The sequence below is a fragment of the Agrilactobacillus fermenti genome, from assembly GCF_021030645.1.
Lineage (GTDB): Bacteria > Bacillota > Bacilli > Lactobacillales > Lactobacillaceae > Agrilactobacillus > Agrilactobacillus fermenti.
Genome location: NZ_JACGCJ010000012.1, coordinates 1 through 81,730, shown reverse-complemented (window position 1 = coordinate 81,730; position 81,730 = coordinate 1). Strand labels below are relative to the sequence as shown.

The window sequence follows — 81,730 nt, the reverse complement described above, 5'->3', positions numbered from 1 at the left end:
ACTTTGCTTTAGACTTCCTTCAGATTCCACCTCACGGTGGACACCCTTGTCCTCAACTAATAGTTCCGACTACTACGGTCTATAGTGGACTTTCACCACCAAGTTAGCGCCCATGCCGGGCGCACTAAAAAAACATCAAATCCGTTGAGCAATAGATTTGATGTTTTAATTTAAATTATTTAGTTAGATTGTTCAGATTCGTGCAGTTTTCGGATCAATTCATCAATGCGCTCACCGTACTGAACCGATTTATCTTGTAAAAATGTTAATTCTGGCACTTTAAATAATTTTATTCGTTGACCTAACTCGCTACGAATCAATCCTTTTGCTTTATCTAAGCCAGCCTGTGCCTTTTCAACGTCACTTGCTTTCTCAGAAAGAATTGAATAGTAGATTTTGCAGTGCTGTAAATCACCTGAAAGATCAACACCTGTGATCGTGACTCCAGTCACCCGGGGATCACGAATTTTCTTTAATAAAATATCGGTTACTTCACGATTGATTTGTTGTTCTACTCTGCCAATGCGATGTTTCATCAAGTAACCCTCCCGTAGATTGCGTCTTAAAAACTATTTTGCTGGTACTTCTTCCATGACATAAGCTTCAATCTCATCGTCAACTTTAATGTCATTATAGTTTTCAATCGTTAAGCCACATTCGAAGCCTTGGCGAACTTCTTTCACATCATCTTTAAATCGTTTTAACGAAGCTAACTTACCTTCGTAAATAACGATGCCATTACGAATCAACCGAATACCTGAGTCGCGAGTAATGTAACCACTATTGACATAAGCACCAGCAATCGTCCCAACTTTAGACACTTTATAAGTCTCACGTACTTGCAGATTACCAGTAACTTTTTCTTGGTAAGTTGGTTCCAACATACCCTTCATGGCGGACTCTACCTCTTCAATGGCATTGTAAATGACATTATAAAGACGAATATCAACATTATCCATATCAGCTTGGGATTTAGCATTAGCCGTTGGCCGAACATTGAAGCCAATAATAATAGCTTGACTTGCTGCCGCCAAAGTCACATCACTTTCATTGATTGCCCCAACAGCTTGGTGGATGATATTTACACGAACACCTTCGACATCAATTTTTTGTAAACTATTCGCTAACGCTTCGACAGAACCTTGAACATCACCCTTAATGATAATGTCAACTTCTTTAAGTTCGCCCTGCTTCATTGACTCAAAGAGGTTGTCCAACGTAACGTGCGTGGTATGACTACGTTCTTCTAAGAGTGCTTTCTTAGCACGTTCTTCACCAGCTGAACGTGCTGTTTTTTCATCTTCATAAACAGCAAATTTATCAGCTGCCGCTGGCACGTCATTCAACCCAGTAATTTCAACTGGTTCAGATGGCAAAGCCTCTTTTACACGTCGACCTCGATCATTTGTCATGACTCGAACGCGGCCAAAAGTATTGCCGACAACGATAGGATCTCCAACATGCAATGTCCCCTGTTGGACCAAGAGGGAAGCTACTGGGCCTTTACCCTTGTCTAAACGTGCTTCTAAAACTGTTCCGACTGCTTTTTGATCTGGATTAGCTTTCAATTCTAACATATCGGCTTCAAGAAGCACCATTTCCAATAATTCATCGATATTTTTGCCAAATTTAGCTGAAATTTCAACGAAAATTGTATCGCCGCCCCAGCTTTCAGGGATCAGACCATATTCCGTCAATTGTTCCATTACATGGTTAGGATTAGCGCCAGGTTTATCAATCTTATTAACAGCAACAATAATCGGTGCATGCGCTGCTTTAGCATGGTTGATTGCTTCAATTGTTTGTGGCATGACCCCGTCATCAGCGGCAACCACTAAAATGATGATATCTGTGACATCAGCACCACGCGCACGCATATTTGTGAAAGCAGCGTGTCCTGGCGTATCCAAGAAAGTAATCACGCGATTATTCAATTTAACCTGATAGGCACCAATGTGTTGCGTGATTCCTCCGGCTTCACCTTCGGTTACATGGGTATGACGTAATTTATCCAATAATGTTGTTTTACCATGATCAACGTGACCCATGATCGTTACAACAGGTGGGCGTGCTTCTAAGTGGTCTTGATTATGTGATTCTTCATTAAAGATACGATCCAAATCACTAATATCTTCTTCCACTTTTTCTTGCGCATCAATACCATAATCTGCTGCCAATAATTCAATGGCATCTTTGCCTAACGATTGGTTTTGATTCGTCATGACGCCTAGCATAAATAACTTTTTAACGATTTCAGCTGGCTCTCTGTGCAAGATCTTACCTAAATCTTGCGCATTCATACCTTCTGTATAGAGCAATACTTTAGGCAATGGCCGATCTTTACGTTGTGGCATTGGTTTCTTAGGTGTGTTATCTCGCCGGCGGTTTTTCTTGTTATTACGACGTCGATTACCGTATTGATTCCGATTATTATTGTTACTCCAGCCACCACGGTTATTATTGTTGCGATTGCGATTATTACTTTGATTATTGTTATTATTAGTAGTACGATTTTGTGTCCCCGAAGTAGACCCTTGTGTTCGGGTACTTTGACCTTGTGTTTGGTTGTTGCTTGGCCGCTGTGTTCTATTTACGTTACTGTGATTGTTATTCTGAGTTGTTTGTGGCCGGCCTTGTTGTCCTTGCGGTCGATTGGTATTTGACTGGTTCCGATTGTTAGAAGAATGGTTGCGTTCGTTAGATCGAGTGTTTTGCTTAGCTGAATTGCTCTGCATTCGATGATTAGCCTGCCTTGTTTGATTATTAGAGTGATGAGGTTGACTCGCGACAGATTTCTGTGAACGCGATTGTTGCTGGTTGCCATGATTTTGTTGTTCTGAATGGGCGGCGTGTTGACCATTCTTATGAGTATTATGACTTGCTATATTGGTATTATGGGGTGTTTTTGCGGCCGTATTTTGTGGTTTTAATGCCGTACGGATCTGTTGTTCTTGAGTACTGTCGATTGCCGCCATATGGTTCTTAACACTTAAACCAGCTTTTTGTGCCGCTTCAACGACTGTTTTACTCGGTAAGTTTAATTCTTTTGCAAATTCATAAATTCTTTTTTTCCCCATATCTTCACGCTCCTTATTTTACATGAGCTTCACCATACCTTTTGCAAAGCCTTTATCGGTAATCCCAAGAATCTTTCTTGGACGGCCAATTGCTTGGGTGATCTGCTCAGTTGTTAATTCGTCATGTATGGGTACATGATAAAATTCTGTTTTGTCTTTAAATTTTTTCTTGGTACTAGCACCAGTATCCTGGGCAACATAAACTAATGCTAACTTGCCATTGACAAGTGCTTGTTGAACCATTGATTCACCAGTAATAATCTTACCAGCACGCATGGCTAAACCTAACAAGTTCATTAATTTTTGTGTATTTTCATCCATTAATCATTACCGAAAAGCTCCTGCCGTGCTTTTTGATGATCAACGTATTCAAAAAGCTCATCGTAAAATGATTCCGGAATTTTAGCTTCGAAAACACGATCAATCGTTTTCTTAGCTTTGGCTGCTTTAACAGCTTCTGGATTCAAGGAAACATAGGCACCACGGCCCGGTTTCTTGCCAGTTGGATCCAAAGAAATCTCGCCTTCTTTATTTTTGACAATACGGACCATCGATTTCTTGGGTTGCATTTCTTCAGTTAAGATATCTTTACGCATAGGAATTTTACGTTTTTTCATCTTAAATCACCTATTCTGCATCATTTGAAGCTGTGTCATCAGTTGCTACGTTTTGCTCCGAAGTTGACGATTGATCTTCTACTTGTGGTTCATTTTCAGAAAGTTGGTCAGGTTCTGAAGATATCGTCGTGTCATCGACGTCGCTTTCCCGTTCAATATCAATACGATAACCGGTTAGCTTCGCAGCCAAACGTGCATTTTGACCTTTTTTACCAATTGCTAATGATAGCTGATCATCAGGCACAATTACAGTACAGTCATGATCATTCGTCGGATCAAAGCTAACCCGTAAAACTTCAGCCGGATTCAAAGCGTTCGCAATATAGTCTTGCGGCTCATCTTTGTATTCGATAATATCCATATTTTCACCATGGAGCTCATTGACAACTGCTTGTACTCGTTGTCCACGTGGGCCAACGCAAGTACCGACAGCATCAATATTAGTGTCTGTTGATCTGACAGCCATTTTAGTGCGGTCGCCTGCTTCTCGAGCAATAGAAACGATTTCTACCGTGCCATCGTAAATTTCTGGAACTTCTTGTTCAAAGAGGCGTTTAACTAAATCGGGATGTGTCCGACTGACAAACACCTGTGGCCCCTTAGTCGTATTCTCAACTTTGGTCACGTATACTTTAATACGGTCATGGGGTTGATAATCCTCATTCGGCATTTGATCTTGTCGGCCTAAAACAGCCTCAATACGGCCTAAGTTAACGTAAATAAAGCGGTTATCCCGACGTTCAACGACACCTTGCATGATCTCATTTTCATACTGACTATATTCATTATAGACAATACTACGCTCCGCTTCACGCACCCGTTGCATAATTACTTGCTTTGCAGTTTGAGCAGCAATACGGCCGAAGTCTTTGGGGGTCACTTCAAATTTTATGTGATCACCGACTTCATAGCCCTTATTCTTATTGAGTGCGTCTTTGAGACTAACTTCAAGGCGAGAATCAAAGACTTCTTCAGTTACCTCTTTGACGGCATAAACGTGAATATCACCTTTTTTTGCATCAAAGTCAACTTCAACATTTTGCGCCTGTCCGTAATTACGTTTATAAGCTGAAACCAAAGCTGCTTCTAAAGCTTCGATAACAACTTCTTTTTTTACACCTTTTTCACGCTCGAGCGCGTCTAAGGCCTCTATCATTTCTTTACTCATGACTTACCCTTCCTAAGTTAGAATTCTATTGCTAGACGGATCTTGGCAATATTATCCCGCTGGAATGTACGCTGGATCTTTCTTGTCTTATCCTTAAGCTCTAAAGTTAATTGATTTTGATCAACACTTACCAATGTGCCTTCGAATATCTTAGCATTGTGAACCTGTTGATATAATGAAATATGGACATATTCACCAATTGCGTTTTGAATATCTGTTTCAGTTTTTAGTGGTCGTTCGGCACCTGGAGATGAAACTTCCAAAAAATAAGCCTGAGGAATCGGATCTGGATCGAGTTGATCCAGTTGCTCACTGAGTTGTTCACTGACCATTGCACATTCTTCGATATCTATACCACCGGGTTTATCAATATAAACGCGTAAATACCAAGAATGACCTTCTTTGACGTATTCAATATCTACTAATTGAAACTTATGGCCGTCTAGAATCGGTTGAACGATATCAGTTACGACTTGTACTACGTCACTCAAAAAGCCACCTCCATTCGAATAATTTCATTAAAAAGAGTGAGCATCACTGCTCACTCAAACGAAAAGTATCAAAATACTTAATAAACATAACACAAATTGCTTAATTTCGCAAACTTATAGCCTTTTAGCTGTTATTTGTAAGATCAAAATAACGAGAGTTGATTTTCATCAGGTAGGTCATCTAACACATGGTTATCTGTCAAATATTGGATCAAAGACGTGGAAACGCCCCCACGATTTGCCAGGTCTTCTTTGGATAGAAACGGTTGTTCTTCTCGAGCAGATACGATTTTTTTAGCCACATTATCACCTAAACTTGGCACGGCATTGAAAGGTGCTAACAATGTATGATCATCTAAAATAATAAAATCTTGAGCATCAGATTTATTGATATCAACCATTTTAATTTGGATGTCACGTTCTAAACATTCATTTGCAATCTCTAGAACAGTCAGCAGATTTTTCTCTTTTTGAGAAGCATCTAACCCTTTGTCGTTAATTTCTTTCATGCGTGCTTTAACAGCTTCTTTTCCCGAAGACATCGCTACTAGATCATAGTCATCAGCACGAACCGATAGATAAGCACAGTAATAAACGATCGGGAAATATACTTTGAAGTAAGCAATTCTTAACGCCATGAGGATATACGCTGTTGCGTGCGCTTTAGGGAACATATACTTAATTTTTAAACATGAATCGATATACCAAGCGGGTACATTAGGATTTGCGCGCATTGCTGTTTGCCAATCATCTGGAATCCCGCGACCCTTACGGACATGTTCCATGATTTGGAAGGCCATTTGTGAGTCCATACCCCAGTGAATCAAGTCCATCATGATATTGTCCCGACAGCCAATAACTTCTTTTAAAGTGACAACACCTTTATTAATGAGTTCCTCAGCATTGCCGAGCCAAACATCCGTTCCGTGAGATAGGCCAGAAATTTGTAACAACTCGGCAAATGTTGTGGGATGAGTCTCTTCTAACATACCACGAACAAACCGAGTGCCAAACTCAGGAATCCCTAAAGTTCCAGTTTTAGACTGAATCTGTTCTGGCGTAACTCCGAGAATATCTGGATTTGAAAACAGGGACATAACCCCCGGATCATCCGTCGGAATTGATTTAGGTTCCACACCTGATAAATCTTGTAACATACGGATCATGGTTGGATCGTCATGACCAAGAATATCTAGCTTCAAAATATTATCATGGATAGAATGGAAATCAAAGTGAGTGGTTTTCCAAGCTGCGTTCTGGTCATCGGCTGGATATTGAATCGGTGTGAAATCATAGATATCCATGTAATCAGGTACAACGATAATTCCAGCCGGATGTTGACCCGTTGTCCGTTTGACACCCGTTGCACCTAATGCCAAGCGTTCGATTTCTGCATTTCGAAAGTTTTGTTCGGTTTCTTCTTCATAATGTTTCACGTAACCAAATGCTGTTTTATCTGCAACAGTGCCAATAGTCCCAGCACGAAAAACATGATCTTCCCCAAATAATACTTTCGTATAATTGTGAGCAACTGGTTGGTAGTCGCCGGAAAAATTTAGATCAATATCTGGCACTTTATCACCTTTGAAACCCAGAAAAGTTTCAAAAGGAATATCGTGCCCATCTTTAATAAGTTCTGCACCACAATTGGGGCACTTTTTGTCAGGCAAATCAAATCCTGAACCAACTTCCCCTTTTGTATAAAACTCACTATATTTACAGTTAGGACAACGGTAATGTGGTGGTAATGGATTGACCTCAGTGATCCCAGTCATTGTCGCAACTAAACTTGAGCCTACTGATCCACGGGAACCAACCAAATAACCATCTTTGTTAGATTTGTATACCAATTTCTGAGAAATTAAATAAATAACCGAGAATCCATTCCCAATCACACTGTTCAATTCTTTTTGCAGCCGTGCTTCCACAATCTCTGGTAATGGTTCGCCATAAAGCTCATGTGCTTTATTCATGGATAGAGAACGTATTTCGTCTTCTGCCCCGGGCATTTTAGGTGTATACAATTTATCTTTGACCGGCGTAATAGCCTCATCGACTAAATCAACAATTTTATGTGTATTGGTGATCACAATTTTTTTAGCCGTGGCCTCATCTAGAAAACTGAATGCCTCTAACATCTCTTCTGTGGTGCGAAAATGAACGTCAGGTAGTTGTTGTCGAGCCAAGGGACTGCCCTTTAGTGATTTGATTAGAATTTCGCGATAGATGTGATCTTCTTTATTCAAATAATGAACATCGCCAGTAGCAACAACCGGTTTATCCAATTCTTGACCGATCTTGATGATGTTTTGAATGATATCTTCGAGAGCGGCATTGTCTTTAATAAGTTCACGATCTAGTAACGGTTGATAAACGGCTTTGGGCATGACTTCTAAGTAATCATAGTACTTAGCGAGTTCAAGAGCTTCATTGTGTCCCTTTTGCATCATCGCCGTAAAGACTTCACCTGAATCACATCCAGAACCAACTAGTAAGCCCGCTCGATATTTGTTTAGTAAACTTCGGGGAACACGCGGTTCACGATAAAAATAATGAACCATGGATTCAGAAACAATTTTGAACATGTTTTTGAGACCAGCCTGCGTTTGAGCAATCAAAACCGCATGGTGAGGTCTTGATTGTTTATAAGCATCGGCACCACCAACGTGATCGTTTAATTGCTGAACGTTCGTCGTTTGATAACGTTTCTCCATTTGCTCTAGTAATTTATACATCAAATAACCTGTCGTTTCCGCATCTGAATTTGCCCGGTGATGATGTTCTAAAACAATGTGATATTTTTTAGCTAAACTATCTAGTTTGTGGTTTTTATATTCGGGATGTAACAATCGGGAAACCTCGAGGGTATCAATGACAGGAGCCGTAACTAATTCAAAGCCGTTACGTTCGTATGCGGCATTTAAGAAACCAATATCAAAAGTAACGTTATGGCCTGCTAAAATAGCATCACCACAAAATTCGCGGAAAAGGGCCATCACTTCAGCTTCGGATTTAGAACCTCTGACCATATCATCTGTAATACTCGTTAATTCGGTTGTCAAACGAGACAATGGATGACCTGGGTCGATAAATTCATCAAAGGATGCCAACACTTCATTGTCTTTCATTTTGACCGCCGCTAATTCAATAATTGAATCGTAAACTGCTGACAGACCGGTTGTTTCCACGTCAAAAATAACATATTCAGAATCTATTAATGTCTGATCACGTAAATTAAAAGCGAGCGGCTTACCATCATCGACCAAGTTGATTTCGACACCATACAACATTTTGAGTTCATTCTTGGCACCCGCACTGTGTGCATCAGGAAAGGCTTGCAATCCAAAATGATCCGTGACTGCTAATGCCGTATGACCCCAAGCTTTGGCTTGCGCTGCATAATCAGAAATTGAATTAGTAGCATCCATCATACTCATATTTGTATGCAGATGTAGTTCAACACGCTTTTCACCCTCATAATTGTCTTGTCGCGGTTCATGATGGTAAATATTAATGTCGGTCGCATTAATTGTTAGATCACGCATATAAGTATCTTCTTGTACAGAACCTTTAACAATGACCCACATACCCTTTTGAAATTCATCAAAGACACTCTCATCGTCAGTATCACGTGAGAAGCGTTTGATGACAAAAGAAGAAGAATAATCAGTTACTTTCAACGTTAATAATTTACGTCCGGAACGTAAATCACGGACTTCGCAGTTGAAGACGTAGCCTTCTACAACGACACTGCGTTCTTCTTCCGTGATATCAGCCATTCGTAGAACTGGCAAATCTGCTTTGATTTTGCGACCCAACAAAACATCTTTGTCTGCGCGGCTAGTTCGTTTAGGTGCTTTTGCTTTTTGCTCAGCAGCGGTTTTGGCAGAGGCTTGAATCTTTTGCTTTGTTTCTGCTTGTCGTTGTTTAAAGGCAGCAATTTTTTCTTGAGAGGCACTTTGATCAATTGTTGCCGTAATATTAAACTTTTCAAATCCCAAGTCATCGTATGTCGTTTCAACCGGTCCAAGTGCACCTTTGACTAAGTATTCCTTAATAATTTCATTTTCAACTTGTAAAATAATACGTCGATCTGAAACAACTGGCAGTTTACTATCACAGATCTGTTTTAATAACTGTGAATTCAAGTCACTATGTGTCAATACGTAGGGCCAGTATGCACGTAATACATGTTGGTCAAAACTGGATGTTCGTGTTTGAATGTGAAATTTGATTTTTGCAATATTTTCAAAGGCGTGTATTAATAATTGTTGAAATACTTCAAAGTCTTCGAAATCTAAAATTTTTGGAAATGCAAAAAAGAACTCCCACTGATTTGATTTTTCATGAACGACCACTTTTTCGATCGTTCCAGCCTTAAAATCAGGTTTTTCTTGCAAATCAGTTGGTAGTTCAATTTGCGCCAACAATTTTTCGAAGAGTTCATTTTTATCAGACATTCAAGATCTCCTCATTCATTGAAAGCAGCTAAAATCTATTATCATTGATTATCGTCGTCAATTTGTTTTAGTAATATACCTAAGACATTTACTAATTCGTCTTTTTTAACTTCGATCGTTTCTTCAGTTTTTCGAATTTTGACTTCAACGATGCCATCATCCGCTTTTTTACCGACCGTAATACGAATTGGCAAGCCAATCAAGTCTGCATCAGCAAACTTAACTCCGGCGCGTTCTTTACGGTCGTCTAAAAGAATGGAGTAACCTTCGTTCTCGAGATTTGTTTCAATTTGTGTTGCTAAAGTCATTTGTGTTTCAGACTTAACGTTTACAGGAACAATATGCACATCATATGGTGCAATATCCCGTGGCCAAACCATACCACTCTCATCGGAATGCTGTTCGACAATTGCTGATAATAAGCGGGAAACGCCAATACCATAAGAACCCATAATAATCGGCTGTGATCGGCCATTTTCATCTAAAAATTCAGCATGCATCATTTTGGAATAACGTGTCCCTAATTTGAAGATATGACCAATTTCAATGCCACGATCAAAGTGTAGAATACCGGCACCATCAGGTGAGGGTTCCCCTTCCTTAACGAAACGAATATCATGATAAAGATCAATATCCAAATCACGATCTGGTAAAACGTTCGTATAGTGATAGCCATCTTTATTAGCCCCTGTCACTGCATTGACCATTCCTTGAATCGTTAAATCAGCAACTACTTTGACACCTTCAGGAACCTTTAATGGACCTATCGCACCAACATGCGCATGGAAAATATTTTGAACTTCTTCTGGTGTAGCCATTCTTAAGAAATCGGCCTGTAACAAGTTCTTTAGCTTTGTATCATTGATCTCATAATCGCCCCGGACAATTGCCAGAACAGGCTGGTCATCTGCTAGAAACAAGACACTTTTAATAAGCTGTGTTCGTGCCACATTTAAAAAATTAGCAACTTCATCGATTGTCTTTGCATTGTCCGTAGGTACTTGTGTTAATTCATTGGCTACTTCATCAGAAATTGCCTGCGTTGGTTTACTAGTAGCCATTTCCAAATTAGCCGCATAAGAACTCCCATCTGACCAAACAACCGTATCTTCACCAATTGGTGCGATGGCAGAAAACTCCTTAGAGTCTTTGCCACCCATTGCACCTGCATCACCAATAATTGTTTTAAAATTAAGCTTGATGCGTTGGAAAACGTTGTGGTAAGCGACTTCCATTTGATCGTAAATTTTATCTAGGTCACCTTCTGTTGCACTGAAAGAGTATGCATCTTTCATGATAAATTCACGTACACGCAGTAAGCCATATCGTGGTCGATCTTCATCACGGAATTTGGTTTGGATCTGATAAAGAACAAAAGGCAGTTTTTTATAAGAACGAACTTCATTACGAACAAGATCCGTAAAGGTTTCTTCATGGGTTGGTCCTAAAATAAAATCACGATCATGGCGATCTTTTAGTTTAAATAGGTTTTCACCATAAGTATCGTAACGGCCAGATTCACGCCAAAGATCAGCCGGAATCAAATTTGGCATTTTCATTTCAACAGCATCAATTTTAGCCATTTCTTCACGAATAATTGTTTCAATTTTTTCCAGTACTCGATAAGCCAAAGGCAGATAAGCATAGACACCAGCCGAAACTTGACGAATGTATCCGGCACGAAGCATTAATTGATGACTTTTTGCCTCCGCGCTGCTTGGTACCTCCTTCAATGTTGGTATAAATACTCTTGATTGTTTCATTTCCTTTTATCCCCTTTGATTTGAATTTAACGCTGGAAAATTCTTTGAAAATCATTGAAGGTAACCGCAACCATTAGTAGTACTAAAATTCCTGCACCAATTAATGTGACAATGGCTTCCTTCTCTTGTGGAATTGGTTTTCCTCGAATGCCTTCAATAATATTTAAAATCAATTTACCGCCGTCTAATGCTGGAATTGGAATTAAGTTGATAATTCCCAAGTTCACTGAAAGATAGGCCAAGAAGTATAAAATACTAGCGAATCCATTTGCTGCAAATTGTGACGTCATAGTATAAATACCGACCGGACCAGCCAGTTGATTCAATGAAAAGTGCCCAGTGAGCATTTTGCCAAGAACTTGAAATATTTGGGAACTAATGCCGACAAAACCTGTCCAGCCATACGAAACTTTAGCACCGACACTCGTATCAACCGGCTGTCCAATACCTATCTGGCCTACCTTTTTTTTATTTACGGTTACAGTTTTAGGTGTGATTTGGATGTTTTGTCGATGACCATTACGGTTGATCATCACAGCTGTAACTTTGTTAGCTCGCTTTGAAATCAAAGTTGAAGCCTCAGTAAAACTTTTAACTTGGTGTCCTTGTATTTTTTCGATTATATCGCCAGTTTCAACATTTGCTTTAGCAGCTGGGGAATTAGGCACAATTTGCCCAACAACATTGGCGTTTGAAGGCACACCGCCACGAACAAAAGCAAATAAAATAAATACTAAAATAGCGAAAATAAAGTTATTCATTGGACCGGCAAAATTCGTAATCATCCGTTTAGGAATACTAGCAGACTGAAATTGAACATCGATAGGTGCAATTTGAACCTCAGTACCATCTTTTTCAATGATTGTGGCATCATGATTTACAGCAAAATGCTTGAGTTCAGATTCATCACCATTTTCGTATCCTTCAACGTAAAGCTCATGCTCTAAGTCGGTTTTACTGATTTGAAAAGGGATGCCATCGGTCGAGACAATCTTATCACTAGTATTAATGGTCTGCACTTTGTGGTTCGCGTCGAAAATCAACGTTGCCATTGTACCCGCATCAAGTTCAGCTTCATCATCAGCGGCGCCTGCCATTCGGACATAGCCACCAAGTGGTAACCAACGGATCGTGTAGGTTGTGCCGTTTTTGCGGGTTGCGAATAATTTTGGGCCCATACCAATCGAAAATTCACGAACAAGAATACCAGATTTACGTGCAAAATAATAGTGTCCAAATTCATGTACAAGAACCAGCAAGCCAAAGATGATAATAAATATGATAATTGTTTTCAAAAACTTGTCCTCCTGCTAATTCTCAATTTAGAAAAAACCGAAAAAGTGTAGCATGGGTAATACGACTAAGAGTGAGTCAAAGCGGTCAAGAATACCCCCATGTCCGGGCAAAATTTTACCGGAATCTTTAACGCCATAATAGCGTTTATACGCAGATTCAATTAAATCGCCTAATTGACCAAAAATTGAAAAGACCAAGGCAATCGCCATCATCGTTAGAACGCTGTAAATTTGAGGGAAAAACTGCAGATAGATCAAGGCAACCACTAAGGCCAAAAGTGTGCCACCAATTGAACCCTCCCAAGTTTTGTTTGGTGAAATTGCCGGCCATAATTTATGTTTCCCAAATTTTCGTCCAAATAAATAGGCACCCGTATCTGTCGACCAAACAATTAGGAGAAATAAGAACAGAGTGTCTAGGCCAGCTTCATTACGAACGGATGCCAACGCATGAAAACCCATACCAACATATAAAGTGGCTAAAGTATTGACGCTCATATCATCGAAATTAGTACGATTTTTTGAGAAAACAGTAATCAATAGTAGCACCAGTGTAAGTAAAAAGAAAATATCTAGTTGAGAAATTGTAGCTGGCAACCAGTTAAAATAACGCTTAGGAAATACTAAAGCAATTACCGCCACCGTTGAAATGACAAAATCGGGAGAAACGATAATTCTTTTTTGCATAATATAAAACTCTGATAAACCAATAACAGCAAGTACAGCCGCCGCTATTTCGATCCATACCCCACCAGCAACTAAAATTGGAATAAAAATTGCCAGGGCAATGACTGCAGTGATAATACGTTGACGCAAAATAGTTCAACTCCTACTTTTCAACAAGTCCGCCATAACGGCGATGTCGCTTTTGGTACTCATTAATAGCTCGATTCAATGATGTAGCATCAAAATCAGGCCAATATTCATCGGTAAAAACCATCTCACTATATGCCAGCTGCCATAGCAAAAAATTAGAGAGTCGCTCTTCACCACTGGTGCGAATTAACAAATCAGGATCAGCCAACTCAGATAAGTTGTGTGTCATTAAATGGCTTTGTAATGTTGCCTCTGTAATTTGATCGACATCAAGTTCACCTTGCTTCACAGATAATGCGATTGCTTTGGCTGCTTGAACGATTTCTCGTCGGCTACCATAATTAAGTGCAAAATTGAGAATTAAACCGGTATTATTTTTCGTTTGTTCTTGAGCGCGAGTGACAGCATTTAAAGTATAACTCGGTAGCTCGTCGGTAAATCCCATTACTTGAACTTTAACATTTTCGGCAATCAAATCCGGCATAAACTGATCAAAAAAGTTGACTGGCAGATGCATTAAATAATCAACCTCATCCGTAGGTCGTTTCCAGTTCTCGGTGGAAAAGGCATAAAGTGTTAATACTTTGACACCAATTTTATTGGCATAACTCGTGATTTTTTTGACATTGTTCATGCCAGCCTTATGTCCAGCAATTCTCGGAAGCAGGCGTTTCTTCGCCCATCGACCGTTGCCATCCATAATAATGGCAATATGTTTGGGAATATTACCGTGGCTAATATTTTGATTGTCGTTGTTTTTTGTTGACATGTGTAGCCCCCATTAAAATAGGTTTCAAAAAATAAAGAATGGTCAAAAACATAGACGTTTGTAACCATTCTAGCAAAGTATTAGCATTTAACCTTCAGTAATTTCTTTTTCTTTGGCAGCAGCTAAGTCATTAACACCAGCAACGGCTTCATCAGTGATCTTTTGAACATCTTTTTCGAATCGATGTAGCTCATCTTCAGTAATATCACTATTCTTCTCTTGCTTTTTGAGATCTTCCATAGCATCTCGGCGGACATTACGAATTGCAATGCGTGCATTCTCGGCTTGTTTACCAACTTCTTTAGCGATTTCTTTCCGCCGTTCACCAGTAAGTTGCGGAATAACTAAGCGAACTACATTACCATCATTAGCCGGTGTTAAACCAAGATCTGATGCAAGTAGTGCCTTTTCAATATTATCTAAAGCTGTTTTATCATAAGGCGTAATCTGCAACACCCTGGGTTCTGGAATAGAAATTGCCGCCATTTGATTTAAAGGTGTCGGTGCGCCGTAATAATCCACATTGATCCGGCTTAGCAAACTTGCATTTGCACGCCCAGCACGAATGTTCCCAAGTTCACGACTAAGCACTTCCTGAGCTTTTTTCATATGATTTTTCGCTGTATCAATGATGTTATTTTGAGCCATTCAGTTTACCCCCTTGAATTGTTGTGCCAATTTTTTCGCCTTGAACAACACGTTTAATATTACCTGGTTCATTCATGTTGAAAACGACCAGTGGAATATCCGTGTCCATTGATAATGAGCTAGCAGTAGAATCCATAACTTTTAAATTTTTATTAATAATATCAAGTTGTGTCAATTCATCATACTTCTTAGCATCTGGATTTGTTTTTGGATCCGCGGAATAAACACCATCGACATTATTTTTGGCCATCAAAATAACATCAGCATCGATTTCAGCAGCCCGCAAAGCTGCCGTAGTGTCCGTTGAAAAATAAGGGTTCCCTGTGCCACCAGCGAAAATAACAACACGTCCCTTTTCTAAGTGACGGATTGCTTTGCGCCGAATATAAGGTTCGGCAATTTGACGCATTTCAATAGAAGTCTGGACACGTGTTGGCACATCTTCATGCTCCAAGCTATCCTGTAAAGCTAAGGCATTCATTACAGTAGCTAACATCCCCATGTAATCAGCCTGTGATCTTTCCATACCAAGTTCAGCCCCTGTTTCGCCACGCCAGATATTACCACCGCCACAAACAATGGCAACTTGAACACCCAAAGCTGTAACTTCCTTAAGCTGATCTGCCAATTTTGAGATAATTGGTGGCTTGATACCAAAACCGTCAGTACCAGCTAAAGCTTCACCACTTACTTTTAAAACAATACGTTTATATTTAATGTCAGACATGTGTTACCTCCGATAATTTGCTAAAGTATATTCTATCATAAAATACTGTTGAAACCGAAACAATATCCATATAAATATTTTTTATTGAAAAACTGCCTAAAAAAAATAGCCAGGTCACCCCAGCTATTCTTGCATACTAGTCTTTAATTTGACTCATAACTTCATCAACAAAGTTATCTTCGCGTTTTTCGATACCTTCACCGACTTCAAAACGTGCAAAGGAAACTAACTTTCCACCCTTACTTGCAACATATTGAGCTACGGTTTGATCTGGGTCTTTCACAAATTCTTGATCAGCTAAACTAATTTCAGATAAGAACTTGTTTAATCGGCCTTCAACAATCTTAGGAACAATTTTTTCAGGCTTACCTTCATTTTTGGTTTCTTCGGTGAGTACTTCTTTTTCGTGATTAAGCACATCACTTGGGACATCATCACGAGTTACATACTGTGGATTGATTGCAGCTACATGCATAGCGACATCTTTAGCAGTTGTTTCGTCGGCACCTTCTAAAGTAACTAAAACAGCAATCTGACCACCATTGTGGAGATATTTACCAAATACTTGGCTATCAGTTTTTTCAACAATTTTGAAACGACGAAAACTAATCTTTTCACCAATTACGGCTGTTAAGTTAGTAACTTCGCTTTCAATTGTACCATCGTTTAATGGTAGTTTGAGCGCAGCAGCCATATCAGCTGGTTGTTTTTCAGCAACAGCTGCAGCAATTTTTTCAACCAAAGAAGTGAAATCGCTATTAGATGCTACGAAATCTGTTTCTGAATTAACTTCAACTAAAGCTGCGTGATTACCTTTGAAGGCAATTTCTGCTAAGCCTTCAGCCGCGATACGGTCACTCTTCTTGGCTGCTTTCGCAATCCCCTTTTCGCGTAATTCATCAATGGCTTTGGCCATGTCACCATCTGTAGCAACCAAAGCTTTTTTAGCATCCATCATGCCGACACCAGTTTTTTCACGCAATTCTTTAACTTGCGCCGCGGAAATTTTTGCCATGATTTGGCCTCCTTGATCAGTTAAAATTTAATTAATTATTTTTTACTTTCGTCGTTGTTACCTTCAACTGCTTCAACAATATCTTCCATTGAGTCAGCTGAAGTTGTATTATCTGATGCAGCTAATTGTTCAGCATCAGCGGCGTCGCCTTCATCTTCACCTTGACGGCCCTCAACGATAGCATCAGCCATTTTAGATGTGATCAAACGAACAGCACGAATAGCGTCGTCATTTGATGGAATAATAACATCAATATCATCTGGATCTGTGTTCGTGTCAACCATAGCGACGATTGGAATATTTAATTTTTGTGCTTCTTTAACAGCAATCCGTTCTTTACGTGGATCGACGATAAAGATAACGTCAGGAATACCAGGCATATCTTCAATACCGCCCAAGAAACGTTCTAATTTTTCACGTTCCTTGTTTAATAAAGAAACTTCTTTTTTAGGTAAACGATCAAATGTACCATCTTCAGCCATTTCCTTAATGTGTTTCAAGTATTTGATTCGCTTTTGAATTGTATCCCAGTTTGTTAATGTGCCACCTAACCAACGATGATTCACATAGTATTGACCAGCACGTGTTGCTTCTTCAGCAATGGAATCTTGAGCTTGCTTTTTAGTCCCTACAAATAAAAATGTGGCACCCTTGCTTGCTTCATCTTTGACAAAGTTGTAAGCGTCATCAATCATCTTAACCGTTTTTTGCAAATCAATGATATAGATACCATTTCTTTCGGTAAAGATGTATTTCTTCATCTTAGGATTCCAGCGACGTGTTTGATGTCCAAAATGAACACCAGCTTCTAACAATTGCTTCATTGACAATACTGCCATAATAAAACTACCTCCAAATGGTTTTTCCCGCCATCTATGTCATTTCTCACAGTAACCAAAAGGCACCAGCCATGAGATCCATAGATGTGTGAAATATTTTTTCATACCAGCATAGTATACGCAAAGTTACTAGGCAATGCAAGTCTTAAATTAGAATGTTATGCGCTCTTAAAAATCGAAGTTTTTGTGTCCGTGTCAGCTTTTTAAAATGTGCTTCTGCCTTTAATGCTTCAGACTTAGTTGATAACTGCCAGTAGTACAATAATTTAACGGGGCGTCGTGCCCGCGTGTATTTTGCCCCCTTGCCCGCATTATGCATCGCCACCCGATGCGTAACGTCGGTTGTATACCCAGTGTATAGCGTATTATCAGCACATTTTAAAATATAGACATAATAGTTTGAAACTGTATGTACGTCATTGACCATAAACAAGTCTTCTAACTTCTTTAGTATAGTGATCATTCTCATAAACATATAAAGGCGGTTCAACTTTGACGCCGTTCTCCCGGCCACGATTAATTGCTTCCACCAATACCATATTTGCGTCTAAGTTATCATTCAATTTGGGATAAACAAATCGCAACCGCTTGGGTGCAAGATGGTATTTTTTGAAAAGCACAAATAATTCGTCCAGACGATCCGGGCGAAAGATCAAACTAAGCTTGCCATTTGTTTTCAGCATTTTATGAGCATTGGCAATAATGTCTTCAATTGTCACTGCTAATTCGTGTCGTGCAATTGCCAGGGCTTTGTTCGGATTTGTAAGACTCCCCTCATTTATTCGAAAATAAGGTGGATTACAACTAATATAGTCAATAGAATCGGGTGTGAAGTGGTCAGTAATCGTTCTTAAATCCATATTTTCAACAGTTACTTGATTTTGAAGCTGATTTAATCTAATTGAGCGTGCAGCCATGTCGGCTAACGGGGGTTGAATTTCAATCAAGGTTATTTTAGCCTTGGTTTTATGACTCAAAAATAAGCCGACAACACCATTGCCAGCACAAAAATCGAAAATTTTTCCGCTTGGTGGTACTTTCGAGAAATCGGCTAATAAAATGGCGTCAATACCGAAAGCAAAATATTTAGACGATTGAATAATTTTTAAATTTGAGCTATAAAGTTGATCGATGCGTTCATCAGCAGTTAACATGATAAATTCCTTTCAATTTTACTGAGAAAACAATATAATGGGCTAGGTAAATTTATGTGAGGTGTCTTATGTTATATACAGTTTTTTATCATATTGTTCATTTTTTACTATTTATACTCAATGGCAATATTCATTTTGAGGCAAAACAAAACTTGCCAAAATCTGGTTATATACTTGTTGCACCCCACCGTACTTGGTGGGAACCAATTTTATTTGCCGTCGGTGCCTGGCCCAAAAAGTTTGGCTTTATGGCGAAAAAGGAACTATTTAAAAATCCGATTTTAAGTTACATTTTAAAACATACTAATGCCTTTCCAGTTGATCGGGCGCACCCAGGGCCTTCAGCAATAAAAATTCCGGTTAAACAACTGAGGCACGAAAATTTAGCATTGATTATGTTTCCATCGGGAACGCGGTATTCGAACAAGTTAAAGTCCGGAGCTGAAGTGATCGCTAAATTAGCGGGTGTGCCTCTGATTCCCCTTGTGTATCAGGGACCATTAACTTTTAAAGGCGTTTTACAACGAAAAAAAATTACGATTCGTTTTGGCAAGCCAATTATGGTCGAACGTAAGGGAAAATTAACCGATGACAAAACACTAGCTATTAATCAGTCTTTGATCACTGCTTGGCATGATTTAGATCATGCCATTGATCCAAACTTTGTTTATGTACCTGATAGCAAAAAAGCTGAGCTTGAAAAGGAAAAAGGCGAGCTTTAATACGTACAACGGATTCTTAGAATTTGAGTCTAGCAAAAGTGGGCGACGCAAAACAATCGTTTTGCTTTCGCCCACTTTTTTAAGTCTGACATATTCTAAGTTAGCTAATAAATATAAACCTACTTTTTAGCTTGCTTCTTTTGTTGCTGTTTCATAGCAGACATAACTTGGTTTAGTTTCTTTTGTGATGGTTTTTGTCCCATTTGCATCATCATTGTACGCATCATATCTTCATTGATTGGTGGATTGTCGGCCAAATATTTTTTCATATACTGACGTGCTAAAAAGAACCCACCGATCACACCAACGATCAAGCCGATGACGATACCTAAAATAATTGCAACAGTTGTACTCATAATTATTAGCCTCCGATTAAAATGTCCAAAGAATATGATACCGAAAAAAAGCTGATTTGAAAACTAAAAGTTAATCATCGCGCAAACCTTTTTTGCGCTGAATATTTTTTACCTTGTCAGGTGTCACTTCTTTGCCTGATTTATCAAATACACGCAGCATTTCAATTTGTGATTTGAATCCTTGTTTGAAATTTGCCAAATATTCTTTGCGTAGTTTAGCTTGTTCTAATTTTTCTTTTTCCGTTAGGCCTTCAGACTTCTGCTTATGAGCCAATTCATTAATGCGTTTGATACGTTGTTCAGCTTCTAAATCTTTTTTTTCAGTCATTTGAATCAATCTCCTTAAAAAAATACGAACATTTGTTTGAAAAGCTTATATACCTATGATAAGCTTAGTTTAATAAAAATTAGGGGTGTCAACATGGTAAAGAACCAGACGTCAAAACAAATGGAGGTCTTGCGCTTCATTTATGATCGCGTTAACGAGCAAGGCTATCCACCAACCGTTCGTGAAATTGGTGAAGCGGTCGACTTATCCTCTACTTCTACTGTTCATGGTCATTTATCCCGGTTAGAAAAGAAAGGCTTTTTGCAAAAAGATCCCACCAAACCGCGGGCAATTGAACTAACAAAAGCAGGTTTAGAAGCTCTAGGGGAAGCATCTAAGGAAATCCCAATGCTTGGTGTGGTAACCGCCGGCGTACCGATTTTAGCAGTTCAAGATGCAACAGAGTATTTTCCATTACCACCAAATATACATGACGCACATGATGTTTTTATGCTAACAATTCGCGGTGAAAGTATGATCAATGCTGGTATCTTAGATGGCGATAAAGTTATTGTTCGCCGACAAGCAACAGCTGATAACGGCGATGTTGTAATTGCCATGACGGAGGAAAATGAGGCAACTTGTAAACGTTTCTTCAAAGAAGATGGTTATTACCGTTTACAGCCGGAAAACGATACCTTTGAACCAATTATTTTAGAGAATGTAATTATTTTAGGCAAAGTCATCAGTCTTTACCGGGATCAAATCTGATCCTTATTGTTAACCAACTCGTGGCCAGTGGCAGGTCTTGCTGCTTCGGCCACATTTTTGTATTCTAAAACTAAAATAAAAAAGCAAGTAGCCGACTGGATACTTGCTTTTTTTATTAACGACGGCGTTCTTTGATTCTTGCAGCCTTACCACGTAATGCCCGCAAGTAGTACAATTTAGCTCGACGTACACGACCTTGGCGTGTTACTTCAATCTTGGCAACACGAGGTGTGTGTAATGGAAATGTTCTTTCCACACCGACACCGCTACTAATTTTACGAACAGTATAAGTGGCACTAATACCAGTACCCCGGCGTTTGATAACCACACCTTCGAATAACTGGATACGTTCACGTGAACCTTCGACAACACGAACGTGGACACGAACGCTGTCACCAGCACGGAATTCAGGAATATCCGAACGTAGTTGTTCTTTTGTTAATTCTTGAATCAATGGATTCATTTTAAGCTCTCCTTTATAACAGACATTCATGAGCAACTTTCATCCCAGCGGAATATCGTTGATAGTGACCATATATCACAAGTAAAAATACTATCACATAAAGTTAATAGTGTAAAGATTTTTTCTTAACAGTCATTGTTTTTTATATCATTTAGCATCTGTTCTGCTTCGGCACTCAGTGCTTGTTGTGCCAGTAAATCAGGTCTTTTTGTGTAAGTGCGTTTCAATGCTTGATATAAACGCCACTGCCTAATTTTTTCATGATTGCCACTGCGTAATACTTCAGGAACAACCTGACCTTGAAATTCAGCTGGCCGCGTGTACTGCGGGTATTCTAACAAGCCGCTGGAAAATGAATCGGTCTCTGCAGAATCCTGATTGCCTAGTACACCCGGCACAAAACGAGCAATCGCATCAATCATCACCATCGCCCCTAACTCCCCACCAGTAAGTACAAAATCACCAATTGAAACTAAATCCGTGGCAAGATCATAAATGCGATGATCATAACCTTCATAATGACCACAAATAAAGTCCAGTTCAGGCTCTTGTGCGAATTCCTGCGCCATTTTAGCATTAAATGGTTGACCAGCAGGATCTAAAATGATCACACGTCGTTTGTTGGGGTTACTCAGTTTCTTTTCAACAAGGCTATGCATCGCTGCATAAATAGGCTGAGGCATTAACAACATACCTGCGCCCCCACCATATGGGGTATCATCAACCGAATGATGTTTATTTGTTGTGTAATCGCGAAAATTAACAATATCGACCTTTAATAGGCCATTTTCTCTAGCTTTACCGATCAATGATTGTTGCAAAGGTGCAAACATCTCTGGAAAAAGCGATAGTATATTAATTTTCACGATCAATCAGTCCTTCTGGTAAATCAACCCAAATTTGTTGTTGAGTCACATCAACTTTTAAAATTACCGATTTAATGTAAGGTATCAATATTTCGCCATATTTTGCGGAGTTTACGACCCAGACGTCATTAGCACCTGGTGATAAAATCTCAGTAATCGGACCATAAACTTCTTTTGTTTGTGCGTCAATTACTTGAGCACCAATAATCTGATGGTAATAAAATTCTCCTGATGCCAACTCGTCAGCAGGTCGTTTTTCAGCAGCAATATAGAGCTCGCTCCCCTTAAACTTTTCTACAGCATTAATATCATTGAATTCAGTAAACTTTACAATTGGTAACCCCTTTTGAATACGGGATTTCTCTATAGTGACGGGTAAGTATTGTTTTTGAAAAAGGATCGCTAACTCCGCGCCAGGTTGAAAACGCGTTTCTGGAAAATCTGTATGACTAACGATTTTTACTTCACCTTTAATGCCCTGTGTGTTCACGATTTTGCCAACTTTGAAGTAAGCCATTGATTTTTAATCACCTCACCAATCTACAAAAAAAGACCTGGTCATCCCAGATCAATTTATTGTGAAACACTAGTTAATGTTTAAGCGCACACGCTTTTGATAATTTGTCTTTGCCGCATAAACAATATTACGAATAGCTTGAACCACATGACCCTGGCGACCGATAATTCGGCCTACATCGCTGGGATCAGCTTTTAAATCAAATTCGATAAATCGATCTGATTCATGCTGCACGATGTTAAGCTTTTCTGGATACTGACAAAGTGGCTCTACGATGACTTTAATCAGATGATCAATGTCTACCATAAAAAGCAGCCCTTATTTCTTGCCGTATTTAGCTTCGTGCAATTGTTTCATAATGCCGCGAGAAGTAAGTAAGTTACGAACTGTATCTGAAGGTTGTGCACCTTTTTTCAACCAGTCTAAAATAGTTTCTTCTTCAAGTTTTAATTCTACTGGTTCTTTAAGTGGGTTGTAGTAACCAACTTCTTCGATGAAGCGGCCATCACGTGGAGCACGTGAATCAGCCACAACGATACGATAGAAAGGTTTACGTTTTGAACCCATACGTTTCATACGAATTTTAGTTGCCAAGTAGGACACCTCCATTAAAAATTATCACGACAATAAATATAACAGTTCGTCGGACACATGTAAAGTGTTTTTTCTTTACACTTACGATTTAAATCTTTTGGCATTTTTTAAGCGTTTCTTTTTGCGCTTCTTTTGCTTGCGGGCCATGGAACTCATTGCCATTTTACCAAGCTTGCCTTGAACGCCATTACCAAATAAACCCTCCATACCACTCATGTTACCTTTGGACATTTGTTGCATCATTTTAGAGGACATATCAAACTGTTTGATCATCCGATTCACTTCTTGAATTGGACGACCCGAACCGGCAGCCAAGCGACGTTTACGGCTGGCATTTAAAATCTTAGGTTCTTCTCTTTCAGCTGGTGTCATTGAATAAACAATGGCTTTAATATGATCCATTTCTTTTGGTGAAATATTCATATTTTTCATTGCCGGGTTATTTGCAACACCGGGGATCATTTTCATAATTTCATCTAATGGACCCATTTTTTGAATCTGGTCCATTTGATCTAGAAAATCGTTGAAATCAAATGAATTTTCCTTGATCTTCTCAGCCATGGCCGCGGCTTGCTTTTCATCAAAGTCATTTTGAGCTTTTTCGATGAGTGACATCATATCACCCATGCCTAAGATTCGGTTAGCCATGCGATCAGGATAAAAAACATCCAACTGATCTAATTTCTCACCTTGACCTGTAAATTTGATGGGTTTACCAGTAACCGCACGAATTGACAGGGCAGCCCCACCACGAGTATCACCGTCTAATTTTGTCAGCACTACACCTGTGATATTTAAGCGCTCATTGAACCCTTTAGCAACTTCTGTAGCTGCTTGCCCTGTCATTGCATCAACGGTCAACAGGATTTCATTAGGCTGAACTTCAGCCTCGATGTCTGCCAACTCAGTCATTAATTTTTCATCGATCTGCAATCGCCCAGCAGTATCAATGATGACATAATCATTCTTTTGTAAGTCGGCCTGAATCATACCCTGCTTGACGATTTCAACGGGATCATGATCTGTACCCATATCAAAAACGGGGACGTTTAATTGTTGACCAATTGTTTTTAATTGATCCACAGCAGCAGGACGATAAACATCTGCAGCAATTAGCAATGGCCGTGCTTTTTCATTTTTGATTAAGTAATTTGCTAATTTACCGGCAGTGGTTGTTTTACCTGCCCCCTGGAGTCCGACCATCATGATAATCGTTGGGATGTGGGGTGCCTTATTAAGAGGTACAGCAGCTTCTCCCATCGTTTTAGTTAATTCATCATTAACAATTTTTACAATCTGTTGAGCGGGCGTTAAGCTTTCTAATACTTCAGCGCCCACAGCTCGTTCTCTAACTTGTTTGACAAAATCTTTAACGACCGTGAAATTGACATCGGCCTCTAACAAAGCTAAGCGAACTTCCCGCATCATTTCGCGGACATCACTTTCGGTTACCTTGCCCTTCTTTCGAAGCTTGCCAATGGCATTTTGTAAACGTTCTGTTAAACCTTCAAACGCCAAGTTCATCATTCCCTTTTATTAGTTTGTTTTGTGTCAAGCATCTGTTTCCGCTTCAATTTGCATGATCAACTCAACTAGCTTTTGATCCGTTGGATAATGTGTGGCCACATGTTGCCGCATCTGTTGAAGCAAGTGATTTTCGTTTTGATAACGTTGATAAAGATGTAATTTCTGTTCATAGTTATTTAAAATTTGTTCTGTACGATGGATATTATCATAAACCGCCTGACGGCTTACGGCAAAGTGGGTTGCAATTTCACCAAGGGAGTAATCATCGCGATAATAAAGTCGAATATATTCATGCTGCTTTTGCGTTAACAACATACCATAGAAATCAAACAATTCATTAATGCGGTTATTTTTTTCTAATTCCATATTAATCCTGCGTATTTTCCGAGTCTGACTTGAATTCTGAAGTATTTGTGCCATCGTCAGTCGTTTCTGGAATATCGATCAAGCCCTTGAATAGCCCGTAGATAAATTGGGTTGGGTTAAAGTCTTGCAGATCATCCATTTTTTCACCCAAACCTACCAATTTAACTGGAATATGCAATTCATTGCGAATTGCCAATACAATGCCCCCTCGAGCGGTACCATCTAGTTTTGTTAACACAATACCAGAAACCTGCGTTGTTTCATTAAATTGTTTCGCTTGGGACAAAGCATTTTGCCCGGTGGATGCATCCAGCACCAACAGTACCTCTTGCGGTGCATTAGGTAATTCACGCTTGATGACGCGCTTGATTTTTTCCAGCTCATTCATTAAGTTGACTTTATTTTGTAAACGTCCAGCTGTATCAACCAGCAAAATATCATAATGTTCCTGTTGAGCAGTTTTAACGGCGTCAAAAACAACGGCGGCCGGATCACCACCTGGCTGTGATGCCACAACTGGAACGTCTACGCGACGCCCCCATTCTTGTAACTGTTCAATAGCACCAGCACGGAAAGTATCACCGGCCGCTAATAGGACTTTCTTGCCAGCTTGACGATAACGGTGCGCCAACTTACCAATAGTGGTTGTTTTACCAGCACCATTAACCCCAACAAATAGAAAAACAGTCGGTTGACCATTGTCAGTAAAATGTAAGGCATTATCTTCATCCTGACCGGCTTCCCCGTAAAGATCGACTAGCTTTTCAACAATTACTTGAGAAACCTCATCGGATCGTTTCACATTTTTTAATTTAACTTCCTCACGGAGCTCGTCGCTAATGCGCAAAGCCGTTTCATATCCAACATCAGATTCAATTAACATCTCTTCTAAATCATCAAAAAAACCTTCGTCAACGGTTCGAAAATTGGCAAATAAAGCATTAATTTTTTGACCAAAAGTTTGCCGCGATTTTTCTAAGCCAGCTTCATATTTCTCAGTGGTTTCTTCCTGTTGCTCAGGTACGTCAGCATTACCACCGGTAAAAGCTTTTTTTATTTTGTCAAATAATCCCATCAAATTCCTCCTATTCTGAGATCAAGCACTTACCTGATCAGAAATCGCCACGGATACAACTTTGGAAACACCAGATTCTTGCATGGTCACACCATACAAACGGTTTGCCCGCATCATTGTGCCTTTACGGTGCGTGATGACAATAAACTGTGTTTTTGCATCATACGCTCTTAAAAAGTCCGCAAAACGAGCCACATTAGCATCATCTAATGAAGCTTCTACCTCGTCTAGGATGCAAAAGGGTACAGGCCGGACCTTAATGATCGCAAAAAGTAATGTAATTGCAGTTAGGGCACGCTCCCCTCCAGAAAGCAAACTTAACTTTTGTAGTTTCTTTCCAGGAGGTGATGCTTTAATTTCGACACCTGTATTCAATAAATCTTCAGGATCAGTTAGAATTAGTGCCGCCTGGCCACCACCAAACATTTTTGGAAAAATTTCACTAAAAGCTTCTGAGACTGCCCTAAATGTCGCTTTAAACCGAGCTCTAACTTCTTGATCAAGTTCGCCAATGGTTTCTAATAGGGTGTTTTTAGCAGTAAGTAGATCTGTTTGTTGTTGTGTTAAAAAGTCAAAGCGTGTTTTAACCTTTTGATATTCTTCAATCGCGGTAAGATTTACTGGGCCAATTTCATCGAGTGTGCGCTTCAATAATTTTACTTTCCGCTGCAAAACTTCAAGATCAACCACTTTTGATTGAGCGACTTCTGATTGTAATGATTCAAACGATGTCTGATAATCAGTTTCAACTTGTTCTAAGTCATTATGAATTTTTTCAACTACAGAATCAAGCTGCTGCTGGTTCGTGGTAATTTCAGTTCGGGTATTTTCTAACAACCCAATGTTTCGCGTGACTTCACCTTGAAGATGATCCAATTGCTGTTTAACATTAATACGCATTTTTTGCGCGTGTTCGATATTCGTTTGAAGTGTCAGTTGTTGTTGCTTACTTACTTGAATTTCCGTTTCAATTTCAGATAATGACAGCTTTTTGTTATGTCCAGCAGTTTGAATATCGGTCAAAGCATGCTCTAGATCGTGCAGCTGTCGCTGTGTTTTCCGTTGCCGTTGTTGTTGTTGCGTTAATTGCTGCTGAAAGTTACGCTGGTCTGCAGTCAAACTAGCTTTTGTAATTTTTAGTTCATTTATTTGATTTTGCAGTTGCTGCTGTGTTTGATCAAAGTCTGTCAACGTCTGACGCAGGGTATTTAGAGTTTGCCGTGCCTCGGTCACATTCTGCTCGAGTTGAACTTGCTGTTGTTGAGTTTGCTCGATTTCTCGAGTGAGCCCGTTCAATTGCTCCGTAGATGACTTTAAATTGTAATCAGCCGCACGGCATTCACGTTTTTTATAATCTAAAGCCGTCGTCAGCTCAGTTAACTGTTGTTGTGTTTGCTGGAAGTTTGTTTGATCGGCTGCATGATTATTTTTAAATTCGGCTATTTGTTTTTTTAAAAGTGCCACATGTTGTTGCAACGACTTTACTTCATGCTCTTTTTGTTGTAGTGTTTGATCCATATTTTGAACTCTCGTACGCCCAAGTTCAATTTGATTCTTCTGAGTGAGCAAGTTCGTTGTTTGCTTATGTTGTGCACCACCGCTCATAGCTCCATTCGTATTCAAAATATCCCCTGCTAGCGTGACAATACGGAAACGACGATTGGTAACTTGAGCAATTTTAATAGCTTGGTCTAGGGCCTCTACAACGACCAAAGTCCCTAACAAATGCTTGCAGACACGAATATAAGCAACCTCAGTTTTTACGAGTTGCCAGCCAACACCTAAAAAACCATTATATTGGCGTAGTTGTGCTTCATCACTAGATGAGATCGTGCGTGTTTTAATAGACGTCAAAGGTAAAAATGTTGCGCGCCCTTGATGATTTGTTCGTAAATGCTGAATTGCTTTTTTTGCAGCTAATTCATCATCTGTCACAATATCTTGTAATCGGCTGCCAATAGCAGCTTGAATTGCTTCCTGAAATTTTTCAGGCACACGCATCAGTTCAGATACTGAACCTAAAACACCCGATAACTCTTGCCGATGCTGCAAAATATATCTAGGGCCTTGGTAGTATCCCGAAAATTCCCGTTGGAAGGCTTCCAAACTTCGCAATTTGGCTTTTGCCCGTTGGTAAACATCTAAGCCATTAACCAAATTTTGGCGTTCTTGCTCATATTTCTGCTGTTCTGAAGTTAACGTTTGTTCTAAAGTTTGCAGCTCTTTTTGTGCGCTCACTTGAGCATTTTCAGTCGACTGGATTTTTGCTTTTTTTTCGCCCAATTCTTTTTGTAGCTGGGTTAATTCTGCTGTTAACGTTTCCTGCTGTGCTTGAATACGCGCTACTTGATGTGTCAAGATATTTTTTTGCTTTTCAGACATTTGAATATGATTACGATATTCTGCTTGCTGTTGTAAATAAGTTAAATATTGATCGTTTTCAGCATCGATCTTACTTTGAATATCTGCCTTCGACTGTCCAGATGTAACTGTTAGCTGCTTAATTTGGGCTTCAACAGGTGTCAGCTTTTTTTCAATAAGAGCTAACTGGGCAGTGGTTTGCTGGCAAGTTTGCGTTTGTTCAGTCAACTGATCAGTCAAGTCATGAATACGTTTTTTTAGATCCTTCGTTTGTGTTGCTTGTTGCTGATCATGGGCTTTAGTTAATGCTTTTTGTGATTTTAATGCCTCAATTTTTTGAGTTGCAGTGACTAATTGTGCTTGATCGTTATCTAACTGACGTTCAAGTTTCGTTTGTTGCTTTTTGGCAGCCGTCAGATCTTCGGCAAGTGTTGCTTTGGCTTCAGCTAATTGTCTAGCAGTTAAATTTAATTCGTTGATTTTTTGCTGTAACCGGGTTTTTTCTGCTGAATTCTGATTAATGGAAATAACCAGCCATGATTTCATATAATGATCGTATTGTTTTTTTTGTTCAAGATATTCCTTAGCCAAACTACTTTGTTCATGTAGTGGAGCTACTCGATCATGCAACTCTGCAATAATATCTTCAACACGATTTAAATTATCAGTTGTTTGTTCTAACTTTTTTAACGTTGTTTCTTTTTGTATTTTATATTGATGAATCCCCGCAGTTTCTTCAATGATCGTGCGTCGATCTTCTGGTCGACTATTAAATATTTCTTCCACTTGACCTTGAGAAATAATCGAAAAAGAAGAACGACCGATTCCAGAATCTAAAAACAAGCTGACGATATCCTTTAAGCGGCAGCTTTTTTGATTGATATAAAATTCACTTGTGCCGTCTCGAAAAATTTTACGCGTAATTTCGATTTGATCAGCATCTTTTTTTAACGCGCGGTCCTGATTATCAAATTTTAAAGTAACTAACGCTAAATTCATAGCAGGACGTAATTGTGTGCCTGCAAAGATAACATCTGGCATATGTTCACCACGCAATCCCTTAGCTGACTGTTCACCCATCGCCCAGCGAACTGCTTCGGTAATATTACTTTTACCACTGCCGTTTGGCCCAACGATACCTGTAACACCTTTGTCAAACGTTAACTCAGTCTTATCTGCAAATGATTTGAATCCAGAAATGATTAGTGATGTTAGTGACATTTAATTCGCTCCAATATGACTGTGGTCGCTAATTTGTTTGTGAGGACTGATTCATTTTGATTTGAGTTAATGCCGTCTTGGCAGCAGCTTGTTCAGCACGTTTTTTGCTGGCGCCTTGACCTTCCCCTAATACCTCACCATTAGCCGTAACGTTTACATGAAAAACACGTTCGTGCGCTGGACCATCTTCAGACAGCGTATGGTAGGCGATTTCTACTTCGCCATTTGTTTGTAATTCTTCTTGCAATGCTGTTTTATAATCTGTGAACTCATTAAATTGACCGACATCAACCTTCGGAAAGATAATTTGTCGGATAAACTTTACCACAGCTTCTTTCCCTTGGTCTAGGTAAAGCGCACCATTAAACGCTTCAAAAAGATCCTCTAATAACGTGTCACGATTACGTGCTCCCATTTGCTCTTCGCCTTTACCCAGTCGAACATAACGATCAAAGTGTGCCTCTCGCGAAAAACTACTGAATCCTTTAGTGCAAACAATCGAAGCTCGCAAACGTGTAAGTTTGCCTTCAGGAAGTTCTGGAAATCTTTTATACAAGTGTTCAGAAACAGTTAATTCCAAGACAGCGTCGCCAAGAAATTCCAACCGTTCATTGTCTTTTAAATTAAGTTCTTTGTGTTCATTGACGTAAGAAGAATGCGTAAAAGCTTCATCTAATAAACTCAAATCTTTAAACTCGATACCGTATTTTTGACGCAATTCATTTGCTAATTCCTGGATCATTTTTAAATTCCTTTCATTGTGTCCGTTGACTTTGATTTTTTCTTATCTCTAGCTGGTAAAACAATGATAACAGCTAAATATATTAAAAAAGCAAATAACAGTTCATTTTACATACTGATTTAGTTTATCAGAAAAAGGGGCAAACTGCACTGTTTTACCATATAAAAAAGCTAGCACAGAAATCAACTCACTGGCTAGCTAAAATGGTGTCTGGTTAACAGATATTTATTTTTTGGGCATATGTTCTTGAATATAAGAAACGGCATCACCGACTGTCTTGATTTTTTCCGCCTCTTCATCTGGAATCTCTGCACCAAAAGTATCTTCTAGCTCAATTACAAATTCAACAATATCAATAGAATCAGCTTCCAAATCATTTTTAAAATTTAAATCATTCGTAACTTTACTTTTGTCAATATCAAAACGATCTTCTAAGATAGCTGCTACCTTATCAAATATTTCCTGCTCAGTCATAACTTGCCTCCAAATTTTAATGCAAAATTAGTCTATCCGTTTTTCTGTGACTTGTCTATGAATTTTTTTCTTTGGAAAAATAATCAATCACATGTTGGACGGTTTGTTTATTAACCATATCATGAATTTGCGTTAATGCATAATAGACAGCGCGATCATCCGAAGCACCATGAGATTTTACGACCGGTGCAGCCACGCCTAACAGTACGGCACCGCCATATTTTGAAGTATCAAACTTATCCTTTACAGCGGCAAATGCGGACTTAGACATGGCCGCACCTAATTTAGATAACATACCACTATTTAATAAACTATGCTTGATGACTTTCATTAAAGCACCAGCTGTGCCTTCAATTGTTTTTAGAACCGCGTTCCCAGTAAAACCATCAGAAACGACGACATCAGCTGGACCTTCTAAAATATTGGTAGCCTCAACGTTACCAATAAAATTAATGTCTGGATCATCTTTGAGTAGTTGATAAGCCTCTTTGTGAAGATCATCACCCTTATCATACTCGGTGCCGTTATTTAAAAGTCCCACTCTTGGTTGCTTAATTTTACGGACATCTTGAGCATAATAAATGCCCATCTTAGCATATTGATAAAGGTGATTCGGTTTGCTACTGGCGTTTGCACCAGCGTCAATTAAATTAAACCCATCGTCTGTCGCCACCGTTGGTAATGTAGGCATTAGTCCCGGGCGCTCGATGCCCTTGATGCGGCCGATCACAAAAATACCACAAGCTAAAACTGCACCAGTATTACCACAAGAAAAGAAAGCATCCGCATGATGATCTTTCACTGCTTGTGCCGCTAAAACCATAGAAGCTTGCTTTTTACGTCTAACAGATCGTACAGGCTCATCGTCACCGGCAATAACCTCATCCGTATGCTGAATTTCAATCCGCTCTATGTTAGATACCAAAGGCTTAATTTGTGCCTGGTCACCATACAAAATAAATTCCATATCGGAAAATGCATCTCTGGCAGCCAACACGCCCTTAACAATCGCTTCTGGGGCATTATCTCCGCCCATTGCATCAATGGCAATTTTCATTCTATAACTCCTCTTCTGATATAAAATTAGTCTAGTCGTTTTAGATCAATTGTTGTTTTTAAAAAAGTCCGTAACGTTTGATGTTCAGCTTTCGATAGACTTGGATCGTCTACAAAAATTTGCTGTGCTTCAGTTTGAGCAACTTGTAAAACGTTAAAATCAGCAACTGGATCGCCGATTTGAAAATCAGGTAACCCCGACTGTTTTTGACCAAAAACATCTCCGGGACCCCTTAATTCTAAATCTTTTTCAGATAAAACAAAACCATCATTTGTTTCGGTCATTGCCTGTAGTCGTGCAACGGCCACCTCGTTTTTGGGCTGAGCCACTAATAAGCAGTATGCTTGCTGCTGACCACGACCTACGCGTCCTCGTAACTGATGCAGTTGTGACAACCCAAATCGGTCAGCATCATAAATAATCATGGTATTGGCATTTGGCACATCGACACCGACCTCCACCACTGTGGTAGCCACCAAAATTTGCACCTCATTTTTAGCAAAAGCCGCCATGACTGTATTTTTATCATCATTGCTCATTTGTCCATGCAGTAAAGCTACTTCATATTCCGGCGCAAAAGCTTCACGGTAGCGTTCATATAATAGTTCGGCGTTTTTCAGGTCCATAGTTTCAGACTCCTCTATCAGGGGTGAAATTACAAACGCCTGATTATGCTGAACGAGTTGTCGTCGGACAAAAGCAAAAGCTTGTTGATCTTGATTATTTTTAAGCCAATATGTCTTAATCGGTTTTCGACCACTTGGTAATTGATCAATCGTCGAAACATCCATCTCGCCATAAGTTGTAATAGCCAGTGTTCTGGGAATCGGCGTTGCCGTCATCATCAAAACATCTGGGTGTAACCCCTTTTCACGTAATGCCTTACGCTGATTGACACCGAAGCGATGTTGCTCATCAATGACAACGAACCCCAGATTTTTAAAATGCACACTCTCTTGAATTAACGCATGTGTCCCAATTAAAATGTTCACGCGACCCTGAACCAAATTTTCATCAATTTTTCGTCTATTTTTATTGGTTGTTGCACCAGTTAGCAAAGTCGTTACCACATTCATCTTAGCAAATAAAGGCTGTAATTTTTCAAAGTGCTGCGTGGCTAAGATTTCTGTGGGTACCATCAAGGCCGCCTGATAACCAGCAGTTACAGCACTAAACAAGGCAATGGCCGCAACGATTGTTTTGCCGCTACCAACATCCCCCTGAAGCAGGCGATTCATTTGATAAGGGCGCTTCATATCGGCTGCAATTTCATTAACAACCCTTTTTTGTGCTTGCGTTAATTCAAAGGGTAACTCGTGGATAAAATCCTGCACAGCTGCTAATTGGTATTTCAGGCTCAAGCCTTGGTTTCCTTGGTGCTCTTTTTGCCGTATGGCTTGCATCCGACATTCAAAGACAAAAAATTCACGGAATACCGCACTGCGATGGGCTGCTTTAACTTCAGTTGCCGTTTTCGGAAAATGCATACCAGCGATAATTTCTCGATCATCGAGTAAACGATAACGCTGCCGAATATCAATTGGCACTATATTACCAATAACAGATTGATATTTCTCAAATGCCAATTTAACTAACTTGATTAGTGTGCTCTGGCGAATATTTTTGTTAACCGAATAAATACCAGCCAAATCATTATCGTCTTTCGGTGAGAAAAACTTCATTCCAGTCAGACCGCGGCGGCGTTGATCCCATTTGCCAAATACAGCAACAACTGTATCTGGAATAAAGCGATCTTTTAACCAAGGCTGATTAAAAAAAGTTACAATTACAACTTGGTGTTCCACTAAAAGACGAACAATTAAGCGATTTTTGTTAGGTCCAAAGCGATTCAAAATTGGCGCTGCAATCACTGTCCCTTTGAGCGTTATTTTTTCTTGGTCTGTAACTTCCGCCAAAGATTTAACTTTTAAATCATCATAGCGAAATGGAAAATAAAACAGTAAATCGTTGATGGTAAAGATACCCAGACTATTTAAAGCCGTAACCCGCTTGGCACCGACACCACTCAGAGTTTCAACTGAATCAGAAAGTTTTAACAAGTGCGTCCCCCCTTCTTGATTGACAGTTTAGAAAGAAAGGACCGATGCAAAATAACTGCAAATCGGCCCAATATATATCTATTTTAGAAACAATTATTAACTATTCTGCTGAAATCAAGAAAGGATAAACTGGCTGGTCGCCCTCATGAATCTCAATTTCTAGATCATCATGTTTGGCTAAAATAGCAGCTTCAAGTGATTTAGCTTCCTGACTGGTTGCATCAGCACCATAAATAATTGTAATAATCTCAGTTTCGTCATCCAGCATTGTTTCTACCATTTGAATGGCAGCCTGCAGACGATCAGGGTTAGCAACTTTGATCGTACCATCAACAATTCCTAAATAATCACCTTGTTTGATTTTGAGACCGCTAAGCTCTGTGTCTCGAGTGGCAGCTGTTAATTGGCCGCTAACAACGGTCGTCAGTGCATCGGTCATCTGTTTTTTATTCGTATTTAAATCAGCAGCTGGATCAAAAGACAACATAGCAGTCATCCCTTGAGAAATTGTTTTAGTCGGCACAACGGCCACAGAAATATCGCTAACATCAGCCGCTTGTTCCGCTGATAAGAAGATATTCTTATTATTTGGCATAATTATGACCCGTTTGGCATTTACTTGCTCAATAGCATCTAAAATATCCTGAGTACTTGGATTCATTGTCTGACCACCATTGATTACAAAAGTGACCCCTAAGCTTTCAAATAGTTGCTGCAGACCGTCACCCGAGGCAATTGCAATCACGGCATAATCCACTTGCGGCCGTTTTGACTGCTTATTAGAGGCAGCTTGAGCTTCGTTAACAACATTTTCATTTTGAACGCGCATGTTATCAATCTTGATTTTATGCATGGTGCCAAATTGACTGCCATAACGATAGACTTTTTCAGGGTGTTCTGTGTGCACGTGAACTTTAACAACCTCATCGTCGGCGACAACTAACAAGCTATCACCCAGATTATTCAAATAATTTCGAAAAGTATCGTAATCAAATGTTTTTTGATCCGCTTTCTTCTCGGCAATATTAACCATCATTTCTGTACAATAGCCATAAGTGATGTTAGCTGTTGCCACCTGACCTTGGATTGCTCGGTGATGGACAGCATTAACCATTTCGTCCATTTCAGCTTCATCAGGCGTGTAAATATCTTTAGCGGCTACTTCACCAGTTAAGCCTTCTAAAAAGCCCTCATAAATGAAAACGAGACCTTGACCTCCAGAATCAACGACACCAACTTCTTTAAGGACTGGCAACAGGTTTGGCGTATTCGCCAAAGCCTTTTTGCTTGCTAAAATGACGGCCTTCAAAACTTCAGTGATGTCATTCGTTTCATTTGCCGTTTTATTACCCGCTTTGGCACCTTCTCGGGCAACCGTTAAAATGGTACCTTCGACTGGTTTCATAACAGCTTTATAAGCTGTCTCCACACCAGCCATGAATGCATCAGCTAATTGTCGCGCACTAATGGAAGTTTGTGGTTCAATTTTTTTGGTGAATCCGCGAAAAATTTGCGACGTGATGACGCCAGAATTGCCACGTGCCCCCATTAGCAATCCCTTTGCTAAGGACTTACCTAGTTCACCAACTGAATTGCTGGGATTTTCATTGACTGCCTTTGCGCCACTGGCAAACGTCAAACTCATATTTGTACCAGTATCCCCATCTGGAACCGGGAAAACGTTTAAAGAATTGACAAAGTCACTGTTCTTCTTTATTCGGTGAGATGCAACCCGAATCATATCCTTAAATTTATCGCCATTAATTTCTTCAATTTTCAAGGAAGTTCCTCCTGAATAGCAATTATTCTATTAATGTGTGTTAATCTAAATCATCAGTTATTTTGACACCTTGGACGAAAACATTGACTGCCTTTGCCTTGATACCTAACATACTTTGTAAATTATATTTAACTTTATCTTGGACATTACGACCAACCTCAGATAATTTTACGCCATAACTGATAATGATATAAATGTCTACAATAATCGCGTTGTGCTCTTGTCGAACAACGACACCACGACTATAATTCTCACGATTTAAAATATCATTTAGATTATCACGAATTTGGTTTTTACTGGCCATTCCGACGATGCCATAGATATCAGTAGCCGCACCGCCGACAATTGTTGCAATGACTTCGTTGGAAATGTCGACATCTCCATATTGCGTCTTAATTTTAACAGCCATTTTTAATCCTCCTCATTCGTTACGTTTCAATTACACTACAAAAAATTTTAGCACACCAAACGCTTGATTGAAAGAAAATACGACATTTAGCGGAGCGTGTCAAGTAAAAATACTTTAAAGAAAAATCTTGCAATGAAAGCATTGTTGTGATAACTTAGTTTGGTACATGATTGATACCAAAGTAACCTTAAAGGAGGTTTAACATTGGCTAAAGACGTTATCACAGGCCGTAAAACTCATTTCGGCAATCAACGTTCACACGCATTGAATTCAAGTCGTCGTAGCTGGAAGCCAAATTTACAAAAGGTTCGCATCCTTGTTGATGGCAAACCTAAGCGAGTTTGGGTTTCTGCACGCGCTTTAAAATCTGGTAAAGTTACCCGTGTTTAATAAAAAAGCCTTAAATCATGATCTACTTCATTTGTCGATCATGGTCTAGGGCTTTTTTTATTTGTATTTTTCAGATTTTAATTATACTGACTGATCTGTACTTTGAATGACGCAGATCGTCCCACTTTCAAATTGAAAATGAACTGTGTCATTAACAAATTCATTACTGGCATACGAAACCGGCACATCTAATTGCGCATCATGCAATTGATACTTGGCATCATGAATCGTTAAATGTTGTACTGGCGTCATCGCAACGAAAGCCAAATACTTCTTATCTGATTGTTTTCTAATCTCATATTTTCCTGGTAGATAAAAGGATAAATGGTTATGTTGATCAACCATTACAATATTAGCCGCATGCGTGCGAAAACGTGGCTCTAGTAACATAAAAAAATTCACTAGAAAATGGTCAAGACGGCCACCAGTTGCCCCGTAAATCGTCACACTATCAGCATGTAGTTTTTCTAGTGCAAGTTTCAAACCTAATTCGCTGTCCGTATCATCTTTTTCGGGCTTTTCGTAATAGATATCTTGAATATGGGCTTTGACTAAATCCAGTTCAGAGGCACTCAAAGAATCATAATCACCAACAGATATCTTGGGCTGAATACCCATTTTTAACAGGAATAAAGTGCCCCGATCAACACCGATCCAATCACCCGCAATTTCTGTGGGTGATTTTTTTAATTGTTGCGGCCAAAGCTCCTGTGGCCCGCCAAGCAATAAATTGACTCGTTTCATTTGATCAAACCCTTTAATTTTGTAATTTGTTCAGCAACAGAATGTCCACCAAATATATAAGAACCCGCCACAAAAATATCAGCACCGGCTTTTGCCGCTTGTTGAATTGTTTGATCATTGATACCACCATCAACTTCAATATCAAAAGTCAAAGTAGCATCTGTTTGTCTAATTTGATCTAAATGAGCTACTTTCTCTAACGTACTTGGTAAAAAAGCCTGACCCCCAAATCCTGGATTAACGGTCATAATCAAGACTTGTCCAACCAAAGGTAATACAGATTTTAACGCATCTACGGGTGTACCTGGATTAATAACGACACCGGGTTTCACATGGCGTTGTGCAATCAGTTGTAAGGCATGATAAATATGCGGCGTACTTTCAAAGTGGACCATGATCGTATCGGCTCCGGCAGCCGCAAACATATCGATATATGCTTCGGGATGAGACATCATCAAATGGACATCTAACGGTAATTTTGTAATTGGTCTTAAAGCTTGAACAACTTGAGGCCCGAAAGCTAAGTTTGGTACAAAGTGCCCATCCATGACATCTACATGTAATAAATCAGCCCCACCTGCTTCTAAAGCAGAAACATCTCGTTGTAAATTTATAAAGTCGGCACTTAAAATTGAAGGTGCAAGTTGCATCGTTATCACTCCTGAATATTAGTTTGAAAATTTACGTTTTATTGTTTTTTCTTAATACAACTTCATCAATATCGTTTTTGTTGCTGAACTTCTTGACGAAATTGTTGATAACTTTCATATCGGCTGGTTAAAATTTCACCAGTAACTACAGCTGCTTTGACCGCACAATCAGGTTCATTGATATGTTGACATTCTCGAAATCGACATTGCGGACTAAATGCCATAAACTCTGGGAATAGATTTTTTATCCGTTCAAGTGGGATTTGTGGCAATGCCATATTTGAAAAACCAGGCGTATCAGCAATCAAGCCGCCAGCAACCTGATGTAATTCTACATGTCTGGTCGTGTGTTTGCCACGATTTAAACTCTGAGAAATAGCGGACGTTGGTAATTTCAGTTCTGGCACTAAATGATTCAATAACGTTGATTTACCAGCGCCAGATTGACCCGTTACTGCGGTAACTTTGCCATTAATAAGCCGTGCTAATTCCTGTAAACCTTCATCTGAAAATGGATCAGATGTAAAAATTGTCGCATACCCAATATTCTGATAATAATCAAAGATATTCTGAAAATTTTGTAGCTGTTGTTGGTCGTGAATTAAGTCGCTTTTTGTCACATAGATGACTGCTTTAAGATCATTAAATTCTTGTGTAACTAAAAAGCGATCTAATAAATTAGGCTGAAAATTGGGCGTTATCAAAGAAGTCACAATAACCATCAAATCGATATTTGCCAAAGGTGGTCGGACCATTCGATTTTTTGCTGGCAATATCTCTAGAATATAGCCATCAGTTGAGTTAGTAGATTCAAAAACAACATTGTCACCAACAACTGGCTTAATTTTTCTGCTTCTAAAATTACCGCGTGCTCGAGTTTGGTAAACTTTATCTTCGGCAAGAACATAGTAAAATCCACCGGTAAGTTTAATAATTTTTCCTTGGCTTTTCATGCCGTCTCCTTTGTCAACTAGGCTTGACTTCATCGGTCAAGATCACATCTCCATCACGTACAACTTTGTAATATGCTGACTCATTACCTTTAACAGTAAACGTTAAAGTAATATTGGTAGTTTGTGTGATAACCATTTGCCGATAGACATCACCGATATTGTGTGTTTCATCTTGAATGAAGATAGTGACATGATTTTCGTGAACTGGCGTTGTGGTTGTTGAACTACTTGTTGATGTGCTGGCACTGGCGCTAGAACTGCTTGAAGAAGCAGTTACCCCATTGTCATTTGGATTAGTAATATCAGCTGTATTTACCTGTGTAGCAGTCTTAGGGTTAAAGGGTATGGTAATCGTTTTATTAAAGCTAACTTGCTCAGGGGCTTTATTTTTTTCACCTAGAGAAATAACGACATTTAAACTGCTGCCCTTACTAAGCCTTGTTCCGGCAACAGGTGTTTGTGAGATCACTAACCCTTTTTCAACTGTATCGGAATATTGAGATGTAATGTTTAACACGAGACCCTTCTCATTAGCATAGTCCTGAACACTCTTTTGGGTGTAGTTCGTTAAATCACGTAAGTTAAAAAATGCTCGTCCCGAGCTAACCGTCAATGTGATGATTGTTTCCTGGGGAATCACCTTTTTACCCTCAGGTACATCTTGGTTCATAATCTGTCCGGCAGCATACTTTGTTGAAGATGTCTCGTTTTTACGAACGGTAAAACCAAGCTTCATCAGTTTTTTGCGAATTTGAGTATAATTTTGTCCCACGTAATTACTAATACGGACTTTTTTAGGCCCTTGACTGATCAAGAGATTAACTTTGCTTTGTTCTTTAACAACCATGTTCTTTTTAGGGTAACTACGGATCACACGATCTTTTTGCACGTCATTATCATATTGATGACTGATATCACCGATTTTTAAATGATTATCTGTTAATACAGATTTAGCCTGCGTCTCTGACATCCCGGTCAAATCAGGAATCTCAACATTTTTTTTAGTAGTTCCAATAATAAATCCCACCGCCAAAATGAAAACAAGCAAGGCCAATCCAAAAGCCATCCAAAATCGACGTTTTTTTAAAAAAGTCCACCATTTTTTGTCTGCTTTAAGTTGTTCCTCGTGTTTATTAGGCACAACTTTATCGGCTAAATCTGGATTTTTGGGGATTTGAATGACTTTTGTTTCATCTAGATCTGAATTGCTGTTTGGCACAAATTTGGGTTCATTCGCCCGCTTTTTATCTAGCGAGGTACTGAGATCAACGGCCATTTCAGCTGCACTCTTGTAACGATCATGAGGATCTTTGGCCGTCGCATGTAAAACCACATTTTCTAAGGGCTGTGGAATCCGGGGGTCTAGCGCTTGAACCGAAGGAATCTCGTCTTGAAAATGTTTGATTGCAATTGAAACAGCAGATTCACCTTCAAATGGAACTTTGCCAGTTAACATCTCGTAAAGAATAATACCCAATGCATAGATATCTGATTGTTTCGTGGCCATACTACCTTTAGCCTGCTCAGGGGATAGGTAATGAACAGATCCTAATAACGTATTAGTTTGAGTCAAAGAATTGTCATGGAGAGCAACCGCAATTCCAAAATCAGCAATTTTTATATGATCATTTTTGTCAATCATAATATTTTGCGGTTTTAAATCTCGATGAATAATGTCATGATCATGAGCAGCTTGAACAGCAGATAATATTTGTTTCATAATATCGATTACTTTGCGATAAGGTATTGGAAAGTTTTGATCAATATAATGTTTGAGATCCATGCCTGTCACATATTCCATCACGATATAGCTCATACCAGCATCTTCACCAATATTATAAACTTTTACAATACTGGGGTGATTCAGTTTTGATGAGGCACTGGCTTCACGTTGAAACCGCTTCTTTGTATTTGGATCATTCTGTAAATCCATATGCAAGATTTTAACAGCGACATCTTGATCATTCTTTTGATCATGAGCAAGATAAACATTGGCCATGCCGCCCTCGCCAATTGGACGAATCAACAAGTACCGCTTGTCTAATAAATAACCTTTTTCCATCATGAAGCATCCACCTGCGAATCGTCATAAATCAACAATGCCGTTATATTATCTAAACCGCCATGGGTGTTTGCAAGGTCAATCAGACGATCACATTTTGTTTGGAGATCAACGTCAGATTCAAGGACCGTCTGAATTTCTATATCGCTTACCATATTTGTTAAGCCGTCTGAACAAAGCAACAAATAATCTTGTGGATAGCTGTGAAAGATTGTGACATCAGCATCAACATTTTTTGAGATACCTAATGAGCGCGTAATTAAATTCTTTTGAGGGTGATTTTTTGCATCTTCCGGAGAAATATCGCCATGTTTTACCAGCTCGTTGACTAACGAATGATCCTCTGTTAATTGTTTGAGCTGGTTTTCGCGTAGGCGATAACACCTAGAATCTCCGATATTTGCCACGATATATGTATCAGCAACCATTAACGTAGCCACAAACGTCGTACCCATGCCTGACAAGTTGGCGTGAGTATGTGCTGTTTCTAAAATACGCTTATTTTCTGAATTTAACTCAAAAACGAGCCAACGAACTAATTCATCAATATTAGTTGCTTGATTATTTCGAAAATTGTCACCTAGATGTGAAACAACCATTTCCGAAGCAACGTCACCGCCCTGATGGCCACCCATACCATCTGCTACAACGGCAATATGCGCGCCAGCTTCGTTTTCAAATACACCTACCGAGTCTTGATTGCTTTGCCGCTTACGACCAACATCGGTACGAAAGGCAAATTTCATCTTTTCACCTCAAGATTTCCGTTTCAATGTAGCAATGAAAAAGCCATCTGAATGATAGTCATCCGGATAAATGTGTAGCGACTTTTCATTCGATTTTGATTTCAGCGCCACTGTTGAATATGTTTTTGTTAACTCAAAATCAGAATGGTGTTTTAAAAAATTTTCAACAACCATTTCATTTTCCTGTTTAATAATGGTACAGGTACTATAAACCATAGTACCACCGCGTTTCAAAGTTTTTGCCACTGAATTGAGAATCTGTAATTGAACCTTTTTTAAATTCACGAAGTCAGTTAATTCTTTACGGTAACGTATCTCTGGTTTGCGTCGCAATAGACCAATACCAGAACAAGGTGCATCTACTAAAATACGATCAAATGTCTCTTCCAAAAATTTGGTGTCAGCTGTTGTCGCATCAAGCAACCGAGTTTTGACAACTGAATTTAAGTGCATTCTTTGAACGTTTTGTTGAATTAATTTTACCTTATGTTCATATAAATCTAAAGCAGTCACTTGACCACCAGCAGAAGCAGAAAGGTTGGCAGCAATCTGCATTGTTTTGCCACCGGGTGCAGCACACGCATCTAATACCTGATCTCCTGGTTGCACTTGCAAAGCTGGCACGACTAACTGAGCGCTTTCGTCCTGAAATGTAAATGCCCCAGTTTTAAATAATTCTGTTTGGGTTAGTTCACTGACACCAGTTGTTGTGATTAAACCTTGAGGCGAGATCACGCTTTCGGTTGTGTGAATATCAACGTCAAGTAATGCTTCTTGCAATTCTTTCCGAGATATTACCACCTCATTAACACGTAAACTAATTTTGGGGACGGTATTAATTGAAGTTAAAATTTGAACAGTTTTTTCTGAGCCCAAATCCTGGTTTAGTTGGTGGATCAAAGATACGGGTATGCTGTATTCAATACTCAAACGCGCCCACTGATCTTGAATATCAGCTAGATCACGCCATCCTTGGCGTTGAACATTACGTAATATGGCATTAACAAGTTTGGCAACCCCTTGATGACCGCGGCGCTTTGCAATTTGAACACTTTCGTAAATAACCGCCCGAATTGGAATACGCGTCAAGTATTTCATTTGATAAACTGCTGTTTCCAATAAAATTTGAACCCAGTCATCCATTTTTTGCGGTTTTTTGATAAAGGGTGCGAGTTGAAAATCCAATAGATATTTTTGCTGTAAGACACCATAGACGATGTTTGTTAGCAAATGTCGATCCTGTGGTTTCAGGGCATGATGTTTGATAGCCTGATCCAACTCAATATTTGAATAAGCTTGCTTTTTTAAAACAGACAATAGTATTTCAATTGCTAGTTTTCTTGCTGACTGGTTAATGGCTTGTCTCCTCCGTTATTAACTGATCTCCTACGGCAATATTTTGACCAGCACCGTTTAAATATGCTGAGATGGGCATCACGTTTTTACCAGCAGGTTGTAGCTGTTCGATTGCCAACCCCATTTTAGAATCACCGGTTGCCAGTACAAGTTGTTTTTTTGTTTTACTTAATACCGATCCGGGGGTTGCTGAATGTGAAACTTCAACAGGTCGTGCAAACCAAATCTTTGTGCGCATACCCTTGAAATAAGTATAAGCAACTGGATCTGAGTTTAAAGCTCGAATTTGGCGATCTAGTTGAATTGCTGATTGTTTAAAATCTAAAATTTCCTGTTCGGGTTTAAGATTGTAAGCAAATGTTGCTTCAGCTTCATTTTGAGGTCGTGCAGTGACTTCGTTAGCTATCACTTTTGGCAAAGTTGCTAACAGCAGATCACGTCCAACAAGACTCATTTTTTTGAAGAGTGAGTCAGAAGTTTCATCTTCAGTAATCGGCACCGCTTGCTGCGCTAAAATATCACCAGCATCCATTTTCTTAGCCATATACATAATTGTAATTCCTGTTGTTGATTCACCGTTCATAATTGCCATTTGAATCGGCGCACCACCACGATACTTAGGCAGCAGCGAGCCGTGAACATTGACTGCAGCAACTTTAGCACTGCGCAACACTGACGTTGGTAAAAACTGACCAAAGGCTGCCGTAATGATCAAATCTGGTTGCACTGATTTTATGAAATCAGCTGTTGAACTGCCACCCAACTTTTCTGGCTGAAATATTTTTAATTGATGTGCTTGAGCAAACACTTTAACGGGGGCCGCCTGCAATTTCTTTTTGCGCCCGACTGGCTTGTCTGGCTGTGTGACAACTGCTTGAATATCATAATTTGCCTCTAACAAACCAGCTAGTACGGTAACTGAAAATTCTGGAGTTCCCATGAAAATAACTGAAGTCATCAAAATCACTACTTTCTAAATGAATTGTAATGGTTCACGATCAATGGCAATTTTTAATAACCGATCATGAGCCTTGGCTGAAAGTTCCAGAATATGATTCAAACCTACAGCTAATTTTGGTTCATTTTTATATTTTATAATTATTTGGTAATAATATTGATTTTTGACGCGGGCAATTGCTTTGGGCGTTGGCCCAAGTATAATTGCTTGTTCGCTAAGATAGGGTTGGATTGCCTTTAAAATACTGTAAGCAGCCTTTGCTGCTTGACTTTCATCGGGATGCGTCGTTTGTAGTAATACCGTGAAATAATACGGAGGATAGCCACCTTCGTGCCGCAAACGCATTTCTTGTCGAAAGAATTGTTCATAATCTTGTTTCTGTGCCAATTTAATTGCATAGTGATCTGGATTATATGACTGTACATAAACCTCACCTTTTTTAGAACCGCGTCCAGCTCGACCAGAAACCTGGGTCAATAACTGAAAAGTCCGCTCACTGGCGCGAAAATCCGGCAACCCTAAGGCCGTATCCGCATTGATGACGCCTACTAATGTGACATTAGGAAAATCCAATCCCTTAGCAATCATCTGCGTTCCAAGTAAGATATCGGCTTCACGTTTCTCGAACTTTTTTAGTAACTGCTCATAAGCACCTTTACGCCTAGTGGTATCAACATCCATTCGAATAATCCGTGCTTCAGGATACATTTGTTTTAATTCTTGAGCTACTTTTTCAGTTCCTGTACCATAATAACGAATTTTTTGACTATGACAGTTGGGGCAAGTTTTTGGTATTTGCTCCTCATGTCCACAATAGTGACATTTCAACGTATGCGAAGACATGTGTAGGGTCAATGAGATATCACAGTTAGGGCATTTAGCGACATAGCCACAATTACGACACATAACAAATGAAGAAAAACCACGACGATTCAGCATCAGAACACTTTGTTCTTTTTTGGCCAAACGCACTGTGATTGCATCAGATAATGCCCGTGAAAAATCTAGTGTTCGATGTTTTTCAATATTTTCACGCATATCTACAATATGCACATGTGGCAGTGGAGCCTGATTCACCCTCTGTGGCAAAAGTAAGAGTTGGTAAACACCCTTTTCAGCTCGGGCACGAGACTCTAATGAAGGCGTCGCACTTCCTAATACCACCGGACAATTGTGCACTTGAGCACGATGCAAAGCAACATCACGCGCATGATAACGAGGCGTATCTTCTTGTTTATAACTGTATTCATGTTCTTCATCCATAATAATTAAGCCAATATTCTTCAAAGGTGCAAAAATTGCTGACCGAGCGCCAACTACCACTCGAGCTTCATTGGCATTGATTCGGCGCCATTCATCATATTTTTCACCATTGGATAAGCCACTATGCAAAACAGCAACTTGATGACCAAATCGTGCATAAACTCGTTGAACCATTTGAGGTGTCAAGGCAATCTCTGGTACTAACATTAAGGCTGTTCTTCCCTTTGCTAATACAGCTTTAATACTCTGAAGATAAACTTCTGTTTTGCCGGATCCAGTCACACCTTCCAACAAAAAAACTTTTTTTGCTTTAGCTGCTGTAGCTTGGTTAATAGCAATAACTGCCTTTTGCTGGTCCGGAAGCAGCGGCTTATCATGTTCATGAACGAATGCTTTATCAGTAGGAATCACTTCACGCTTTACTTCCACGTTTTGTTCTGTAAGAATTGATTTTTCAACTAAACTTCTAATGGCCGAACTAGAAAATTTTTTATTTAAAACTTGTAATAAAATATGTTTTTGTTCTTTTGCTTCTCTCGCTAAATAAGCCAGAACAGCTGCCTGTTTTGGAGCTCTTTTGCGCAGCTTTTGACTCAATTTTTCATATTCCTGACCACTATGGTCCAAGATAATTGCCTTTTGTTTTTTTACTCGTGCTTGGTTCTCAACTGCATATTCAAACTTTACTTTTCCAGCTTGGCGCCAGCGCATTAAATCACTGATCACCTGTGCATCCAGTTGATCAGTGATTTCGATCATTCGTTGGTGCTTAAAGACACTTTTAACTTTTGGATCCTCAGTATCAGTGACTTGAGCATATTTATGGTATTTTCCCCTCATGACACCAGGTAAGATTGTTTGCAAGCTGCTGATTCGAAAAGAAAATGTTTTTTTTGCTAACCAGTCAGATAATTGCAATAATTCTTCATTTAAAACTGGTTCAAGATCAATGACATGTTCAATTTTTTTTAAATTATGAGGCTTTGTTTGTGCCTTTTTTAAGCCAATAACATATCCTTGCAATAACCGATCGCCTTTTCCAAATGGGACTGAAACACGCATGCCAACCGCTAAATTATTAGCATAAACTTCTGGCACAAGATAATCGAAAGGTCGGTTTGTTTGTGCAACTGGTACATCGACAATCACGCTTGCAATAATTATCATGGAAACACCTCAACTAATATGTTGTGCGATTAAATCAATGATTTTTGTAGCCAACTGGCTTTTTGCCGCCACTGGCAGGCGGATAGGTTTACTGGAATGCGTTAACACAGTTACAGCATTAAAATCACTGTTGAAACCCAGCTCCTGTTTGCTGACATCATTCGCAATAATCATATCTGCATGTTTACGTGTTAGTTTTTGATTTGCGTAAGTCTCTAAATCATTAGTTTCAGCTGCAAACCCAACTAAATATTGATGCTGCTTTTCTTCGCCTAAGCTAGCCAAAATATCTGGATTTTTTACAAGTTTTAAATCCGTCAAATCATTAGCTGTGCCTTTTTTTATTTTTTTGGACCATTTTTTTTCAGGTCGGTAGTCAGAAACAGCCGCTGCCATGATTACCACATCGACAGTAGCAAAGATTTTTTTAACTGCCTGTTGCATTTCAAGAGCTGATTGAACATATTGTGCTTTTACCCCATGTGGCACTACACGAGACGCATTGGTACTAATTAAATAGACTTGTGCCCCAGCTAAGGCGGCCGCTTTAGCCAGAGCATAGCCCATTTTACCAGAAGAATCATTAGTAATATAGCGAACAGGATCGATTCGCTCTTTAGTTCCACCAGCTGTGATCAAAATTTTTTTATTTTTAATTTTAGAAGTTGCATGGGCAATGCTTTCTTGAAATTCAAGGTAATCAAAAATTGCTTGAGGTTCTAGCATTCTACCTTGCCCACTGTATCCTTCGGCTAATTGTCCATTATCGGTCGGTAAAATGGCCGTGCCATCTTGTCGCAATAATGTCAAGTTACGTTGTGTGACTGGATTCGTCAGCATCTTCGTGTTCATTGCCGGCACAACATACTTGGATTTATTTATCGCTAGCCAAGTTGTAGTAGCCAAATCATCCGCAATGCCGTTAGCAAGCTTAGCAATAACATTTGCAGTTGCAGGCACAAAAATTGCAATATCCGTCCAATCAGCTAACTCAATATGCACCACTGGCAAATTTTGGGGATCATCAAACATATCTGTATAAGTATGTTCGTGTAACAGAGACTCAAACACAAAGGGAGTCACAAATTTTTGGGCTGCAGAGGTCATGATGACGCGCACTTCAGCACCGGATTTTTGTAATAATCGCACCAGTATTGGTACTTTGTACGCCGCAATACCACCACTAATAAACACAGCCACATGTTTTTGGTTGAACATTTTTCCACCCCAGTTACTTAATATAAAAAAACCCTTCACCACAAAATGGGAAGAGTGAAATTATAATTACTCATTTTTTTCTTCATCGTCAAGCTTCTCGGCTTCTTTTTCCAACATAATAGAACTTGGATCAATTACAACTTTTCCATCTGCAATCTCTTCCAAAGCCTGACCAACAGATTTTGGTGATTCATATGAGCTTAACATTTTCACATCGCCCGCTTCAAGTTCATGGGCACGTTTTGCTGCTAGAACTGCTAGCGAATACCGTGAATCAACCTGGTCTAGTAACTTATCGATTGAAGGATAAGAAATCATTTTTTAACCGCTCCTATCATCTTTTTATAATTATCAATCACCCGAGGGACTCTTAAATGCTCACTCTCGATGATTTTTTCAATTCTTTTAACAGCTAAGTCTACTTTATCATTAACAACCGCATAATCATAGTTTTGCATCATTTTAATTTCTTCGCGTGCTTTATTCAAACGTTTTGCAATTGTGGCTTCATCATCTGTACCGCGTTTAACAATTCGATCGCGAAGGGCCATTAAATCCGGAGGTGTTAAGAAGATAAATACGCCGTCGGGACATTTTTCGCGGACCTGCATAGCCCCATTAACTTCAATTTCCAAAAAAACGTCAACGCCTTGTGCCAAGGTATCGTTAACATATTTTAGTGGTGTCCCATAGTAATTATCAACATATTTAGCAAACTCCAACATACCGTCATTGGCAATTTCAGATTCGAACTCCGCTTTGGTACGAAAAAAATAGTCTACACCATCAACCTCACCAGGACGCATTTTCCTAGTTGTCATTGAAACTGAATATTTAAAATCTTGGGGTTTATCCTTTAACATCGCCTGGCGAACAGTCCCCTTCCCCACGCCCGAGGGACCGGATAAAACAATTAACATGCCGCGATTTGCCATTCGAGTATTGACTCCTTTAAAATAGTTTATTAAAAACTATTTTGCACTTTCTAAGTCAATTTTTCAACAAAAATGAGGAATTGCTCACATGTCATTAAGAATTTCCTTTAATTTGCTTAGTTCTTCATTAGTTAGTGTGAGTCCTTTACCCATTTTCTCATGGTCTTCAGACCAATCGCGTAAATCAAATTTTGGCGGTCGATCATTCCAAGAAACGAGATTGAGCTCCCGCTGCCAACCAGATTTATTTGTTGATAGTACACCAATATTTTCTATTACTTCGTATTTTATAGATGCCAATTGTGTGCCCTCCTTTATAACTTCTTTATAATTTTAAGGAAATATTTAATTGATTTTACGAACACCTGTTCATATAATATATTTATATCAAACGTACGTTCGGAGGAATCCAATTATGGATGCAAAACAATTAATGAATCACCCTTTAAAAAATTTGCCACAACTTTACATACACAATTTGAAAAAATATTGACTTATGACGATTATGTGATGGACTGTGATGTGTCTATGGACAAAATCATGCGTATGCCAATATTTCAACTTAACTATTTTATCGAACAAGCGGAAATGCGTCATTACTATGTGGCCCTCACAACTAGAAATGGCGAGATTTATACAGGTAAAATTCAACTTTTAAGAAACCGGCAAAAAGTCTTAGTACACAAACCTAATAAGAACGTTATTAGATACATCAATTTACATGACATTTACTATGTTAGTCGACAAGATTAATACAGGCATTAGTTTTTCCTCAACTACTTTCTTGATTAATCAAATTAGAAATAGTGAGCGGATTAATATTACGCTTTCATTAGTGCGGCCTTTTGGTCTTCAGCTAATTGTAATAGCTCCTGAGCATGTTCCAATGCAAGCGTTGTAATTTCTGTACCTGTAATCATGCGGGCAATTTCAGAAACACGCTGTTTTTCTGCTAGGTGATTCACTGAAGTTTTCGTACGGTTAGCTGTAATTTTCTTTTGAATCAATAACTGGATATCAGCCATGGCTGCAACTTGTGGCAAATGTGATATACATAGGACTTGAGAGTTTGCAGCAATCACGGCAATTTTATTAGCAATTGCTTGTGCAACACGACCGCTGACACCTGTATCAACTTCGTCAAAAATAATACTGGTGATGCCCTGTGCATGAGAAAATATTGTTTTCAAAGCTAACATAATTCGGGATAGCTCACCCCCGGAGGCAATCTTAGCCAATGGTTTGCTACCCTCCCCAGGATTAGTTTGAATATAGAACTCCACATCATCAATACCATCTTTGAAAAACTTAAGTTGTTGTTCATTTTGTTTAAATCGAACCGAGAATTTTGCTTTATCCATATATAAATCTGATAATTCACTTTGAATTTTTAAGGTCAATGTCTGAGCCGCTTTTTTCCGCCTATTTGAGAGTTCTTGCCCAAGCTGTAATAGTCTTTTTTTAGCACGTTGTACATCCGCTTCCAATGATTCAAAATCAGTATCTGATTGATTCATTTTTTCTAATTCCGCATCAATTTTAGTTTGATATTGTAAAATTGATTCAATTGACTCGCCATATTTGCGTTTTAGTTCATTAATGACTTCTAAACGATTATCAATTTCATCAAGGCGACCCTCATCCCAAGATAAATTATCGATTTGCCGTGACAATTCACTGGACGTATCTTGAAGTTCATAGAAAGCTGAATTTACGGCGTCTGAAATTTTTTGATAAACTGGGTCTAATTCAGCAATATCAGCTAACGCTGTCATTGCTTGGCCAATTTGATCTAAAGCATTGGGTTCGACACCAGTCAAAGTTTGATAAGCTAACCCCAGATTTTCATTAATTTTTTGAAAATTTTCCAAACGCTCTTTTTCTTGACTTAAAGCGTCATCTTCACCTAATTTTAATTGAGCACCATTGATTTCCGTAGACTGATATTGCAACATGTCTAATCTTTGCGCCCACTCTTGTTCATGATTACGGCGCTGTTGTAATGATTGATATAATTTTTTGTATTGTTCAAAAGCTTGCTGGTAAGCTAATCGTGTATCTTGGATTACTGGCTTTGCAAATTGGTCCAATAGTCCCAAATGCTTCTCAGGAAACATCAATTCTTGATGCTCATTTTGCCCATGAATATCAACCAAGTGTTCACCAATAGCCTTCAATATCGTTAAATTCACTAAATGCCCATTGATTCGACAAATACTACGACCATGCTGGTTGATCTCACGCTGCAATAAAATTGTGTCGTTATCTTGATCAATACCATATTGATCTAATAGTGGATTCAAAACTTCAGGTTCATCTAAAATAAATAACCCCTCGAGCGTACACTTATTTGCGCCAGCTCTAATAAAGTCAGTAGAACCTCGGCCCCCGGCCAATAAACCTACGGCATCAATAATGATCGATTTCCCAGCGCCTGTTTCCCCAGTTAATACAGTCATGCCTGGTTGGAACTCAATTGACAGTTTATCTATAATTGCAAAATCATGAATGACCAATTCTTGTAACATAACAGCCACCTTCAGAACGTATGTTTGTGTTTAAAAAGATTGTATCATAATATTTTAAGTCTGCAAACCATTAAATTATAGCTTCAAAATTCAAAACCGTATAAAAAAGCTGGTCAATTTGACCAGCTTTTTAACTTACTTCTTAATCAGAAACTTAAAAATTTCTTCTAGTTGTTTTGCCGCTTCTGAGGAATTACAAATCAATAATATTGAATCATCATCCGTCGATTTTCCAAATACTTCTGAATATCTTTTTTGCATAATCAGAGTTGCCAGTGCGCTGGCACTTCCAGGTACTGTTTCAAGATATAAAAATTCATTGTGCCTGCGAAGTCGATTTAGTGAAGTATTCAGTGCTCTTTGTAACTTCTCGTCCACATTCAAATGTCTCTCTAGAGGTAATGAATATTTCATTCCTCCAAGAGAATCTGGAATTTTTAATAATTGCATATCTTTGATATCTCTGGAAATTGTAGCTTGAGTCACTTGTTGCCCACGCTCTGCAAGCATATTTACAATTTCAATTTGCTGTTCAACTTCATGATTCGTGATAAAGTCTCGAATTAACTTTTGTCGTTCAGCCTTATTCAAAGTCATCACCTACTGTAAAACTTTTCTTTATTATAGCATATACATACATTCACTGAGATGACTTTGGATTTTTATTCAAAATTTCAGCCGTTCTTGATAGCAATGCGGGAATATCTACCGATGCTGCGATTCGACCCTGTCGGTTTTGTACATTACGTAACCAAATCAAGAACTCGATATTGCCGCCACCACCTTTTATCGGTGAAAAATCCAATCCTAGGACGTCATAATTTTGAGTCAGCGCAAAGTTTGTAATCATTTCTAAAACATCCCGATGCACTTTAGGATCACGAACAATACCATGTTTACCCACACGTTCAGGACCAGCCTCAAATTGAGGTTTGATCAAAGCCACTAAGTCATGGTCTGGTTTCAAAATTGTACGTAGGGGTGGTAAGATCAATTTTAGCGAAATAAAAGAAACATCCGTTACTGCAAAATCTGGCAGACCTTCTTTAAAATCATCCGGTTGACTATAACGAAAGTTTACACGTTCCATAACCTTCACTCTTGGATCTTCACGTAATTTCCATGCGAGCTGGTTATAACCGACGTCTAATGCATAAACTAAGCGTGCCCCATTTTGTAAAACAACATCTGTAAAACCGCCAGTTGACGAGCCAATATCCAAAACTAGTTGATTGTGAACGTCAATATTGAAAACTTGAAGTGCCTTTTCAAGCTTTAAGCCACCCCGACTGACATAAGGCAGTTTTCGACCTTTTAACTGTAATGTTTGCTCCGCCGGAATTTTTTCTCCTGGTTTATCTAAACGTTGGTTTTTTTGATCATAAACTTCACCAGCCATAATACCTCTTCTGGCCTGTTCTCTTGAATCATACAACCCTTGTTCATATGCTAAAATATCAACTCGTTGCTTTTTCATTTGATTGCCTCAAGAAATCCCAAAAAACTAGCAATTAGGTCGGTGGGCGCCACCTTAATCTGATCTAACGTCTGTTGAGCGGCGATAATCTGTTGAGATAATTTATTTTTGGCATCAACTAATCCATAAAGACTAACGTAAGTTTGCTTATCTTCGGTGACATCTTGACCACTTTTGGCATCAACAATGTCATCGGCAATTTGAAAAGCTGATCCGAACTGCCAGCCGAATTGATCTAATAATTTATCAACTGGTGCCTCAACTTTTGCGATTATTGCCCCCATAGTAATAGCAGCATTCAACAGTGCACCTGTTTTTTGTCGTTCCATTTTTTGTAAAACCTCAAAGTCAGTTTTTTGAGTGTCTGCTTCTGACAGTGAAATGTCTAAATATTGACCAGCAACCATATTGCTTGGCCCAGCAGCTTGACTTAACCGTTGTGTCAATTGAATTCTGATATCGGCGGGTAAATCTGCTTCAGCCAGCCATTGAAATGCTAATGTCAACAAACCATCACCGGCGAGAATTGCCTGGGCTTCTCCGAATTTCTTATGATTGGCTAATTTTCCTCGCCGATAATCATCATTATCCATTGCTGGTAAATCATCGTGAATCAGCGAGTATGTGTGTACCAATTCTAAAGCAGCTGCTGGTTTTAGTGCCGAACTCAATTTCTGTGGTGCAAATATTTGTACAATTGTCAGTAACAATAATGGTCGAAATCTTTTTCCACCTGTTGCTAAGGTATAACTCATTGCTGCCCGCAGCTTACTATTGCTAACCGATCGTTGCAGTTCTGTTGTTAAAACCTGTTCTAACTTTGGTAAAACATCTGAACTAAACGCTTGATAATTTTGGTAGATCTCCGTCATTCTTTTGAACCCGTTTCATTTTCAGTTTTTGTATCATTCGGCTGCTGACTGTCAACATCGTGATCAGATATTTCAAAGGGAACCTCTTCACCCGCATCATTCATAACTTTTGTTAAGGTGCTTTGAGCTTTATTGAGTGTCACTTCTAATTGTTGGGTCAATTTAATACCGGTCTGAAATTGTTCTAAGGCCTCTTCTAGAGGGACTTGACCTGATTCGAGATTTTTAACAATTGCTTCTAAATCATCTAAATTCTCTTCAAATGTCTTTTTGTTCGCCATGTTCGTGCTCCTTTTTAATATGCGTTACTTTGGCTGAAACGATGCCATCTTTCATATGAACAGCAATTGTTTGATTGATCTGAACATTTTCGGTGGATTGAATTAATGCACCTGATACCGGATCTATAACATAGCTATAACCACGGCCAAGTATTTTTAAAGGGCTTAAATGGTCTAACGATTGTGCTAAATTTTGCATTTGAGTCATCCGTGTCTGCAAATACTGTTGAAAGGCTTGCAATAACCGTTGTTTTTGTTCGAAAATTCGCTGCTGTGCCGTTTCAATCTGGCGATTTGGCCGATAAAGATGTAATCGCCGTGTTAAATCAGCAAAATGCGTCTGTTGTGTTTTCAGCTGTTGTACTAAATTACGAACTAAACCTTGTTTTGCTAAATCTAATCGTTGCAAATAGTTTTCATAAAGTCGCTTTGGATTAGTAAAAACATAACTTTGCTGCAAACGGACTAATTGTGTATGTGATATCTTAATTGCTTGCTGTAGAGCCTGAATCAAGCGCAGCTTTTGTTGCTGCAAACGAATTAATTCATCTTGTAATACTGGCGTCGCCAATTCTGCCGCTGCCGTTGGTGTTGCCGCTCGCACATCAGCAGCCAGGTCACTTAGCGTTGTATCTGTTTCATGACCAACAGATGAAACAACTGGAATTTCACTAGCTGCAATAGCTCGGACAACTGGCTCTTCATTAAAAGGCCAGAGATCCTCAATCGAACCCCCACCTCGACCAATAATAATCGTATCAAAATTACCAATTGCATTCACTTGTCGTAAACGATGAACCAAGCTTTCTTTGGCACCTTCTCCTTGTACGACAGCGGGAAATAGCACCAATTGTGCAATTGGATAGCGCCGGCGAGTCGTGGTGATGATATCTCGAATAACCGCACCGCTCGGACTGGTAATTACTGCAATTCGCTTTGGAAAACGCGGCAGTGGCCGTTTTTCTTGAGAAAATAAACCTTCGTCGGCCAATTTCTTTTTTAACTGTTCATAAGCTAAATATAACTCACCAATGCCATCTGGAATCATTGAGTTGATATAGATTTGATAATTTCCGGTAGGTTCATACACGGATATGCGGCCGGTAACTAGAACTTGCATCCCTACTTCAGGCTCAAATTTTACGTGTTCAAATGCTGATTTAAACATGATGGCATTGATTTTGGCTCCGTCATCTTTGAGGCTAAAATATTGATGATTATGCGGCCGCAGTCGAAAATTTGAGATTTCGCCACGTAAATAAACTTGATCAAGATAAGGATCAAAATCAAATTTCCGTTTAATATATTGAGTTAGTGCAGATACCGTCAAATATTTTGGCATTTCAGCTGTCATCTTATTTTGTTCGCCTACTTGCAATATTAATTGTTTGTTGCATTAACATCGTGATAGTCATTGGTCCAACACCGCCTGGCACGGGCGTAATCATACTAGCCACTGTTTTTGCACTATCAAAATCAACGTCACCAGTTAAATGATTATTGCTGTCACGATTCATACCCACATCGATCACGATTGCCCCGGGTTTAATATCTTCGCCACGAATAAAATGACTGATACCTACGGCAACAATTAAAATATCCGCAGCATGAACCAGTGTCTTTAAATTATCCGTTTGAGAATGAGCAATCGTGACAGTTGCATTGGCATTAAGTAACATTGCTGCCATAGGCCGACCTACGATTGTACTGCGGCCAATAATTAATGCATTTTTCCCTGCAATCTGAACATGATAACGATCCAGCATAGTCATGATACCGTATGGCGTGCTGGGTACAATCTTACCGTCATTATTCCATAAACGACCAACATTAATTGGATGAAAACCATCTACATCTTTCTCAGGCGAAATATGTTCCAAAACCGCCTTAGCATGAATATGTTTTGGCAAAGGCAGCTGTACCAAAATACCATCAATATCAGGATCATGGTTTAGATCATCAATCTGTGCTAATAGCTCAGTTTCAGATATATCCCACGGAAAGGTAATGTCACGAGATTGTATCCCGATTTTTTGACTGCGCCGATGCTTATTGCGAACGTAGATTTGACTTGCTGCATCATTACCAACCATGATGACCGCCAGCCCAGGTACGACACCTCTTTGTTTTAATTGGCCCACTTGCCGTATCATTTCATTATCTAAAGTTTTCGCCAATTCCTTACCGTCAATTATTTCGGTCATTTTTTCACCTGTTTCATAATTAATTGTGAAAGACTATAAAAAAAGACGAGAACAAGCTCATCTTTAAAATTGGAAAGCTTAAACTATTCGTTCTTATCGACTTCTTCATGTACAAATTTTGACAACACACCATTAATGAACGCTCTTGAAGTGTCATCTCCAAATTCTTTTGCCAACTCAATGGCTTCATTGATCGCGACCTTTTTTGGTAACTCAGTTTCAAAAATTATTTCAAACACACCTAGCCTTAAAATAATTAAATCACTACGATTTAATCTCGGTAGTGACCAGCCAGTCTTTAGACTTGCTTGGATCTTAGCATCGATATCACTTTGTTGATTTAAGACACCGTCTACTAAATAAATTAAGTAATCTGGAATAACAATCTCTTCATCTGTTTTAAGACGTTGCGTTAAAGCCCAAACCCTCTCGATTGCATCTTGGGAGTCATCAATATGATTTGAATAAATCATGAATAATGTCTGAAAAGCAATTTTGCGGATATTGTGTCGATTTACTTCGGTCATGAATCTTTCCCATCTTCTGTGTCTTCTATTGTGTCATCAGTAAATAAACTATTTGGATCGATCGTTGGTGCGGCCTTTTCTGGGATGACACCAACAACGTGAATATTAATTTGATCAATCACAAGATCAGTCATATATAAAAGCTGCTCTTTAAGTGTTTTTTGCATGCTCATAGCTACTTTAGGCACCGAAACACCATAACGCAAGTAAGCATAAACATCTACGAATAAATGGCCATCTACCAAACTAACCGAAACACCTTTACCATGGTTGATATGACCGAACCACTCATTAATATTATTTTTTAAAGTTCCCCGCATCTCATAAACACCTTCAATTTGGGAAGCGGCAATACCTAGTAGAACTTCTAAAACTTCAGGCGCAATTTCAATGCGTCCTTTACCGTTATCTAACTCTTGCAAAACGATATTTGTATTTTCAGCCATGATTGCACTCCAATCATCAAAAATTAAAATTCCGTAAGTTACAAAATAAGTATATTTTACGTTCGTTAGCTACTATCTATTGATTATAACGAAAAAAACAGTCTTTGACTATTGAAATACTGAGTTTCTCTAAGAACTTGTTTTTAAATATGTAATAAGTTCTCTTTAGGCGCATGCGTTAAAAGCTGATTACCTTCAGGGGTGATAAACAAATCATCTTCAATTCGAACGCCACCTTTGCCTTCTAAATAGATTCCGGGTTCATCAGTTTCAACATTACCAACCACCTGAGCCTGCGCTTTATATGAACCAAATGCGCCAGGGCCCTCATGAATTTCAAGACCGATACTATGGCCAGTCCCATGGCCAAATTGTGCCCCATAGCCGGCATCATTGATAATATTTCGAGCAGCAGCATCAATCTCTGCACCGGTCACACCAGGTTTGACCATATCAAGAACAGCTTTATTAGCCGTTAAGACAATATTATAAATTTTTTCCAATTCTGGATCAACTGTTCCCAAAGCAACCGTACGAGTAATATCAGAAGTATAGCCTTTATAAAAACAGCCATAATCTAATGTGATCAATTCATTATTAGCAATTTCCTTATCACTAGCAGATCCATGTGGCCAAGCAGAACGATAGCCTGAAGCTACAATTGTTTCAAATGAAACATCGGATGCGCCTTGTGACCGCATATAATAAGCCATTTCATTTGCTACCGCTAATTCTGTTAAACCTGGTTTAATAAACTGAATAATATGATCAAAACAATCATCAGCGATTTGACAAGCTGTTTGAATTAATTCGATTTCTTGAGCATCCTTAACTTCCCGTTGAACTTCGATGAACCCATTTAGTGGTATTAACTCTGTCTCCGGTAAGTTAGCCTTTAGATTTTGAAAATCATGAAATAGCACAAAATTACTTTCGAATGCGAGTGCCCCGTATTTGGGAATCCATTGATTTAAATCGGTAAAGAGCCCCCGTTTCTGCTCGAATATGCTAATTTCATTAGATAATTGACGGTGAGCTTGTGCGATATAACGAGAATCGGTGATCAAAGTGGCCGATTGATCATGTAATAATAAGGCACTGTCTTCACCTGTAAAACCTGTTAAATAATATATATTAACCGGTTTAGTTATCAAAAAATTTGAAATATGATCTGCAGCCATTCGCTGAAATAACTGGTTCAATCTTTGCATACAAATACCCACCTTCATCATTTACTTTTACTCTAGCAGAAATAATACCGATAAAAAAGGCTTGAACACATATCATCTTGTGTCAAGCCTTTGAAATAATCTTAATTATTTTGCTTGTGCTTCAGCAACTGGATAAACTGAAACTTGTTTTTTATCACGACCAAGACGTTCGAATTTAACAACGCCTTCTGCAGTTGCAAATAATGTATCATCGCCACCACGACTAACATTTGCACCTGGATGAATTTTAGTGCCACGTTGACGGAAAATGATTGAACCAGCTGTAACTAATTGGCCATCAGCAGCTTTGGCGCCCAAACGACGACCGGCAGAATCACGACCATTGGCTGTTGAACCGCCACCCTTATGGTGCGCAAAGAATTGTAAGTTCATTTCTAACATAAGTTTCACCCCCGAATTTTTTCTTGTTGTGAATCATTATTTAAGGAAATATAATCGCCATAATTTGTTTCGATGCTTTTAAGCGTACCGTACAAATTCTCTAAGAGAACTTGACTGATCAAACGTTTGTCATTATTAGTATCTAAATTGATATTAACGTCCAGTAAACCACCGTTTTGTTGGTCTGCTGCAATCTTTGGTTTCAGGCCAGCCAGAGTTTGTAAACTATTAACTGTGCCAATTGCTGTTGCAGAAACAGCAGCACAGACAATATCATGACCATAAACTCCAGAATCCGCATGACCTGTAATCCGAAAATGACTGATGTAGCCTTGTTCATCACGATAGAAATTTGCTTGTATCATAAAAACATCTCATTTTCACTAAAAATTAACCGTTGATCTTATCGACGACAACTTTTGTATATGGTTGACGATGACCCTTCTTTTGATGACTGTGTTTTTTAGGTTTGTACTTGAAAGTTACTACTTTCTTTTCCTTACCTTGTTTTTCAACAGTCCCAGTTACAGTAGCGCCTGCAACAGTTGGTGTGCCAATCTTGGCATCACCTTCATTGTTAACAAGTACTACTTGATCAAAAGTTACCTTTTCGCCAGCTTCAGCAGCTAACTTTTCAACATAAATTGCTTGGCCTTCTTCGACCTTATATTGTTTGCCGCCTGTTTGAATAATTGCGTACATGTATGTGTGCACCTCCTATGTTCTTATACTCGCCGCATCAGGCGCTTATGCTTAAACCTTTAGCGTGCGGTTGCAGCTGTGGCGTTCACAAATACAACTCACTTATATTAGCAAATACCCATCATTTAGTCAATCCTTTTCAACAAAGTAATAGAAGTCCTTAATACCTGAACCGTTGTCACTGGTTTGTTGAATAAGGTCAATAAAAATCTGACTCATAAAATTAGCTGAATAAATTTGATGTGTTCTTAACCAATCTTTTAAAAAACCTAACAAAGCGGAATTATAAAAATCAATGATCAATTTTATGGGAATATTCTGGTCAAAAACACCCAAATGCTCGTTGATCTGCATATACTCACGCATATATCCCATTAAACGAGTCTCTAACTCGTCTGCAAAAGACAATTGTCTTTGCTGATTTAATAAAATATTGAATATAGCAGCATGTGAAAAAGTATACTCAAAAACAGCATCAACATCTAATACCGGAAAATTTTGAACCGTTTTTGAGCTTTCAAGATAATGAATTGTGTGGTTAAAAAAGTCATTTAGTATCTGTGTTTGCATTTGTTGCATAAAATCAGCTTTGTCTGAAAAATGTAAGTAAAAAGTACCTCGTGTAATATGGGCAAGATCCGTTAGTTTCTGTACATTTAGTGCATCCAAATCATTTTTTTGCAAAAAAACAACAAATGCTTGTCGTAACTTTTCAAATGTTTTATTGACTCTTGAATCCCGACTGATATGCTTTTTTGATAAATTTCTGTCAGCCATTTTTTATTCATTTATCCTTCTCATCATATATTTCATAGTGGATCAAGTCTGAAAAATCATAAAGATGACCATCGCTATCTTGTATGCTGCCCTTTTTGCTTCTTAAATGTGCTAGCATTTCCTCTTTTTTAGAATCATCATTTTCAGAAACAATCAGCGGCATCTCGACAATTTGTCCATTGGCAAATTCCAAATAAAAATAAATCTTATGTGTGAGCGTTTGTTTGAGTTGTTTTCGTTTAAATTTCTTTCGCATGATCCTCACTCCTATTAACATAAATAATACCAGTTTTTACGGGGTTCTAAAACTGTCCACACTCGAGAAATTCACATGTTATAATTAAAAGTACAAAAGGAGTGCCAACATGTCGCAAATGAGTAGAAGTCGGCGAAAGACACGATATTATCACAAACGTCAATTTTATCGAAAATACTGGTTTTTAGGTTTTATTTTGTTAGCGGTAGTTGGTTCGCTTATTTTTGGAATCATCCGAATAAATCAATCCAAAAGCTCCCAGACAAAATTACAGCAAACTAGCCAACAGCATGTTGCAAAAAAATCAGCCTTATTCTTGCAGCAAGCAAAATTTAAGTCTGATTTATTTAGCGCACGGGGCGTCTCAATCAAACTGACAAATGGTAAAATTATTACAGATGCTAATAATCAACCAGTTTTGATGATTGAATTCAAAATAAAAAATAAGACATCAAGTTATTTTGAACCTGATGAAGTTTGGCGTATGGTCACCCATGTATCTCAGCAAAATCAACTGTTAAAATTGACCCGTGCCATTAATAAAGACACGAGTATCCACGACTACCAATTGCTAGCAAAAGCAAAAAAACAGTTGGCTCCTGGTCGATCTGTGACTGCGGCCATACCCTTTACTTTGAAAAATAAGGCCACCATTCAGATACGCTTTAGGGGACCAAAACACGATCAGCACTACATCGGGCTGAAAAAATACCATATTACTGGTTAAAAAAATCTCTGACTATCGGGTATAGTCAGAGATTTGCCACTTTTGGGAGGAAAGTGACTTAAAAAGTGTATCATGTTGCTATTTGTTTGTACAGCAAACATACCATTAAAATTAAGTGAGGTTTACATTATGAATGGTGATAAAGTTTTAAGTGGTTTATCTTATATTTCAATCTTATTTGCACCGATCCTATTTCCCATAGCTGTTTGGTTACTTTCTTCAAACGTTGCTGTGCAGTCTCATGCAAAGAATGCTTTGATTTTACACATTTTGCCAACGTTTATTACTATTGGACTGATTGTTGTGATCGGTATCAATGGCTTATTGATGCAAGATGCTCAGGCTACTGGAATGGTAGCGATTGTCTTAATAGGCGTTATAGCTATTCTCGATTTCTTTCTATATATCTATAATTTGTATAAAGGTATCAAAATCCTAGTAAGTTCTAATCATTAAGTTAGTTAGTTCTATATAAAGCCTTGTTAGTAACGAGTATTTAGCTCGTACTTAACAAGGCTTTTTAATGTCTACAGCGAATCATAATAACTTGGTTTTTAATCATAATTTTTTCTCTTGACTTTTCCCTTTAAAAATCAAAAATTATCGCGTAACTATTTAATCAAAATGTTTGATGTGCATGCAAGAATTGCTATGTTATACTGCATTTGTTGTGAAGTATTATTTTTAATTGTAATTTGATTCTATCGTGCGTGCTCTTGCATTTTTTGCAGCACAAAGTTGGTCTAAAGCATGCAGTTAAGTACCAATATTTATGTTTCTCGAATTAGATTATGATTGGCAAGATTCATTTAATTTTGGGAGGTATGGGAAATGGATGGTAGAAGCAGAAGCCAACGAAATAATGGGAGTAGAAATCGAAAACGTTCAAAAAATAATCGGCGCCCAAATAATAAAAAACCGAACAAATCACCAAATGGACTAGGACCTACAAAATTAGTATTGGGAATACTATTGATTCTGTTTGCACTATATATTTTCTTTGAATCAATGCTTGCAGGTATTGGTAACGCAATCTCCCAAAATGGACAAGTCAGCGGTTCAGCTGGTATTTTAACTGGTATTTTTTATTTAGCTTCAGGGATTGTATATATTGTGGCACATAAGAACCAAGGACGTGGCGGGGATATCACTGGTTTGGTGTTACTGGGAACATCATTTCTGATAAGCATCCTCACAGCTGGTAGTTTTGCAGATTTAAAATTTTGGGCATGGTTAGGTTTAACCATTGGTTTGCTATTTTATATCTGGCATTCGATAGCTCTCGGCAATAAACCAATATTTAAATCTGCATGGTTATGGACCAGTGTTGGGATATTGGCGCTTGGTCTGATTTTCACTGGTACTAGTAGCGACAGCCAAACTAAAATCCGTGCTCATGTAGATACAAGCACAGCTTTATCTTCCAAAGAGACTAAATCATCCTCAGCTACTCAATCCACCAGTAGCAAACCAGAAAAAGCAACAAATAAAACTTCAGGCGGTTTAGCACATGACCCAAATCATTGGACTTACAAGGATAATGTATTTGATGCTGGCATATTAACTTATAAATTCACTAAATCAGAGGTCATGGATTCTATATCTGAAGGCGAAAAAGTTTTAGTCCTTTATTGTGACATCACAAATAATTCTAAAAAGGAGCAAGATCCATCAAATATTTATATGGTATTAAGTGCCAAACAAAAAACTGACACGTCAAATGTTAGTTTAAGCCCTGGGATGGTTAACACGGATGATACAGGTAAAAATCCTATCCAAACTCAAGAAGACGCAATTCATGAGAAATTATTGCCAGGTAAGACAATTCAAGGTGCGATAACGTATGATTTGAAGAATAACAACCCAGTAACTATTGAGTTTGAAAATTCTGACTCAAATGTTATAGGTACAAAAGTAGTCAATATACAGTAGTAGTTGTATTGACTGATTTTGGCGAAGATTAGAGATGGAAAGTAGAAGCCGCAGCAATAATGAAAACAATATTAGCAAAAGAAAAAAGCCTACTCTATTAGTAAGCTGATTGAAGATAAAACGGTCCAACTGTACGAAGACCAGCGCTTGTCTAACTACTTTGAACCAAGATATAGATATTAATTTTGAAATAAGCCCTTTTCTGGGCTTTTGTTTAACGCTTAAAACGAACATACATTCGGAGGCAAAGAAATGAATACAGCAGAACTTGAACAATACCTTGATGAAAATAGTGATGTAATCAAACAATTTCGAGCTAAGTGTCTTGAATTTCAACAAGAAAAAAATCACGGTCGGCAGTTTGCTAAACGTTGGAACGATGCTAAGGTCAATCGTGCCGTTGATAAGATGGTAGCCCAATTTGTTGGTAGTATCCGTGATAATCTTTCCCACGCGATCAAAGGAAAAAATGATTATAAGAGCTGGCAATTATTTATCGACGAGAATGAAGTCATCGAAGGTTTGGAAGAATCTGTTATGAACTTGGAATTTGAATAAGGAGTGGTAGCTATGGCATCCTATCGTAAAAAAGGTAAGAAATGGGAGTTTCGCATCATTTATTGTGACAAGAACAACAGGCATCGTGAGGTCAGCAACTCTGGCTTTCGTACAAAAATTAGGGGCTAAAAATGCTGCCGAAGAATTGGAACAAAAACTTAAGATGGGCTTTGACCCCTCACTCAATGATATAACCTTTGCTGATTATTTTCTCGAATGGATCAACCGTTACAAAATTGGCAAATATTCACATGACACAGAACAGAGCTATCAAATAGCCGAACGTCTTTGGTAACTGATGAACTTCTTGAACAAATGAAAAAACTAAAACAAGAACAATTAGAGTTTTATGTTAAAATTGGGTATCGAGATCCTCATGATCTCGTATTTAGAAATAATAAGCTTTCAATAAATGACAATGGTTCAACAAATCAGGCCCTCGCCCGATTATGTGCATCGGTCAATGTGCCGCGCATTACAACTCATGGATTGAGACATACCCATGGTAGCATTCTCTTATACCACGGAGTGTCCATATTTAGCGTTTCTAAGCGTTTAGGGCACAAAGACATACAAACCACCATGGATACCTATTTGCACGTCATAGACGAACTGAGGCAGAAAGACGACACCAAAATGTTGTCTGCTCTTGAGCAAATATTTTAGTGGGCAATTATGGGCATACTCAATACCTTATATATCAAAGAGTTTGACCGCATATCTAGTAAAATTTAAATGGGCAATTTAATGGTCGAATGCGGGTTACAGCGATTTATTTTTTAACCTAATTCATGATTGCCCATTGATTTGCCCACCAAATCTGTTAAAACTTGCAAAAATAGCAAAAAAATAAACGAGTTACAAAACGTTGCCAACTTAATAGCTATCACGCTTCATAACTCGTTTAAGAGAATCTTGTAAATGCTTGGAAATACTACAAATGTCACAGGTGAGATTTGAACTCACGACCTACGGTTTAGAAGACCGTTGCTCTATCCAACTGAGCCACTGTGACGCAACGCATATTATTTTACACAATAATATGAATCCTTGTCAATCAAATTTTTGAGGTGATTTTTTGAAGTTAAATCAATTTGCATTTCATCAAGTATCATCAGAGCAATTGTATCAGGATCTTGTCAACATAAAACTATTAGATGAATCTGACAAAACGCTATCTTCACTTAAGCTTTTTCAAAAATTGATAGCTGGTATTTTCCCTGAATATCACAGTCTGTCAAGTTGTTTAGAAGCATTACGTTATATTTCAGTGGATAGCCAACATACATTGGCTGATATTTTTAATACTGAGCCCTTTCACTTAAGCCGGCATCAATTTATCATCATGGTACTCCAGTTATTAAAATTTGAAATAGGAATTGATTTTCAAATGGATAATGCTGAAGTCTTTTATCAGGATTGTGGTTATCCTAAATTATCTTTTGATCAAATCAATGACAGCGAAACTCTTTTACGTGCATTTTATCTTCTATTAAACTTACGTACTAAGAATGGCATGAATTTTTTAGATGATTTGGCAAATCGCGGCTTCTTTAATAGTTTCTTTGACGCCCAAGCACCACATTTTGTGTTCTTTAATAACCGTGTTCAGGCTGTTTTTGATGCTAGTAAGACGATTCGTGAGATTGTATATGTGGAATCTGATTTAGATACTGACCATGATGGTAAACATGACTTATTAGAAGCAACCATTTTTCGACCAGCAGCCACTGATAGGGGTCTAAAAGTACCCACACTTTATACAGCAAATCCTTACTTCAAGGGTACCAATGATATGACCCCCAGCTTACATAATGTTAATCAAAATTTACAGCCGAAGAAAGCTCAAATAATCGATAAAGCTGAAATTCAAGCAACCCACACTTTAGCCTATCAGCCAATTGGAGCTAAAGCATCCGAAGAAAATCACGATACCGAAATTAGCGCCCAAGCAGAAACTGTTTATTCACTAAATGATTATTTTCTCAGTCGTGGCTTTGCTTCGGTTTATGCAGCCGGCATCGGGACACGTCATTCCGACGGCTTAAGAACAACAGGATCACAGGAAGAGACCGCTTCAACGATTGCAATTATCCAATGGCTTCACGGCGATCGAATCGCCTATACTAATCGAACTGATCATATACCGACGACTGCTTGGTGGTGCAATGGCAATGTGGCGATGACTGGAAAATCTTATCTAGGGACTTTAGCCACGGCCGCAGCAACAACTGGTGTCACTGGATTGAAGGCTATTATCTCTGAATCAGCTATTTCCAGCTGGTATGATTACTATCGCGATAACGGTTTAGTTGTTGCGCCAGAAGACTGCCAAGGTGAAGATACAGACGTTTTAGCCATTGATACTTTTTCAAGGCTAAAAGATGATGCCGATTTTCAAAAGATCAAAGCTGTCTATGAACGCCAGCAACAAGCACTGACAGTTGGTCAAGATCGAGACACAGGAAATTATAACACCTTTTGGGACGAACGTAATTATCGTAACGATGTCAAACATATTCAGTGTGCTGTTTTAATCGTGCATGGTTTGAATGATTGGAATGTAAAACTTCGTAATCCCGAAAAGTTATGGCGAGCTTTGCGTGCTGCTAAAATCCCGGCAAAAATTTTTCTTCATCAAGGGCAACATATTTATATGAACAACATTCGCTCAATCGACTTTAACGATATGGTTAATTATTGGTTAGTTGATAAACTTTGTCATGATCAAAAAAATGCTAGTGATGCTGACCTTCCCAAAGTCTTGATTCAAGACAACGTGACACCTGAACAGTGGCATCATTATCAGGATTGGTGTGCGGAGTCTGCGCCAATAAAACAATTCTATTTACAGAAGAATCAGTTAACAACTAAGCCAAAGCCAACTGAAACTCAAAGTTTTATTGACAATGGCACAACTGATTTCTTAAAGCATAATCAAACTGAGCATCAATGGCAAAACGCATTGTTAAGTCAAACCTCTGAATATCAGCACAATCGGTTACTATTTTTAACCGATCCATTGACAAAAGATCTATACATTGATGGTAATCCGATTGTAACATTACAAGTTGCTGTTGATTCGACTTCCGGAAAACTCAGCGTGATGTTGGCAGATTATGGCATAGCAAGGCGCTTACAAGCACAGCCTTCAATCGTTGGTCGTGGCGCTTTACAGTTAGGTTTCAATAATCTTACTGAAGACTTAAAGGAATTTCAATTGGAGACTCACCCTTCTCCATTCAAACTAATCACAAAGGGACATATCAACATGCAAAATCGACGTAATAACTGGTCTAATGATGTCATTCAACCAGGTAACTTTTATACGGTACGTTTTGAATTACAACCCACCCACTATCACCTATTAACTAACCACCAGCTTGGACTGATAGTTTACTCCACTGACATGGGTATGACTTTGCGTGAGTCACGGGTGCAAAGTTATACTTTGGATTTAAATGCTTCTCGATTAGAAATACCCTATAATAAATAGAGCCGCTAGAGTTAAATATTAAATAAAAAAACTGCCCATTTTAGGCAGTTTTTTTATGGATTGCTATATTATTAATAGAGTTCCAAATATTGATCTCTTTCCCAATCTGATACGGTTTGCCGGTAAGCAGCCCATTCTAGATCTTTAGAATCAATAAAGCTACGGTATAAATGATCACCTAAGGCAGTTTTGATCACATCATCCTTTTCTAGTGCTTTAATGGCATTATGCAAAGTTGATGGTAAGTCAGTGATGTGATTCTCTTGACGTTCTTCCTCGTTCATCCGATAGATATTACGATCGACTGCAGGAAATGGTTCTTGTTCTTTAGCTAAACCATCTAAGCCTGCGTTCAAAATTGAAGCGATTGCTAGGTAAGGGTTGGCACTTGGATCGACTGAACGCATTTCTAAACGTGTCGACAACCCTCTAGACTGAGGTACACGAATAAGCGGTGAACGATTCCGACCAGACCAAGCAACATAGACCGGTGCTTCAAACCCAGGCACCAAACGTTTATAGGAATTAACTGTTGGATTATTAACGGCAGTCAATGCTCGAGCGTGATTCATTAATCCGGCTAGGAAGTGATAGGCTGTTTCCGAAAGTTGGCCTTCAGCATCAGCGTCAAAGAATGCATTCGTCTTGTTATCATTAAAGAGAGACATATTAATATGCATTCCAGAACCATTGATACCTTCCAAAGGTTTAGGCATGAACGTCGCATGTAAGCCATGTTGACGAGCTATTGTTTTAACAACTAGTTTGAATGTTTGAATGTTATCAGCTGCTTCTAACGCATCTGAGTATTTAAAATCGATTTCATGTTGGCCAGGTGCAACCTCATGATGAGAAGCTTCAACCTCAAAGCCCATTTTTTCAAGCTCTAAGACAATATCACGACGCGTATTTTCCCCAAGATCAACTGGTGCAAAGTCAAAATAGCCACCCTTATCATTCAAAGTCAAAGTTGGTTTAGCTTCATCATCTAACTTGAATAAAAAGAATTCAGGTTCAGGGCCAATATTAAAAGCAGAAAAACCTTGTTTTTTCATGTCATTGATCACACGGCGTAAATTGTTACGGGGATCGCCAGCAAATGGCGTTCCATCAGGATTATGTACATCACAAATCAAACGAGCAACTTTCCCATGTTCGGAACCCCAAGGAAAGACCAAAAAGGTTGATAAATCCGGGTATAGAAGCATGTCACTTTCTTCAATACGTACAAAACCATCAATTGAAGAACCATCAAACATAATTTTGTTAGATAATACCTTTTCTAATTGATCAACGGGGACTTCAACATTCTTGATAATCCCATTGATATCTGTGAACATCAAACGCAAAAATTGGACATTTTCCTTAGAAACAACCTCGCGAATTTCATCTGCGGTAATATTTTTATTAGCCATACACCGAACTCTCCTTCATTATTAGGATGCTTTTGTGTTTTATAAAGGTTTTTTATGAAAGAAACCAGGAATTTGATGGTCTGGACCTTCCAAACCGCCAGTCTGCATTAACTCTTCACGCAAAATGCGCCGAACATCGTCATCATTAAGTGGTTGTACATGGTTTTGTTGATTTGAAAGTTTCGACTTGCGTTTTTTTTCTTCAAATTCATATCTAATCCCGGCAATATTCATACCTTCGCTTAGATAATCTTTGATTTCCAAGAGCCGATCAATGTCATTTAAAGAAAACATCCGTTGATTACCTTCATTTCTTTGAGGATGAATCAGACCTTGATCTTCATAATAACGAATTTGGCGTGCACTTAAATCAGTTAATTTCATAGCTGTACCGATTGGCAGCACCGCTAAGGTTCGACGTAGTTCCTTTTCCTTCATAATTAACCTCCTCTCTGTTACAAAACCTATCATAACAATCGAAATTATGCGTGTCAATGTAAAATGTTAGCTTTTATAACATTATTTTTGCCAAACATCGATCAGGCTATTAATCGAACTATACCAATTTTCATCTGCGAAAGGATCAAACCAGTGTACAGGCATTTGATTCCTAAAGTAAGTCAATTGCCGCTTAGCATAATGCCGTGAATTACGTTGAATCAACTCAATTGCCGTCTGCAAGTCTATTTGACCATCAAAATAGCGAAAAAGCTCGCGGTAGCCAATTGCTTTGGCCGCCAATGGCATTTGATCGCGATAAGCATACAATTTTTCAGCTTCAGCAACCAGACCTCGACTGACCATAATGTCAACGCGGTGATTGATTCTTTGATAAAGTTGGCCACGATCAGTATTCAATCCAATCACTAATGAATCAAAAATTGGCTGTGGCTGTTTTTGTTGTGAAAATAATTGTTGTTGCTCTTCATTAACCTCTAAAGCCCGAATCAGACGATGTCGATTTGTTTCCGGAATTGCCTTTGCACTAGGTGGATCCAGTTGCTTTAATCTTAACCAGGCTTGGTGCGCCCCAACATGGTCATAATACGTACGCCATTTTTGTCGTGTCTTTGCAGCTGTATCAACCTGCTCATTATCACCGAGATTTAAATTCAATCGCAATGCATTCAAATAAAAACCAGTGCCGCCTACAATAATTGGAAGCTTATGTCGAGCTTGGATTTCATAAATTAATTCTGTTGCTTGCTTTTTAAACTGATAAGCAGAATAACCTTCATGCCAATCTAAAATATCAATTAAATAATGGGGAATATTTTGACGTTCCGCAGGCATGATTTTAGCCGTGCCAATATCGAGTTGCCGATACACTTGCATTGAGTCTCCCGAAATAATCTCGCCGTTATATTGATGTGCTAGGCGTAAACTGAGTTCAGTTTTGCCAACTGCGGTAGGTCCAACAATCATTAAAACTTTTGGTTTCATAGATCTCCTCGATTTTTTTGTATATTAGTTGCATTAATCAGGACCAATACGTGATAATATAAACATATAGGAGGGATAATTATGGCAAAAAGATTTGCATCCGGTGTTTTAGTAGGCGCATTAACAACCTTAGGTGCTTTAGGCGGTGCTGTATTAGCTTTCAAAAAAACTGTGATCGATCCTGAAGAAGAAATCACTGATAAGATTGAAGAAAATCGTCGTAAAGCTAATCGCAAACAACATGCGGCACACCAAGGATAATTTTAATCTAAAAATAAAAGGGCTACAGCACGATCATCATGTGCGAGCCCTTTTTTATTTGACCATTTTAGCCTTTTTTCGTTTTGCCTTTCCAATTGCGAAAGCCATCTTCCAACCAGTTAATTTGTTGGAAGCCAGCTTTTTTTAACTTCAATGTTGCTCTAACGCTGACAGACTTACCATCTTCGTAAACATAAACTGGTAAATCTTTACGTAATTCTCCCATGCGCTGCTTTAGCATCGTAAATGGAATATTTCTTGCGCCGAGAATATGACCCGCATCAAAATCTTTTTTCTCGCGTAGATCAATCAATTGGGCTTTACGCATCGTACTTTCAAAATCGGCCTCACTCAATCCCGCTTTCAATTGCTTGGATCTAAGCCAATAATATAGCCAATTGCCAGCAAAAGCCAAAAGAATGACAAGCAAGATAATATTTAAGATCCAGACGCCGCTAATCGCATTAAAAAACAAAGAAACTCGCCCCTTCACAAATACAAATTTAAATTAACCGTTAACTGCGGCCTTGGCAAGTGAAGCTGCGCCAATTACACCCGCCTCATTACCTAAAGTTGCTAACCGTAAATGTGTGGTTTCACGCACATTAGGGAAAGTATTTGTTTTGAACGCTTTGTCAACGCGAGTCAACAAGAAGTCCCCAGCAGCTGATACGCCGCCACCAATAACAATAAAAGCTGGATTTAACAAGTTTGCTGCGTTTGCCAACGCTAATCCTAAGTAATTAGTCACACGGTCAACGACCATGAGTGCTAACGGATCATTAGCTTTAGCTAAATCAAAAACAATTTTTGATGAAATCTCGTCACCATCATCTAGCGTTGCTTTAAGTTTTGAATCACCTGAATATTCTTCGGCCATGTCCCGAGCTACTCGAACAACACCTGTTGCAGAGGCAACGGTCTCAAGGCAGCCACGCTTGCCACAGGTACATAGATAACCATTTGGTTGTACCGTTACGTGACCAATTTCACCACCAGAACCGGCAACGCCATGCAATAAATGACCGTCAGCAATCAAACCACCACCGACGCCTGTCCCTAAAGTAATAAAAATCACATTGGCCTCATTTTCGCCAGCGCCTTTCCAACGTTCGCCTAAAGCTGCCACATTGGCATCATTATCGATCGTAAAAGTGATCCCTGTCCCAGCCTCAATGTCTCGTTTAACGTATTGCAATGTCTTCCAATTTAAATTGAAAGCACCAGTGACTGTTCCAGCCTGCAAATCCACTGAACCGGGGGAGCCCATACCAATACCCAAGAAATCCTCTGCATCCATTTGATAAAGACTCAAGTGATGATTAATCGAATCAACAATATCTGGCACAATATGCGTCCCATCGTCGAGTATGTTCGTGTCAATACTCCATCGTTGCTGAATTTCACCTTCCAAAGTTAAAATGGCAAACTTAATCGTTGTCCCACCAAGGTCAACACCAATCAGTTTTTTGTCAGCCATAATGCTAAATACCCCTCTCATGTTTCAAATTATTTTCTTCATACCTGTGTTCTCGCTTTAAAACTAGAACGGCAGATTTAAATACCTTATCATCGATCAACTTTGCATTATGAATTTTTTTAAGTTCTTCAAACATCAATTCGATATCCCAAATACGATGGCCTAAGTGCACGAATATGCCAAATTGCTTTAAAATCTGCTGCACATCATATAACGTACGAATCACTTGCTCATTATCCATACATACCATTCCAATACATTAAACTGCCTAAGCCTACAACGAGAATAATTGCGAGTACTTGTTGCCAATAGGGGATTTTACCAATACTTTTAGGCACATTGATAGCAAAGGCGATCAATAGACCACCTACGAATCCACCAATATGCCCCCACAAATCTATTGACGGCATAAACAGATCAAACACTAAGTTGATAATCACTAAAACACCAAATTGTCGTGCCACGGCTTGAATAAAAGGATTTTGTTTAAAAACAAGTCCCAGAGCAATAAAAGCTCCAAATAAACCAAACAAGGCTGTGCTTGCACCCGCAGAGATAGTTCCGTCATTGCCGAAAGCAAAACTAGTTAAATTTCCAGCTATACCACTAACGAAGTATATTAGCAAAAAGCGAAGATGTCCAAATATCCGTTCAAGTTGCGTGCCAACATAATATATCATGACACCGTTAACAGCGATATGCATGAAACCAATATGTAAAAAAATAGGTGTGATTAAACGCCACCAGTCGCCTTGACGCACAAGATCGTTCACTTTTGCACCTAGATTAAACAAAACTTGCTGATTTTGACTGCCTCCAGAGATAATTTCTAAGAGAAAAACCAAGACCGTCATAACTAACAACAACCAAGTCACAAAAGACGTATTGTTAATTCGCTGTAATGTACGTTTTGAGTTCATGCGACATCTCCTTTGGACATTAACACATTCTGCCTATTGTTCTGGGACAAGCAATATCTCAATTGGCACATCCAACATAGATACCGGCCACTGCGGCTCATCAAACACCATGGGTGAAAGCGCTAATGTAATCGTATGTGGTTGGTAACGATTCAAATAACGATCATAATAGCCTGCGCCAAAGCCAACCCGATAATTACCATCTTTTGCAAATGCAACTCCAGGAACAACGACAAGATCAGGCGGATCTTGTCGTTTAGATTCATCCAGCTTAGGTTCCAAAATGCCAAAAGAACTTCTTTCAAGATCCGTTTCTTTGTCAGGATACGGTAAAAAAGTCATTTGGTATTCTGCTAAAGTGCGTGGCACATAAACTTGTTTACCTAAATTTTGTATGGCTGTAATTAGCGGCTTGGTATTGAGTTCGATATCCTGACTAATCGTCAGACCAATTGTTTCCGCATTTTGAAATACCTCTGTTTGAAATAGCTTCTGTGTCAGCTCTGCTTCTTCTTTTTGCTTTTGATCGTCTTTTGCAAATGAAACCAAACGATCGATTTGCTGTTTCCGAAAAGTGACTTTATCCATTATTGCCCCCCTTAGGTCAATCAATATCATATCATGTTTATGTTGTACATTGAAATACAATCTAAACAGATTATTTAGCTGCTGTTTGGGTATTAAAGTAATCCGTGAACATTTCTTTAGCCATATCTAAATTATAATGACTGTTACTTGCACTTTCAGACAGGTTTGGAAATACAACGGCTACTGCAATCTGCGGGTCATCTGATGGCGCATAACCAACAAAACTTGAGGTTAAAGTTTGTGTCAAGTTCTTACCATCGGAATAAAATGATTGCGCCGTCCCTGTCTTACCAGAGATTGATGGAGAAACACTTTTTAATGTATGTGCCGTCCCCCAGCCATTAGTACCATGGACAACATTGTAAAAACCAGTCTTAACAACATCTAATTGTGAATCCGTAAAACCAACTCGATTTAAAATTGTTGGCTGAGTTGAACTTTGAACAGCACCTTGAGTCCCATCATTATCGGTTTTTTGTATCGATTGAACGAGATAAGGCTTCATGCGGTAACCACCATTAGCAATTGTTGAAACATACTGGGCCATTTGAATTAAAGTGTATGCATCGTAGTTTCCATAAGATAAATCTAGTGCTGAACCCACTTTTAACTGCCCGTACTCATTAAGTGTGCTCCCCAAGAAAGCAGGGGCTTCACCTGGAATATCAATGCCCGTCTTAACGCCTAGTCCAAATTGTGAGAAATAACCACGTAATTTTGTGAAAATATCAGAATCCATATGGATATAAGAATTTGGAACATATTGCGCATTACCCTCTTTTAAAGCCAAGCGCATCATGTAAATATTAGAAGAAACCTCAAGTGCTGTAATAGCATTCATGCCTGAGAAAGTTCCAACAGGATAAACGGATTTCTTAACGGGTGTACTTGGTAAATAAATTGGATCATCTGACTGATAGTTACTAGATGGCGTAATCACACCATCCATCATTGCTCCCAAAACAGTTGCACCTTTCACGGCAGAACCCATAACAAAAGAGCGATTGATTGTACCTAGTGCATCATCGGTCGTCTCACCAGTTTTGGGATCGTTACGCACACCAGCCATGGCCAGGATTGCCCCTGTTTTAGGGTTCATGGCAATTGCGTAAGCACCATCAGAATAGCCAGCATGTCCATTAGATTTAGCTAAATTAAATTCATTTTTAAGTGCTGCCTCAACTTTAGCTTGATAATTAGAATCAACAGTTAGGTTAAGGTTACTACCCTTATCCCCAGTATAAAGTGTTTGAGATTTAAGTACCTGATTATTTGAGCCGACAGTTACCTGAGTTTGAGATTTAGTCCCCTTCAGAACATTTTCATATTCTTGTTCAAGATAACTTGTCCCAACTCGATCATTTCGTGAATAGCCTTGAGCCAATAAAGAGTTGATTTGATCTTCAGGCAGTCCCTGACTCTCACTAGATACATTACCAATGATACTTGACATAGAATCTCCATTAGGATAATTTCGCTCCCAGTCGGTCCCGATATTGACACCTGGCAGACTTTGCAAATGCTCACTAACTTCAGCGACCTCTTTTGAAGTTACATCGGAATTTTTAATAAACACGGTTGAAAGTTGATAAGCACCACTCATAGTTTTAAAAATCGCAGCTTGTTGTTTTTCTTTAGCCGAAAAAGTTAATTTCTGCTTAGCAACCTTGTTGACTGCTAATTTATATAAAACCGCGTCTGGTACCTTATCGCCATTTTTTGTCGTCCGCTTTGACTTTGGCAATGTATCAATCACACGCTGCAGTTTTTTATTATCTGATAGATAAAAGTCTGCCAAATCACGATCCGTCAATTTGCTTGTGTCGACAGAAATATAATTGCTTAATCGACGGGCAACAGTTGCCAGGTCGGATGTTTTAACATTCATCGACTTGGTGAATGTAACCGCACTATTTGCTTTATTACCAACTAAAACACGGCCTTTAGAGTCATAGATCATGCCTCGAGGAACATTACCCTGAATCACAGTTCGATCAGTCCGGTTCACTTCAGCTTGGAAAGAACTGCCATGGATAACTTGCAAATAAGCCAATTGTGCAACAAGGGCGGCAAATAGCAAAAATACAATAAAAAATAGAATATTTAAACGAACGGGAATTCGAGATTTCGTCGAGCTTCCAGTAGTCTTGATTTGTTTTTTTAAATACTTCAAGGCATGAACTCCTAATTGATTCGATTACAAGTAACTTGTTTTAGCGATTGATAATGAGTCGCTCTTTATTGTAATATAAAAAGTACGATTTGATAACCTTTCATATATAGTTTTCAGTTAATTTTAATTTTTACATTACGAGGTCAAAAAATTGCACAGTTATCTTAAACGTCATTATATCTATATTTTTAGTTTTTTAATACCCGCCTTTAGTCTGTTGTTTTACTTTATGTACCGAGGCGCCTATCCTTTTGGCAAAAGCTCTTTGTTGACCGTAGACCTTGGTCAACAATATATCGATTTCTTTGCGTACTTCAAACAAAATATTTTGACCCATCCAACAAATTTAATTTATTCATTCAGTAAAGCTTTGGGTGGGGACATGTTAGGCGTTAGTGCCTATTACCTGATTAGTCCACTAAATATAATATTACTCTTATTTCCACAACAATTACTGCCTGTTGCCATTTATTTGATCTCCATCCTAAAATTTGGTTTCGCTGGGTTAACTGCAGCCATTTTTTTCAAAAGAAGCAAGCTTCAGCTTGGCCCTTTAACGATTGCCTATGCCGTTAGTTTTGCGCTCATGAGTTATTTGATTGTTAATCATTTCAATTTAATGTGGTTAGATGCAGTTATCGTTTTGCCTTTAGTCTGTCTGTATGTGCCTCAGTTTTTTAAACAAAAATACAGCATAGCTTTTTCGATTTGGCTCGCAATTGCGATTTTACTCAATTATTATATTGGCTATATGATCGTTATTTTCGTAACTTTATATTTCATATTTCAGGCTGCCTTGTATTTTCGCAACTGGTCGCGTTTATTTAGACAAACATGGCACTTCTTTTTAAGCGCTTTAGCTGCGGTATTAACGAGTAGTGTCCTGTTATTACCGACACTTTTCGCTTTGTCTGAAAGCAAAGGGCAATATACGATCCAACACATCAAATGGCAAATAGAATATGCCCCCTACAAATTAATGTTGAAGCTGATTATGGGGAGCTTTAATTTTGACCAAATGTCAACTGGTCAAGCAAATATATTTGTTGGTTCTTTAGCTATTTTTGGCTTTTTATTTTTCTTCACGTTACGACAGATTCCACTGCGAGCCAAAATTACAGCAGCCTTCATCACTATTTTTCTGATCGTTTCCCTATTTTTTGAACCCTTTGATCTCTTCTGGCATGGTTTTCAATTTCCCGTGTGGTACCCTTATCGATTTTCTTTTGTCGTTAGTTTTTGGCTACTGATTTTATCGGCCTATAGTTTTCACTTCATCGAAACAGTCAATAGATTACAGATTGCATTAGCGTTGGTTTTCACGGGTATTTTAGGTGCTCTTGCATTTTGGCAGATCAAAAACGTCAACTTCATAGAAAAAGATCAAATTTTTATTACGGTTCTATTAATGCTGTTAATGCTAGTACTATTAACACTTAAAACAAATCGAGCCGTCGGTATCAGCACCATTATTACAGTTGTGACAACAATTGAATTGGCTGGCAACTTAATTTTTTCTTTAAACAACATTACTTACCTTAATGAATCAGATTTCACTGATTACACCAGTCAATTGGTTTCAGGAGCCCAAGCAGTTAAACAAAAAGCCAATGCAACGTTTTATCGTATTGGTAAAACTTATGAACGCACAAAAAATGATCCAATGCAAGCAAACTATAACGGTGGTTCACAATTTAATTCAATGATGGAACCAGCTCTCACCCACTTCTACGGACGTATGGGCCAAGATAAAGGTGATGGTTTTGTAACTTATAATAATGGCACAATTTTTACAGATGCACTTTTAGATATGCGCTATTTCATGCAGCAGCGTACCGAAAACACTTTACCTAAAAATGAACTTACACCGAACACCGTTTTTAAAAATGTTGCTTCCCGGCCTGATTTAAGTGAATATAATACGATCGATGTTCTACCGCTGCAAACTATCCATTATAATCCTATGACGCTGCCAATTGCATTTGTGGCTAACCGACAAATTTTACGGGCAAAACAATATGTCGATTTTCCCCTTGCACAACAAGAATCTTGGTTCCACGCGATTAATCCTAATTTCAATCAACCACTTTTCGAACCTAATAATTATCAAATCAAACGCCACAATTTGCGATTGAAGAAAAAGAGTGTTGGCCAGGATTATGTAAAAATCAACCCGAAAAAAACAGCCATGCTCGAATTGACTTTTGTGCCACGAACAGATGACCCGTACTATCTCACCTGGGGTTCTAGTCTAAACAATAAGTTGGTCTCGTTGACAATTAATAATCAAAACCTGCAACTAGAAGATAGCTATGATAATCCGCTTGTTTATGGTGTAGCTGATCAGCAGCAAGGACAAACTATCACGATCAAAATCATCTTAAAGAAAAACGATCTTTGGCTTGATAATATTTCAATTAATCGTTTCAATATGGCTCTATTTAAGAATTGGATCAACCAAACCCAGGCTACTGCACTTAAGCGAGTGCAGACAACACCAACAAGTATCAGTGGCTCGATCAATGTAAAAACAAACCAACAGTTAATGATGACAACTATTCCTTACAGCAAGGGCTGGCACTTAACTGTTGATGGGAAAGCACATAAAATCACACATATTCAGCAGACTTTTTTAGGTGCAGAATTGGATCCGGGTCAACATAAAATTAAATTTAGTTATCGCCCGCCACTATTAATGCTTGGTGTAGGTCTATCTTTTCTAGGCATTTTACTAATTATCATTTTTGAACTTGTCAACCGCAAATCAGATTAATTTGATTTTGTAACTAAAAAAGGGCTGAAAGTCTTTGCAGAGCTTACGACCATTAGATCAAAGATCTAAATGATTGTAAGGCAGTGTTTTGAGACTTCAGTCCTTTTTATCGTATATAAGTGTTCAGATAGTACAAAAATCTACCTGAAAACTAAATTGAAATAAATGATTTATTAAACGCTTTATTGTTTATCTTCTGCTAAAAAATTATAGACCGGCTCTTCTTTTTGCACGTTATAATCTACAGCTAAATCATAGCCAGCAAAGAACCATTCGTCAGTTTTGTCTACTGAGAAGATTAGTCCAAAAATTGTTTCTTTTACCAACGGATCAGCCGCAATTCCTTTTTCGATCCCAATTGAAAAACCCTCATGAACCTGAGTCTTGCCGTAAACCTTACCAAAAAATCGGATGCCTTCACCAGGCTTTAAGGACATCTCTGACTTAAACCAATTTATTGCGGCCTCAGAAACGGTTATTTCCATTTGAAAATACCCCTTTATCATTTATTTGCAAAAATCTTACGGTTGCATTATACCAAATCGTCTTTAACTTAGGAAACCAATCCATGTTTAAAAGCATAAATTGCAGCTTGAGTCCGATCCTCAACTTGTAACTTAGATAAAATATTAGAAACATGTGTTTTGACTGTTTTTAGAGTAATAAAAAGTTCATCGGCAATTTCTTGATTACTTTTCCCTTGAGCAATCAATTGTAACACTTCTTGTTCACGTTTCGTTAAATCATCATATAATTCTGGTTTATTTTGATGAGAAATATGATTCATCATCTTAGTGGTTACTTCAGGTTCAAGTACACTCTCCCCAGCATAAGTCTGGCGAATCGCTTTAGCAATTTCTTCAGCAGTAGATGTCTTCAAAATATAAGAGGCTGCACCAGCTTCAATAGCTGGATAAACTTTTTCATCATCAATAAAACTCGTCAAGATAATAATTTTTGCTTCAGGCCAATCAGCTAATATTTTCTTGGTTGCCTCGATTCCATCCATTTTTGGCATAACAACATCCATTAAAATAACATCGGGCTTTAATTCTAATGCTTGCTTTAAGCCATCCGCACCATCAACGGCCTCGCCAACAACTTCTATGTCATCTTGAATTTGTAAATATGTAGAAATACCTAAGCGTACCATCTCATGGTCGTCAACGATCAAAACTTTAATCAATGTTATTTACTCCTTTATGACTGGAATTCTAATTTCGACACTCGTACCTTCATTGGGAAAACTGATGATTTTGATTTGACCACCAATAGCACTTGTTCGTTCCTTAATATTTTTCAACCCATAACTACCCGTTTCCCGCGTCATCTTTGTGTCAAAGCCAACGCCATCATCTACAACTTTTAATAAAATCAACTGGTCGAGCTGCTTCAAAAAAATATCAATGCGGTTAGCCTTGGCATGACGCAAGGTATTTGAAAATAACTCTTGAACGATTCGAAATAGGTTATCTTCAACGCCTGATGGTAATTTTACATCATCTAGGTCAGCATGAATATCTATTTTAATTTTAGACTGTAGTTCTTTGACCAATGAGTCGATGCCTTGCTTCAGACTTTTACCTTCCAAATTGGTTGGCCGCAAATGTAATAATAAGGCCCGCATTTCTGATTGAGATTCATTAATGACTTTTTCGATTGTTGCAACCTGTTTAGAAAAAACTGCCGTATTCGGCTGTTTTTTAACGGTTTCATTGAGAGCTGACAGCATCATCATCGCTGCAAAAAGCTGCTGGCTCACAGAATCATGCAGTTCCCTAGCCAAGCGATGACGTTCATCTTCCAAAATTTTTTCTTTTGATTCTCCAGAAACGTCAATAGGCTGTTCAGAATAAATCTGAACTTCCTGCTGTAATTTGATGAGCTGCTGACGAATCGCTTCAATTGTTTGATCTGTCGCTGTAGCACCAACCGTTCGCAAAGTAGACGCCTGATACTGCTGATTCGCTAGAGCCGTCAATTTACTTTGGTAATAGACAGTATCCCGTCGATCAATCACAAATGATGTCAAAGTTGCAATAAAACCAGTTAAAACCGCAAGAACAACAAAAAAAACAGCTAAAGGTACATCATAAATAGGCTGTTGTAATAACTGTAGCAAACCATTGATATTGTGTTTAGGTAAAAAATAAGCAAAACTAATCATTACCAATAATGCAAGCACTGTAAGTGTTGTGACAAAAAAGACAGGTAACCTTGATGAACGATTCATACGTAGATCACCTCGAGGTCGCCAACCCAAACATTTGTAATAATACGCAATTCTCGATTGCTATTCTCCGCATCTAGGGTTACTGAAATATTTTCATTGTGTAATTGCATTGTCTCCTGATCCAAAACTAACTTTCCAAAAAAGACTGAATGATTGACTTGAACCTTGGTGCCTACTGGTACAAGTATGCGTGTACGGCCGAAGCCTTTACGCATAATAATAATGTTCTCGCGTTCAGTTGGCAACAGTGTATTTCCGAGATCAACAATTGTGTCACCGGCAACAATTGATAAATTCATATCATCCCACAAATAAAGATCCGAGCCAAAAGCAGTATTGCCAAACCACGACTGGCGCTTCATTTTAACATGATCCGTTTCTGAATCTGTGGCTTTATCTTTCATAGTATCAGTTTTAAATTCTGGTGCCAAATACGACTTTTGGTTCCATGGCATCCAACTGCTGAACGTATTCTTAGAATCATGCCAGCCATTTGCACTACCATATAAAGCTATCATTAAAAATGCAATCAATAGCATCAAAAACCAAAAACTAATATTTTGACCTAGACTTAGCATCATAAAAATCAAGCCAAAAATTAATAGTCGGTCTGAGTTTTTTTGTGATCTTTTTTTCTTTTTAGTAGAACGAATTAATAATAAAAATACACCGATAATCATTGCTGTCAGCGAACTTGGGTTTGTAAAAATCTGCCAACCCAACATAGCTAGCACAAACATGATCATTAAAGTAAAAACGGTCCAAATTCGACTCATGCACACCGCTCCTGTTATCCGATTTATCTAAGTACTATTGTACCAACAATTCAAGCCCAAGGAAAAACGTTTTAGACTGATTTATCGTCAGTCTTAAGTCTTAACTAATCAAAACCACCCGTCAAACGGGTGGTTTGCTCTGAGGCTATAAGCCTCTATTACCGACCAGCGCCTAAAGACGCTGGCTTTTTAGTTCAAGCCAATTTGTCCTTGCCACTTTTGCTCACCCCTTAAGGGGTGCTTGTACTACTTACTACCCTTAAAAGGGTCTTCATATTCCCGAACACTTAATTTATCAACGGCAATATCATGTTTTTCCTGTTCTCTGATATATTTCCTAATTGTTGCTTCATTGATGCCCA

Annotated in this window: 87 protein-coding genes, 1 tRNA gene, 1 pseudogene and 1 other annotated feature; of the genes and pseudogenes, 13 read left to right on the top strand and 76 right to left on the bottom strand. The window is 38.6% G+C overall.

Annotated elements, in window-relative coordinates:
- Positions 1 to 179: 179 nt before the first annotated feature.
- The 17 genes from rbfA to FHQ08_RS05900 form a co-directional block, all read right to left on the bottom strand.
- Positions 180 to 536, bottom strand: coding sequence for a 30S ribosome-binding factor RbfA (rbfA, locus tag FHQ08_RS05980; protein ID WP_230913489.1), 357 nt, complete (start codon positions 534 to 536; stop codon positions 180 to 182).
- Positions 537 to 569: 33 nt separating this feature from the next.
- On the bottom strand, positions 570 to 3,077 hold the full coding sequence (gene infB, locus FHQ08_RS05975; RefSeq protein WP_230913488.1) for a translation initiation factor IF-2: 2,508 nt from the start codon (positions 3,075 to 3,077) through the stop codon (positions 570 to 572).
- Between the two features lie 18 nt (positions 3,078 to 3,095).
- Positions 3,096 to 3,398 carry a L7Ae/L30e/S12e/Gadd45 family ribosomal protein gene (locus tag FHQ08_RS05970; protein ID WP_230913487.1) on the bottom strand — a complete coding sequence of 101 codons (303 nt, stop codon included), beginning with the start codon at positions 3,396 to 3,398 and terminating at the stop codon, positions 3,096 to 3,098.
- On the bottom strand, positions 3,398 to 3,694 hold the full coding sequence (rnpM, locus tag FHQ08_RS05965; RefSeq protein WP_230913486.1) for an RNase P modulator RnpM: 297 nt from the start codon (positions 3,692 to 3,694) through the stop codon (positions 3,398 to 3,400). The genes FHQ08_RS05970 and rnpM overlap by 1 nt, the downstream gene beginning before the upstream one ends.
- A 10-nt stretch (positions 3,695 to 3,704) precedes the next feature.
- Positions 3,705 to 4,862 carry a transcription termination factor NusA gene (gene nusA, locus FHQ08_RS05960; RefSeq protein WP_230913485.1) on the bottom strand — a complete coding sequence of 386 codons (1,158 nt, stop codon included), beginning with the start codon at positions 4,860 to 4,862 and terminating at the stop codon, positions 3,705 to 3,707.
- 17 nt (positions 4,863 to 4,879) lie between these two features.
- A complete protein-coding gene (gene rimP, locus FHQ08_RS05955) occupies positions 4,880 to 5,353 on the bottom strand; it encodes a ribosome maturation factor RimP (RefSeq protein ID WP_230913484.1) in 474 nt (157 codons plus the stop codon).
- A 143-nt stretch (positions 5,354 to 5,496) separates the two neighbouring features.
- Entirely contained in the window at positions 5,497 to 9,813 is a 4,317-nt protein-coding gene (locus FHQ08_RS05950) for a PolC-type DNA polymerase III (protein ID WP_230913483.1), read from the bottom strand.
- Positions 9,814 to 9,854: 41 nt separating this feature from the next.
- A complete protein-coding gene (locus tag FHQ08_RS05945; protein ID WP_230913482.1) occupies positions 9,855 to 11,576 on the bottom strand; it encodes a proline--tRNA ligase in 1,722 nt (573 codons plus the stop codon).
- Between the two features lie 26 nt (positions 11,577 to 11,602).
- A complete protein-coding gene (gene rseP / locus FHQ08_RS05940; RefSeq protein WP_230913481.1) occupies positions 11,603 to 12,871 on the bottom strand; it encodes an RIP metalloprotease RseP in 1,269 nt (422 codons plus the stop codon).
- 27 nt (positions 12,872 to 12,898) lie between these two features.
- On the bottom strand, positions 12,899 to 13,687 hold the full coding sequence (locus tag FHQ08_RS05935; protein ID WP_230913480.1) for a phosphatidate cytidylyltransferase: 789 nt from the start codon (positions 13,685 to 13,687) through the stop codon (positions 12,899 to 12,901).
- Between the two features lie 13 nt (positions 13,688 to 13,700).
- Positions 13,701 to 14,456: an isoprenyl transferase gene (locus tag FHQ08_RS05930; protein WP_230913479.1), complete on the bottom strand. Its 756-nt coding sequence runs from the start codon at positions 14,454 to 14,456 to the stop codon at positions 13,701 to 13,703.
- A gap of 87 nt (positions 14,457 to 14,543) precedes the next feature.
- Entirely contained in the window at positions 14,544 to 15,104 is a 561-nt protein-coding gene (gene frr, locus FHQ08_RS05925) for a ribosome recycling factor (RefSeq protein WP_230913478.1), read from the bottom strand.
- Positions 15,091 to 15,831 carry a UMP kinase gene (pyrH, locus tag FHQ08_RS05920; RefSeq protein ID WP_230913477.1) on the bottom strand — a complete coding sequence of 247 codons (741 nt, stop codon included), beginning with the start codon at positions 15,829 to 15,831 and terminating at the stop codon, positions 15,091 to 15,093. Before pyrH ends, frr begins: the two co-directional genes overlap by 14 nt.
- 136 nt (positions 15,832 to 15,967) lie before the next feature.
- Positions 15,968 to 16,846: a translation elongation factor Ts gene (gene tsf, locus FHQ08_RS05915; protein ID WP_230913476.1), complete on the bottom strand. Its 879-nt coding sequence runs from the start codon at positions 16,844 to 16,846 to the stop codon at positions 15,968 to 15,970.
- Positions 16,847 to 16,881: 35 nt separating this feature from the next.
- Positions 16,882 to 17,685 carry a 30S ribosomal protein S2 gene (gene rpsB, locus FHQ08_RS05910; protein WP_230913475.1) on the bottom strand — a complete coding sequence of 268 codons (804 nt, stop codon included), beginning with the start codon at positions 17,683 to 17,685 and terminating at the stop codon, positions 16,882 to 16,884.
- A gap of 145 nt (positions 17,686 to 17,830) precedes the next feature.
- Positions 17,831 to 18,112 (bottom strand): GIY-YIG nuclease family protein, encoded by a 282-nt coding sequence (locus FHQ08_RS05905; protein WP_230913474.1) that lies wholly within the window; start codon positions 18,110 to 18,112, stop codon positions 17,831 to 17,833.
- The gene (locus FHQ08_RS05900) at positions 18,102 to 18,839 is read right to left on the bottom strand and encodes a tRNA1(Val) (adenine(37)-N6)-methyltransferase (protein ID WP_230913473.1); all 738 of its coding nucleotides are present in this window, start codon (positions 18,837 to 18,839) and stop codon (positions 18,102 to 18,104) included. The genes FHQ08_RS05905 and FHQ08_RS05900 overlap by 11 nt, the downstream gene beginning before the upstream one ends.
- A 68-nt stretch (positions 18,840 to 18,907) precedes the next feature.
- Between FHQ08_RS05900 and FHQ08_RS05895 the strand changes: the two genes are divergently transcribed.
- Positions 18,908 to 19,561, top strand: a complete 654-nt coding sequence (locus tag FHQ08_RS05895; protein WP_230913472.1) for a lysophospholipid acyltransferase family protein — start codon at positions 18,908 to 18,910, stop codon at positions 19,559 to 19,561.
- 119 nt (positions 19,562 to 19,680) lie between these two features.
- On the opposite strand, the gene FHQ08_RS05890 is transcribed toward FHQ08_RS05895, so the two are convergent.
- Entirely contained in the window at positions 19,681 to 19,917 is a 237-nt protein-coding gene (locus tag FHQ08_RS05890; RefSeq protein WP_230913471.1) for a YneF family protein, read from the bottom strand.
- 70 nt (positions 19,918 to 19,987) lie between these two features.
- Positions 19,988 to 20,245, bottom strand: coding sequence for a DUF896 domain-containing protein (locus FHQ08_RS05885; RefSeq protein ID WP_230913470.1), 258 nt, complete (start codon positions 20,243 to 20,245; stop codon positions 19,988 to 19,990).
- Between the two features lie 93 nt (positions 20,246 to 20,338).
- Between FHQ08_RS05885 and lexA the strand changes: the two genes are divergently transcribed.
- The gene (gene lexA, locus FHQ08_RS05880) at positions 20,339 to 20,956 is read left to right on the top strand and encodes a transcriptional repressor LexA (protein ID WP_230913469.1); all 618 of its coding nucleotides are present in this window, start codon (positions 20,339 to 20,341) and stop codon (positions 20,954 to 20,956) included.
- A 115-nt stretch (positions 20,957 to 21,071) separates the two neighbouring features.
- On the opposite strand, the gene rplS is transcribed toward lexA, so the two are convergent.
- The 15 genes from rplS to FHQ08_RS05805 all read right to left on the bottom strand — a co-directional run bounded on the left by rplS (position 21,072) and on the right by FHQ08_RS05805 (position 36,468).
- Complete coding sequence (gene rplS / locus FHQ08_RS05875) at positions 21,072 to 21,419, bottom strand: 50S ribosomal protein L19 (RefSeq protein WP_230913468.1); 348 nt, start codon at positions 21,417 to 21,419, stop codon at positions 21,072 to 21,074.
- A gap of 125 nt (positions 21,420 to 21,544) precedes the next feature.
- On the bottom strand, positions 21,545 to 22,285 hold the full coding sequence (gene trmD, locus FHQ08_RS05870) for a tRNA (guanosine(37)-N1)-methyltransferase TrmD (protein ID WP_230913467.1): 741 nt from the start codon (positions 22,283 to 22,285) through the stop codon (positions 21,545 to 21,547).
- Positions 22,275 to 22,802, bottom strand: a complete 528-nt coding sequence (gene rimM / locus FHQ08_RS05865; protein ID WP_230913466.1) for a ribosome maturation factor RimM — start codon at positions 22,800 to 22,802, stop codon at positions 22,275 to 22,277. Before rimM ends, trmD begins: the two co-directional genes overlap by 11 nt.
- 69 nt (positions 22,803 to 22,871) lie before the next feature.
- Positions 22,872 to 23,108: a KH domain-containing protein gene (locus FHQ08_RS05860; RefSeq protein ID WP_230913465.1), complete on the bottom strand. Its 237-nt coding sequence runs from the start codon at positions 23,106 to 23,108 to the stop codon at positions 22,872 to 22,874.
- A 12-nt stretch (positions 23,109 to 23,120) separates the two neighbouring features.
- Complete coding sequence (rpsP, locus tag FHQ08_RS05855) at positions 23,121 to 23,396, bottom strand: 30S ribosomal protein S16 (RefSeq protein WP_230913464.1); 276 nt, start codon at positions 23,394 to 23,396, stop codon at positions 23,121 to 23,123.
- Positions 23,397 to 23,477: 81 nt separating this feature from the next.
- A complete protein-coding gene (gene ffh / locus FHQ08_RS05850; protein WP_230913490.1) occupies positions 23,478 to 24,914 on the bottom strand; it encodes a signal recognition particle protein in 1,437 nt (478 codons plus the stop codon).
- A 33-nt stretch (positions 24,915 to 24,947) separates the two neighbouring features.
- Positions 24,948 to 25,289 carry a putative DNA-binding protein gene (locus tag FHQ08_RS05845; protein ID WP_230913463.1) on the bottom strand — a complete coding sequence of 114 codons (342 nt, stop codon included), beginning with the start codon at positions 25,287 to 25,289 and terminating at the stop codon, positions 24,948 to 24,950.
- Position 25,290: 1 nt separating this feature from the next.
- Positions 25,291 to 26,364: a signal recognition particle-docking protein FtsY gene (ftsY, locus tag FHQ08_RS05840; protein ID WP_230913462.1), complete on the bottom strand. Its 1,074-nt coding sequence runs from the start codon at positions 26,362 to 26,364 to the stop codon at positions 25,291 to 25,293.
- Between the two features lie 21 nt (positions 26,365 to 26,385).
- The gene (gene smc, locus FHQ08_RS05835; protein WP_230913461.1) at positions 26,386 to 29,946 is read right to left on the bottom strand and encodes a chromosome segregation protein SMC; all 3,561 of its coding nucleotides are present in this window, start codon (positions 29,944 to 29,946) and stop codon (positions 26,386 to 26,388) included.
- 28 nt (positions 29,947 to 29,974) lie between these two features.
- Positions 29,975 to 30,688, bottom strand: coding sequence for a ribonuclease III (rnc, locus tag FHQ08_RS05830; protein ID WP_230913460.1), 714 nt, complete (start codon positions 30,686 to 30,688; stop codon positions 29,975 to 29,977).
- 225 nt (positions 30,689 to 30,913) lie between these two features.
- Positions 30,914 to 31,162 carry an acyl carrier protein gene (acpP, locus tag FHQ08_RS05825; protein ID WP_230913459.1) on the bottom strand — a complete coding sequence of 83 codons (249 nt, stop codon included), beginning with the start codon at positions 31,160 to 31,162 and terminating at the stop codon, positions 30,914 to 30,916.
- A gap of 55 nt (positions 31,163 to 31,217) precedes the next feature.
- A complete protein-coding gene (plsX, locus tag FHQ08_RS05820) occupies positions 31,218 to 32,219 on the bottom strand; it encodes a phosphate acyltransferase PlsX (RefSeq protein WP_230913458.1) in 1,002 nt (333 codons plus the stop codon).
- Positions 32,220 to 32,245: 26 nt separating this feature from the next.
- Complete coding sequence (gene recG / locus FHQ08_RS05815; RefSeq protein ID WP_230913457.1) at positions 32,246 to 34,279, bottom strand: ATP-dependent DNA helicase RecG; 2,034 nt, start codon at positions 34,277 to 34,279, stop codon at positions 32,246 to 32,248.
- 100 nt (positions 34,280 to 34,379) lie between these two features.
- On the bottom strand, positions 34,380 to 36,059 hold the full coding sequence (locus FHQ08_RS05810; protein ID WP_230913456.1) for a DAK2 domain-containing protein: 1,680 nt from the start codon (positions 36,057 to 36,059) through the stop codon (positions 34,380 to 34,382).
- Between the two features lie 40 nt (positions 36,060 to 36,099).
- Positions 36,100 to 36,468 carry an Asp23/Gls24 family envelope stress response protein gene (locus FHQ08_RS05805; RefSeq protein WP_230913455.1) on the bottom strand — a complete coding sequence of 123 codons (369 nt, stop codon included), beginning with the start codon at positions 36,466 to 36,468 and terminating at the stop codon, positions 36,100 to 36,102.
- A 204-nt stretch (positions 36,469 to 36,672) separates the two neighbouring features.
- Between FHQ08_RS05805 and rpmB the strand changes: the two genes are divergently transcribed.
- The gene (rpmB, locus tag FHQ08_RS05800) at positions 36,673 to 36,858 is read left to right on the top strand and encodes a 50S ribosomal protein L28 (RefSeq protein WP_230913454.1); all 186 of its coding nucleotides are present in this window, start codon (positions 36,673 to 36,675) and stop codon (positions 36,856 to 36,858) included.
- An 81-nt stretch (positions 36,859 to 36,939) separates the two neighbouring features.
- On the opposite strand, the gene FHQ08_RS05795 is transcribed toward rpmB, so the two are convergent.
- The 12 genes from FHQ08_RS05795 to FHQ08_RS05740 form a co-directional block, all read right to left on the bottom strand.
- A complete protein-coding gene (locus FHQ08_RS05795; RefSeq protein ID WP_230913453.1) occupies positions 36,940 to 37,602 on the bottom strand; it encodes a thiamine diphosphokinase in 663 nt (220 codons plus the stop codon).
- Complete coding sequence (gene rpe / locus FHQ08_RS05790) at positions 37,599 to 38,252, bottom strand: ribulose-phosphate 3-epimerase (RefSeq protein WP_230913452.1); 654 nt, start codon at positions 38,250 to 38,252, stop codon at positions 37,599 to 37,601. Before rpe ends, FHQ08_RS05795 begins: the two co-directional genes overlap by 4 nt.
- Positions 38,253 to 38,317: 65 nt before the next feature.
- Positions 38,318 to 39,205: a ribosome small subunit-dependent GTPase A gene (gene rsgA / locus FHQ08_RS05785; RefSeq protein WP_230913451.1), complete on the bottom strand. Its 888-nt coding sequence runs from the start codon at positions 39,203 to 39,205 to the stop codon at positions 38,318 to 38,320.
- A 13-nt stretch (positions 39,206 to 39,218) separates the two neighbouring features.
- Positions 39,219 to 41,270, bottom strand: coding sequence for a Stk1 family PASTA domain-containing Ser/Thr kinase (gene pknB / locus FHQ08_RS05780; RefSeq protein ID WP_230913450.1), 2,052 nt, complete (start codon positions 41,268 to 41,270; stop codon positions 39,219 to 39,221).
- A complete protein-coding gene (locus FHQ08_RS05775) occupies positions 41,267 to 42,013 on the bottom strand; it encodes a Stp1/IreP family PP2C-type Ser/Thr phosphatase (RefSeq protein WP_230913449.1) in 747 nt (248 codons plus the stop codon). Before FHQ08_RS05775 ends, pknB begins: the two co-directional genes overlap by 4 nt.
- Before the next feature lie 9 nt (positions 42,014 to 42,022).
- Positions 42,023 to 43,369, bottom strand: a complete 1,347-nt coding sequence (gene rsmB / locus FHQ08_RS05770) for a 16S rRNA (cytosine(967)-C(5))-methyltransferase RsmB (RefSeq protein WP_330166077.1) — start codon at positions 43,367 to 43,369, stop codon at positions 42,023 to 42,025.
- The gene (fmt, locus tag FHQ08_RS05765; RefSeq protein ID WP_230913447.1) at positions 43,365 to 44,327 is read right to left on the bottom strand and encodes a methionyl-tRNA formyltransferase; all 963 of its coding nucleotides are present in this window, start codon (positions 44,325 to 44,327) and stop codon (positions 43,365 to 43,367) included. The genes rsmB and fmt overlap by 5 nt, the downstream gene beginning before the upstream one ends.
- Before the next feature lie 15 nt (positions 44,328 to 44,342).
- Entirely contained in the window at positions 44,343 to 46,757 is a 2,415-nt protein-coding gene (gene priA, locus FHQ08_RS05760; RefSeq protein ID WP_230913446.1) for a primosomal protein N', read from the bottom strand.
- A 9-nt stretch (positions 46,758 to 46,766) separates the two neighbouring features.
- Entirely contained in the window at positions 46,767 to 47,975 is a 1,209-nt protein-coding gene (gene coaBC, locus FHQ08_RS05755) for a bifunctional phosphopantothenoylcysteine decarboxylase/phosphopantothenate--cysteine ligase CoaBC (RefSeq protein ID WP_230913445.1), read from the bottom strand.
- A gap of 66 nt (positions 47,976 to 48,041) precedes the next feature.
- Entirely contained in the window at positions 48,042 to 48,293 is a 252-nt protein-coding gene (rpoZ, locus tag FHQ08_RS05750) for a DNA-directed RNA polymerase subunit omega (protein WP_230913444.1), read from the bottom strand.
- Positions 48,290 to 48,910 (bottom strand): guanylate kinase, encoded by a 621-nt coding sequence (gmk, locus tag FHQ08_RS05745; protein WP_230913443.1) that lies wholly within the window; start codon positions 48,908 to 48,910, stop codon positions 48,290 to 48,292. The genes rpoZ and gmk overlap by 4 nt, the downstream gene beginning before the upstream one ends.
- Before the next feature lie 84 nt (positions 48,911 to 48,994).
- A complete protein-coding gene (locus FHQ08_RS05740) occupies positions 48,995 to 49,210 on the bottom strand; it encodes a YdbC family protein (RefSeq protein ID WP_230913442.1) in 216 nt (71 codons plus the stop codon).
- 210 nt (positions 49,211 to 49,420) lie between these two features.
- Here FHQ08_RS05740 and FHQ08_RS05735 point away from each other — a divergent pair, with 210 nt between their 5' ends.
- A complete protein-coding gene (locus FHQ08_RS05735) occupies positions 49,421 to 49,663 on the top strand; it encodes a Rho-binding antiterminator (protein ID WP_230913441.1) in 243 nt (80 codons plus the stop codon).
- A gap of 68 nt (positions 49,664 to 49,731) precedes the next feature.
- On the opposite strand, the gene recN is transcribed toward FHQ08_RS05735, so the two are convergent.
- The 15 genes from recN to FHQ08_RS05660 all read right to left on the bottom strand — a co-directional run bounded on the left by recN (position 49,732) and on the right by FHQ08_RS05660 (position 60,593).
- Entirely contained in the window at positions 49,732 to 51,438 is a 1,707-nt protein-coding gene (gene recN / locus FHQ08_RS05730) for a DNA repair protein RecN (protein ID WP_230913440.1), read from the bottom strand.
- A gap of 135 nt (positions 51,439 to 51,573) precedes the next feature.
- Positions 51,574 to 52,029: an arginine repressor gene (locus FHQ08_RS05725; RefSeq protein ID WP_230913439.1), complete on the bottom strand. Its 456-nt coding sequence runs from the start codon at positions 52,027 to 52,029 to the stop codon at positions 51,574 to 51,576.
- Positions 52,030 to 52,078: 49 nt separating this feature from the next.
- Positions 52,079 to 52,915: a TlyA family RNA methyltransferase gene (locus FHQ08_RS05720; protein ID WP_230913438.1), complete on the bottom strand. Its 837-nt coding sequence runs from the start codon at positions 52,913 to 52,915 to the stop codon at positions 52,079 to 52,081.
- Complete coding sequence (locus tag FHQ08_RS05715; RefSeq protein ID WP_230913437.1) at positions 52,912 to 53,787, bottom strand: polyprenyl synthetase family protein; 876 nt, start codon at positions 53,785 to 53,787, stop codon at positions 52,912 to 52,914. The genes FHQ08_RS05720 and FHQ08_RS05715 overlap by 4 nt, the downstream gene beginning before the upstream one ends.
- On the bottom strand, positions 53,784 to 54,068 hold the full coding sequence (locus tag FHQ08_RS05710; protein ID WP_230913436.1) for an exodeoxyribonuclease VII small subunit: 285 nt from the start codon (positions 54,066 to 54,068) through the stop codon (positions 53,784 to 53,786). The genes FHQ08_RS05715 and FHQ08_RS05710 overlap by 4 nt, the downstream gene beginning before the upstream one ends.
- Positions 54,046 to 55,422 (bottom strand): exodeoxyribonuclease VII large subunit, encoded by a 1,377-nt coding sequence (gene xseA / locus FHQ08_RS05705; RefSeq protein WP_230913435.1) that lies wholly within the window; start codon positions 55,420 to 55,422, stop codon positions 54,046 to 54,048. The genes FHQ08_RS05710 and xseA overlap by 23 nt, the downstream gene beginning before the upstream one ends.
- Before the next feature lies 1 nt (position 55,423).
- A complete protein-coding gene (gene folD / locus FHQ08_RS05700) occupies positions 55,424 to 56,272 on the bottom strand; it encodes a bifunctional methylenetetrahydrofolate dehydrogenase/methenyltetrahydrofolate cyclohydrolase FolD (protein WP_230913434.1) in 849 nt (282 codons plus the stop codon).
- A gap of 83 nt (positions 56,273 to 56,355) precedes the next feature.
- Complete coding sequence (gene nusB, locus FHQ08_RS05695) at positions 56,356 to 56,799, bottom strand: transcription antitermination factor NusB (RefSeq protein WP_230913433.1); 444 nt, start codon at positions 56,797 to 56,799, stop codon at positions 56,356 to 56,358.
- Positions 56,796 to 57,245 (bottom strand): Asp23/Gls24 family envelope stress response protein, encoded by a 450-nt coding sequence (locus FHQ08_RS05690; protein WP_230913432.1) that lies wholly within the window; start codon positions 57,243 to 57,245, stop codon positions 56,796 to 56,798. Before FHQ08_RS05690 ends, nusB begins: the two co-directional genes overlap by 4 nt.
- 143 nt (positions 57,246 to 57,388) lie before the next feature.
- Positions 57,389 to 58,456, bottom strand: coding sequence for a M24 family metallopeptidase (locus FHQ08_RS05685; protein WP_230913431.1), 1,068 nt, complete (start codon positions 58,454 to 58,456; stop codon positions 57,389 to 57,391).
- 105 nt (positions 58,457 to 58,561) lie between these two features.
- The gene (rpmA, locus tag FHQ08_RS05680) at positions 58,562 to 58,858 is read right to left on the bottom strand and encodes a 50S ribosomal protein L27 (protein ID WP_230913430.1); all 297 of its coding nucleotides are present in this window, start codon (positions 58,856 to 58,858) and stop codon (positions 58,562 to 58,564) included.
- 5 nt (positions 58,859 to 58,863) lie between these two features.
- Complete coding sequence (locus tag FHQ08_RS05675; protein WP_230913429.1) at positions 58,864 to 59,223, bottom strand: ribosomal-processing cysteine protease Prp; 360 nt, start codon at positions 59,221 to 59,223, stop codon at positions 58,864 to 58,866.
- Positions 59,224 to 59,248: 25 nt separating this feature from the next.
- Positions 59,249 to 59,560: a 50S ribosomal protein L21 gene (rplU, locus tag FHQ08_RS05670; RefSeq protein WP_230913428.1), complete on the bottom strand. Its 312-nt coding sequence runs from the start codon at positions 59,558 to 59,560 to the stop codon at positions 59,249 to 59,251.
- A gap of 15 nt (positions 59,561 to 59,575) precedes the next feature.
- Positions 59,576 to 59,642 (bottom strand) — a sequence feature (ribosomal protein L21 leader region).
- Between the two features lie 47 nt (positions 59,643 to 59,689).
- On the bottom strand, positions 59,690 to 60,337 hold the full coding sequence (locus FHQ08_RS05665; protein ID WP_230913427.1) for a TetR/AcrR family transcriptional regulator: 648 nt from the start codon (positions 60,335 to 60,337) through the stop codon (positions 59,690 to 59,692).
- A 7-nt stretch (positions 60,338 to 60,344) separates the two neighbouring features.
- Positions 60,345 to 60,593 carry a hypothetical protein gene (locus tag FHQ08_RS05660; RefSeq protein ID WP_230913426.1) on the bottom strand — a complete coding sequence of 83 codons (249 nt, stop codon included), beginning with the start codon at positions 60,591 to 60,593 and terminating at the stop codon, positions 60,345 to 60,347.
- 109 nt (positions 60,594 to 60,702) lie between these two features.
- On the opposite strand from FHQ08_RS05660, the gene FHQ08_RS05655 reads away from it, so the two are divergent.
- From FHQ08_RS05655 to FHQ08_RS05630, 6 genes are all read left to right on the top strand, one after another.
- Complete coding sequence (locus FHQ08_RS05655) at positions 60,703 to 61,320, top strand: DUF5067 domain-containing protein (RefSeq protein ID WP_230913425.1); 618 nt, start codon at positions 60,703 to 60,705, stop codon at positions 61,318 to 61,320.
- A 129-nt stretch (positions 61,321 to 61,449) separates the two neighbouring features.
- Positions 61,450 to 61,776: a DUF4870 domain-containing protein gene (locus FHQ08_RS05650; RefSeq protein ID WP_230913424.1), complete on the top strand. Its 327-nt coding sequence runs from the start codon at positions 61,450 to 61,452 to the stop codon at positions 61,774 to 61,776.
- Positions 61,777 to 62,151: 375 nt separating this feature from the next.
- On the top strand, positions 62,152 to 63,252 hold the full coding sequence (locus FHQ08_RS05645; RefSeq protein ID WP_230913423.1) for a DUF5067 domain-containing protein: 1,101 nt from the start codon (positions 62,152 to 62,154) through the stop codon (positions 63,250 to 63,252).
- Between the two features lie 252 nt (positions 63,253 to 63,504).
- Positions 63,505 to 63,810, top strand: a complete 306-nt coding sequence (locus tag FHQ08_RS05640) for a hypothetical protein (RefSeq protein WP_230913422.1) — start codon at positions 63,505 to 63,507, stop codon at positions 63,808 to 63,810.
- A 64-nt stretch (positions 63,811 to 63,874) separates the two neighbouring features.
- Positions 63,875 to 64,105 carry a hypothetical protein gene (locus tag FHQ08_RS05635; protein ID WP_230913421.1) on the top strand — a complete coding sequence of 77 codons (231 nt, stop codon included), beginning with the start codon at positions 63,875 to 63,877 and terminating at the stop codon, positions 64,103 to 64,105.
- Positions 64,099 to 64,476: a tyrosine-type recombinase/integrase gene (locus FHQ08_RS05630; RefSeq protein WP_230913420.1), complete on the top strand. Its 378-nt coding sequence runs from the start codon at positions 64,099 to 64,101 to the stop codon at positions 64,474 to 64,476. The genes FHQ08_RS05635 and FHQ08_RS05630 overlap by 7 nt, the downstream gene beginning before the upstream one ends.
- A gap of 275 nt (positions 64,477 to 64,751) precedes the next feature.
- Here the strand turns inward: FHQ08_RS05630 and FHQ08_RS05625 are convergent.
- A tRNA-Arg gene (locus FHQ08_RS05625) sits at positions 64,752 to 64,825 on the bottom strand.
- Positions 64,826 to 64,888: 63 nt separating this feature from the next.
- Between FHQ08_RS05625 and FHQ08_RS05620 the strand changes: the two genes are divergently transcribed.
- Complete coding sequence (locus FHQ08_RS05620) at positions 64,889 to 67,306, top strand: Xaa-Pro dipeptidyl-peptidase (RefSeq protein WP_230913419.1); 2,418 nt, start codon at positions 64,889 to 64,891, stop codon at positions 67,304 to 67,306.
- 71 nt (positions 67,307 to 67,377) lie between these two features.
- Here the strand turns inward: FHQ08_RS05620 and glnA are convergent, their stop codons facing one another.
- From glnA to miaA, 3 genes are all read right to left on the bottom strand, one after another.
- Positions 67,378 to 68,721 (bottom strand): type I glutamate--ammonia ligase, encoded by a 1,344-nt coding sequence (gene glnA / locus FHQ08_RS05615; protein ID WP_230913418.1) that lies wholly within the window; start codon positions 68,719 to 68,721, stop codon positions 67,378 to 67,380.
- Positions 68,722 to 68,760: 39 nt separating this feature from the next.
- A complete protein-coding gene (locus FHQ08_RS05610) occupies positions 68,761 to 69,159 on the bottom strand; it encodes a MerR family transcriptional regulator (RefSeq protein WP_230913417.1) in 399 nt (132 codons plus the stop codon).
- Positions 69,160 to 69,240: 81 nt separating this feature from the next.
- Positions 69,241 to 70,164 carry a tRNA (adenosine(37)-N6)-dimethylallyltransferase MiaA gene (gene miaA / locus FHQ08_RS05605; protein WP_230913416.1) on the bottom strand — a complete coding sequence of 308 codons (924 nt, stop codon included), beginning with the start codon at positions 70,162 to 70,164 and terminating at the stop codon, positions 69,241 to 69,243.
- Positions 70,165 to 70,245: 81 nt separating this feature from the next.
- On the opposite strand from miaA, the gene FHQ08_RS05600 reads away from it, so the two are divergent.
- Positions 70,246 to 70,425: a DUF3042 family protein gene (locus FHQ08_RS05600; RefSeq protein ID WP_230913415.1), complete on the top strand. Its 180-nt coding sequence runs from the start codon at positions 70,246 to 70,248 to the stop codon at positions 70,423 to 70,425.
- Between the two features lie 67 nt (positions 70,426 to 70,492).
- On the opposite strand, the gene FHQ08_RS05595 is transcribed toward FHQ08_RS05600, so the two are convergent.
- From FHQ08_RS05595 to FHQ08_RS05570, 6 genes are all read right to left on the bottom strand, one after another.
- Positions 70,493 to 70,900, bottom strand: a complete 408-nt coding sequence (locus FHQ08_RS05595) for a rhodanese-like domain-containing protein (protein WP_230913414.1) — start codon at positions 70,898 to 70,900, stop codon at positions 70,493 to 70,495.
- Positions 70,901 to 70,933: 33 nt separating this feature from the next.
- Positions 70,934 to 71,905: an ROK family glucokinase gene (locus FHQ08_RS05590; protein WP_230913413.1), complete on the bottom strand. Its 972-nt coding sequence runs from the start codon at positions 71,903 to 71,905 to the stop codon at positions 70,934 to 70,936.
- Between the two features lie 4 nt (positions 71,906 to 71,909).
- Positions 71,910 to 72,146, bottom strand: a complete 237-nt coding sequence (locus FHQ08_RS05585; protein ID WP_230913412.1) for a YqgQ family protein — start codon at positions 72,144 to 72,146, stop codon at positions 71,910 to 71,912.
- The gene (locus FHQ08_RS05580; RefSeq protein ID WP_230913411.1) at positions 72,139 to 72,825 is read right to left on the bottom strand and encodes a rhomboid family intramembrane serine protease; all 687 of its coding nucleotides are present in this window, start codon (positions 72,823 to 72,825) and stop codon (positions 72,139 to 72,141) included. Before FHQ08_RS05580 ends, FHQ08_RS05585 begins: the two co-directional genes overlap by 8 nt.
- A 33-nt stretch (positions 72,826 to 72,858) precedes the next feature.
- On the bottom strand, positions 72,859 to 73,413 hold the full coding sequence (locus tag FHQ08_RS05575) for a 5-formyltetrahydrofolate cyclo-ligase (RefSeq protein WP_230913410.1): 555 nt from the start codon (positions 73,411 to 73,413) through the stop codon (positions 72,859 to 72,861).
- Between the two features lie 70 nt (positions 73,414 to 73,483).
- Positions 73,484 to 75,586: a peptidoglycan D,D-transpeptidase FtsI family protein gene (locus FHQ08_RS05570; RefSeq protein WP_230913409.1), complete on the bottom strand. Its 2,103-nt coding sequence runs from the start codon at positions 75,584 to 75,586 to the stop codon at positions 73,484 to 73,486.
- Between the two features lie 151 nt (positions 75,587 to 75,737).
- Here FHQ08_RS05570 and FHQ08_RS05565 point away from each other — a divergent pair, with 151 nt between their 5' ends.
- Complete coding sequence (locus FHQ08_RS05565) at positions 75,738 to 78,359, top strand: YfhO family protein (protein WP_269073879.1); 2,622 nt, start codon at positions 75,738 to 75,740, stop codon at positions 78,357 to 78,359.
- 182 nt (positions 78,360 to 78,541) lie between these two features.
- Here the strand turns inward: FHQ08_RS05565 and FHQ08_RS05560 are convergent, their stop codons facing one another.
- The 5 genes and pseudogenes from FHQ08_RS05560 to FHQ08_RS05540 all read right to left on the bottom strand — a co-directional run.
- Positions 78,542 to 78,844, bottom strand: a complete 303-nt coding sequence (locus FHQ08_RS05560; RefSeq protein WP_230913407.1) for a HesB/YadR/YfhF family protein — start codon at positions 78,842 to 78,844, stop codon at positions 78,542 to 78,544.
- A gap of 68 nt (positions 78,845 to 78,912) precedes the next feature.
- A complete protein-coding gene (locus FHQ08_RS05555; protein ID WP_230913406.1) occupies positions 78,913 to 79,545 on the bottom strand; it encodes a response regulator transcription factor in 633 nt (210 codons plus the stop codon).
- A gap of 6 nt (positions 79,546 to 79,551) precedes the next feature.
- Entirely contained in the window at positions 79,552 to 80,592 is a 1,041-nt protein-coding gene (locus tag FHQ08_RS05550; protein WP_407929188.1) for a sensor histidine kinase, read from the bottom strand.
- A complete protein-coding gene (gene liaF, locus FHQ08_RS05545) occupies positions 80,589 to 81,368 on the bottom strand; it encodes a cell wall-active antibiotics response protein LiaF (RefSeq protein WP_230913404.1) in 780 nt (259 codons plus the stop codon). The genes FHQ08_RS05550 and liaF overlap by 4 nt, the downstream gene beginning before the upstream one ends.
- Positions 81,369 to 81,614: 246 nt before the next feature.
- Positions 81,615 to 81,730, bottom strand: a pseudogene (locus FHQ08_RS05540) (IS200/IS605 family transposase); the annotation flags it as partial.

Bases quoted from the DNA above. Each gene is read 5' to 3' on its own strand.
- nusA (WP_230913485.1), bottom strand. From the start codon at position 4,862: ATGAGTAAAGAAATGATAGAGGCCTTAGACGCGCTCGAGCGTGAAAAA.
- lexA (WP_230913469.1), top strand. From the start codon at position 20,339: ATGGTAAAGAACCAGACGTCAAAACAAATGGAGGTCTTGCGCTTCATT.
- FHQ08_RS05690 (WP_230913432.1), bottom strand. From the start codon at position 57,245: ATGGCTGAAAATACAAATATCGTTTTGCAAGAGTTAGATAACGGTAAA.
- folD (WP_230913434.1), bottom strand. From the start codon at position 56,272: ATGACCGAAATAATTGACGGTAAGGAATTGGCGAAAACTTTAGATAAT.
- rimM (WP_230913466.1), bottom strand. From the start codon at position 22,802: ATGGCTTACTTCAAAGTTGGCAAAATCGTGAACACACAGGGCATTAAA.
- rsgA (WP_230913451.1), bottom strand. From the start codon at position 39,205: ATGAAAAGCCAAGGAAAAATTATTAAACTTACCGGTGGATTTTACTAT.
- FHQ08_RS05890 (WP_230913471.1), bottom strand. From the start codon at position 19,917: ATGAGTACAACTGTTGCAATTATTTTAGGTATCGTCATCGGCTTGATC.
- rplS (WP_230913468.1), bottom strand. From the start codon at position 21,419: ATGAATCCATTGATTCAAGAATTAACAAAAGAACAACTACGTTCGGAT.
- FHQ08_RS05845 (WP_230913463.1), bottom strand. From the start codon at position 25,289: ATGGAATTAGAAAAAAATAACCGCATTAATGAATTGTTTGATTTCTAT.
- recN (WP_230913440.1), bottom strand. From the start codon at position 51,438: ATGTTACAAGAATTGGTCATTCATGATTTTGCAATTATAGATAAACTG.
- FHQ08_RS05905 (WP_230913474.1), bottom strand. From the start codon at position 18,112: ATGGTCAATGACGTACATACAGTTTCAAACTATTATGTCTATATTTTA.
- rnpM (WP_230913486.1), bottom strand. From the start codon at position 3,694: ATGAAAAAACGTAAAATTCCTATGCGTAAAGATATCTTAACTGAAGAA.
- FHQ08_RS05945 (WP_230913482.1), bottom strand. From the start codon at position 11,576: ATGAAACAATCAAGAGTATTTATACCAACATTGAAGGAGGTACCAAGC.
- FHQ08_RS05650 (WP_230913424.1), top strand. From the start codon at position 61,450: ATGAATGGTGATAAAGTTTTAAGTGGTTTATCTTATATTTCAATCTTA.
- FHQ08_RS05715 (WP_230913437.1), bottom strand. From the start codon at position 53,787: ATGACGGAGATCTACCAAAATTATCAAGCGTTTAGTTCAGATGTTTTA.
- FHQ08_RS05665 (WP_230913427.1), bottom strand. From the start codon at position 60,337: ATGGCTGACAGAAATTTATCAAAAAAGCATATCAGTCGGGATTCAAGA.
- FHQ08_RS05640 (WP_230913422.1), top strand. From the start codon at position 63,505: ATGAATACAGCAGAACTTGAACAATACCTTGATGAAAATAGTGATGTA.
- FHQ08_RS05675 (WP_230913429.1), bottom strand. From the start codon at position 59,223: ATGATACAAGCAAATTTCTATCGTGATGAACAAGGCTACATCAGTCAT.
- FHQ08_RS05900 (WP_230913473.1), bottom strand. From the start codon at position 18,839: ATGTTAACTGCTGATGAACGCATCGATCAACTTTATAGCTCAAATTTA.
- pyrH (WP_230913477.1), bottom strand. From the start codon at position 15,831: ATGTCTGACATTAAATATAAACGTATTGTTTTAAAAGTAAGTGGTGAA.
- rpmA (WP_230913430.1), bottom strand. From the start codon at position 58,858: ATGTTAGAAATGAACTTACAATTCTTTGCGCACCATAAGGGTGGCGGT.
- miaA (WP_230913416.1), bottom strand. From the start codon at position 70,164: ATGAAACCAAAAGTTTTAATGATTGTTGGACCTACCGCAGTTGGCAAA.
- FHQ08_RS05580 (WP_230913411.1), bottom strand. From the start codon at position 72,825: ATGAACTCAAAACGTACATTACAGCGAATTAACAATACGTCTTTTGTG.
- pknB (WP_230913450.1), bottom strand. From the start codon at position 41,270: ATGATGGAAAAAGGTTATTTATTAGACAAGCGGTACTTGTTGATTCGT.
- fmt (WP_230913447.1), bottom strand. From the start codon at position 44,327: ATGACTTCAGTTATTTTCATGGGAACTCCAGAATTTTCAGTTACCGTA.
- acpP (WP_230913459.1), bottom strand. From the start codon at position 31,162: ATGACTGAGCAGGAAATATTTGATAAGGTAGCAGCTATCTTAGAAGAT.
- ftsY (WP_230913462.1), bottom strand. From the start codon at position 26,364: ATGGGATTATTTGACAAAATAAAAAAAGCTTTTACCGGTGGTAATGCT.
- priA (WP_230913446.1), bottom strand. From the start codon at position 46,757: ATGATAATTATTGCAAGCGTGATTGTCGATGTACCAGTTGCACAAACA.
- FHQ08_RS05710 (WP_230913436.1), bottom strand. From the start codon at position 54,068: ATGGCGAACAAAAAGACATTTGAAGAGAATTTAGATGATTTAGAAGCA.
- liaF (WP_230913404.1), bottom strand. From the start codon at position 81,368: ATGAGTCGAATTTGGACCGTTTTTACTTTAATGATCATGTTTGTGCTA.
- FHQ08_RS05550 (WP_407929188.1), bottom strand. From the start codon at position 80,592: ATGAATCGTTCATCAAGGTTACCTGTCTTTTTTGTCACAACACTTACA.
- rpe (WP_230913452.1), bottom strand. From the start codon at position 38,252: ATGCAACTTGCACCTTCAATTTTAAGTGCCGACTTTATAAATTTACAA.
- nusB (WP_230913433.1), bottom strand. From the start codon at position 56,799: ATGACCGAAGTAAATCGACACAATATCCGCAAAATTGCTTTTCAGACA.
- FHQ08_RS05895 (WP_230913472.1), top strand. From the start codon at position 18,908: ATGTTATATACAGTTTTTTATCATATTGTTCATTTTTTACTATTTATA.
- FHQ08_RS05970 (WP_230913487.1), bottom strand. From the start codon at position 3,398: ATGGATGAAAATACACAAAAATTAATGAACTTGTTAGGTTTAGCCATG.
- xseA (WP_230913435.1), bottom strand. From the start codon at position 55,422: ATGACAGCTGAAATGCCAAAATATTTGACGGTATCTGCACTAACTCAA.
- gmk (WP_230913443.1), bottom strand. From the start codon at position 48,910: ATGGCAAATCGCGGCATGTTAATTGTTTTATCCGGTCCCTCGGGCGTG.
- rbfA (WP_230913489.1), bottom strand. From the start codon at position 536: ATGAAACATCGCATTGGCAGAGTAGAACAACAAATCAATCGTGAAGTA.
- FHQ08_RS05585 (WP_230913412.1), bottom strand. From the start codon at position 72,146: ATGGATAATGAGCAAGTGATTCGTACGTTATATGATGTGCAGCAGATT.
- rpsB (WP_230913475.1), bottom strand. From the start codon at position 17,685: ATGGCAGTATTGTCAATGAAGCAATTGTTAGAAGCTGGTGTTCATTTT.
- rplU (WP_230913428.1), bottom strand. From the start codon at position 59,560: ATGTACGCAATTATTCAAACAGGCGGCAAACAATATAAGGTCGAAGAA.
- FHQ08_RS05685 (WP_230913431.1), bottom strand. From the start codon at position 58,456: ATGCAAAGATTGAACCAGTTATTTCAGCGAATGGCTGCAGATCATATT.
- FHQ08_RS05950 (WP_230913483.1), bottom strand. From the start codon at position 9,813: ATGTCTGATAAAAATGAACTCTTCGAAAAATTGTTGGCGCAAATTGAA.
- FHQ08_RS05805 (WP_230913455.1), bottom strand. From the start codon at position 36,468: ATGGCTGTTAAAATTAAGACGCAATATGGAGATGTCGACATTTCCAAC.
- infB (WP_230913488.1), bottom strand. From the start codon at position 3,077: ATGGGGAAAAAAAGAATTTATGAATTTGCAAAAGAATTAAACTTACCG.
- FHQ08_RS05655 (WP_230913425.1), top strand. From the start codon at position 60,703: ATGTCGCAAATGAGTAGAAGTCGGCGAAAGACACGATATTATCACAAA.
- FHQ08_RS05600 (WP_230913415.1), top strand. From the start codon at position 70,246: ATGGCAAAAAGATTTGCATCCGGTGTTTTAGTAGGCGCATTAACAACC.
- FHQ08_RS05930 (WP_230913479.1), bottom strand. From the start codon at position 14,456: ATGTCAACAAAAAACAACGACAATCAAAATATTAGCCACGGTAATATT.
- rpoZ (WP_230913444.1), bottom strand. From the start codon at position 48,293: ATGATTTCTTATCCTTCAATCGATAAGTTACTAGACCAGGTTGATTCA.
- FHQ08_RS05775 (WP_230913449.1), bottom strand. From the start codon at position 42,013: ATGAAATTTGCCTTTCGTACCGATGTTGGTCGTAAGCGGCAAAGCAAT.
- tsf (WP_230913476.1), bottom strand. From the start codon at position 16,846: ATGGCAAAAATTTCCGCGGCGCAAGTTAAAGAATTGCGTGAAAAAACT.
- coaBC (WP_230913445.1), bottom strand. From the start codon at position 47,975: ATGTTCAACCAAAAACATGTGGCTGTGTTTATTAGTGGTGGTATTGCG.
- rnc (WP_230913460.1), bottom strand. From the start codon at position 30,688: ATGATCCAGGAATTAGCAAATGAATTGCGTCAAAAATACGGTATCGAG.
- FHQ08_RS05720 (WP_230913438.1), bottom strand. From the start codon at position 52,915: ATGAAAAAGCAACGAGTTGATATTTTAGCATATGAACAAGGGTTGTAT.
- FHQ08_RS05885 (WP_230913470.1), bottom strand. From the start codon at position 20,245: ATGACTGAAAAAAAAGATTTAGAAGCTGAACAACGTATCAAACGCATT.
- FHQ08_RS05645 (WP_230913423.1), top strand. From the start codon at position 62,152: ATGGATGGTAGAAGCAGAAGCCAACGAAATAATGGGAGTAGAAATCGA.
- frr (WP_230913478.1), bottom strand. From the start codon at position 15,104: ATGGCTCAAAATAACATCATTGATACAGCGAAAAATCATATGAAAAAA.
- plsX (WP_230913458.1), bottom strand. From the start codon at position 32,219: ATGAAAATTGCCATTGATGCAATGGGCGGAGATAATGCCCCAGAAGCG.
- FHQ08_RS05610 (WP_230913417.1), bottom strand. From the start codon at position 69,159: ATGAAGGAAAAGGAACTACGTCGAACCTTAGCGGTGCTGCCAATCGGT.
- FHQ08_RS05795 (WP_230913453.1), bottom strand. From the start codon at position 37,602: ATGAAACGAGTCAATTTATTGCTTGGCGGGCCACAGGAGCTTTGGCCG.
- FHQ08_RS05575 (WP_230913410.1), bottom strand. From the start codon at position 73,413: ATGGATAAAGTCACTTTTCGGAAACAGCAAATCGATCGTTTGGTTTCA.
- FHQ08_RS05560 (WP_230913407.1), bottom strand. From the start codon at position 78,844: ATGGAAATAACCGTTTCTGAGGCCGCAATAAATTGGTTTAAGTCAGAG.
- FHQ08_RS05735 (WP_230913441.1), top strand. From the start codon at position 49,421: ATGGACTGTGATGTGTCTATGGACAAAATCATGCGTATGCCAATATTT.
- glnA (WP_230913418.1), bottom strand. From the start codon at position 68,721: ATGGCTAATAAAAATATTACCGCAGATGAAATTCGCGAGGTTGTTTCT.
- FHQ08_RS05660 (WP_230913426.1), bottom strand. From the start codon at position 60,593: ATGCGAAAGAAATTTAAACGAAAACAACTCAAACAAACGCTCACACAT.
- smc (WP_230913461.1), bottom strand. From the start codon at position 29,946: ATGTCACTAACATCACTAATCATTTCTGGATTCAAATCATTTGCAGAT.
- FHQ08_RS05860 (WP_230913465.1), bottom strand. From the start codon at position 23,108: ATGGTAGACATTGATCATCTGATTAAAGTCATCGTAGAGCCACTTTGT.
- FHQ08_RS05590 (WP_230913413.1), bottom strand. From the start codon at position 71,905: ATGGCTGACAAAAAACTGATTGGTGTTGACCTTGGTGGGACAACGATT.